Annotated in this window: 117 protein-coding genes, 2 tRNA genes and 1 riboswitch (2 of these 120 only partly in view); of the genes, 53 read left to right on the top strand and 66 right to left on the bottom strand. The window is 59.7% G+C overall.

Annotation, left to right across the window (positions count from 1 at the left end):
* The 8 genes from ACR0E6_RS05890 to ACR0E6_RS05925 all read right to left on the bottom strand — a co-directional run.
* Nucleotides 1-456, bottom strand: the 5' portion of a protein-coding gene (locus ACR0E6_RS05890) for a potassium channel family protein (protein ID WP_480581576.1). Its footprint begins 306 nt before the window's first position; only the first 456 of its 762 coding nucleotides appear in the window; its start codon is at nt 454-456; its stop codon lies beyond the left edge, outside the window.
* Between the two features lie 118 nt (nt 457-574).
* Nucleotides 575-1,090 (bottom strand): CarD family transcriptional regulator, encoded by a 516-nt coding sequence (locus tag ACR0E6_RS05895; protein WP_170451364.1) that lies wholly within the window; start codon nt 1,088-1,090, stop codon nt 575-577.
* A gap of 284 nt (nt 1,091-1,374) precedes the next feature.
* Complete coding sequence (gene fdxA / locus ACR0E6_RS05900; RefSeq protein WP_170451366.1) at nt 1,375-1,713, bottom strand: ferredoxin FdxA; 339 nt, start codon at nt 1,711-1,713, stop codon at nt 1,375-1,377.
* A gap of 66 nt (nt 1,714-1,779) precedes the next feature.
* Nucleotides 1,780-2,148 (bottom strand): RNA-binding S4 domain-containing protein, encoded by a 369-nt coding sequence (locus ACR0E6_RS05905; RefSeq protein WP_480581579.1) that lies wholly within the window; start codon nt 2,146-2,148, stop codon nt 1,780-1,782.
* Between the two features lie 8 nt (nt 2,149-2,156).
* Nucleotides 2,157-2,462 carry a hypothetical protein gene (locus ACR0E6_RS05910; protein WP_170630239.1) on the bottom strand — a complete coding sequence of 102 codons (306 nt, stop codon included), beginning with the start codon at nt 2,460-2,462 and terminating at the stop codon, nt 2,157-2,159.
* A 6-nt stretch (nt 2,463-2,468) separates the two neighbouring features.
* Nucleotides 2,469-2,660 carry a hypothetical protein gene (locus ACR0E6_RS05915; RefSeq protein WP_170451372.1) on the bottom strand — a complete coding sequence of 64 codons (192 nt, stop codon included), beginning with the start codon at nt 2,658-2,660 and terminating at the stop codon, nt 2,469-2,471.
* Between the two features lie 90 nt (nt 2,661-2,750).
* Entirely contained in the window at nt 2,751-5,564 is a 2,814-nt protein-coding gene (locus ACR0E6_RS05920; RefSeq protein WP_480581581.1) for a helicase-related protein, read from the bottom strand.
* Nucleotides 5,565-5,586: 22 nt separating this feature from the next.
* Nucleotides 5,587-6,195 (bottom strand): tetratricopeptide repeat protein, encoded by a 609-nt coding sequence (locus ACR0E6_RS05925; RefSeq protein WP_170517983.1) that lies wholly within the window; start codon nt 6,193-6,195, stop codon nt 5,587-5,589.
* 30 nt (nt 6,196-6,225) lie between these two features.
* On the opposite strand from ACR0E6_RS05925, the gene ACR0E6_RS05930 reads away from it, so the two are divergent.
* The 3 genes from ACR0E6_RS05930 (at nt 6,226) to ACR0E6_RS05940 (ending at nt 9,394) form a co-directional block, all read left to right on the top strand.
* Nucleotides 6,226-6,516 (top strand): SCP2 sterol-binding domain-containing protein, encoded by a 291-nt coding sequence (locus ACR0E6_RS05930; protein ID WP_170451378.1) that lies wholly within the window; start codon nt 6,226-6,228, stop codon nt 6,514-6,516.
* Nucleotides 6,516-7,475 (top strand): alpha/beta hydrolase, encoded by a 960-nt coding sequence (locus tag ACR0E6_RS05935; RefSeq protein WP_170734554.1) that lies wholly within the window; start codon nt 6,516-6,518, stop codon nt 7,473-7,475. The genes ACR0E6_RS05930 and ACR0E6_RS05935 overlap by 1 nt, the downstream gene beginning before the upstream one ends.
* A 98-nt stretch (nt 7,476-7,573) precedes the next feature.
* Nucleotides 7,574-9,394, top strand: a complete 1,821-nt coding sequence (locus tag ACR0E6_RS05940) for a M3 family oligoendopeptidase (RefSeq protein ID WP_480581584.1) — start codon at nt 7,574-7,576, stop codon at nt 9,392-9,394.
* A gap of 68 nt (nt 9,395-9,462) precedes the next feature.
* On the opposite strand, the gene ACR0E6_RS05945 is transcribed toward ACR0E6_RS05940, so the two are convergent.
* On the bottom strand, nt 9,463-10,341 hold the full coding sequence (locus tag ACR0E6_RS05945; RefSeq protein WP_480581586.1) for a LysR substrate-binding domain-containing protein: 879 nt from the start codon (nt 10,339-10,341) through the stop codon (nt 9,463-9,465).
* Between the two features lie 116 nt (nt 10,342-10,457).
* Here ACR0E6_RS05945 and ACR0E6_RS05950 point away from each other — a divergent pair, with 116 nt between their 5' ends.
* Both ACR0E6_RS05950 and ACR0E6_RS05955 read left to right on the top strand, forming a co-directional pair.
* Nucleotides 10,458-11,207 (top strand): SDR family oxidoreductase, encoded by a 750-nt coding sequence (locus ACR0E6_RS05950; RefSeq protein WP_480581588.1) that lies wholly within the window; start codon nt 10,458-10,460, stop codon nt 11,205-11,207.
* 17 nt (nt 11,208-11,224) lie between these two features.
* Nucleotides 11,225-11,614, top strand: coding sequence for an ectoine synthase (locus tag ACR0E6_RS05955; RefSeq protein ID WP_480581590.1), 390 nt, complete (start codon nt 11,225-11,227; stop codon nt 11,612-11,614).
* A gap of 80 nt (nt 11,615-11,694) precedes the next feature.
* On the opposite strand, the gene ACR0E6_RS05960 is transcribed toward ACR0E6_RS05955, so the two are convergent.
* The 4 genes from ACR0E6_RS05960 to ACR0E6_RS05975 form a co-directional block, all read right to left on the bottom strand.
* Nucleotides 11,695-11,964, bottom strand: coding sequence for a DksA/TraR family C4-type zinc finger protein (locus ACR0E6_RS05960; protein WP_170451390.1), 270 nt, complete (start codon nt 11,962-11,964; stop codon nt 11,695-11,697).
* Between the two features lie 69 nt (nt 11,965-12,033).
* On the bottom strand, nt 12,034-13,008 hold the full coding sequence (locus ACR0E6_RS05965) for a Gfo/Idh/MocA family protein (RefSeq protein WP_480581592.1): 975 nt from the start codon (nt 13,006-13,008) through the stop codon (nt 12,034-12,036).
* A gap of 144 nt (nt 13,009-13,152) precedes the next feature.
* Nucleotides 13,153-14,049 carry an RNA polymerase sigma factor RpoH gene (gene rpoH, locus ACR0E6_RS05970; RefSeq protein ID WP_170451393.1) on the bottom strand — a complete coding sequence of 299 codons (897 nt, stop codon included), beginning with the start codon at nt 14,047-14,049 and terminating at the stop codon, nt 13,153-13,155.
* A 146-nt stretch (nt 14,050-14,195) separates the two neighbouring features.
* The gene (locus ACR0E6_RS05975; protein WP_480581594.1) at nt 14,196-15,230 is read right to left on the bottom strand and encodes an RluA family pseudouridine synthase; all 1,035 of its coding nucleotides are present in this window, start codon (nt 15,228-15,230) and stop codon (nt 14,196-14,198) included.
* Here ACR0E6_RS05975 and ACR0E6_RS05980 point away from each other — a divergent pair.
* A complete protein-coding gene (locus ACR0E6_RS05980) occupies nt 15,229-15,534 on the top strand; it encodes a DUF6476 family protein (RefSeq protein ID WP_170451397.1) in 306 nt (101 codons plus the stop codon). The two genes, ACR0E6_RS05975 and ACR0E6_RS05980, sit on opposite strands and share 2 nt — an antisense overlap.
* A 10-nt stretch (nt 15,535-15,544) precedes the next feature.
* Here the strand turns inward: ACR0E6_RS05980 and ACR0E6_RS05985 are convergent, their stop codons facing one another.
* The 4 genes from ACR0E6_RS05985 to ACR0E6_RS06000 form a co-directional block, all read right to left on the bottom strand.
* Nucleotides 15,545-17,452: an ATP-grasp fold amidoligase family protein gene (locus ACR0E6_RS05985; RefSeq protein WP_170621636.1), complete on the bottom strand. Its 1,908-nt coding sequence runs from the start codon at nt 17,450-17,452 to the stop codon at nt 15,545-15,547.
* Between the two features lie 25 nt (nt 17,453-17,477).
* Complete coding sequence (locus ACR0E6_RS05990) at nt 17,478-18,533, bottom strand: glycosyltransferase family 2 protein (RefSeq protein ID WP_480581597.1); 1,056 nt, start codon at nt 18,531-18,533, stop codon at nt 17,478-17,480.
* 31 nt (nt 18,534-18,564) lie between these two features.
* Nucleotides 18,565-19,227, bottom strand: a complete 663-nt coding sequence (locus ACR0E6_RS05995) for a class I SAM-dependent methyltransferase (RefSeq protein WP_480581599.1) — start codon at nt 19,225-19,227, stop codon at nt 18,565-18,567.
* A gap of 95 nt (nt 19,228-19,322) precedes the next feature.
* Complete coding sequence (locus tag ACR0E6_RS06000) at nt 19,323-21,206, bottom strand: glycosyltransferase family 2 protein (protein ID WP_480581601.1); 1,884 nt, start codon at nt 21,204-21,206, stop codon at nt 19,323-19,325.
* A gap of 380 nt (nt 21,207-21,586) precedes the next feature.
* Between ACR0E6_RS06000 and ACR0E6_RS06005 the strand changes: the two genes are divergently transcribed.
* Both ACR0E6_RS06005 and ACR0E6_RS06010 read left to right on the top strand, forming a co-directional pair.
* Nucleotides 21,587-22,693 carry a glycosyltransferase family 4 protein gene (locus ACR0E6_RS06005; RefSeq protein ID WP_480581603.1) on the top strand — a complete coding sequence of 369 codons (1,107 nt, stop codon included), beginning with the start codon at nt 21,587-21,589 and terminating at the stop codon, nt 22,691-22,693.
* Nucleotides 22,680-23,462 (top strand): FkbM family methyltransferase, encoded by a 783-nt coding sequence (locus ACR0E6_RS06010; protein WP_170517945.1) that lies wholly within the window; start codon nt 22,680-22,682, stop codon nt 23,460-23,462. Before ACR0E6_RS06005 ends, ACR0E6_RS06010 begins: the two co-directional genes overlap by 14 nt.
* A gap of 126 nt (nt 23,463-23,588) precedes the next feature.
* On the opposite strand, the gene ACR0E6_RS06015 is transcribed toward ACR0E6_RS06010, so the two are convergent.
* A tRNA-Leu gene (locus ACR0E6_RS06015) sits at nt 23,589-23,675 on the bottom strand.
* Between the two features lie 141 nt (nt 23,676-23,816).
* Between ACR0E6_RS06015 and ACR0E6_RS06020 the strand changes: the two genes are divergently transcribed.
* Together ACR0E6_RS06020 and lipB are read left to right on the top strand one after the other, a co-directional pair.
* Nucleotides 23,817-24,476, top strand: coding sequence for a DsbA family oxidoreductase (locus ACR0E6_RS06020; protein WP_480581605.1), 660 nt, complete (start codon nt 23,817-23,819; stop codon nt 24,474-24,476).
* 39 nt (nt 24,477-24,515) lie between these two features.
* Nucleotides 24,516-25,172 (top strand): lipoyl(octanoyl) transferase LipB, encoded by a 657-nt coding sequence (lipB, locus tag ACR0E6_RS06025; RefSeq protein ID WP_480581607.1) that lies wholly within the window; start codon nt 24,516-24,518, stop codon nt 25,170-25,172.
* Nucleotides 25,173-25,631: 459 nt separating this feature from the next.
* On the opposite strand, the gene ACR0E6_RS06030 is transcribed toward lipB, so the two are convergent.
* Nucleotides 25,632-26,048 (bottom strand): HIT family protein, encoded by a 417-nt coding sequence (locus ACR0E6_RS06030; RefSeq protein ID WP_480581609.1) that lies wholly within the window; start codon nt 26,046-26,048, stop codon nt 25,632-25,634.
* Between the two features lie 294 nt (nt 26,049-26,342).
* Between ACR0E6_RS06030 and ctaD the strand changes: the two genes are divergently transcribed.
* The 3 genes from ctaD (at nt 26,343) to ACR0E6_RS06045 (ending at nt 29,280) form a co-directional block, all read left to right on the top strand.
* Nucleotides 26,343-28,001 (top strand): cytochrome c oxidase subunit I, encoded by a 1,659-nt coding sequence (gene ctaD, locus ACR0E6_RS06035; protein WP_170451412.1) that lies wholly within the window; start codon nt 26,343-26,345, stop codon nt 27,999-28,001.
* Between the two features lie 143 nt (nt 28,002-28,144).
* Nucleotides 28,145-28,744, top strand: a complete 600-nt coding sequence (locus tag ACR0E6_RS06040; RefSeq protein WP_480581611.1) for a DsbA family protein — start codon at nt 28,145-28,147, stop codon at nt 28,742-28,744.
* 44 nt (nt 28,745-28,788) lie between these two features.
* Nucleotides 28,789-29,280, top strand: coding sequence for a DUF2244 domain-containing protein (locus ACR0E6_RS06045; protein WP_480581613.1), 492 nt, complete (start codon nt 28,789-28,791; stop codon nt 29,278-29,280).
* Nucleotides 29,281-29,303: 23 nt separating this feature from the next.
* Here the strand turns inward: ACR0E6_RS06045 and ACR0E6_RS06050 are convergent, their stop codons facing one another.
* The gene (locus ACR0E6_RS06050) at nt 29,304-29,789 is read right to left on the bottom strand and encodes a GatB/YqeY domain-containing protein (RefSeq protein ID WP_170517930.1); all 486 of its coding nucleotides are present in this window, start codon (nt 29,787-29,789) and stop codon (nt 29,304-29,306) included.
* A gap of 183 nt (nt 29,790-29,972) precedes the next feature.
* Between ACR0E6_RS06050 and carA the strand changes: the two genes are divergently transcribed.
* Nucleotides 29,973-31,139: a glutamine-hydrolyzing carbamoyl-phosphate synthase small subunit gene (gene carA, locus ACR0E6_RS06055; RefSeq protein ID WP_170451420.1), complete on the top strand. Its 1,167-nt coding sequence runs from the start codon at nt 29,973-29,975 to the stop codon at nt 31,137-31,139.
* Between the two features lie 81 nt (nt 31,140-31,220).
* Nucleotides 31,221-33,101: a glycosyltransferase gene (locus ACR0E6_RS06060; protein WP_480581615.1), complete on the top strand. Its 1,881-nt coding sequence runs from the start codon at nt 31,221-31,223 to the stop codon at nt 33,099-33,101.
* A gap of 3 nt (nt 33,102-33,104) precedes the next feature.
* Here ACR0E6_RS06060 and ACR0E6_RS06065 read toward each other — a convergent pair whose 3' ends face one another.
* Entirely contained in the window at nt 33,105-33,752 is a 648-nt protein-coding gene (locus ACR0E6_RS06065) for a GntR family transcriptional regulator (RefSeq protein ID WP_170451424.1), read from the bottom strand.
* Nucleotides 33,753-33,852: 100 nt separating this feature from the next.
* Between ACR0E6_RS06065 and ACR0E6_RS06070 the strand changes: the two genes are divergently transcribed.
* The 3 genes from ACR0E6_RS06070 to ACR0E6_RS06080 all read left to right on the top strand — a co-directional run bounded on the left by ACR0E6_RS06070 (nt 33,853) and on the right by ACR0E6_RS06080 (nt 36,103).
* Complete coding sequence (locus ACR0E6_RS06070; protein ID WP_170451426.1) at nt 33,853-34,497, top strand: pyrimidine 5'-nucleotidase; 645 nt, start codon at nt 33,853-33,855, stop codon at nt 34,495-34,497.
* 86 nt (nt 34,498-34,583) lie between these two features.
* Nucleotides 34,584-34,832, top strand: a complete 249-nt coding sequence (locus tag ACR0E6_RS06075) for a hypothetical protein (RefSeq protein ID WP_170451428.1) — start codon at nt 34,584-34,586, stop codon at nt 34,830-34,832.
* A 74-nt stretch (nt 34,833-34,906) separates the two neighbouring features.
* Nucleotides 34,907-36,103, top strand: a complete 1,197-nt coding sequence (locus ACR0E6_RS06080) for a UbiH/UbiF family hydroxylase (RefSeq protein WP_480581617.1) — start codon at nt 34,907-34,909, stop codon at nt 36,101-36,103.
* Between the two features lie 31 nt (nt 36,104-36,134).
* Here ACR0E6_RS06080 and ACR0E6_RS06085 read toward each other — a convergent pair whose 3' ends face one another.
* Nucleotides 36,135-37,262: an aminotransferase class V-fold PLP-dependent enzyme gene (locus tag ACR0E6_RS06085; protein WP_480581619.1), complete on the bottom strand. Its 1,128-nt coding sequence runs from the start codon at nt 37,260-37,262 to the stop codon at nt 36,135-36,137.
* A 232-nt stretch (nt 37,263-37,494) separates the two neighbouring features.
* Between ACR0E6_RS06085 and ACR0E6_RS06090 the strand changes: the two genes are divergently transcribed.
* Nucleotides 37,495-38,196 carry a GntR family transcriptional regulator gene (locus ACR0E6_RS06090; RefSeq protein WP_480581621.1) on the top strand — a complete coding sequence of 234 codons (702 nt, stop codon included), beginning with the start codon at nt 37,495-37,497 and terminating at the stop codon, nt 38,194-38,196.
* 6 nt (nt 38,197-38,202) lie between these two features.
* Here ACR0E6_RS06090 and ACR0E6_RS06095 read toward each other — a convergent pair whose 3' ends face one another.
* Nucleotides 38,203-38,661, bottom strand: a complete 459-nt coding sequence (locus ACR0E6_RS06095) for an Lrp/AsnC family transcriptional regulator (protein ID WP_480581623.1) — start codon at nt 38,659-38,661, stop codon at nt 38,203-38,205.
* On the bottom strand, nt 38,658-39,113 hold the full coding sequence (locus ACR0E6_RS06100) for an Lrp/AsnC family transcriptional regulator (RefSeq protein WP_170451437.1): 456 nt from the start codon (nt 39,111-39,113) through the stop codon (nt 38,658-38,660). The genes ACR0E6_RS06095 and ACR0E6_RS06100 overlap by 4 nt, the downstream gene beginning before the upstream one ends.
* Nucleotides 39,114-39,244: 131 nt before the next feature.
* Here ACR0E6_RS06100 and ilvC point away from each other — a divergent pair, with 131 nt between their 5' ends.
* Nucleotides 39,245-40,267, top strand: a complete 1,023-nt coding sequence (ilvC, locus tag ACR0E6_RS06105; RefSeq protein WP_170451439.1) for a ketol-acid reductoisomerase — start codon at nt 39,245-39,247, stop codon at nt 40,265-40,267.
* Nucleotides 40,268-40,315: 48 nt separating this feature from the next.
* Here the strand turns inward: ilvC and ACR0E6_RS06110 are convergent, their stop codons facing one another.
* Both ACR0E6_RS06110 and ACR0E6_RS06115 read right to left on the bottom strand, forming a co-directional pair.
* The gene (locus tag ACR0E6_RS06110; protein ID WP_480581625.1) at nt 40,316-40,771 is read right to left on the bottom strand and encodes an SRPBCC domain-containing protein; all 456 of its coding nucleotides are present in this window, start codon (nt 40,769-40,771) and stop codon (nt 40,316-40,318) included.
* The gene (locus ACR0E6_RS06115) at nt 40,768-41,079 is read right to left on the bottom strand and encodes an ArsR/SmtB family transcription factor (RefSeq protein ID WP_480581627.1); all 312 of its coding nucleotides are present in this window, start codon (nt 41,077-41,079) and stop codon (nt 40,768-40,770) included. The genes ACR0E6_RS06110 and ACR0E6_RS06115 overlap by 4 nt, the downstream gene beginning before the upstream one ends.
* A 79-nt stretch (nt 41,080-41,158) precedes the next feature.
* Between ACR0E6_RS06115 and ACR0E6_RS06120 the strand changes: the two genes are divergently transcribed.
* The gene (locus ACR0E6_RS06120; protein WP_480581629.1) at nt 41,159-42,061 is read left to right on the top strand and encodes a DMT family transporter; all 903 of its coding nucleotides are present in this window, start codon (nt 41,159-41,161) and stop codon (nt 42,059-42,061) included.
* Here ACR0E6_RS06120 and glmM read toward each other — a convergent pair.
* From glmM to ACR0E6_RS06170, 10 genes are all read right to left on the bottom strand, one after another.
* Nucleotides 42,058-43,401 carry a phosphoglucosamine mutase gene (glmM, locus tag ACR0E6_RS06125; protein WP_480581631.1) on the bottom strand — a complete coding sequence of 448 codons (1,344 nt, stop codon included), beginning with the start codon at nt 43,399-43,401 and terminating at the stop codon, nt 42,058-42,060. The two genes, ACR0E6_RS06120 and glmM, sit on opposite strands and share 4 nt — an antisense overlap.
* 33 nt (nt 43,402-43,434) lie before the next feature.
* On the bottom strand, nt 43,435-44,433 hold the full coding sequence (folP, locus tag ACR0E6_RS06130; RefSeq protein WP_480581633.1) for a dihydropteroate synthase: 999 nt from the start codon (nt 44,431-44,433) through the stop codon (nt 43,435-43,437).
* The gene (locus tag ACR0E6_RS06135) at nt 44,430-45,350 is read right to left on the bottom strand and encodes a dihydroneopterin aldolase (RefSeq protein WP_170517894.1); all 921 of its coding nucleotides are present in this window, start codon (nt 45,348-45,350) and stop codon (nt 44,430-44,432) included. Before ACR0E6_RS06135 ends, folP begins: the two co-directional genes overlap by 4 nt.
* 101 nt (nt 45,351-45,451) lie before the next feature.
* On the bottom strand, nt 45,452-46,825 hold the full coding sequence (locus ACR0E6_RS06140) for a multicopper oxidase family protein (RefSeq protein WP_480581635.1): 1,374 nt from the start codon (nt 46,823-46,825) through the stop codon (nt 45,452-45,454).
* A 73-nt stretch (nt 46,826-46,898) separates the two neighbouring features.
* Entirely contained in the window at nt 46,899-47,540 is a 642-nt protein-coding gene (locus tag ACR0E6_RS06145) for a cell wall hydrolase (protein ID WP_480581637.1), read from the bottom strand.
* A gap of 186 nt (nt 47,541-47,726) precedes the next feature.
* Entirely contained in the window at nt 47,727-50,288 is a 2,562-nt protein-coding gene (locus ACR0E6_RS06150) for a putative PEP-binding protein (protein WP_480581639.1), read from the bottom strand.
* 68 nt (nt 50,289-50,356) lie between these two features.
* A complete protein-coding gene (glyS, locus tag ACR0E6_RS06155; protein ID WP_480581641.1) occupies nt 50,357-52,624 on the bottom strand; it encodes a glycine--tRNA ligase subunit beta in 2,268 nt (755 codons plus the stop codon).
* A gap of 9 nt (nt 52,625-52,633) precedes the next feature.
* Complete coding sequence (gene gltS, locus ACR0E6_RS06160) at nt 52,634-53,848, bottom strand: sodium/glutamate symporter (protein ID WP_480581643.1); 1,215 nt, start codon at nt 53,846-53,848, stop codon at nt 52,634-52,636.
* A gap of 6 nt (nt 53,849-53,854) precedes the next feature.
* Entirely contained in the window at nt 53,855-54,379 is a 525-nt protein-coding gene (locus ACR0E6_RS06165) for a DUF6446 family protein (protein WP_480581645.1), read from the bottom strand.
* Between the two features lie 155 nt (nt 54,380-54,534).
* Nucleotides 54,535-55,464 (bottom strand): glycine--tRNA ligase subunit alpha, encoded by a 930-nt coding sequence (locus tag ACR0E6_RS06170; protein ID WP_170453078.1) that lies wholly within the window; start codon nt 55,462-55,464, stop codon nt 54,535-54,537.
* A 206-nt stretch (nt 55,465-55,670) separates the two neighbouring features.
* On the opposite strand from ACR0E6_RS06170, the gene ACR0E6_RS06175 reads away from it, so the two are divergent.
* On the top strand, nt 55,671-57,413 hold the full coding sequence (locus ACR0E6_RS06175; RefSeq protein WP_480581647.1) for a serine protease: 1,743 nt from the start codon (nt 55,671-55,673) through the stop codon (nt 57,411-57,413).
* Between the two features lie 52 nt (nt 57,414-57,465).
* On the opposite strand, the gene ACR0E6_RS06180 is transcribed toward ACR0E6_RS06175, so the two are convergent.
* From ACR0E6_RS06180 to metZ, 5 genes are all read right to left on the bottom strand, one after another.
* Nucleotides 57,466-59,043, bottom strand: coding sequence for a 5-guanidino-2-oxopentanoate decarboxylase (locus ACR0E6_RS06180; RefSeq protein ID WP_480581649.1), 1,578 nt, complete (start codon nt 59,041-59,043; stop codon nt 57,466-57,468).
* Complete coding sequence (locus tag ACR0E6_RS06185; protein ID WP_170451465.1) at nt 59,043-60,491, bottom strand: TrkH family potassium uptake protein; 1,449 nt, start codon at nt 60,489-60,491, stop codon at nt 59,043-59,045. The genes ACR0E6_RS06180 and ACR0E6_RS06185 overlap by 1 nt, the downstream gene beginning before the upstream one ends.
* A gap of 52 nt (nt 60,492-60,543) precedes the next feature.
* Entirely contained in the window at nt 60,544-61,251 is a 708-nt protein-coding gene (locus tag ACR0E6_RS06190) for a hypothetical protein (RefSeq protein ID WP_480581652.1), read from the bottom strand.
* A 285-nt stretch (nt 61,252-61,536) separates the two neighbouring features.
* Nucleotides 61,537-62,637, bottom strand: coding sequence for a GTP cyclohydrolase FolE2 (gene folE2 / locus ACR0E6_RS06195; protein WP_170630280.1), 1,101 nt, complete (start codon nt 62,635-62,637; stop codon nt 61,537-61,539).
* A gap of 204 nt (nt 62,638-62,841) precedes the next feature.
* On the bottom strand, nt 62,842-64,032 hold the full coding sequence (gene metZ, locus ACR0E6_RS06200) for an O-succinylhomoserine sulfhydrylase (protein WP_480581654.1): 1,191 nt from the start codon (nt 64,030-64,032) through the stop codon (nt 62,842-62,844).
* 65 nt (nt 64,033-64,097) lie between these two features.
* A riboswitch (SAM riboswitch) is annotated at nt 64,098-64,175 on the bottom strand.
* Nucleotides 64,176-64,308: 133 nt separating this feature from the next.
* Here metZ and ACR0E6_RS06205 point away from each other — a divergent pair.
* On the top strand, nt 64,309-65,244 hold the full coding sequence (locus ACR0E6_RS06205) for a DUF726 domain-containing protein (protein WP_480581656.1): 936 nt from the start codon (nt 64,309-64,311) through the stop codon (nt 65,242-65,244).
* A 23-nt stretch (nt 65,245-65,267) separates the two neighbouring features.
* Nucleotides 65,268-65,957 (top strand): glutathione S-transferase N-terminal domain-containing protein, encoded by a 690-nt coding sequence (locus ACR0E6_RS06210; protein ID WP_170451474.1) that lies wholly within the window; start codon nt 65,268-65,270, stop codon nt 65,955-65,957.
* 31 nt (nt 65,958-65,988) lie between these two features.
* Here ACR0E6_RS06210 and ACR0E6_RS06215 read toward each other — a convergent pair whose 3' ends face one another.
* A complete protein-coding gene (locus tag ACR0E6_RS06215) occupies nt 65,989-67,017 on the bottom strand; it encodes a VOC family protein (RefSeq protein ID WP_480581659.1) in 1,029 nt (342 codons plus the stop codon).
* Nucleotides 67,018-67,101: 84 nt separating this feature from the next.
* Nucleotides 67,102-67,467, bottom strand: coding sequence for an OB-fold nucleic acid binding domain-containing protein (locus ACR0E6_RS06220; RefSeq protein ID WP_170451479.1), 366 nt, complete (start codon nt 67,465-67,467; stop codon nt 67,102-67,104).
* Between the two features lie 127 nt (nt 67,468-67,594).
* Here ACR0E6_RS06220 and ACR0E6_RS06225 point away from each other — a divergent pair, with 127 nt between their 5' ends.
* Nucleotides 67,595-67,918 (top strand): 2Fe-2S iron-sulfur cluster-binding protein, encoded by a 324-nt coding sequence (locus ACR0E6_RS06225; protein ID WP_039534845.1) that lies wholly within the window; start codon nt 67,595-67,597, stop codon nt 67,916-67,918.
* A gap of 95 nt (nt 67,919-68,013) precedes the next feature.
* Nucleotides 68,014-68,682 carry an FG-GAP repeat domain-containing protein gene (locus tag ACR0E6_RS06230; protein WP_480581662.1) on the top strand — a complete coding sequence of 223 codons (669 nt, stop codon included), beginning with the start codon at nt 68,014-68,016 and terminating at the stop codon, nt 68,680-68,682.
* A 92-nt stretch (nt 68,683-68,774) separates the two neighbouring features.
* Here the strand turns inward: ACR0E6_RS06230 and purD are convergent, their stop codons facing one another.
* Nucleotides 68,775-70,037, bottom strand: coding sequence for a phosphoribosylamine--glycine ligase (purD, locus tag ACR0E6_RS06235; protein WP_480581664.1), 1,263 nt, complete (start codon nt 70,035-70,037; stop codon nt 68,775-68,777).
* A gap of 76 nt (nt 70,038-70,113) precedes the next feature.
* On the opposite strand from purD, the gene xseA reads away from it, so the two are divergent.
* Nucleotides 70,114-71,598: an exodeoxyribonuclease VII large subunit gene (gene xseA, locus ACR0E6_RS06240; RefSeq protein WP_480581666.1), complete on the top strand. Its 1,485-nt coding sequence runs from the start codon at nt 70,114-70,116 to the stop codon at nt 71,596-71,598.
* A 3-nt stretch (nt 71,599-71,601) separates the two neighbouring features.
* Entirely contained in the window at nt 71,602-72,243 is a 642-nt protein-coding gene (locus ACR0E6_RS06245; RefSeq protein WP_480581668.1) for a glutathione S-transferase family protein, read from the top strand.
* Nucleotides 72,244-72,245: 2 nt separating this feature from the next.
* On the opposite strand, the gene ACR0E6_RS06250 is transcribed toward ACR0E6_RS06245, so the two are convergent.
* Nucleotides 72,246-72,641, bottom strand: coding sequence for a hypothetical protein (locus ACR0E6_RS06250; protein WP_480581670.1), 396 nt, complete (start codon nt 72,639-72,641; stop codon nt 72,246-72,248).
* 130 nt (nt 72,642-72,771) lie between these two features.
* Between ACR0E6_RS06250 and ACR0E6_RS06255 the strand changes: the two genes are divergently transcribed.
* The 5 genes from ACR0E6_RS06255 (at nt 72,772) to ACR0E6_RS06275 (ending at nt 77,022) form a co-directional block, all read left to right on the top strand.
* Nucleotides 72,772-73,407, top strand: coding sequence for a lysoplasmalogenase family protein (locus ACR0E6_RS06255; RefSeq protein WP_480581672.1), 636 nt, complete (start codon nt 72,772-72,774; stop codon nt 73,405-73,407).
* Between the two features lie 58 nt (nt 73,408-73,465).
* A complete protein-coding gene (gene ftsY, locus ACR0E6_RS06260; RefSeq protein WP_480581674.1) occupies nt 73,466-74,605 on the top strand; it encodes a signal recognition particle-docking protein FtsY in 1,140 nt (379 codons plus the stop codon).
* Between the two features lie 87 nt (nt 74,606-74,692).
* Nucleotides 74,693-75,595, top strand: coding sequence for an EamA family transporter (locus ACR0E6_RS06265; protein ID WP_480581675.1), 903 nt, complete (start codon nt 74,693-74,695; stop codon nt 75,593-75,595).
* 16 nt (nt 75,596-75,611) lie between these two features.
* On the top strand, nt 75,612-76,217 hold the full coding sequence (locus ACR0E6_RS06270) for an inner membrane-spanning protein YciB (RefSeq protein ID WP_480581677.1): 606 nt from the start codon (nt 75,612-75,614) through the stop codon (nt 76,215-76,217).
* A 136-nt stretch (nt 76,218-76,353) separates the two neighbouring features.
* A complete protein-coding gene (locus ACR0E6_RS06275) occupies nt 76,354-77,022 on the top strand; it encodes a Crp/Fnr family transcriptional regulator (protein ID WP_170451495.1) in 669 nt (222 codons plus the stop codon).
* A 191-nt stretch (nt 77,023-77,213) separates the two neighbouring features.
* Here ACR0E6_RS06275 and ACR0E6_RS06280 read toward each other — a convergent pair whose 3' ends face one another.
* From ACR0E6_RS06280 to rpiA, 7 genes are all read right to left on the bottom strand, one after another.
* Nucleotides 77,214-78,200: a DMT family transporter gene (locus tag ACR0E6_RS06280; RefSeq protein WP_480581680.1), complete on the bottom strand. Its 987-nt coding sequence runs from the start codon at nt 78,198-78,200 to the stop codon at nt 77,214-77,216.
* 161 nt (nt 78,201-78,361) lie between these two features.
* Nucleotides 78,362-79,858, bottom strand: coding sequence for a Do family serine endopeptidase (locus ACR0E6_RS06285; protein ID WP_480581682.1), 1,497 nt, complete (start codon nt 79,856-79,858; stop codon nt 78,362-78,364).
* A 132-nt stretch (nt 79,859-79,990) separates the two neighbouring features.
* Complete coding sequence (locus tag ACR0E6_RS06290; RefSeq protein ID WP_170330952.1) at nt 79,991-80,185, bottom strand: DUF2065 domain-containing protein; 195 nt, start codon at nt 80,183-80,185, stop codon at nt 79,991-79,993.
* Entirely contained in the window at nt 80,185-81,063 is an 879-nt protein-coding gene (hflC, locus tag ACR0E6_RS06295) for a protease modulator HflC (RefSeq protein WP_170451499.1), read from the bottom strand. Before hflC ends, ACR0E6_RS06290 begins: the two co-directional genes overlap by 1 nt.
* Entirely contained in the window at nt 81,063-82,205 is a 1,143-nt protein-coding gene (gene hflK, locus ACR0E6_RS06300; protein WP_170734513.1) for an FtsH protease activity modulator HflK, read from the bottom strand. Before hflK ends, hflC begins: the two co-directional genes overlap by 1 nt.
* 72 nt (nt 82,206-82,277) lie before the next feature.
* Nucleotides 82,278-83,636, bottom strand: a complete 1,359-nt coding sequence (gor, locus tag ACR0E6_RS06305; RefSeq protein WP_480581686.1) for a glutathione-disulfide reductase — start codon at nt 83,634-83,636, stop codon at nt 82,278-82,280.
* A 126-nt stretch (nt 83,637-83,762) separates the two neighbouring features.
* On the bottom strand, nt 83,763-84,551 hold the full coding sequence (rpiA, locus tag ACR0E6_RS06310; RefSeq protein WP_480581688.1) for a ribose-5-phosphate isomerase RpiA: 789 nt from the start codon (nt 84,549-84,551) through the stop codon (nt 83,763-83,765).
* Between the two features lie 169 nt (nt 84,552-84,720).
* Between rpiA and ACR0E6_RS06315 the strand changes: the two genes are divergently transcribed.
* From ACR0E6_RS06315 to ACR0E6_RS06330, 4 genes are read left to right on the top strand one after another with little or no spacing between them, the layout of a single operon-like run.
* The gene (locus ACR0E6_RS06315; protein ID WP_480581690.1) at nt 84,721-85,422 is read left to right on the top strand and encodes a glutathione S-transferase family protein; all 702 of its coding nucleotides are present in this window, start codon (nt 84,721-84,723) and stop codon (nt 85,420-85,422) included.
* A 1-nt stretch (nt 85,423) separates the two neighbouring features.
* A complete protein-coding gene (locus ACR0E6_RS06320) occupies nt 85,424-86,797 on the top strand; it encodes an L-serine ammonia-lyase (protein ID WP_170451509.1) in 1,374 nt (457 codons plus the stop codon).
* A gap of 21 nt (nt 86,798-86,818) precedes the next feature.
* The gene (locus ACR0E6_RS06325) at nt 86,819-87,235 is read left to right on the top strand and encodes a GFA family protein (RefSeq protein ID WP_170451511.1); all 417 of its coding nucleotides are present in this window, start codon (nt 86,819-86,821) and stop codon (nt 87,233-87,235) included.
* 45 nt (nt 87,236-87,280) lie between these two features.
* On the top strand, nt 87,281-88,195 hold the full coding sequence (locus tag ACR0E6_RS06330; RefSeq protein ID WP_480581693.1) for a DMT family transporter: 915 nt from the start codon (nt 87,281-87,283) through the stop codon (nt 88,193-88,195).
* On the opposite strand, the gene ACR0E6_RS06335 is transcribed toward ACR0E6_RS06330, so the two are convergent.
* Nucleotides 88,140-88,817, bottom strand: a complete 678-nt coding sequence (locus ACR0E6_RS06335) for a thiamine diphosphokinase (RefSeq protein WP_480581695.1) — start codon at nt 88,815-88,817, stop codon at nt 88,140-88,142. The genes ACR0E6_RS06330 and ACR0E6_RS06335 overlap by 56 nt on opposite strands.
* Nucleotides 88,818-88,970: 153 nt before the next feature.
* On the opposite strand from ACR0E6_RS06335, the gene ACR0E6_RS06340 reads away from it, so the two are divergent.
* On the top strand, nt 88,971-90,521 hold the full coding sequence (locus ACR0E6_RS06340) for a hypothetical protein (protein ID WP_480581697.1): 1,551 nt from the start codon (nt 88,971-88,973) through the stop codon (nt 90,519-90,521).
* Nucleotides 90,522-90,610: 89 nt separating this feature from the next.
* Here the strand turns inward: ACR0E6_RS06340 and ACR0E6_RS06345 are convergent, their stop codons facing one another.
* The 5 genes from ACR0E6_RS06345 to nthA all read right to left on the bottom strand — a co-directional run bounded on the left by ACR0E6_RS06345 (nt 90,611) and on the right by nthA (nt 93,981).
* Complete coding sequence (locus ACR0E6_RS06345; protein WP_480581699.1) at nt 90,611-90,847, bottom strand: DUF2842 domain-containing protein; 237 nt, start codon at nt 90,845-90,847, stop codon at nt 90,611-90,613.
* Nucleotides 90,847-92,142, bottom strand: coding sequence for an adenylosuccinate synthase (locus ACR0E6_RS06350; RefSeq protein WP_480581701.1), 1,296 nt, complete (start codon nt 92,140-92,142; stop codon nt 90,847-90,849). The genes ACR0E6_RS06345 and ACR0E6_RS06350 overlap by 1 nt, the downstream gene beginning before the upstream one ends.
* A 215-nt stretch (nt 92,143-92,357) precedes the next feature.
* On the bottom strand, nt 92,358-92,696 hold the full coding sequence (locus ACR0E6_RS06355) for a nitrile hydratase accessory protein (RefSeq protein ID WP_170451523.1): 339 nt from the start codon (nt 92,694-92,696) through the stop codon (nt 92,358-92,360).
* Nucleotides 92,693-93,370 (bottom strand): nitrile hydratase subunit beta, encoded by a 678-nt coding sequence (gene nthB / locus ACR0E6_RS06360; protein WP_480581703.1) that lies wholly within the window; start codon nt 93,368-93,370, stop codon nt 92,693-92,695. The genes ACR0E6_RS06355 and nthB overlap by 4 nt, the downstream gene beginning before the upstream one ends.
* Complete coding sequence (gene nthA, locus ACR0E6_RS06365; protein WP_480581705.1) at nt 93,367-93,981, bottom strand: nitrile hydratase subunit alpha; 615 nt, start codon at nt 93,979-93,981, stop codon at nt 93,367-93,369. Before nthA ends, nthB begins: the two co-directional genes overlap by 4 nt.
* A gap of 151 nt (nt 93,982-94,132) precedes the next feature.
* Between nthA and secG the strand changes: the two genes are divergently transcribed.
* The 10 genes from secG to ACR0E6_RS06415 all read left to right on the top strand — a co-directional run bounded on the left by secG (nt 94,133) and on the right by ACR0E6_RS06415 (nt 102,569).
* A complete protein-coding gene (gene secG / locus ACR0E6_RS06370; protein WP_170453086.1) occupies nt 94,133-94,498 on the top strand; it encodes a preprotein translocase subunit SecG in 366 nt (121 codons plus the stop codon).
* A 160-nt stretch (nt 94,499-94,658) separates the two neighbouring features.
* Nucleotides 94,659-96,302, top strand: a complete 1,644-nt coding sequence (locus tag ACR0E6_RS06375) for a CTP synthase (RefSeq protein WP_170451529.1) — start codon at nt 94,659-94,661, stop codon at nt 96,300-96,302.
* Nucleotides 96,303-96,399: 97 nt separating this feature from the next.
* A complete protein-coding gene (locus ACR0E6_RS06380; protein ID WP_480581707.1) occupies nt 96,400-97,176 on the top strand; it encodes an isocitrate lyase/PEP mutase family protein in 777 nt (258 codons plus the stop codon).
* A gap of 183 nt (nt 97,177-97,359) precedes the next feature.
* Entirely contained in the window at nt 97,360-97,809 is a 450-nt protein-coding gene (locus ACR0E6_RS06385) for a tellurite resistance TerB family protein (protein WP_170451533.1), read from the top strand.
* 20 nt (nt 97,810-97,829) lie between these two features.
* A complete protein-coding gene (locus ACR0E6_RS06390; protein WP_170517782.1) occupies nt 97,830-98,267 on the top strand; it encodes a tellurite resistance TerB family protein in 438 nt (145 codons plus the stop codon).
* Nucleotides 98,264-99,016 carry a phosphate/phosphite/phosphonate ABC transporter substrate-binding protein gene (locus ACR0E6_RS06395; protein WP_480581709.1) on the top strand — a complete coding sequence of 251 codons (753 nt, stop codon included), beginning with the start codon at nt 98,264-98,266 and terminating at the stop codon, nt 99,014-99,016. The genes ACR0E6_RS06390 and ACR0E6_RS06395 overlap by 4 nt, the downstream gene beginning before the upstream one ends.
* Before the next feature lie 125 nt (nt 99,017-99,141).
* Complete coding sequence (locus ACR0E6_RS06400; protein ID WP_170517776.1) at nt 99,142-99,918, top strand: amino acid ABC transporter ATP-binding protein; 777 nt, start codon at nt 99,142-99,144, stop codon at nt 99,916-99,918.
* 33 nt (nt 99,919-99,951) lie between these two features.
* Nucleotides 99,952-100,701 carry a transporter substrate-binding domain-containing protein gene (locus ACR0E6_RS06405; protein ID WP_170451541.1) on the top strand — a complete coding sequence of 250 codons (750 nt, stop codon included), beginning with the start codon at nt 99,952-99,954 and terminating at the stop codon, nt 100,699-100,701.
* Between the two features lie 82 nt (nt 100,702-100,783).
* Nucleotides 100,784-101,671, top strand: a complete 888-nt coding sequence (locus ACR0E6_RS06410; protein WP_170517773.1) for an ABC transporter permease subunit — start codon at nt 100,784-100,786, stop codon at nt 101,669-101,671.
* Between the two features lie 91 nt (nt 101,672-101,762).
* The gene (locus ACR0E6_RS06415) at nt 101,763-102,569 is read left to right on the top strand and encodes an ABC transporter permease subunit (protein WP_170630314.1); all 807 of its coding nucleotides are present in this window, start codon (nt 101,763-101,765) and stop codon (nt 102,567-102,569) included.
* 72 nt (nt 102,570-102,641) lie between these two features.
* On the opposite strand, the gene ACR0E6_RS06420 is transcribed toward ACR0E6_RS06415, so the two are convergent.
* Nucleotides 102,642-102,718 (bottom strand) — tRNA-His (locus ACR0E6_RS06420).
* Nucleotides 102,719-102,765: 47 nt separating this feature from the next.
* Nucleotides 102,766-103,248 (bottom strand): GNAT family N-acetyltransferase, encoded by a 483-nt coding sequence (locus ACR0E6_RS06425; protein WP_170451547.1) that lies wholly within the window; start codon nt 103,246-103,248, stop codon nt 102,766-102,768.
* A 77-nt stretch (nt 103,249-103,325) separates the two neighbouring features.
* On the opposite strand from ACR0E6_RS06425, the gene ACR0E6_RS06430 reads away from it, so the two are divergent.
* Complete coding sequence (locus ACR0E6_RS06430) at nt 103,326-103,514, top strand: DUF6324 family protein (RefSeq protein ID WP_170451549.1); 189 nt, start codon at nt 103,326-103,328, stop codon at nt 103,512-103,514.
* Between the two features lie 6 nt (nt 103,515-103,520).
* On the opposite strand, the gene ACR0E6_RS06435 is transcribed toward ACR0E6_RS06430, so the two are convergent.
* Nucleotides 103,521-103,952 (bottom strand): MmcB family DNA repair protein, encoded by a 432-nt coding sequence (locus tag ACR0E6_RS06435; RefSeq protein WP_170451551.1) that lies wholly within the window; start codon nt 103,950-103,952, stop codon nt 103,521-103,523.
* Between the two features lie 115 nt (nt 103,953-104,067).
* Here ACR0E6_RS06435 and ACR0E6_RS06440 point away from each other — a divergent pair, with 115 nt between their 5' ends.
* Nucleotides 104,068-104,388 carry an ArsR/SmtB family transcription factor gene (locus ACR0E6_RS06440; RefSeq protein WP_170630317.1) on the top strand — a complete coding sequence of 107 codons (321 nt, stop codon included), beginning with the start codon at nt 104,068-104,070 and terminating at the stop codon, nt 104,386-104,388.
* Nucleotides 104,385-104,810: an SRPBCC family protein gene (locus tag ACR0E6_RS06445; protein WP_480581712.1), complete on the top strand. Its 426-nt coding sequence runs from the start codon at nt 104,385-104,387 to the stop codon at nt 104,808-104,810. The genes ACR0E6_RS06440 and ACR0E6_RS06445 overlap by 4 nt, the downstream gene beginning before the upstream one ends.
* 213 nt (nt 104,811-105,023) lie before the next feature.
* Here the strand turns inward: ACR0E6_RS06445 and ACR0E6_RS06450 are convergent, their stop codons facing one another.
* Nucleotides 105,024-105,329 carry a hypothetical protein gene (locus ACR0E6_RS06450; RefSeq protein WP_170621579.1) on the bottom strand — a complete coding sequence of 102 codons (306 nt, stop codon included), beginning with the start codon at nt 105,327-105,329 and terminating at the stop codon, nt 105,024-105,026.
* A gap of 94 nt (nt 105,330-105,423) precedes the next feature.
* Between ACR0E6_RS06450 and ACR0E6_RS06455 the strand changes: the two genes are divergently transcribed.
* Nucleotides 105,424-106,203 (top strand): helix-turn-helix transcriptional regulator, encoded by a 780-nt coding sequence (locus ACR0E6_RS06455; protein ID WP_170621578.1) that lies wholly within the window; start codon nt 105,424-105,426, stop codon nt 106,201-106,203.
* 156 nt (nt 106,204-106,359) lie between these two features.
* Here ACR0E6_RS06455 and nusB read toward each other — a convergent pair whose 3' ends face one another.
* From nusB to ACR0E6_RS06475, 4 genes are all read right to left on the bottom strand, one after another.
* Entirely contained in the window at nt 106,360-106,842 is a 483-nt protein-coding gene (gene nusB, locus ACR0E6_RS06460; protein ID WP_170621577.1) for a transcription antitermination factor NusB, read from the bottom strand.
* Nucleotides 106,839-107,390, bottom strand: a complete 552-nt coding sequence (locus ACR0E6_RS06465; protein WP_170621576.1) for a 6,7-dimethyl-8-ribityllumazine synthase — start codon at nt 107,388-107,390, stop codon at nt 106,839-106,841. Before ACR0E6_RS06465 ends, nusB begins: the two co-directional genes overlap by 4 nt.
* A 2-nt stretch (nt 107,391-107,392) precedes the next feature.
* Nucleotides 107,393-108,514 (bottom strand): 3,4-dihydroxy-2-butanone-4-phosphate synthase, encoded by a 1,122-nt coding sequence (ribB, locus tag ACR0E6_RS06470; RefSeq protein ID WP_480581714.1) that lies wholly within the window; start codon nt 108,512-108,514, stop codon nt 107,393-107,395.
* 108 nt (nt 108,515-108,622) lie between these two features.
* Nucleotides 108,623-109,210 (bottom strand): riboflavin synthase, encoded by a 588-nt coding sequence (locus tag ACR0E6_RS06475; RefSeq protein WP_170451568.1) that lies wholly within the window; start codon nt 109,208-109,210, stop codon nt 108,623-108,625.
* Between the two features lie 163 nt (nt 109,211-109,373).
* Here ACR0E6_RS06475 and ACR0E6_RS06480 point away from each other — a divergent pair, with 163 nt between their 5' ends.
* A protein-coding gene (locus ACR0E6_RS06480; protein ID WP_480581716.1) for a capsule biosynthesis protein crosses the window boundary here: on the top strand, nt 109,374-110,401 show its 5' portion. It continues 271 nt past the right edge of the window; only the first 1,028 of its 1,299 coding nucleotides appear in the window; it begins with the start codon at nt 109,374-109,376; the stop codon falls past the right edge of the window.

Raw genomic sequence — 110,401 nt, forward strand, 5'->3', positions numbered from 1 at the left:
AACAGCGGTCGAGGTTGCAAAGACGAATACCAGCAGGTTGATAGCTGCGATAACAGCGTCTTCATGCGTGCGGAAAAAGTTGCTGTCGCGCCGCAGGTCCCGCAGCAGGTGATAGGAATGGATCAGACGCAGGGCCCTGAGGATACGAAGGAATGCCAGATTGCCTGTCAGAAACGGGTCAAGCACCAGCGATACGATCACAACAATATCGGCCAGCGTGTAAATCTGGCGCAGCAGCTTCCACCGGTCCTTTGAGATCCACATCCGGGCCGAAAAATCCAGCATGATCAGCAAGCCAAGTATGATGCTGATCGCCGTCACCCATGGCCCATGCGGGAAATGGGCCGTGGCGACAAAAAATACGATTGTCGCCACGTCGAACAGGATCAGCCCATATCGGAACCAGACCGAAACCGGGTCTTTGCCAATGTAAAGAAACTTGACCGTCTGCTTCATCCCGAGCCTGTATCTGCTTGCATCTACAGCAAAACTAGCCGGTTTTCAGAAATCCACCAAGCAACGAAAAAGGCCGCCCCGGTGCCAGGGCGGCCTTTCCAATTCAAGCGTCGCAAACTTAAGCAGCGGCAGCGCGCGAGGTCAAAACGTCATCCACCTGCTTGGCAGCCGAAATCTCTCCGGCACCGGAAACGGCGGCGACTTCGCGGGTCAGACGCTCAAGCGCGGCTTCGTACAGCTGACGCTCGGAATAGCTCTGCTCGCGCTGATCGTCGGTGCGGTGCAGGTCGCGGACCACCTCTGCAATCGAGATCAGATCGCCCGAGTTGATCTTTTGTTCATATTCCTGCGCCCGGCGCGACCACATGGCGCGTTTCACCTTGGCCTTGCCCTTCAGCGTCTTCATCGCCTGGCTGATCACGTCAGGCGAGCTGAGCGACCGCAGACCGGATTCGGTGACCTTGTTGGTCGGAACCCGCAGGGTCATCTTGTCTTTCTCAAATGAGATGACAAACAGCTCGAGCGAGAAACCCGCGACGTCCTGCTCCTCGATCGAGATGATCTGGCCCACGCCATGGGCGGGGTAGACAACATAGTCGTTGGGGCGGAACTCAAGCTTTTTCGACTTTGTCATTCAGTTTATTCCTTGGTTACGGACCGGGACGCAGACGACAAAACGCCACAAGCGGGGTCTGGTTCAGCCCCGTCTGGCGGCATATTCGTCACAAAATCAGAACTCCAAAGCGAGCATACTTACGGAGTACATCCCAATCTCAGTCATCATGTAGGATCGGAGTATATCACAAAAATGCGACACCCGAAAGTTTACCTAAGGTAAAATTTCATTATTCGACCTGTTTTCAACAGGCTAACCCGCGTTGGCGCTGAAATCACACCAACGCGGTTCAGGCGAATCGCTTAGCCGCCCTCGCCAGGAGCTTCGGAGAAATACTTCTCCATCTTGCCTTCTTCGCCATCCCGTTCTTCCGCGCCGGGCAGAGGGTCTTTTTTGGTGACGATCACCGGCCATTGTTCCGAGAACTTGCGGTTGAACTCGACCCACTGCTCCATGCCCGGCTCGGTATCGGGCCGGATGGCATCGGCGGGGCATTCGGGTTCGCACACGCCGCAATCGATACATTCATCGGGGTGGATGACCAGCGTATTCTCACCCTCGTAGAAACAGTCCACCGGGCATACTTCGACACAGTCGGTGTATTTGCAGGCGATGCAGTTTTCGGTGACGACATAGGTCATGGTGGGATTCCCATTAGCGGTTTGGGCGTCTAGCTAATTCAGTCTGCGCGCCTCTTCAAGAGAGGATCACCCTTTGGAGGTGCGAGAAAGATCAAGCGCGCGGCGATCTTTCTTGGTTGGACGACCTTTTCCCTCATATCCCGGATTTTCAGGAGGGCTTTCCCGTTTTTCCGTCATATCGAAGTAAAGCGTCTGCGCCTCGGGGGCCGGACCGCGGCGTTCGCCCAGCTTTTCGACGCGTACAACCCGGACGATACGCCCCTGCGGGAAGGTCAGAACATCACCGGGCGCCACCGCTTGCGCCGGTTTCAGCACCCGGTTTCCGTTCAAACGCACGTGGCCGCCGCTGACCTGTTTGGCGGCCAGGCTGCGGGTCTTGAAGAACCGCGCCTGCCACAACCATTTGTCGATCCGGAGCTTGGTATCAGTGGTCATGATGACCTTCAGGGTGTAAGTAAGTTGAATTTCAACAGCAGATCATAGCCGGTCATGATCACATTTATGAACAATGCCACAACGATTGTGGAAATATTGTCCCGCATGACCCCGCCAAATTCTTCGGCTGAAGATTTTTCGCAGGTTGCCAAAATGAAAAACAGACAAAAGATCGCCGATATATTGAAGAAATTCACCGCGACGGCAATGAAGTCATTTTGGGTTTCCGTGACGCCGTTCCCGAATGTCCAAAAGTAGTAGACGGCCACTCCTATCAAGGCGGCCGCCAGGGAAATCGTCAGGGATTTTGGCATTTTGTCTTACTTTTGAGGAATTTCATTTGTCAGGACAACACCTGACACACCGGCAGCCGCACCCAGTAAAACCGCCAGCGCCATCGGGCCGGAAACAGCCAAAACTGCCGCACACGCGCCCAAAGCGGGAACCCCCCCGTTAACGATCATGTCGCGGGAGGAGAACTTCTTTTTAACTTTCTTACTTTGAGCGGGCATATCGCTATTCCACCTCAAATCCATCTGGCCTTTATGATATAGGAACCCTCTGGAAACCTGCAAGAAAAAACGCCAAAGGCTGGATAACGATCAGTTGCCGTCCTTCAGACCCATCAGCGCGGCTGCGAACGGGTTATCGGGATCGATGGCCTTTTCCTTTTTCGGAGGCCGCGACGAGAAGGTCTTGGAGCCTTGCGGCTTGCCGCCCTTCTTGCCCTGCGGCTTTCCGCGCCCGTCCTGAGGCTTGCCGCGCGGTTTGCCCTTGCCCTGCCCTTGCTCGCGGCGCGGGCCACGGGATTGCTGGCGCTGGCGACCCCAGGTGAAGGTGTAGAAGACCTCGACCTCGGGTTCATCTGACGCGGGTGCCTCGGCTGCCGCCTCGGTGCTGTCGGTGGCCTCGGCTGACGCCTCGGCGGGTGTGACGATCTCTTCCGCAACGGCTTCGGCTGCCGGGGTTTCTTCGGCGGCGGGTTGCTCGGTCGTTTCTGCCGCTGGCTGTTCAGCAGGCTGTTCGACCGGCGTCGGTTTGACTTTCTCGCGCTCGCCGCGTTCAGCCTTGTAGCCCAGCCCCTGCATCAGGTCGGCAAACTGCTCCAGCGTCATGCCGGTGATCGACAGCATGTCGGGCTTGGCCTCGAACCCGCCCCGGCTGTCCTCGGCACGCAACATGTCGGCCAGACGTTCCAGCATGTCGATCCGGATCGAGCGTTCGCCCGCGTCGCGGTAGCCGCACATGGTGTCATAGCCCTGCGGCGCATCCTTGGCGACGGGCACGGTGACCAGACCCGGAGGCGGTGCGTCCGGAAACTCCTGCAAGCCCTGTGCCAACGCCCACAGAACCAGACGCAGGCGCGTGGGTGCGGGTTTCAGCAAGAGCGGCATGAAAATGGTGAACTGACCAAAGCGGATGCCATGCTTGCGCAGCGCGCCACGGGCGTCCTGATCCAGATCCTTGACCTCTTGCGCGACCTGCGCGCGGGGCAGCACGCCCAGCGCCTCGACCATGCGGAAGGCAAAGCCCTTGGCCAGACCGCTCAGTTCCTCGTCCCGCGACAGGTTCAGCAGCGGCTCGAACAGCGCGGCAACCTTGCGGTCGATGAAATGCTGCAGGCGGCGCTGCACCTTCTGTTCCACATCGGGGCCTGCGGCCTCATCCACAAAAACCTCGACCACGGGTTTCAGGGGGTCTGCCCCGGCAACCAGTTTGCCGACAGCATATTCGCCCCACATCAGGCCACCCTGATCGGTAAAATCAATCTCGGTATCGGGCGCGTTGTAGAAGCGGTCGGCACGCAGATGGAATTGCGGCGCGAGTGCTTGCAAGGACGCCGATTTCAAAGCTTTCGCCTCGGTCCCTTGCGCGCTTTTGTCCGGCGAGAACCGGAACCCTTCCAGACGACCGACGAATTCGCCTTCGACGGTCACTTCACCCTTGTCATTTACTTCGGCCAAAAGGGCCTCCTTCTGTTTGAGCCGGCGCAGCAATACGGATGTACGCCGGTCCACAAATCGTTGGGTCAGACGGTCATGCAGAGCGTCCGACAGCCTGTCTTCTACAGTGCGCGTCTCATCACGCCAATGCGATTCGTCGCGTACCCAGTTGTTTCGTTGCGCAACATATGTCCAGGTGCGAATATATACCAACCTTTTGGACAATGCATCGATATCGCCGTCGGTTCGGTCAATCCGGCGGATTTGCCGCGCCATGAAGTCGTCGGGGATGCCGCCGCGTTCGTGCAGGTGGCCATAGATGACTTCAAGCAGGCTGGCATGTTCCGCGTGGCTGATGCCGCGGAAATCGGGGATTCGGCAGACATCCCACAGCATGCGGATCGACGGACCATCACTGGCGCGGGCCGCCACTTCGGTCACTTGCGACAGCGACTTGAGCACGTTCAGGTCGTCGGCAGGCCGCGCCTTGATCAGGTGTTCGTCATTCGGGCTGACCTCAAGCGAGTCGATCAGCGCGTCGATGGAACCAAAACGCAAAGCGGCATTCCGCCAGTTCAGCTTTTTCATCGGCGTGAAACGGCTGTCCATGATCGCCTGCGCAACGCCTTCGTCCAGCGGCGGGGCCTCTCCGGTCACGCCAAAGGTGCCGTCGGACATACCGCGCCCTGCCCGGCCTGCGATCTGCGCCAGCTCATTCGGCGCAAGCGGGCGCATCCGGCGGCCGTCGAATTTGGTCAGGGACGAAAACGCCACATGGTTCACGTCCAGATTGAGGCCCATGCCAATGGCGTCTGTGGCGACCAGATAATCAACCTCGCCATTTTGATAGAGTTCTACCTGAGCGTTCCGCGTACGTGGGCTGAGCGCGCCCATGACCACAGCCGCCCCGCCCTTTTGGCGGCGCAAAAGCTCGGCGATGGCATAGACGTTATCGACCGAAAAGCCGACAATGGCGCTGCGCGCGGGCATCCGGCTTATTTTCTTGGACCCGGCATAGACCAGCTGCGACATGCGTTCGCGGCGGACAAACTGCGCCTCGGGGACCAGCGCCGCAATTGGCCCGCGCATGGTGTCCGAGCCCAGAAACAGCGTCTCATTGGTGCCACGCGCGCGCAGCAGGCGGTCGGTGAACACATGGCCACGTTCGGGGTCGGCGCAAAGCTGGATTTCGTCGATGGCCACGAAATCGGCCCCCATGCCCTCGGGCATCGCCTCGACGGTGCAGACCCAATACTGCGCGCGCGGTGGCACGATCCGTTCCTCGCCCGTGACCAGCGCCACAACCGAGGGGCCACGAACGGCGACGATCTTGTCATAGACCTCGCGCGCCAGCAGGCGCAACGGCAGACCGATGACACCGGTGCGGTGCCCCAGCATGCGTTCGATCGCGTAATGGGTTTTGCCTGTGTTTGTCGGGCCAAGTACGGCCACTATTCGGGATGACCCGCTCACCTTTGCCCCCTGCCCCGGTTCGTCAGAGCGCTGAGCCCTCGACCTGAGGCTTCAGTCGATTCACGGCATTGGTTACTTCTTCGTGGTGCGGATGTATAGCCAGCGCGCGCGAATAGGCATCGAATGCCTGTTCGGGCTTTCCAACGATCTCAAAAATCAGACCCAGACCATAGATCGCTTCGTAATTGTTGGGGTTCAGAGTCAGGGCATATTCCAGATCGGCGGCAGCCATACCGAACCGTTCAAGCCCAAAAAACGCCGAGGCGCGCAGATGCCAGCCTTCCGCGAAATCGGGTGCGTGATCCGTCAGAGCGGTCAGATGCTCGATAGCTGCGTCAACGTCGCCCTCATCCAACGCGTCGCGCCCGCGTTCCAGCAGCAGATCCGCCGAGGCCGACCCCGATTGCGACCACAGCGCCTGCAACTGCCGGTCAAGGCCAATGGCCTGCTCGGGCGTTGATTGCGCCAATTGTTGCAGCAACTGCGATTCATCCCGGGAATCGGCCTGCTGAGCGGCAGAAACTCCGGAAAACATGACTAGGACGGCAAGTGCCGCAACGGTACCTTTGAGATTGATCATTGCAATGCCCATAACAATCGTCAGTGTAGCGTTGCGACCGCGGATGTCCATTCACGGCGCACTAACAAAATGAGGAACACCATGAGCGAGATTCTTGAAAAGGCGGCAGCCGCACTGAACGAAAAACTGTCGGGTGGCGCGTTTGACGCCTCGGCCAAGTTTGCGATTGCCGAGCACGGCGCCATCGTTCTGGATGCAGACGGCGCACGCGTCAGCGATGAAGACGCAGATGTGACCCTGACCGCCGATGCTGATACGTTCGAACAAATCCTCAGCGGTGAATTGAACCCGACGGGCGCGTTCATGTCCGGCAAGCTGAGCGTGGATGGTGACATGGGTATTGCCATGAAACTTGCCTCGGTGCTGGCCTGATGGAGTTGTCGCCGGCCCCCTTGTTCGAAGATGTGGCCGGCGGTCCTGCTGGTGGTGCGGCCCATTGGCTGCACACAGCAGATCAAAAGCGTATCCGCGTGGGCCATTGGCGGCCCGAAGGCGATACGCACGGCACGGTCTTCATGTTTCCGGGCCGAACGGAATATATCGAGAAATACGGCAGCACAGCGGGTGAGTTCGCAGAACGCGGTTTTGCCATGCTTGCCGTCGACTGGCGCGGCCAAGGTCTGGCGGATCGCCTGCTGGACAACCCGCGTGTGGGTCATGTGGACCACTTCCCGGACTATCAGCACGATGTGACTGCGGTTTTGGATCTGGCGACACAGCTTGACCTGCCGAAACCCTGGTATGTCATCGGCCACTCGATGGGCGGTGCCATTGGCCTGCGTGCTGTGATCGAGAAGAATTGCTTTGCCGCGTGCGCCTTCACGGGGCCTATGTGGGGCATTTTCTTCACGCCGATCATGAAACCGCTCAGCCGTGTAACCGCGTATTGGGGAACGGCCCTTGGGCTGGGCGAACGGACGCCGCCGACAACCTCGCTGGACAGCTATGTGTTGACGCAACCGTTCGAAGGCAACGTTCTGACCCGTGATCCGGTCATGTACAAGATGATGCAGGATCAGCTAGAGGCGCATCCCGAACTGTCGCTTGGCGCACCGTCAAACCTGTGGCTGCGCGAGTCACTGGACGAATGCGCCTGGTTGATGGATCAGCCTGCCCCGGACACAGCCTGCCTGACTTTTTTGGGCAGTCACGAACAGATCGTGGATCGCAAGGCAATCCGTGCGCGTATGGCCAACTGGCCCAACGGGAAGCTGGTCGAGATACCGGATGGCGAACACGAGGTTCTGATGGAGGCCCCCGACGTGCGCGGACCGGTTCTGGACCAACTCGCGGCGCATTTTCTGGCCAATCAATCCAACGGTACACCCTAGCCCCCACTTGTATTGATCGCCCGTGTGCAAACTGGCCGCTTGTGATCCCCGCGCGCCAGCCCTAGATGTTTGCCAAAGCAGTCTTCAAAAGGTGATCTATGCGCGACCTTCCCTTTCCCGTCCGTGATGCGAATGCCGTCGGCGGTGCCGACAATCTGGGCAACCTGCCGGAATGGGATCTGAGCGATCTCTACACCGCAGAAGACGCGCCCGAGCTGGATCGCGATCTGGGATGGCTGGAAGGCGAATGTGCGTCTTTTGCTGCGGATTATGAGGGCAAGCTGGCCGAACTGGACGCCAACGGCCTGCTGACCTGCGTGCTGCGCAACGAAAAGATCAACTCGATCGCCGGGCGGATCATGTCCTTCGCGGGCTTGCGCTATTACCAGCTGACCACCGATGCCGACCGCGCCAAATTCCTGTCGGACATGCAGGAGAAGATCACGATCTTCACCACTCCGCTGGTCTTCTTCACGCTGGAACTTAACCGCATCGACGACGATGTGCTGAAGGGGCATTTCGACGCCAATGCCGATCTGGCCCGGTACGAGCCGGTCTTCCGGCGCATCCGCGCGATGAAACCCTATCAACTGTCCGACGAGTTGGAAAAGTTTCTGCACGATCTGGGCGTCGTCGGTGACGCATGGGAACGCCTGTTCGACGAAACCATCGCCGGGCTGACCTTTACCGTCGATGGCGAAGAGCTGAATATCGAAGGCACCCTGAACCTGCTGACCGAACAGGACCGCAGCAAACGCGAGGCGGCGGCGCGCGAACTGGCTAGCGTATTTCAGGACAACATCAAAACCTTCGCCCGTGTGCACAACACGCAGGCCAAGGAGAAAGAGATCCTAGACCGCTGGCGCAACATGCCGACAGCTCAAACCGGTCGCCATCTGTCGAACGACGTCGAACCCGAAGTGGTCGAGGCCCTGCGTGAGGCCGTCGTGGCGGCCTACCCCAAACTCAGCCATCGCTACTATGAGTTGAAACGCAAATGGCTGGGTCTGGACGTCATGCAGGTCTGGGACCGCAACGCGCCCCTGCCGATGGAAGACACCCGCATCGTTGGATGGGATGAGGCCGAAAAGACGGTGATGGACGCATACAACGCGTTTGATCCGCGTATGGGAGAGATCGCCTCGCCCTTCTTTTCGAAAGGCTGGATCGATGCAGCGGTGAAACCGGGTAAGGCGCCCGGCGCCTTTGCGCATCCAACCGTGACCGACGTGCATCCTTATGTGATGCTGAACTATCTGGGCAAACCGCGCGACGTGATGACCCTGGCGCATGAGCTGGGCCACGGCGTGCATCAGGTTCTGGCCGCGGATCAGGGTGAGATGCTGTCATCCACGCCGCTGACATTGGCTGAAACGGCGTCGGTGTTTGGCGAAATGCTGACCTTCCGCAAGATGCTGGATCAGGCCGAAACGCCGGAACAGCGCAAGGTGCTGCTGGCCGGCAAGGTCGAGGATATGATCAACACGGTGGTCCGCCAGATCGCCTTCTACGACTTCGAATGCAAACTGCACGCCGCCCGCCGCGCAGGCGAGTTGACCCCGGATGACATCAATGCCCTGTGGATGAGCGTTCAGGCCGAAAGCCTTGGTCCGGCATTCGAATTTATGGAAGGGTATGAGACCTTCTGGGCCTATATCCCCCACTTTGTTCACTCACCCTTCTACGTCTACGCCTATGCCTTTGGCGACGGCCTCGTGAACGCGCTCTATTCCGTTTACGAAAGCGGTGCCGAGGGGTTCGAGGACAAGTATTTCGAGATGCTGCGCGCTGGTGGATCAAAACACCACAAGGAATTGCTGGCCCCGTTTGGGCTGGACGCGAGCGATCCGAAGTTCTGGGACAAGGGCCTGTCGATGATCTCGGGCTTCATTGACGAGTTGGAAGCGATGGAGGGGTAAGGCGGTCCTACAAAGGACTGCCTACAACGCTTTGCGCAACAAACCGGGCTTCGATGGGAGCCCGGTTATCAAAGGGACATGAGCCACTTCTTGAATATTCTCACCGTGACCCTCTCCTGATCGCCGGGGCGGCAGACAAAGTAGAGCCCGCGACCCAGAGGAACACGGCTTTCATCAAGGCGGATCAACCGGCCAAGGTTCAAATCCCTTTCCGCTAAAAGATGTCTGGCCAGCGCCACGCCTTGCCCGTCTATCGCCGCCTCTAACAAAACAGCACTGTCCACGTATTTGATGCTCTGCGCATTGATCCGATCAGGGTTCAACCCGACTTGTGCGGCCCAGCTTTCCCAGCCGACATTGAAGGCATCGTGCAATAAAGGCAGGTCCGCCACATCCTCGGGCCGCATCGGCAGGCGCATTTTCCCAACAAGGGACGGCGCGGCCACGACAATCAGGTCTTCTTGTCTGATTTGCTCGTGATACAGCCCGTCCCAACCCGGCTCCCCAAACCGCAGGGCGACATCGACCTCGGATGTATCGAAATCCGCAAAGGCATCGTTTGTATCCAGCAACAACGCGATCCCCGGATGGTCCTGCTGAAAGGACCCGAGCAGCGGCACAAGCCATTTGAGCGCCAGCGACGTGGACAAAGACACGGTGATCGACTGGCGGCGATGCAGCCGCTTCACCTCGGCCACGCCCAGTTGCAAGGCCGAAAAGGCCCCGCGTGTCGAGTGATACAGGCGTTCCCCGGCCTTGGTCAGTTCAACGCCATTCGGGCGACGGTGAAAGAGCGTCACACCCAGATGCAGTTCCAGCAGTTTGATCTGCCGACTGATCGCCCCGTGCGTGACGTTCAGCGCATCCGCCGCCTTGGACAAGCTCGAATGGGTTGCGGTTTCGTCAAAGGCCTGAAGCGCGCGCAGGTGTCTGAGGTTTTCCGTCATGTGAGGAAACCTAACAGCAATGCCCGATAAACTCGATAGGTCCGCTTAAACCTGCAGGGTTATTCTGCCGTTAACTCAAAAAACCTCACAGAACATTTGCTCGGGAAGGACACGCTATGGCTGACGTCAAAGTTGCACTTATGACAGGGACCGGACAAGGCATTGGTCGGGGGTGCGCCATCGAAATGGCAAAGGCAGGCTACAAGGTCTCGCTGATGTCCCCATCCAATCGGTCTGTGGAACTGGCCAAAGAGCTTGGGGGCATTGGCCGCCGCGGCTCGGTGCTGGATGTCGATGATCTGCAGGCAATGATCGACGATACCATGAGCAAGTATGGCAGGATCGATGCGATCGTCAGCAATATGGGTCATGGCGGAACGGTGCCGGAAGCCATCAAAACCGTTGGCTTCGATCCTGATTTTGACGGGCCACTGTTGGAGCTGAGCGATGAGCTTTGGCACGAAAGTCTGGACATGTATGTGCTGAACGTCGTCAAGATTGCCCGCATCGTCACGCCCATCCTGATCGAACAGGGCGGCGGTGCATTCGTGAACATCTCGTCCATGAACACGATCGAGCCGCGTGCGCCCTACCCCATGAGCATGCTGCGCGGTGCGTTGCACAGTTTCTCAAAGCTTTACGGCGACCGTTATGCACGGCACAACATTCGCATGAACAATCTGCTGCCGGGATTCTGCGAGAACGTGAACCTGTCCGAACGGGCCCGCCGGGAAATCCCCGCGCAGCGTCCCGCGACATTCGAGGAGATTGGACAGGCCTGCGTATTTCTCGCCAGCGGGGGGGCCAGATACATTAATGGTCAGAGTATACTGTCCGACGGCGGGATGAACCGCGCGGTACGATAACAACGAGGCGGCGAAAGATGATTGTAAAGACGCTCAAAGATATCCTTGGCACAGATCGGGACGTTTCCGGCCCGGGGTGGAACAGCCGGCGGCTATTGCTGGCATCTGACGGCATGGGCTTTACGCTAACGGACACGATTATCAAGAAGGGTGCCGAGCTTGAGCTTGAATACACCCATCATCTGGAGGCGTGTTATTGCATCGAAGGCAAGGGCCAGATCAGGGCGTTCAACGACGAAACCTGGCATCCGCTTGAACCATTTACCCTGTATGCCCTGGATCAGAATGACCGGCACATCCTGCGCGCCACAGAAGGTGATCTGCGTCTGGTCTGCGTCTTTACCCCGCCCCTCAGCGGGCGAGAAGTGCACCGCGAAGACGGCAGTTATGGGTTAGATGAATCCTGACAGCAGTGTTTCGGGCAGGTCCGCGATTTATGCAAATTGCAGCATCGGCTGAGATGGGGTCAAAGTAGCCACAACACAGGTCACTTTAACTGGCTATCCTTGGACCCCCGCCGATTGATCCCGCCGCGCGACTTGAAACTGCTGTCCCGCTCCTGCTGGCACTCCAGACACAGCTTCACACCCGGCAGCGCGGCGCGACGTTTCTCGGGGATCGGTTCTTCGCACTCCGCACAATGGGTCAGGCTTTCGCCCTCGGGTCGCTTTTGCGCCTGCATCCGGGCCAGTTCGTCAGAAATCGACGCCTCGATCTGTTCACTTACCGCACCGTCGCGTGCCCAGCCGCCTGCCATGGGTCCTCTCCTGTTCCGAAGGGTGACAGGATAACCGAGCCAGCGGCTATGGCAAGTTATGGGGGCAAATTACAGGGCCACTGCTCCGTCAAACACCTGATCAATCATCAGCTGCGTCCCGCGTGAGAATTCCAGCGGGCACGGGTAATCGACACCCTCGCGCACGGATCGACAAAACGCCTCGATCTGCAGCTTGTAGTGATCGTCGCCCGGAAAGCGCGTGACCTGAACCTCCAGCCCCGGACGGTGCAGTTCAACCCGCGCCTCGCCAAAGACCCGCGCGTTGAACGGGGCGGTCAGGCGGATCACGCCGCCTTCGCCGTGAAACATCATCTCTTGATGCGGGTGCATCCGGATCGAGACATAAGCCGAATAGGTGAAGTCGGGGAATTGCGCGCGAATCTCGGTGAAGGCATCAATCCCGTTTTCCCAACGGATCGCGGATTGAACGGTGACGGGCTCCTGCCCTGTCGCGAACCGCGTCGAGCCGATCACGTAAACGCCGATATCCCGCAGGCCACCTCCGCCGGTTTCCGCCTTGTTGCGGATGTTTCCAGTGTCCGCACGGTTGTCAAAGCTGAACGCGCCGGTCACATGCGCCAGTTTGCCAATGGCCCCGTCTGCGATAAGCTTGCGGGCCAACTGCCACTGTGGGTGGTGGACGATCATATAAGCCTCAGCCGCCAGCAGACCTGTCTTATCACGTTTGGCAATCAAATCGTCGAACTCATCAGCGCGCATGGTCATGGGCTTTTCACACAGCACATGCTTGCCCGCATCCAGCGCCTTCAGGCTCCATTCAACATGCAGGTGGTTTGGCAGAGGGATATAAACCGCATCGATCTGCGGGTCTGCCAGTATCGCCTCGTAACTGTCATAGATGTTCAGATCCGGACAGAACGCCTGAAACGGAGTGGCCTTCGCAGGATCCGAGGTCGCCAGCCCGTAAAGCTGCGCACCGTCCGCTGCGTGGATCGCCGGGGCCAGATACTGACGCGCAAATTTCGAGGCCCCAAGAACGCCCCATCGAACCGGTTTCTGCATTGCCCCCTCCGCCGTTAGCGCAACCAAAGTTGGGTTCTACTTAACGGCAGAAGGCTGCGCTGTCATGCAGGTTTCGCCGGGATCAGCCAAAAGAAAACCGGCCCAACAGGGTTGAGCCGGTCATCCTGTTCACAAGCAGCCCGTTCAGACAGTGCCGAGCATACCCTTCTCGCGCGCCAAATCGCGCATCTTCTTCTGCAGCTTTTCAAAGGCGCGCACCTCGATCTGGCGGATGCGTTCGCGGCTGACATTGTACTGTGTGCTCAGCTCTTCCAGTGTAACGGGCTGATCCATCAACCGGCGTTGAGTCAGAATGTCCTTCTCACGATCATTCAGAACTTCCAAAGCGGCTGCCAGCAACTCGCGCCGCGCGTCCAGTTCATCGCGCGCCTCATAATCACCGGCCTGATCGGCATCTTCATCCTCAAGCCAGTCCTGCCATTGCATGGTGCCTTCGCCTTCGGACCCGACGGTCGCGTTCAGCGAGGCATCGCCGCCCGACATGCGGCGGTTCATGCTGATCACTTCCTCTTCGGTCACGCCCAGATCATTGGCAATCTGCGCGACATTCTCGGGGCGCAGATCGCCCTCTTCCAGCGCACCAATGCGGGCCTTGGCCTTGCGCAGGTTGAAGAACAGCTTTTTCTGCGCCGAGGTCGTGCCCAGCTTTACCAGAGACCACGACCGCAGGATGTATTCCTGGATCGAGGCGCGGATCCACCACATTGCATAGGTGGCAAGGCGGAAGCCCTTTTCTGGGTCGAACCGTTTGACGGCCTGCATCAGGCCCACGTTCGCTTCGGAAATCACTTCGGCCTGCGGCAGGCCATAGCCGCGATAGCCCATGGCGATTTTGGCCGCCAGACGCAGGTGAGACGTCACCATTTTATGCGCGGATTCAGTGTCCTGCTCTTCCACCCAGCGCTTGGCCAGCATGTATTCTTCTTCCGGCTCAAGCAGCGGAAACTTGCGGATTTCCTGCATATAGCGGTTCAGGCCGCCCTCGGGCGTCGGTGCGGGGAGATTTGCGTAATTTGCCATATATGATGTCCCTCCGACAAATGTTTAAGTCTTTAACATAGGAGATAGGTAAGGAACCCACCCCTTTCAAGAGGTACCGTTAACAGTTTGGAATTAAGCTTAGGTAAAGGAAAGATAAGAAAGCCTTACTCACGACAGTTTGCGGATTATGTCAGCGGTGTGCGCAGAGTGTCGATCAAATTCTGCATGTCGGCGGGCAATTCGGCCTCAAACCGCAGGTTTTCGCCCGTTACAGGGTGTTCAAAGCCCAAAACAGCGGCATGAAGCGCCTGTCGGGGGAAGGCGCGCACGGCCTCGGCAGTCGTCGGGCTAAAGGCTTTGGTCGCCAGTTTGCGCTTGCCGCCATAGACCGGATCTCCGACCAGCCCGTGCCCGGCATGGGCCATGTGAACCCTGATCTGATGTGTCCGACCGGTTTCCAGCCAGCATTCGATCAATGCCAGCCCTGCAGGAGCGCCAAACGTCTCGACGACCCGTGCCCGCGTAACGGCGTGCCGCCCGCCATGGAACAGCACAGCCTGTCTTTGCCGATCCGTCTTGTGTCGCGCCAACTGAGTCGTCAAACGCATGATGTTGCCGGGTTCGAAGCTTACCCCCTTCACCCCGCGCAACCGTGGATCATTGGCATCGGGCACCCCATAGCAGATGGCGCGGTAATAACGCTCGACGCTGTGCGCCTCGAACTGAGCGGCCAGCCCGTGATGTGCTGCATCTGATTTAGCGACGACCAGCAACCCGCTGGTTTCTTTATCTATTCTATGAACGATGCCGGGGCGTTTGACGCCACCAACCCCGGAAAGGTCCTTGCCGCAATGATGCAGCAACGCATTGACCAACGTGCCGTTGGGCGAACCCGGCGCCGGGTGCACCACCATGCCCGCCGGTTTGTTGATCACGATCAGGTCTGCGTCCTCATAGACAACCTGCAGCGGAATATCCTCGGGGCCGATATGGCTGTCTTCGGCTTCGGCGACGGTGATGGCCACCGCGGCACCTTCGGTTACTTTGTATTTCGGATCGAGAATCGTGGCCCCGTCAATGGACACCGCGCCCTCTTCAATCAAACGCGCCAAACGGGTGCGCGACAGGTTCTCATCGGCTGGCACATCCCGCGAAAGCGCCTTATCAAGACGAGGCGGCGGATCGGCCGCAATCTGAAACTCTATCTGGCGGGTGCCCATGACTGTTCCTTCCGACCCCCAAGACGAACCGCAAGAGACGCCGCAACTGCGATTGCTGCGGCGCATGGTCATGCTGCTGACCGCGGTGATGATTGGCGGGGTTCTAGTGACATTCGCACTGATTGTCATCCGCTTAACGGACCGCACCCCCACCCTGCCCGATCAGGTCGAATTGCCCGATGGTGCAAGGGCGCAGTCGGTCACGATTGGCAACAACTGGTACGCGGTGGTGACCGATGACAATCGCATTCTGATTTTCGACAAGACAACTGGCCGGTTGCGTCAGGAAATCACGGTCGAATAAACCCGCGATTTTAGGTCGGGAACAAACGTGTCCCCGTCCACGCCTCGCCCAACTGCGCGTCCAACTCGGGCGTGCGCATCTGACGCTTGCCGCCAAAGGGGCAGAGCGTGATTTCACCAAGGTAAATCTTGTCGCCAATCGCATAGAGATCCACCCGCGCAAATTCGACCCGCTGACCAATCGCTTCGGCGATTTGAACCATGTCGTCAAACCGTTCGGGCCTTGGCTCGGTGTCTTCACTGGTTTTGAAATACAACTCTTTGGGAATGAAGTTGAAGTCCCGGTCATGGATCATCTGCACATGCCCACGAGACCGATCCCGGTCGACCTGAACAAGCTGCACCCGCCCGGCGACAACCCAGAATTTCCAGTCGATGATATCCTCGCCTTCGGCGGCAAGGTCTTCTTCGATGAAATATTGCGTGTCTATGGTCGAATACCACCATTCGGCCGCCCAATATCCGTGCGGGACCGGCTTTTTGCTCCAGTTGACAAGCTTTTCGTTGGCCAGATCATGTTCTTCGGCGGTCATGGGCCAGGTCATACGATGATTTTGACCCTGACCATTGTTGCACTTTAGCCAATAGCTACCCGGTTCCAGATCAATATCCGCCGGCAACTCTGGCGTTGGTGAATTCCAGTACCGTTTGACAGGGGTTAGAAGATGTCTGGCGGTGTCCGGCACATATCTTTCAGCAGTCAGCTTATCCGCGGCAGAGACAACCGGCATCTCGGCAAACAGCTTCATGACCAACAGTTTTTCCGTCACGGTCTTCGGGTTGGACAAGTCCGGCAAATAGCGCTGGTTGTTGGCAAAGCGCGATAAGGACATCGACAAGGCATGCATGCGGGACACGTCGCTTTGATAATGATCCCAGCCCCGTCGGTGTCCTGCGCGCGGCTCGCTGTTCACACCGTAGAGACCGCGCTCTCTGATCTTGTCCAGTTCAAGCTGAGCGACCTTAAGATACTGTTCCGAATTGGAAACCTGCGCAACGGACATAACACCTTTGGTGGATGCACTGATCTCTTCCTTGCTGATGCGCAGTTCAGGCAGGTCACCCGGAAACACGATCTTCTTCGGAGCGCCCTTGCCCTTTCTCGGCAAAGGCGCATCCGCCGGGCGGATGCCCAATCCCCGCAATCGCCGATCCAAAAACGAATGACGGTTAATTCCTTTGGCGATCCACCACCGCATCCGACGGCCCCAAAGATGCACAGCAAGGGTTTCGTCCGTTAGATACTTCCGTCGGAACTCGCGCGCGGAAATATCGTTCGCCTGCCCCGTGTGCCGGAACGGAAGGGGATAGAAAACCGAAACAGGGCTCGCGTGTTCAATCTCACCATGGTGCCTCAGGAACCATGTCAGCACGCCTGGCCCATACACACTGTGCGCTTGTTCCGACGCATGAGGCAGCTCACCGGTGCGTTTCTGGCGTTCCAGCTCTTCCCGCTCTTCACCCTCGATCCACGGGCGGATCGGGAACGGATCAAGGCTGTATTCAGTGTAACCCCGCAATGCCGGACTGTCAGATGGCAACCGCATGATCGCGTTGCAGATCGTGGTATTGTTGAAATACCCAAAAATATGATCCGCTTTCGGGATCGGGGCCAGCGAGATTACATCCGTATCGCACCACAGAAAATCGGTTTTCTTCATAAGTTGCAGCCGGAAGATATCCGACTGCGGGACCGGAGTTTTGAACTGGTTGTTCATGATGAATTGCTGCGGCTCGTGAATTTCATTTGCCGACACCAGCTCGATACCTTCGGGTACGTTTTCGACCTCGCCATAGTGGAACAGCACCACTTTGTGTCCGTTCGCCACAAAGGACAGCAGGCACATCTGCTCGAGAAAACTCAGCGGTCCTTCCAGCCAGAGCATTCCAACCGTCGGAAGCTTGTTGTCGACAACCATTAATTCGATTCTCCGGGGTCTTTAATCACATATCCGGTTGATTTTGATCAGACGGGCGCGGCAAAGGTTCGCTTCTGACGCGCTCGCGTACGCCACGATCCTGTTCAACAAAGCTGGCTGCGGGTCGCTCCACAAGCCGTTGATACAGTTCATTATAATCCGGAACCTTCATAAGGTCGGAAATAAGGTCTTTGTGCCAGCGAAACGCCCTGCGATGCAACCGCTGCAGCACCTCGTCCGATTTGAACTGCTTCAGCATCTCTGCCGTTTCATCCTGATAGCACAGAATGGTTTCATCGCGCGATCCACCTCGGTTCCAGCGATCCCAGTATTCGGTTCCAAGGGTCTGAGACGAATGGTTCGCCCGGCCGCGGCTGCGTTTTGCCAGATATGCTTGGGTCGAGCGCACGGCATAGTGGTTGATCTGCGCGACCTCAAAGCCAAACGGCGGCGAGACGTGGTTTCCGAAGGGCGCGGGTTCCCTTGCGTGCCCACCCGCCACAGAGCGGAACACGCTGGACTGGAACTCGGGCCTGGGATGCGGGTTGTGCAGACCGAAGCGGTTGTAAAACTCCCCCTGCCGGAAGATCGACTTTACAAATCGCCGCCCGGCCCCGCCCTGTTCAAAATCCAGTTCGCCGTCAAGAAACTGCGCCGTGACCGGAGAATCCCGCAACACATGACGACCATTGTTCGAGAATATCTTCCACGGGATCGAGATAACATCCACATCCGGGGTCGCCTCGATCAGGTCGTCGACCTTGTGGTTCCCGACATGGATATTCAGAAACTCGTCAGCATCGCAGACATAGATCCACTTCGCCTCTTTCACCACCGGCAATCGACGCGCCTGCCGAAGGGCAGACCGGTGAATCCCTCCGACGCCGACCCGGTTGCGGCGAAACTCGACATGCCCGAGCTCTTGCAGCCGTCGCAGGATACGGTTTGTCCCGTCCGAGCAATCGTTGGTGTAGACAATAATCCTGTCAAAGCCAAGCACCTTGTGATGGGCCACCCATTCAAGAATGTAAGGCCCCTCGTTCTTCATGGCAGTGATGACGATTTTTTCAGGGTTTTGCATCTGATACGCTCGGTCTCAAAACTGGGTCAGATCAGCCTTTGCTATCATCCTGAGGCTTGATCTTCTCGATCGCGATCTGTGCGCCTGCGATGGCCCGGATACGCAGGTGGCGCGGGTACTGGCCCAGGAATTCGTTCACGGCACGGATCACCCCGTCCCCCCACCAGCCACGGCGGTGATAGTCATCAAACGCCATGATGCCGCCGATCTTCATCTTGGGGAACAGCGCGGCCAGATCTGCCGAGACACCCTCGTAGGAATGATCGCCATCGACATAGGCGAACGAGATACTCTCTTCGTCAAACAGTTCCAGGGCGGGAACCGAGAAATCGCGAATGATGCCAACCTTGCCCTCTTCGATCTCGGCCTCGAACGCCTTCACGACCTTTTGGAAGATCGCCTCCATCTTTTCGTCTTCGGTCCGGCCGACAAAGGCGGTGGTATGGGATTCTTCGCCAATGTGCTTCCACGGGTCGATCAGGAACAACTGACTTGGCTCGATCAGTTTCAGAATGGTCGGAGAGAACTCGCCCTGCCAGACGCCAATCTCAACCGCGACGCCACCCTTGGGCAGCCTTGAGAGAAAGGTCCGACGGATGGCCTCTTTCGAATTCTTGCGCTTGGTCGCCTTGTCCGCCTTCGGTTTCAGCGGGCTTCCGGGTGCTGCACCTATGACCTTGGGTTCGTTTGACATCTCGACCTCACTTGGCAGACGGGTTTCAGTCACACACAGAACCCGCTTTGTTCATTGAGCAATGGCTACCACGCCAACAAGACAAGAGCCAGAAGCTAAGTCTCTTCTGCGTTAAGTGGCGGTAACTTGTCGATCCCAAGCCACGGTGGCTGCAGACTGGTCACCCTGTAACGGGTCGCATTCTGCCCCAAAAAGCTGTTGATGGCCGCGTTCATCCCGGCATAGGACCCACCCCCACGGCGCCGATAGGTCGTGAAAGCGATGCTTCCACCGGGTGCGAGGACGCGGTCGATCCGGCGTAACAATTGGTTCGTGATACGTTCAGAGCGCACACCCCTAATGATCGCAACACCAACAGATTCATTTTTGAAGAATTTAAGCATCAGTTGTGGCATCGCACGGTAGATACGCAATCGCCCTGCTAGAATTGGTTCACGAAAAAACTCCAAAAATGCGTAGAACGCGCGGTCCATTGCCTGAAGGTCCGGGTTCTGCGTTGTGTCATCACAAGCGTAGCCGTCCCACGACAACCCCCAAGGTGCCAGGATCGTCAGCCTTGCAACCGACTGTAAGGCAAGAATCTCTTCAACGATTTCAGTTTCAACCTGCCCAATGAGAACCCAATTTTTCTTCCCACTAATTGACTGCAAGAAATCTCGCCGCTGCTCTGCCGTTCTTGCGATTTCGGGCGAAGCAATAGGCAGATGGCAGGAATCCTTGGGATCAAAGGGCACAGAAACCTGTGTTGGTTCGGTGATGATCGCGTGCTGCGCGGCAGCCTCTTCATACTGTAGCGGCGTCTCCAGAGCATCCAGTCGCACAAACCACGGATAATTCTTTGGTTTCGAGTTCTGCGCTTTCGCCATTTGCCCAATGCGGTTCCACTTGGCGACCTGAGCAAATGTAACGTTTGGATCCTTGTACATCGTAGGATCAAAGGAAATATTGGCCTCTTCAATAACCCCCAGATCCAGCGCTTTCACATTCTGCCCGCCTTTGAAGTTCTTGTATTTTTTTATAAAACTGCTTGCAGCTTCGGTTTCCCGAATGACCGAGATCCGATCCTTGTGGAATGCCACCGCTTGCTGGTGCAATTCATCCAGAACAGTGTCCGACCGCAGCCGATCAAAGGTTTCACGAAGACGCGCAACCTTTGACAGGATCGAGGTTTCTTCAACCTCGTTATAGCAGTGCAAATGCCAATACGCCTGCCCGGTCGCCTCCATCTTCGGATGAAAGGCCGTGGTATTCACATCGCCGCGTACGCGCTTCATCAGGTAGCTTTCAATGGACCGCACCGCATAGTGGTTCATGCGGAACAAGTTGCCCCCGAACCCTGCACCGGTGGTGGAAAAGGCCCAGCCCCTGCGCCGCATCGCGGGTGGCAAAGGATCCCCGTCCCCGTCAATCCAGGCAAAGCGCTCTGCCTTGCCACGAACAGGTCCACGAGGACGGTGCGTATTGAGCGCATAATACGATCCGTTGTTTCGGATCAGAGATTTGAACGCACGCAGGTTTTGCGGCAGCACCGCTCCCAACTCGCCTGCTTTGGTGAACTGTTCGGTTATGAAGCGATCTTCAAAATCAACGATCCCGTTGTGACCAAACAACTGCCAAAGCGCCGCGAACCCGTCGGCATGCGGCTGTGCCTGAAACAGATCGTCCAACGTTCCGTCGCCGATGCGGATGTCAAAAAACTCATCCACATCGCACACCATGATCCACTCGGCTTCCTTGTACCAGGGATGCTGCATCGCATTTGAATAGGCCGACGCCTGCGGCCCAAAATCCCACGGACCCGGATTGTCGATATGGGCCAGAAACCCAAGCTCTTCACACCGTTTCAGGATGGCATCCGTCCCGTCTGAACAGTCATTGGAATTGACAATGAAATGCGTGAACCCGATTGAAAGATAGTAGGCTATCCACTCCAGGATGAACGGCCCCTCGTCTTTCATCGTGGATACGACAAGTCTCATCAACTATCACCCGTGACCTTCATTCCGAACCGTAGGAGTTCCTGCAATATCAGGCCTTGCCGGGCGCTTGCAGACAAACTTGAACGCCCAGCTTTGTTACGGTTCCGCACCGGGCTTTGCAAGCGAGCAGACGTGATTGCACGGACACGATGCCTCGACAATAGTCCCTTTTACAAATATGCGCCTTGCCACTTGACCGGCGCGTCATGCACCACGAACAACGTGTTTACACACAGCAAGTGATCAGTCCATTGCCTTGCGCAACCGACACGCGACCTTATAGGCCTTACTGGTTGAGGTCGGCAGGCGGATTGTCGATATAGGCAAATGCGACGATGACTTTGCGCCGCGCTTTAAGGGCCTGAATAGGGATTGAGTTAATGCCGACGATTTTTTCCAACGCGCCGCTGGGGAACAATCCGTATCAGAGCATGGTTTACAGCAGTTTCTCAGGCTACGATGTCCGGGTTGTGCGGCTCAGGGCGTTTTATGCTGGTGAACTGCCTCCTATGCAAAAGGGTGACATATACTGGATACATTGGGAGACAGTTGAGTTCGGCAGCAGGAATGACATCCCGGCTCAAGATCGTTTTGCAAAGATCGAAGCAGGTTTGGCGGCGTTGAGAGAAAAAGGCGTAAAGATCGTTTGGACCGTTCACAACTTCCACCCGCACAATTCTGCGAGGGACATGGACACCATCCACGAAGGGCGCGCCCTGCTGGTTCGGCAAGCAGACAAAATTCACTTGCATACGCCTTATGCAGTTGAGCTGATGACCGAAACTTACGGAATACCCTGGGAAAAAATCCTACTGGTCGCGCATCCAAGCTATCTGGGGGTCTACGAGCCGGCCGAAGACACTTTGGCGCGGCGTGGCGCTCTCGCACCATCCCAGCACCGCAGGTTTGTTCATATCGGAAAAGTGCAGGAAAATCGCGGCGGGCAGTTTATGTGGCAAGCGCTGAAATCGCTCTATATCCGGGATCAAGCGTGGGAGCTGGACATTGCAGGGGCCGTTATCGCGGGCGAGCGCAAGGGACAGCAACCGATCCGGGAAATGCCCAATGTCAGGTTTCACGACAGGTATCTGCCAGACCAAGACCTGCGCGATGTTATTGCAGGTAGCCATGCCTGCGTCGCGCCATTCAGCCGAATTCTGACGTCGGGTTCGGTGAATCTGGCGCTGACCTATGGCCTACCCATTGTCGGGCCGAACGTCAGACCGCTTAGAGACCACCTTCCGGACGCCGTACACGAGTTCCTATACGCAGACGGAAATCCGCGCGGCATGATGTTCCAAATGCGTAAACTGATCGATTTTGATCCCGAAGACCTGCTGAAAATCCGTGCGGTCTGTATGGATCATGCGGTATCAATTCGGCCGGAATTGCAAAGCCGGGCGTTACGGGACGCGCTGAACGAAGATAAGGCTTCCGCTTCTCAGGCCACTTCCAAACCCATGGGGCTGCAGAATGCCAAAGATTGATGCTTTTTCGTTTCGTAAATTGCTGCGATCCGTCGGCCTGAAAGTTGTCGAGTTTGAAAGTGGTGACTTCATCGGCCCCCGACCAGTCATGCGCAGGCTCAACAGCGCAGGCCTGACCGTGATCAGCGGCGGTGTGACTGCGAAGAACCTTGGCAGTTTCGGCTTTGATGTGGACACAATCCTTGATGTCGGCGTGGACGCCGGAACCCCTTTCCTGTACGAGGCTTTCCCCGACAAGAAGTTCATCCTGTTCGATCCGATTGAAGAAACAGCCCAACGGGTTGCACCATGGCGCGAGCGTATCGATTATGACCTCAACATCGTGGCGTTGGACGCAGATGAAGGCCAGGCCGAACTGATCATCCCCACCACGGATCGCAAACGGCGATCTTTGGCGAGTGTCGCGGGTTTCTCTGAGGAATATGAAAATCGCATCGTGAAGATGGAAAAGCGCATCGTGGATAAACGGCGCCTTGATTCCTACACCTCCGACATTCCTGGCCGGTTTGGTCTGAAGATCGACACGGAGGGCAATGAACTCGCCGTTATCCGAGGGGCCGAAGAAACCTTGAAGCGGACCGATTTCGTCATTGCAGAGGTCTCGGTAAAACGGCGTTTCAAGGACGGGTACCGGTTCAGCGATTTTGTGGCAGAGATGGGCAAACACAGTTTTGAATTGATAGAGGCCCTGCGCCCCGTCGACAGGGACGCGCCCGATTGTGACTTGCTGTTCGTTCGGTGGGACTCAAAGTGGTTCGATTTAGAGTAGCCGTTGGTTCACAAAGCAGCTTCGGGAAACCAGTTGACGAGCTGAGGGAACCAACGCAGCCCGGCACCACACCGAAAGCCCAATGCTTCGGATTAACGCCCTAAACTGCATGTTATCTTGAAAATTTGGTGCGGTCGAGAAGACTCGAACTTCCACGGGAGTTACCCCACAGCGACCTCAACGCTGCGCGTCTACCAATTCCGCCACGACCGCACTGCCAGTGACTTGGTAGAGGGGCGTATAGACGCTGATGCTGGCGATGTGAAGAGGCAAAAATGTCTTGGTTTAAATTCGCCCAGGCCAAGCTTATCTATCGCAAGGAAGCCAAAGAATTCGATCTGACAGGAAACTGACATGACCAGCTCTGACCCGCGCCCGATTGTTCAGGTTGATATTGTTTCGGATGTTGTGTGCCCCTGGTGTATCATTGGCTTTCGACAGCTCGATCTGGCCTTGCAACAGCTGGGCGTCCTGGCGCGTCTCAGGTGGCATCCGTTTGAACTGAACCCCAATATGCCGCCCGAGGGCCAGAATCTGCGCGAGCATATTGCCGAGAAATACGGGTCCACGCCCGAGCAAAGCCAGCAAGCCCGCGACAGGTTGACCTCATTGGGTGCGGAACTTGGGTTTTCGTTCAATTTCAATGATGAAAGCCGGATTGTTAACACGTTTTCTGCGCATCAGTTGCTGGATTGGGCCGAGGGTCAGGGGCGCCAGCGTCCGCTGAAGCTGGCGCTGTTCGATGCCTGTTTCACGCAGCAACGGGATGTCTCGGACATTGACGTCCTGATGGATGCGGTGGGGACTGTCGGTCTGGACCCTAAGGCCGCGCGTGTGACGCTGGAATCGGGCGCGCATGGTGCGCCAGTGCGCGAGAAACAGCAATTCTGGACCAGCCGCGGTATCTCGGGCGTGCCGTCGATGGTGTTTGGCGGCAAATACCTGTTGACCGGCGCGCAGGGCACAGACACCTACGCGCAGGTTCTGCAGCGCTGTCTGGCCGAGGCGGCATAGGCCCTTCCCCCTGCCCCACATGCGCGATATGAGGCCAGCATGGAATGGAAAATCACCGATGGTTTGACCCGGTACGAGGACGCCGTTGCCTTTATGGAGGCGCGCGTGGCCGCCATCGCGGCAGGCGAGGCGGATGAATGTGTCTGGCTCTTGGAGCACCCGCCGCTCTACACGGCCGGGACCTCTGCCAGGATCGAGGATCTGACGGATCCGGACCGGTTCCCTGTCTATGAAAGCAAACGTGGCGGGGAATACACTTATCACGGACCCGGACAGCGCGTGGCTTACGTGATGCTGGACCTCAACACGCGCGGCCGCGATGTGCGCCGGTTCGTGAAACAGCTGGAGACCTGGGTGATTTCCGCGCTGGCGGAATTCAACGTTCAGGGCGAGATTCGCGACGGGCGCGTTGGCGTATGGGTCCGGCGCGATGACAAGCCGCTGACCGTGACCGGCAAACCCGCCGAGGACAAGATTGCGGCAATCGGCCTGCGCCTGCGCAAGTGGGTCAGCTTTCATGGCATCTCGGTCAATGTGGAACCGGATCTTGAGCATTTCTCGGGGATCGTTCCCTGTGGCATCACCGAATATGGCGTGACCTCGCTGGTCGATCTTGGCCTGCCGGTGACAATGGATGATATGGATGCCGCACTGCAGAAGACATTTGCCGAAGTGTTCGAAAACGCAGAGGTCTAGCGCCCTAAAAGCACCCGGTTGGCGAATCGAAAAGTGACGTAAAGGGAAACAACAATGCCCTCGCAACTGCTGTTCTGTTTCCCAAGACAGGGGCAATTTCAGCGGAATTAGGCGGAATTATCGTTTTCTTTAACTAAAATTCAGTTCTTCTGGATACATGGGACTCGTTAAAGAGTAACATATAACGACCAGTCTAGAGTGAGTGGTATGTTAACCGGTGCTCCGGGGCTTGCCCCCGAGAAATCCGATAAGTGTTTGGTTACGAGTCTGCCGTTCCGACCCCAAATCGGAACGGCAATTCTCAGGCCCCGCTCTTCCCAGCCATCTGAATTGCTGCATCGCAACGCGAAAATGACTCCGCTTAACTTCTGGGCTTTGCCATTGCCACGCAGAGTGGCGCGGGATCAGGGCAGTTCGTTTGGTCCGGGAACCGCCCGCTAGGTTTTTGAGGCCCTCGGATTACAAAGCCGCTTTGATCTTCTCTGCATGTTCGGCAATCAGATCGAAATCCCCCATTTTACCGGGCGGGCGCACCGACACGCCCTCGTGACGGGGCAGAACGTGGAAATGCAGATGGAACACCTCTTGCCCGCCTGCGGCCTCGTTGAACTGTTGGATCGTGATGCCATCGGCAGCAAAGGCCGTCTTCGCGGCGACGGCCAGTTTCTGAACAGTCGCCATCACGGCGCTTAACTGTTCCGGTGTGGCGTCCAGAACATTGCGGCAGGGCGTTTTCGGGATGACCAGAAAATGCCCGTCCGAACGCGGCATGATATCCATGAAGGCCAGCGTGTCGTCATCCTCATACACACGGGTCGAGGGGATTTCCCCGCGCAGAATCTTGGCGAAGATGTTATCCGGGTCGTAAGCTGACATGGCGGGCCTCTGGTTTGGAGCGTTTCCCACCGTTCTGCGGGTCCGGCGGCAGGTGGTCAAGGTGGAACCGCCACGTGCATGGTACCGGTCTCTTGAACAATTCGAAGACATACCCAGATATGGGGCTGCTTCAGGCCCAAAATCGCGGTGCAGCTCCCTGCCCGCGACAATTATTCTTGATCCAGATCAAACTCGGCCATTGAAGGTGCTGACTTCGCATTCTAAAACCAGCAGGAAACCCGCGCGCCGGAGAGGTCCGACTGCGCGGTGCATTTGCAACAGGAGGCACCTATAATGGCAGACGCAGCCATTCATGGTCACGATCATGAAGACCAGCGCAGTTTCTTCGTGCGTTGGTTCATGTCGACCAACCACAAGGACATCGGGATTCTCTACCTGATCTTCTCGGCGCTGGCCGGGTTTATCTCGGTCGCGATGACGATCTACATGCGGCTTGAGCTGATGCACCCCGGTGTTCAGTACATGTGCATGGAAGGCTTCATGGCCGACCCCTGCACCCCCAACGGTCACTTGTGGAACGTGATGATCACCTATCACGGTGTTCTGATGATGTTCTTCGTGGTCATCCCGGCGCTGTTCGGCGGATTTGGAAACTATTTCATGCCGTTGCAGATCGGTGCGCCGGATATGGCGTTCCCGCGGATGAACAACCTGTCCTTCTGGCTGTACGTCGCTGGCACCTCATTGGGCGTCGCCTCGCTGCTGAGCCCTGGTGGCAATGACCAACTCGGTTCGGGTGTGGGCTGGGTTCTGTACCCGCCGCTGTCCACGACCGAGGGCGGCATGTCCATGGACCTTGCGATCTTCGCCGTGCACGTATCGGGCGCCTCCTCGATCCTCGGCGCGATCAACATGATCACCACCTTCCTGAACATGCGTGCCCCGGGCATGACCCTGTTCAAGGTGCCGCTGTTCAGCTGGTCGATCTTCATCACCTCGTGGCTGATTCTGTTGTCCCTGCCGGTTCTGGCGGGCGCGATCACCATGCTGCTGATGGATCGCAACTTTGGCTTCACCTTCTTTGATCCGGCCGGTGGCGGTGACCCGATCCTGTATCAGCACATCCTGTGGTTCTTTGGCCACCCCGAAGTGTACATCGTGATCCTGCCGGGCTTCGGCATCATCAGCCACGTGATCGCCACCTTCTCGCGCAAGCCGATCTTCGGTTACCTGCCGATGGTCTGGGCAATCATCGCGATCGGTGTTCTGGGCTTCGTCGTTTGGGCGCACCATATGTACACCGTTGGCATGTCGCTGCGTCAGCAGGCTTACTTCATGCTGGCCACGATGGTCATCGCGGTTCCAACCGGCGTTAAGGTCTTCTCGTGGATCGCGACGATGTGGGGCGGTTCCATCGAGTTCAAGACGCCGATGCTCTTCGCCTTCGGCTTCCTGTTCCTGTTCACCGTCGGCGGTGTGACGGGTGTGGTTCTGTCGCAGGCTGGTATCGACCGCGCCTATCACGACACCTACTACGTTGTGGCGCACTTCCACTACGTGATGAGCTTGGGTGCCGTCTTTGCGATCTTCGCGGGCATGTACTTCTACTTCTCGAAGATGACCGGTCGTCAGTATTCCGAGTTCTGGGGCAAGGTTCATTTCTGGATGTTCTTCATCGGCGCCAACCTGACCTTCTTCCCCCAGCACTTCCTGGGCCGTCAGGGCATGCCGCGTCGCTACATCGACTATCCGGAAGCCTTCGCACAGTGGAACTTTGTATCGTCGATCGGCGCGTTCATCTCGTTCGCTTCGTTCCTGCTGTTCTTCGGCATCGTGATCTATGCCCTGCTGCGCGGCGCGAAAGAAACACGTCCGAACCCGTGGAACGAGTACGCAGATACGCTGGAATGGACCCTGCCCACACCGCCGCCTGAACACACGTTCGAGCAGCTGCCAAAGCAGGAAGACTGGGACAAAGGCCACGCGCACTGATCCGGTCAGAGACCTAAGAAAACCCCGCCCGAACAGGCGGGGTTTTTTCTTTGCCCTACGCCAATGCGGTGCACAGATCGCCAGATCACGAAAAATACGCTAGAATGGTTCGGGCAACTGATCCGGCAACCCTGGGGGTTCAGATGCCCGAAATCGACTTTTGGTACTCGATTGGCAGCACCTACAGCTTTCTCACCGTCATGAGGCTGGACGACTGGTGCGCGGAAACCAATGCGACCGTGAATTGGCGTCCGTTCAACGTGCGCACGATCATGTCGGCGCAACAGAACATTCCCTTTGCAGGCAAGCCGGTCAAATCCGCCTATATGTGGCGCGATATCGAACGTCGGGCGGCCAAATACCGCATCCACGCCAACCTGCCGGCCCCCTACCCGATCTCGAACCTTGGGTTGGCCAATCAGGTGGCCCTGCTGGGTATGCAAGAGGATTGGGGCAAGGAGTTTACGCAAAACCTATATCGTATCTGGTTTGAAGAAGGCGTCGAGGGCGGCAGCGAAACCGCATTGTCCGAGGCCTTGCTGCGCTGTCAGCAAGACCCGCGCCTGATCCTGTCCCGCGCCCGCAGCCCGGACTGCATCGCCGCGCTGGACGCGCAAACCGAGCAGGCCACAAGGCTGGGCGTTTTTGGAGCCCCAAGCTTTGTCGTAAGTGATGAGGTTTTCTGGGGCGACGACAGGTTGGATGACGCCTTGTCCTGGTCTCGTGTCGGGCATGTTGTGTGACAATAAACCTTAGACACGACCGCAGACTGCGCTAGGTTTCGGCCATGCCGTATCAATGGAATCAAACCTCGGACACCGAACAGGAACTGCGCCTGTGGCCGCATAATTCATTGCCGCCGCGCGGTGCGATGATTGTGATCCTGTCCGTCTTCCTGTTTGGCCTGATCCCGATACTGGCCATGCTGGGGTCGGTCGTCCTGTGGGGTTTGCTGCCGTTCTTGCTGCTGACCGTATTGGGCCTGTGGCTGGCGATTCAAACCAACTACCGCGCCCGCAGTGTTTGGGAGGTCCTGACGCTGGACGGAAACCAGGCCCGGTTGATCCACCAAACACCGGGCAGGCAAGCGCAGGAATGGTCCTGTAACCGCTACTGGGCACGGCCCGAAATGCACGAAAAGGGCGGGCCTGTGCCGCATTACATCACCCTGATCGGAGACGGGCGCGAGGTCGAGATTGGCGCATTCCTGTCCGAGGATGAGCGCATCACCCTCTATGACGATCTGGTGCAGCGACTGCGCGGACCCGCCGCGCAGTAAGCGTTTCAAGTCTGATTATGAGTTCAGCAGCCGCCGTTCGATGCGGCGCACAGATGGTCTTTGACCATCGGGCCCACCTTGCCGAAATCCATCTGGCCGGTATAGCGGGTCTTCAACTCACCCATCACCTTGCCCATATCGCGGATCGAACCCGCGCCGGTGGCTGTAATCGCGGTCTGAATCGCTTTTGTCACCTCATCGTCGTCCAGCTGTTTGGGCAGGAATTCCTCGATGATCGCAACTTCGCGCATTTCACGCTCGGCCAGGTCCAGGCGTCCGCCCTCTTCGTAGGCGCGCGCGCTTTCCTTGCGCTGCTTGGTCATTTTACCAAGGATTTCAAGAACCTCAGCATCGCCGCAGCCTTTCGCCTCTTCGTTCTCGGAAGCACGGGACGCAATATCCCGGTCTTTGATCGCAGCGTTGATAAGGCGCAAGGTCGACAGACGCTCGGCCGCTTTGTCTTTCATTGCTTGCTTCAGGGCGGTGTTCACCCGTGATCGCATGTCCATTTGGTTTGTCCATCCCCATGACAACGGAACCCCGAACATATCTAAACAAAAAGCGTGACACAACAGGGCACAGACACAGCTAACCCATTGAAAAACAACAATAGCCGAAAATTTGAACACACTTGACCAAAGCGGTTAACCCCCTTAGGTATGCGCCGATTTACCCTGTAGGAGAGTTGCGCCATGGCCCAGAACGCCCCGTCCAAGCCCACCGCATGTCTGGCATTGGCCGACGGAACGCTGTTTTACGGCACAGGCTTCGGCGCAACCGGCCAGACAGTGGCCGAGCTGTGCTTTAACACCGCCATGACCGGGTATCAGGAAATCATGACAGACCCCTCTTATGCCGGGCAGATCGTCACCTTCACCTTCCCCCATATCGGCAATGTGGGCGTGAACCCCGAAGATGACGAAACCGGTGATCCGGTGGCTGCGGGCATGGTGGTCAAATGGGACCCGACCGAGCCGTCGAACTGGCGCTCGGCCGAAGAGTTGAAAACATGGCTGGAACGTCGCGGTCGTATCGCGATTGGCGGCATCGATACCCGCCGCCTGACCCGCGCCATCCGCCAACAGGGCGCGCCGCATGTGGCGCTGGCGCATGACCCCAAGGGTAATTTCGATATCGCCGCGCTGGTTGCCGCCGCGCGCGGTTTCGCCGGGTTGGAAGGCATGGATCTGGCCAAGGACGTCACCTGTGCCCAAAGCTACCGCTGGGACGAAATGCGTTGGGCCTGGCCCGAGGGGTATGCGCCGCAGAAGGCACCCCAACACAAGGTCGTGGCGCTGGATTATGGTGCGAAACGCAACATCCTGCGCTGCCTCGCCTCGGCTGGTTGTGACGTAACCGTACTGCCCGCCACCGCGACCGCTGCCGAAGTTCTGGCGCACGAGCCTGACGGCGTGTTCCTGTCCAATGGTCCCGGCGACCCGGCGGCAACCGGCGAATATGCCGTGCCGATGATCAAAGAGATCCTGAACAGCACCGAACTGCCCGTCTTTGGCATCTGCCTCGGCCACCAGATGCTGGCGCTGGCGCTGGGTGGTCAGACCATCAAGATGAACCACGGCCACCACGGTGCAAACCACCCGGTGAAAGATCTGGAAACCGGCAAGGTCGAGATCACCTCGATGAACCACGGTTTCGCTGTCGATGCCGAGACCCTGCCCGACGGTGTGGTCGAGACCCATCGCTCGCTGTTTGACGGCTCGAACTGCGGTATCCGCATGACGGACCGACCGGTCTATTCGGTGCAGTACCACCCCGAGGCCTCGCCCGGCCCACAGGACAGCTTCTACCTGTTCGAACGCTTCGCAGCCGCCATGGCGGACAGAAAAGCGCAGGCGTAACTGGCGCAAAGCCCGGGGTTAACCCGCTGTTAACCTAGATTGATCAACCCTGACGGCAGGTCACTGCGTCAGGGTTTTTTAATGGTTGAATTGAATCTTCAGGATTTTACCACTGCCGCCCCGATCCCCCCTCAAGGGCAACGCAAACCGTTGGGCACCTGCCTGATCGAACAAGGTGCGATTTCGTGGGAGCAGTTGGACCAGGCGCTGCATCTGCAATCCCAGCAAAAGGCCCCGCTGGGCGAAATTCTGGTTGGCGAAGGCTGGGTCAGCCGCGCGGATGTCCTGACCGCCCTGTCCGTGCAAAGCGGATGGCAAATCGCCGATCTGGACCAGATCCCGCCCGCACCCGGCCTGTGCGATTTCAAGCCGGTTGAATTCTGGCTGGCCCATAACGTCATACCATGGATGCGCGCCGGCCCGCTGCTGTTGGTTGCCACTGCACGCCCTGATCGCTTCCCGACCGTCACTGCCGAGATGCAGGATTGCCCCTACGCCGTCCTTCCCGTTCTGGCCGCACCGGATCAGATTGATCGCGCGATTGCCCGTCAATTCTCGCAGGTTCTGGCCGAGGCCGCCGAGATCCGTGTGGATGAGGCGCAAAGCTGCCGCACCTGGACACCCCGGTCGCGCATTGGCCCTGCGGTTCTGGTTCTGGGGCTGATGGCGTTTTTTGCGGCCCTTCCCCAGCTTGGACTTGCCGCCCTGCTGATTGCAGCCGTCGCAACCCTGATCCTGTTCATGACCTTACGACTCTCAGGCGCGCTGGCCTTTGTGCTGCGGATAATCAAACCACCCAAAACCGATCCCGGTTGCACGCCCGTTTCGCTGCGACAGCCTTGCGTGTCGATCATGGTGCCCTTGTATAAGGAGCGTGAGATCGCAGGCGCCCTAATCAAACGGCTGCAACGGCTGACCTATCCCAAAGCCCTTCTGGACGTGATTTTGGTGCTGGAGGAACACGATGACGTCACCCGCGAAACCGTCGAGAAAGCCGACCTTCCAAGCTGGATTCGCACCGTCGAGGTGCCCGCACTGAACGGGCTGACAACCAAGCCGCGTGCAATGAACTATGCGCTGGATTTCTGCCGGGGCGATATTCTGGGGGTCTGGGATGCCGAAGATGCACCCGAGCCAGATCAGATTGAGCGGGTGGTGCAGCATTTCACTCAGGCCCCGCCGGATGTGGTCTGTCTGCAAGGTATGCTGGATTACTACAACCCGCGCACCAACTGGCGTTCGCGCTGCTTCACCATCGAATACAACTCTTGGTTTCGGGTGATCCTGCAGGGCATCGCGCGCCTTGGGCTGGTGGTGCCATTGGGCGGAACCACCTTTTTCTTCCGCCGTGACAAGCTCATCGAACTGGGCGGATGGGACGCGCATAACGTCACCGAGGATGCCGATCTGGGCGTACGCCTCAGCCGCGCGGGATACCGGACCGAGATGGTCGAGACCACCACCTATGAAGAGGCCAACTTTCGCGCCTGGCCTTGGGTGAAACAACGCTCGCGTTGGCTGAAAGGGTTCATGGTCACCTATCTGGTGCATATGCGGAACCCGGTAGGCCTGTATCGCGAATTGGGAGCGCTCAGGTTCGCGGGCGTGCAGGCGTTCTTTCTGGGCACGCTGGGTCAGTTCCTGCTGGCCCCGATCCTGTGGATGTTCTGGCTGTCCGCGCTGCAACTCCCCAACCCGATGCAAACCCTGCTGACGGCACCGGTGATGACCACGCTGCTTTGGTTGTTTCTGGCGGCTGAGCTGATCAATATGGCCGTCGCAATGCTGGCCGTGTCCGCCCGGGAACGTCGGCATCTTTTACCGTTTGTGCCCACGATGTGCTTCTACTTCCCGCTGGGCGTCCTCGCCGCCTACAAGGCCCTGTGGGAGCTCGCGATCTGCCCGTTCTTCTGGGACAAAACCCAGCATGGGCAGGCCGAAGAGGACCTGCCGCAAGCCTGAAGGTTAAGATTCGCGCCGCACCGCGTCCTGCTTGAGACGGGTCATGAATGCGATCGAGATATGGTCCTTCAGCGCCCGCCCGGCTGCTTCTTCGTCACGTGCAGCGATGGCTTCGACGATCCCCTTATGCTCGCTCTGCGCAATTTCACTGCGCCCCTGCGCCGCCAGCGACGTGGTCGCCATCAGGGCCATGGTGCGATGCACCAGATCCAATTGCTGAACCAGATAACGGTTGTGCGAGGCCAGATGGATCTGCTCATGAAACCGCCGGTTAGCCCGTGACAAGGCCGAGGGATCATCGACCAGTGCATCATCCTCTGCCACCATTTCCTGCAGCACGCGGATCTCTTCCTCGGTCGCGTGTTTGGCGGCCAGACGTGCGGCCAACCCCTCAAGCTCGCGCCGCACGACATACAGTTCGGCCATCTGGTTGTGGTCCAAAGACGCCACAATCAGCGACCGCCCGTCCCGCTCCAGCAGCGACTGCGTCTCCAGCCGCTGCAACGCCTCGCGGATGGGGGTGCGCGAGACACCGAACCGCTCGGCCAGTTCGCTTTCGACCAGACGGTCACCGGGTTTGTAGACGCCCACATCGATGGCTTCGAGAATCAGGCTGTAGGCATCTTTGTTGGACTGTCGGGATTGGGGCATGGGGTGTTGTCTCTCCTCGTTCGGCCATGTCTATCCGCCTCCGGGGGCCGCAATCAAGTGTAGCATTGAAAACCCGGCTTTCGCGCCCTACACCGACATCATGGTCAAACCTGCCTTTAGCCACGTCACCCAATGGGTGTTCGATCTGGACAACACCCTTTATCCGCCGCACATGCGCCTGTTCGACCAGATCGAGGTGCTGATGACCGATTACGTCGTGCAGGCCATCGGCGTGGACCGGGCCGAGGCCGACCGCCTGCGCAGCCACTATTGGCGCGAATACGGTACAACTCTGGCCGGGCTGATGGCCGAACATGATCTAGACCCCGACCCCTATCTGCACGCGGTCCATCAGGTCGACATGAGCCATATGGACCCCGATGCCGAGCTTGCCGCCCATATCCGCGCCCTGCCCGGTCGGCGCATCGTCTACACCAACGGCAGCGCCCCCTATGCGGAACGGGTGCTTGAGGCGCGCGGGCTGACGGGTCTGTTTGATGCCATCTATGGTGTCGAACATGCAGGCTATCGCCCCAAGCCGGAAAAAGCGGCCTTTCAGGCGATCTTTTCGCAAGATGGTATTCAGACCGAAAAGGCCGCCATGTTCGAGGACGATCCCCGCAATCTGGCCGCGCCGCATGAGATGGGAATGCGCACGGTTCACGTCGCGCCGGACCCGCATGAGGCCGATCATATCCACCACCATACGGATGACCTAACGGCATTCCTGGCCCGCCTGCGGTAGGCTGTCACACTGCGACGATCTGCATATTCTGCAGCTGCACAATCATCCATATATGCCCGTCTGCGACGAACAGAACGGAGACCCCAATGAGCGCGACCCTGATGCCGCAGCGCCTGCCGATTTGGCAACGCCTGCTTTATGCAATCCCCTTGTTTGGCTGGATGGCCCGCGACGTGGCCGATGGCGAGCCCGAGGATTTAGGCTATACGGCCGCCGCGATCTTCAGCATGTGGGGCTGTTCTGCCCTGCTGTTCGGCCTGCCCGGTCTCTACATCCCCGCCGTGATGATGGTGCCGGTGATGTTTCTGATCCTGATCCTGATTTCACGCGGATAAGACACGGGACAGGATGTCACTTGGCGCAGGCGCGGGAACCGCACTAGGGTCTGCAGGGAACGGAGACAAGTGCCATGACTGACAGCTGTGAGATCCTGATTTCCGGCGGCGGAATCGCTGGCCTGACCGCCGCCGCCGCCTTTGGGACCGCCGGGTTCAACGTGATCTGCGTTGATCCGACCCCGCCGATCACTGAACGCGACGTTGATGGGTCGGACCTGCGGACCACCGCCTTCCTGCAACCCTCACGCGGGCTGCTGGACCAATGTGGATTGTGGGCCCGGCTTGATGCCCATGCGGCCCCGCTGCAAGTGATGCGCATCGTCGATGCGGGCGGAGACGTCCCCGAACCGCGCGTTGTGCGCGATTTCAACGCCTCGGACATTTCGGAACAGCCCTTTGGCTGGAACCTGCCAAACTGGCTGCTGCGGCGCGAAATGGTGGCGCGGCTGGCCGAACTGCCCAATGTCGATTTCCGCCCCGGCACTGGCACCGTCAGCCTGTTCACCCGCACCGCCGAGGCGCGCGTTGGGTTGAGTGACGGCAGCCGCATCCGGTGCAAACTGGTCATCGCCGCCGATGGGCGAAACTCCACTATGCGCGAGGCTGCCGGGATACCCGCCCACACTACGCGCTATGGTCAGAAAGCGCTGGCTTTTGCGGTAACGCATCCGATTGCCCATGAAAACGTCTCGACCGAGATCCACCGGTCTGGCGGGCCGTTCACATTGGTACCGCTGCCCGACTGGCAGGGTCAGCCCTCATCCGCCATTGTGTGGATGGAACGCGGGCCGCGCGCGGTGGAGTTGCTGAACCTCGACACCGAGGCCTTCGAGGCCGCGATGACGGAGCGGTCCTGCGGGTTGTTCGGGCCGCTGAAACTGGCCTCACGCCGGACGATCTGGCCGATCATCAGCCAATCGGCCGCGCGCCTGTCGGGCGAACGCATCGCCCTGATGGCCGAGGCCGCGCATGTGGTGCCGCCCATTGGCGCGCAGGGTCTGAACATGTCTTTGGGCGATCTGCGATCTCTTCTGGACCTGGCACAAGCCCGGCCTGATGGGTTGGGTGATGCGCAGATGCTGGATGCCTACCACAAGGCCCGCCATGCCGAGATCGAGCTGCGGGTGAAAGGCATCGACCTGTTGAACCGCACCTCGATGCTCGAGGCGCGGCCGCTGCGCGATGCACGCGCCTTGGGGCTGAACGCGCTCTACTCCATGGGACCAGTGCGCAAGACGCTGATGCAGATGGGCCTCGGCGTGCGTTAGGTGGTAGGGCGGGCTTCAGCCCGCCACCCGGTCACAGAACCTGATCCAGCACCCGTTTCAGACGCGCAATTGTGCCGTCCACATCATACAGTTTGTCGAGGCCGAACAGCCCAAGGCGGAACGTGCTGAACCCGGCAGGTTCGTCACATTGCAACGGCACACCAGCGGCGATCTGCATCCCCAAAGCGGCGAATTTCTTGCCATTCTGAACCTCGGGATCAGCCGTATAGCTGACCACAACGCCCGGCGCGCCAAAACCATCCGCGGCCACCGAGACAACGCCCTTTTCCTTCAACATCGCGCGTACGCCATTGCCCAAAGCCCATTGCGCGTCGCGCAATTTCTCGAACCCGTATTCCTGCGTCTCAAGCATCGTGTCGCGAAACGCCGTCAGGGCATCGGTCGGCATGGTCGCGTGATAGGCATGGCCGCCGTTCTCATAGGCCTGCATGATCTGACGCCATTTCTTCAGATCGACCGCAAAACTGTCGGACTCGGTCTCTTGCAACCGCTCTTCGGCTCGCTCGGACAGCATGACAAGGCCCGCGCAGGGCGACGCGCTCCACCCCTTTTGCGGGGCCGAGATCAACACGTCCACGCCGGTCGCCTTCATATCAACCCAGGCGCAGCCTGATGCGATGCAATCCAGAACCATCAACGCACCAACCTCATGCGCGGCAGCTGCCATGGCGGTTACATAATCGTCAGGCAGGATCACGCCCGCCGCAGTCTCGACATGGGGTGCGAAGACCACGTTGGGGCGCTGCTCGTGAATGGCAGCAACCACATCTTCAATCGGAGCGGGCGCAAAGGGGGACGGGCTGGTATTGCCGGTTTCCCGCGCTTTCAGAACGGTAACCGATCCGGTCAGCGCGCCGCTTTCGATGATCTGGCTCCAGCGATAGGAGAACCACCCATTGCGCACCACCAGAACTTTGGCGCCACGCGCGAACTGACGGGCCACGGCCTCCATCCCATAAGTTCCGCCGCCGGGAATGATGGCAACACCGTCGGCACTATAGACCTCGCGCAGCATGCTCGAGACATCGCGCATAACCTTTTGAAACTTGGCCGACATATGGTTCAAAGAGCGGTCGGTAAAGACAACCGAGAACTCTTCAAGACCATCCCGGTCCACGGTTTCCAGCAATGCAGGCATTCAGTTTCCTTTCCAGAAGTCGTTCCCCAAAGCCAGGCCCAAGTGCCCTGTCTGATTCCGGCGAACACTGCCACGAAAGTGACCCTACGTCACGAAAAACAAAACCGAAATATTTTGACCAACTGGTTCGAAAACATCAAAAATGACGCCAATTAGAGTCACCTCCCCTTTACACTTCTACTTGCTTCTGAACAGATGCATACACTTTATGCTTGAAGGGAAATTTCAACCCGTGACTCACCAAAAGCGGATCAGCTTCCAGGTCGTTCGTGACGAAGTGAAACGACGGATCGAAAGCCGTGTGTGGCCGCAAGGCTCGCTTTTACCGACGGAAACGCAGCTGGCCGAAGAATTCAACTGCGCGCGGGCCACCGTGAACCGCGCGCTGCGGGAACTGGCCGATCAGGGCTTTGTCGAGCGCAAGCGCAAAAGTGGAACGCGGGTCAAGAAAGAGCCCAGCAAACACGCCAGGCTGGAACTGTCGCTGGCCCGGCAGATGATTGAAAATCAGAACGCCGCATACCGCTATGCGCTGGTCGAGCGTAATGTTGTGCCCAGCCCCGGTTGGCTGGCCTCGCAACTCAGCGTTTCGCCCGAGGCCCGTGTGCTGCACGTGATCTGCATGCACTATGCCGACAACCGCCCCTTTCAGCTTGAGGAACGGTGGATCAACATCGAAGCCGTTCCCGAGGTGGAAGAGGCCGATCTGAGCGCGCATGGCCCCCATGAATGGCTGCTGAATGCCGCCCCCTTCACCGAGGCCGAGGTCGCCTTTTGCGCGATTTCCGCCGACAGTCGTCTGGCCGAGTTCATGGGCACCACCGCCGGAACCTCGATGATCCAGATGGAGCGGACGACGTGGAAGGATGAAAACCCGATCACCTTCGCCCGCATGACCCACCATCCCGGCTATTGCGTTCGCACGAAATACTAGGCGTGATCAGCCTATCGGACCGGGCAGGCGCTCTTCGCTCAGCAAGACATTGGCCTCGACATCCCCTGCGCCGGGCAACGTCATGATCCGTCGGCGCAGAACCCGTTCGAAATCGGACAGGTCACGCGCCACTACGCGCAGACGGTAGTCATACAGCCCCAGCACATGCTCGACGGTCTGCACTTCGGGAATGGCGCTGACAGCGCGTTCGAAGTCTTCCAGACTGACCTGTCCCTTGCGCGCCAGCTTCACGCCCAGAAAGACGGTGACGCCAAAGCCCAATGCCTCGGCATTCAGGCGCAGACGACGGCCTTTGATGACCCCCGCCTCTTCCAGCCTGCGGATCCGCCGCCATGTGGCGGGTTGCGACAGTCCCAGCTGGCGCCCCAGCGCCCCGGCGCTTTGCGTTGCATCCTGCCTTAAGGCTCGCAGGGTTTTTCGGTCTGTTTCGTCCAGCTCGATCATACCGGCAGCACCTCATCCCGTTTGACCCGTGCGATATGCATCAGCGCTTCGATATCGGCGATATGCGGCAAGGTCAGAATGCGGTCGCGATAGAGTTGCTGGTAATGCGCCATGTCCTTCGCCAGAACCGACAGCCGCACATCCACGCGGCCCAGAAAGGTCTGTATCTCGATCACTTCGGGCACCTCGCGCGCCGCAGCCGTGAATTCGTCAAACGCGCGCGCCTGCGTCTTGTCCAACGTGACCCGCAGCGACACCTCGACCGCATAACCCAGCGCAACCCAGTCGATCACCGCCTCCTGCCCCTCGATGATACCGGCGGCCTGCATCTTTTCTATACGACGCCAGCAAACGCCTTGCGTAATCCGGCACCGCTCGGCCAGTTCGGCGTTAGACAGGCTGGGATCAGCCTGAAAATGACGCAGAATACGTCTGTCGATGTCATCAAGCATAGATTTCTCATCATCCGGCTAAATGAAGAATAGTTCTTCATCTTTTTTATAAATACTCAACTTCAATACGCTCGCCAATCGCAAAACACCCGGGTAAAAGCGCAGCAATCGAAACAGAAAGGACCGGCAAAATGCGCGTCTATTACGATCGCGATTGCGACATCAACCTGATCAAAGACAAAAAAGTGGCCATCCTGGGCTATGGTTCGCAAGGTCACGCCCACGCGCTGAACCTGCGCGACTCGGGCGCCAAGAACCTTGTCGTCGCTCTCCGCGAAGGCTCTGCCTCGGCCAAGAAAGCCGAAGCCGAAGGTTTGCAGGTCATGGGCATCGCCGAAGCGGCGGCCTGGTGTGACGTCATCATGTTCACCATGCCCGACGAACTGCAGGCCGAGACCTACAAGAAATACGTGCATGACAACATCAAGCCCGGCTCCGCCATCGCGTTCGCCCACGGCCTGAACGTCCACTTTGGCCTGATCGAGCCGAAAGAAGGCGTCGACGTCATCATGATGGCCCCCAAAGGCCCCGGCCACACCGTGCGTGGCGAATACGTCAAAGGCGGCGGCGTGCCCTGCCTGGTGGCCGTTGACACCGACGCAACCGGCAAAGCGCTGGAAATCGGCCTGTCCTACTGCTCGGCCATCGGCGGCGGTCGCTCGGGCATCATCGAAACCAACTTCCGCGAAGAGTGCGAAACCGACCTGTTCGGTGAGCAGGCCGTTCTGTGCGGCGGTCTGGTTGAGCTAATCCGCTGCGGCTTTGAAACCCTGGTCGAAGCAGGCTATGCGCCCGAGATGGCCTATTTCGAGTGTCTGCACGAGGTAAAGCTGATCGTCGACCTGATCTACGAAGGCGGCATCGCCAACATGGATTACTCGATCTCGAACACTGCCGAGTACGGCCAGTACGTCACCGGCCCGCGCATCCTGCCCTACGAGCAGACCAAGAAAGCGATGAAAGAGGTTCTGAACGACATCCAGCAGGGCAAGTTTGTCCGCGACTTCATGCTGGAAAATCAGGTCGGCCAGCCGACCCTGAAGGCCTCGCGTCGCGCCAATGACGAGCATCTGATCGAAGAAACCGGCGCCAAGCTGCGCGGCATGATGCCGTGGATTTCGGCTGGCAAACTGGTCGATCAGGAAAAGAACTAAACCTGACCTCTGTCAGCACTGGGGCGGCCTTTAACGGGCCGCCCTTTTCTATGCAGCGCATGCTGTCGCGAAGCACTCGCCCAACACAAAATCCCAGCCCGAATCGTAACCGCCTCGCTTGTCCGCGGCGGCTTCGGCCCAGACCTCCCAGCCGGAATGGGTCAGGGTCACTTGTGTTTGGTTCGCACCGACCCTTTCAAACGCGACATCAACCCGCGTGGGGGTGTCCTTGTTGGTGCCCGGATGCCAGGTGAAGGCCAGGCGGTGCCCCTCTTCATATTCCAACACCGTGCCCCAATCAGCCCTTTCGCCGTCATACATCGCTTCGAACAGTGCTCCACCAACCCAAGGCTCGATCGTGACGGCCAGCGCCGGTTGTCCCTTCGAGGCAGACACTGCGTGACCATCCAGCGGCCACCAGCTTGCGATGCGGTGCACAAAAACCTCAAAGGCACGGTCCGGCGCGGCGTTCACAACCACGGTTTTGACGATTGGATCAGTCATGTATCTCGCCCTTCCCGGTTTATCTCAGCTGCAAAACTGTCCAGCACATCCGACCAATATCGATCCAACCAGGCGCGCATTTCTGCCAAGCCGTCAGGCCGGGCAAAGTAAATCCGGCGCGTCCCTTCCGACCGGCACCCGACCAATCCCGCATCTGTCAGAACCTTCAGATGCTGTGACACGGCCGGGCGGCTGACAGGTAGCGTGTCAGCCAGAGCCCCGACCGCGCAGGGCCGGGCTGCAACTGCTTCGAACACTTTCCGGCGAGTCGGGTCGCCCAGCGCGGTAAATGCATCTTGGTAAGCCATTACTTACAGTAAGTAATAACTAACTCTTTGTCAATCTCGGGCGCGTGACATCGGCAAAATCAAAGGATATGAGGGGTTTATGGTGCTAGAACCCGATTATCGCGATTGGAGCGGCGTCCTGACACTCGGCCTCATATGGGGTGGCACGTTCATGGTCGTGGCCATGGCGCTGGAAGGCTATGGGCCCGTCACAGTGGCAACGGCGCGCACAACGCTGGGTGCGGTCACCCTGCTGGGCCTGATGGCAGCCACTGGTCGCAGGATACCCGGACCGGACCGCGCCCTATGGGGCGCAATCGTCATCATCGGGCTGCTGTCGACCGCAATTCCGTTCATGATGCTCAGTTGGGGCCAGCAATACGTGCCCTCGGCCTTTGCAGGCCTGTCCATGGCGGCGATACCGCTGATGGTGCTGCCGCTGGCGCATTTCTTTTCCGACGAGCCGATGAATGCGCGCCGCATTTTCGGGGTCTCTCTCGGCTTTGCCGGCGCTCTGGTTCTGATCGGTCCCGGCTTGACCCAGATCGGCCAAGGGTTCGAACCGTTGGCGCAACTCGCCTGTATCGGGGCGGCGCTGTGTTACTCGGTGGCTTCGATCTTCACCCGACGTTGCCCGCCCATTGACCCTGTCACGCTGGCCGCGCTGACGCTGGTCGTCGGCGCAGTGTGCCTGGTGCCGCTGATGCTGGTGACCGAAGGCCTACCAAGATGGGAAGGCACACGACCCGGCCTTGCAATCATCATCCTGGGTCTGTTGCCCACCGCCTTTGCCACGCTTCTGCGCGTATCGATCATTCGCAGCGCAGGGTCGGTCTTTCTGACACTGGTCAATTATCAGGTGCCGATCTGGTCGATGGTGTTTGGCGCGTGGATCCTGTCCGAGGCCTTGCCCCTGCGTTTCTTCATCGCACTGGCCATGATTCTGGCCGGGCTGGCCATCAGCCAGTGGTTCAGTCTGCGAAAACTGCTGACCGGACGCTAGCCTGCTGCGGCTTCAACCTCGGACACGATGCTGTCGACAACCTGAGACAACAGCGCGTCATCCTCACACTCGGCCATTACCCGGATCAACGGTTCCGTTCCGGATTTGCGGATCAGCAAGCGGCCCTGCCCGTTCAGTCTCGCCTCGGCATCGGCAATGGCGGCTTTGACCCTTTGCGCTTCAAGCGGCATTTGCCCCTCGCCATAGCGGACATTCTTCAACAACTGCGGCACGGTCTCGAATTGCTGCGCCAGATCCGAAGCTGATCGCCCGGACAGAACCATCTCGGCCAAAAAGTGCAACCCAGCCATCAAACCGTCACCTGTGGTGGCGTAGTCGCTCATGACGATATGGCCTGATTGCTCACCACCCAGATTGAAACCGCCTTCACGCATCCGCTCGACCACATAGCGGTCGCCGACGGCCGTGCGTTCCAGACGCAGGCCTTGCGATTGCAGGTGACGCTCCAATCCGAGATTGGACATGACAGTCGCAACCAGCGCGTCGCCTTTCAACTGACCGGATGCAGCCCAAGCCGAGGCCAGCAAGGCCATCAGCTGATCGCCATCGGCCACGTCACCGTTTTCATCGATAACCACAACGCGGTCGGCATCCCCGTCCAGACAGACCCCCACATGCGCGCCATGCGCCACCACGGTCTCGGCGGCAAGCTGAGGCTTGGTCGATCCGCAATTGAGGTTGATGTTCTTGCCGTTCGGCGCGACACCGACCGGGATCACCTCGGCGCCCAATTCCCACAATACCTCGGGCGCAGTGCGGTGCGCCGCGCCGTTGGCGCAGTCGATCACGACTTTCAAGCCATCCAGCTTCACATCGCGGGGCAGCGAGGATTTGATCCGCTCGCCATAGCGAAACCGGGCATCGTCCACGCGGCGCGCGCGTCCGATATTCTGGGCCTGCGCGGGTTTAACGCCTTCCTCGATCAGCCGTTCGATTTCCAACTCGGCCTGATCGGACAGTTTAAACCCATCGGGCCCAAAGAACTTGATGCCGTTATCTTCCGCCGGGTTATGACTGGCCGAGATCATCACGCCCAGATCGGCGCGCATGGATTGGGTCATCAGCCCAACGGCAGGCGTCGGTACCGGCCCCAGCAGCAGCACGTTCATCCCCGTCGAGGTCAAACCAGCAGTCAGCGCGTTTTCCAGCATATAGCCCGACAAGCGCGTGTCCTTACCGATCACCACACGGTGCACGCCCGAGGCATCGCGACGGAAATACCGCCCCACGGCGGCCCCGATGCGCAAGGCCATTTCCGCTGTCATCGGATGTGTATTGGCTGTGCCCCGCACACCGTCAGTTCCGAACAGCTTGCGCATCTTCTACCCCTCACAAAAATGTTTGCGACCGGATTACCGGACCGCAGCCCATAGACGCAAGGCCTGAGCTGTCTCGGCCACGTCATGCACGCGAATGATCTGCACACCTTGGGACAATCCGTCCAGAGCAAGGGCAATTGATCCCGGAGCGCGCGCAGTTTTTTGCGGCTCTTTCCCGATGGACCCGATGAACCCCTTGCGCGACACGCCCAGAAGGATCGGACAGCCCAACCCGTGAAACAGGCTGAGGTTGCGCAGAAGGTCCAGATTGTGCTGTTCGGTTTTGCCAAAGCCGATACCCGGGTCGACAATGATCAGATCGCGGCTCAGACCCAGTGTTTCCAGCCGCGTGATCTGACCTTCGAGGAAATCGTAAACATCCAGCACAACGTTGTCGTATTCGGGATTGTCCTGCATCGTGGCCGGGTCACCTTGCATATGCATGACACAAACCGGCGCGCCCAATTCAGCGCAAAACGGCGCGAGGTCCGGATCGAAGGTAAAGCCCGAGACATCGTTGACCAAACCTGCCCCGGCGGCGCAGGCGGCCTTGGCCACTGCGGCCTTGCGGGTGTCGATTGAGATCAAGGCTTCCGTTTCCGCCCGAATCGCTTCGATCAGCGGGCGCGTGCGGGCGATCTCTTCCGCTTCTGGGACAAAATCTGCACCGGGGCGGGTCGATTCTCCGCCAATGTCCAGAATGGTCGCGCCTTGCGCCACCATGTCAGCGGCCCCTGCCCGCGCACCCTCGACCGAGCTGTGAACGCCGCCATCCGAAAAGCTGTCAGGTGTCGCGTTCAGGATGCCCATGATATGCGGCTGCGCCATGTCCAGACCGGATATTGCTGCACGCTGGCGGCTGAGGCGTTGCAAAACATCGGCTGGAATTTCAGCCGCCGGGACGACCTTGGGCGCATCCAACCGCGACAGGGCTTCCGCATGTGTGAACCACAACGCCTGACCGGCCAAAGACACTGCACCATCCGGGCGGGCCGGGCCGTGCTGAACCAGCGGTCGGTAATAATGGCTCACAACTGCGCCTGATCGACGGCGACGGCGCGCAGGGGCGTCTTGGGTTCTTTCGGCAGCTCGCCACCGATCACCATCATCTCACTGGCTTCAAACGTCGCGGCAAACCACGCGGCCAGAGCAACCGCGTCCGACGGCGCGGCGGATGGGCCGTCCACCGCATCCAGAACGATCTTGGACGGGGCCCAGACGCAGATCTGGCCGTTTTTCATGGCCCAATCCAGCTCGGTCCGAGTCGAGACGACGACACAGCGATGATCCCGCGCGGCCAGAACCCAGGCGTTTTGTTCGATGGACAGCAGATCGATCCGGCGCTGCGTCATGGCATGGCCGGTCTGCGGCGCAGCCAGATCCGAGGCCCCGACGCACAGGATCAGCGGGCGCTGACGATTTTCCAGCTGATCGATCCAGCCTTTCAGATTGCCCGACGCAATCGCGTCATTGGACAGGAACACAAGGCGCGGATGCGGGCGTTCTTCTTCAACAACGTCATGATGAACGGCGTCCTTGCCGCGTACGATCTCTACCCCCAGCGCGCCGGGACCCCGATCCAGCTTTTCGATCCGCACGAAAACCCGAACGGCCTGAGGTTCCAGCAGGATGCGCTCGGCCACGCGCTCGGCGAGCGTTTCAAGCAGGTTCAGGCGTTCAGCCGCCAGTTCATAGGCGATGGCCTCGGTCACGCGGTCATAGGACAGGATACGGTCCACATCGTCGTCAATATCCGAGGTCAGCGGGCGCACCTCGACCACGATGTTAAAGCAGATGCGCTGCGTCGTGCCGCGCTCGGCCTGAAAGGCCCCAATTTCAACCTCGACAGTGTGGTCACGCAATGAGATGCGATCCAACGGCCCCCGGGGCGAGGTCGCCTCGGACCGCTCGGACGGGTGCGCAAAGGCAAGGCGGATTTCAGAACTCATGGGTCAGGCCTTCTCGGGCTTGCAGAACAGTTCGCCTAATTTAGGCGGTCCGAGGGGCTATAACACTCACACAAGCGCCATTCCAGCCGCTGATTGCGGCGTCAGGTGACGCGAAACCAACTCATCATACCCGCGGCGGCATGTCCCAGCATATGGCAATGCAACAGCCAATCACCGGGATTATCGGCAAATAACGCGATTTGACGGGTTTGTCCCCTCTCGATCAGAACCGTATCGCGCCACGGACCCAGCGCGCCGTCGTCCAAAACATGCCGGAAGTGGTGGCCATGCAGGTGCATCGCATGGGGGAATGCGGTCTCGTTCACGAACTCGATCCTGTGAAGGCTACCCAGAGACGCATCGAGAAAAGGATCCGACGGACGTTCGGCATATCCGTTCAATGCCCAGAACCGCCCCAACTGCGCCAACTCGCGCCCTGACAGGTCGGTCTCACCAATCCGAGCGCTTTCCAACCACCTCATGGCCCCGCCCTGCAGACGCATTCGATGCAGCGGGGCATCGTCAATCCCAGCGATTTCCGGCAGGGGATTAGGCGGTAGCGCGACTATGTCCGTCCGTTGAGCGTTGGCGGACGGACCGCCGATGTCGAAACGCGCCAATCCAAATGCCCCGTCGCGTTCAACACTTACAAGGCTTGCGGTCGGCCCATCAGCCACAACGTCAACGATCAAATCCGCCCTTTGCGCCGGGGCCAGTGGGAAGGACCCGCTCAGGGCAAGCGGCACTTCCAGCGGCATCCCGTCCAGAGCGACAATCCAGCCCGTAAGGCCATCCAAGTCCAGATCGTAGATCCGAGCGTTCGAGGCATTGATCAGCCGGAGCCTGAGCCGTTCGTTTCGACGCACCGGAAAGGCCGGATCGAACGAGCCGTTAACAGTGACAATGTTTCCAAGGCGTCCGGCATGGCTTAGGTCGTGGCCGTTGTTGAAATCGTCGGCAATCTGAGCCGTTTCCGGGTCGAGCCGCCAGTCATCCAGCATCAGGATCAGATCCTGATCGACATCCGGCGGTGCGGCCTCGTCAACGATCAAGGGACCGTATAGCCCGCGGGCAACCTGCTCCATCGACCGGTTATGGGCGTGGTACCAATATGTGCCCGCATCGGGGACGACGAATTCATACTTGAAAGCCCCGTCAGCTTCGACGACGTCTTGCGTCAAACCCGGTACACCGTCCATCGCGTTGTCTATTCGAATTCCGTGCCAATGAACCGAACTCGGCTGCGGAAGTCTGTTCACAAAGCGTTGCTGGACGCGCGTTCCCCGATTGTATCTGAGCGTCTCGCCCGGAACCGAGCCTCCATAGCTCCAGACTTCGGTTTCAGGAAACCCGTCAGGCGCAAGCTGTTGACTTGTAACACGCGCCTCAAGATGTGGGACGTTCGCCCTGACCGCAGCCGGCAAAAGCGAAGCCGCCGCAGCGGTTTGCAAAAATCTTCTTCTGTTGAATGGCATTACGGGCCTCCTGGCCCGCAATATAGACTGCAACTCGCCCCGCGCCATCAAGCTTCCAGCGCGGGTGCGTCAATCAGTTGCTCGCCGTCCGGTAGTTGTGGCGGTAGAAGATGTGCACGCCGATCCGCGCGGTCTGCTTGTAGACGCGTGACCAGGATGGGCGCACTGCCGTCGTGTGATAATGGGTCGCGCCTTCGGTCAGTTCCTTTGAAATCCCGTCCATCGCGGCCCGCGCGACTTTCGATACACGCTCAAAGGCTTTCTTTTCGTGGATCACCTCTTTGCGGCCATCGCAGGTATAGGTGAACTGGCACTGGTATTTCTTCCCGGTGCCCTGACGGATCACACCGCACAGGCTGTCAGGGAAACGGCTGCTTTTGACCCGGTTCAGGATCACTTCAGCCACGGCAAACTGTCCCCGCACGCTTTCGCCGCGGGCTTCGAAGTACAGCGCCTCGGACAGACATTTCCAGTTCTCGTCCCCGGTCGCTTTGGGTTGCTGATCCAGCCAGGCCTTCGAGTAGGAAACTTCGACCGGCGCAGCCGGCTTCCGAGGCTGGAACAGTTTGAAATAGTCACGGAAACTTTGCGCCGGCAATTCGTTGCGGGCGACAAGTTCTTCCTTGGCGGAATCGGTTGCTTCCCTCTCGGCGAAGGACGCACTTGGCAGCACGGTTGCCGCCAATGTGGCAACAGCCATTATGTAACGTAGCATCAGATAACCTCGCACAGGCACTTCTCGCGCCTAACCCTCCCCCGGCGGGCGCGACGAGGCATTTAGCGCAGTCCGGCGCAAACGTCCAGAACTGAAGGAAAAGCAAGTGGAAAATCGCTCGTGGGGAAGATTTTTTCCGCCACAAGTTCACCTGAAACCCACTAATCCTTGGGTTAAATGGCGCTGTCAACCCCCAAGTCTGGACGAAATCGCCAGTTGAGCGGCAGCCAGCCGAGCGACCGGTACTCGGAAGGGGGAACAGGACACATAGTCAAAGCCGAGGTCCCGACAAATCGCGATTGATTCGGGATTTCCGCCATGCTCGCCGCACACCGAAAGCGTCACATCGGGTTTTGCCAGACGCCCCCGTTCGGCCCCGAGTTTCAGCAATTCACCCACGCCATCGGGGTCCAGCACGTGAAACGGATCTTCGGTGAACACACCCTGACGGACATAAGCCGACATGAAACGCCCTGCGTCGTCACGCGACAGTCCATAGGTCATTTGGGTCAAGTCATTGGTGCCGAAGCTCAAAAAGGCGGTGCTGGGGGCGATTTCCTCGGCCCGCAGGCAGGCGCGCGGCGTTTCCACCATGACGCCCAGACGGTATTCAAACTCCTGCCCCTGCTCTGCCGCAACCGCTGCCGCGACCGAGTCGATGCGGGATTTCACCAGTTCGACCTCGCGCTTGGCCGACACCAATGGGATCATCACCTCGGGCACCACGGGGGCGCCGTTTTTGCTGGCCTCCAACGTCGCCTCAAAGATCGCGCGGGCCTGCATGTCATAGATTTCGGGCACGGTCACACCCAGACGCACACCGCGCAGGCCCAGCATCGGGTTATATTCGGTCATCGCAGCAACCCGGCGTTCCACATCCGAGACCGGCAAATCCAGCGCCTCGGCCAGTTCGCGCTGGCCACTGCGGGTGGTCGGCAGGAATTCGTGCAAAGGTGGGTCGAACAGGCGGATGCAGACCGGTTGACCTTCCATGATGCGGAACAGTTGCACGAAATCCTCGCGCTGCATGGGCAACAGACGTTCCAGCACAGCCTCACGCCCGGACGATGTTTGCGCAAAGATCATCTCGCGCATCACGATCAGACGGCCGGGATCAAAGAACATATGCTCGGTCCGGCACAGACCAATGCCCTGCGCCTGAAAGTTCCGGGCGGTTTGTGCATCGGCTGGCGTATCGGCGTTGGCGCGTATCTCGATATCGCGCTCGGCGTCGGCCCAGCCCATAAGCGTTTGAAAACAATCGTCCAAAGCGGCTTCCAGCATCGCGGGTTGCCCGGCCAGAACCTGCCCCGAGCTTCCGTCAATGGTCAGCACGTCCCCGGTTTTGAACACGCGCCCATCCGGGGCGGTCAGCATTTTCTTCTTGGTCTGAAAGCGGATGTCGGACGCGCCGACGATACAGGGCAGGCCCAGACCACGCCCGATCACCGCCGCATGGCTGGTCATGCCGCCCTTCTCGGTCAGCACGGCCACGGCGGCGTGCATCCCGCGCACATCCTCGGGCGAGGTTTCGCGGCGGACCAGAACACAGGCCTCGCCCCGCGCCGCGCTGGCCTGCGCTTCGGCGGCGGTAAACACGATCTTACCGGTCGAGGCTCCGGGGCTTGCGCCAATCGCCGTGGTCAGCACATCACGCTCGGCCTCGGGATGGACCTGACGGTGCAGCAGCTCGTTCAGCGCGTGGGGATCAACCCGCATTACCGCCTCTTGCTGCGGGATGATCCCGTCTTCGGCCAACCGAACGGCAATCCGCATCGCCGCACGCGCGGACCGCTGCACACGCACACCGTCCAGAATGTGCACGTGGCCGTTTTCAATCACGAACTCGACCTGCATTTCCTCGCGCAGCTTCTCGCGCATCAATGCGGCCTGTGCCTTCAGGTCGGCAAAAGCCTTAGGCGCCACCTCTTCCAGCGACTGCCCCCGCGGGTCCTTCTCAAGATACAGCGCCGAGACACCTTCGCCCAGCGCATCGCGCCCCTGACTCTGGCTCAGATACCGCCCCGTGATCTGGGGCATTCCGGTTTTGGAATCAACCAGTTGCAACACGCCCGAGCCGCATTCACCCTGCCCCACGCCGGGGATCATTTCCTGAATGACCAGCCCAAGCCCCGCATCTGCCGGGGCCCCTTTGGCCTGACGCAGCAACCGGGCCGACGTTCCGTCCCATGCCCGCGCCATCGAGCGCAGGACGCCCACCAACTGCTCGCCCCGATCCTGCGGAAAGGCCTCGTCGGTCTCATCTTCATAGGCGCGCAGACTGTCCCGCAATCCGTCCATACCGACGGTATCGATATCGTCAAATACGTCGGCATCCAGACGCGCCACGTGAATGGCATAGCTTTGCACAAATCGCAGCGACAAGGCTGCGGCGGCCTCGGACCCCATCTTTTCCGCTAAATCGCCGTATCGGGCTTCGTTCATACCAATATTCAGGATAGCCCCCGGACCACCCCAATCCGGATCTTCCGAACTGGGCCGCACGCACAGCAGGGCGTCTTCGTCAAACTGGTCCAGAATGGCCGCGATATCCGGCACCTGCCCTTCCGCAATGCGGTGAACTGCATCGAAAGACAACGCCACCGTGCGCGGCACCGGCATCTCAAGCCGGACCAGACGTTGCAGACATTTCGCCCGGCCGCCATGTGTATTGGCAGCGATGGGCGCTTTGGGCGTGATGAGCGTGGTATGCGGGTTATTCTGCACTGCGGCACCTTTTGGTTTCACCGCAGCATAGGCAGCTTTACCCCTTGCGCAAGGGTGATATGGGCGCGCAAGGCCGCGCGCCCGGTGTCTTAGCCTTCGATCTTGGTCAGATCGGCGACGCTGGAACAGATCGTGCGGATCTGGCTCAGCAGGTTCAGACGGTTGCGGCGCAGGATGTCGTTGTCAGTGTTGACCTGCACATCCTCAAAGAACGCATCCACCGGGCCACGCAAAGCGGCCATGGCGGCCATGGCGGTCGGGAAATCCTCGGCCTTCAGCGCCGGATCAATCTGCGCCTGCGCCTGATCCAGCGCGGCAAACAGCGCCTTTTCGCTGTCCGTTTCAGCAAATTTCACATCCGCACCGTAGGAGTATTCGACCCCGTCCTTCTCCTCGGCCTGCGTCAGGATGTTGTTGGCACGTTTGAAGCCCTGCACGAGGTTCTCCCCATCTTCGGTCGCAATCACCGCGTTCAGTGCGCGGGCACGTTTGACCAGCAGGTTGAGGTCGTCATTGCCCTCCATCGCGATACAGGCGTCGATGATGTCGTGACGGATGCCTTCGTCGCGGAGGAAGACTTTGAGGCGGTCGTGGAAGAAGGAGAGGAGGTCCATTGTGATTTCTTGCGACCTTTGAAGCGCATGCTCAAATTCTATTCTCTTTGCTTCAAATGTCTCAGACTTAGCTTCTTGTTCTTGCAGCCATTCAACAACTCCACGTGCCACGTCTAAGTCGGAAAGACTGCCTTCAATACTAGGTGCTTTAATGTGCTCTGACGTCTTAGAAATCTCAGCTGAAAGGGCGCGAAGGTTTTCTATTCCAGCTAGATGTTCAAATACTTGCCTAGTAAGCAGCCTGTTGGATAGCCTTGCTCTTACATCCTTCTCCAATACCAACCGAATTACCCCCAGCGCCGCGCGCCGCAGTGCAAATGGGTCTTTCGACCCGGTTGGCTTCTCATCAATCGCCCAGAACCCAGCCAGCGTATCCAGCTTGTCGGCTAGCGCCACGGTGACTGAGAGCGGCGCGGTCGGTACGTCATCCGAAGGACCCAGCGGCGAGTAATGCTCCTGCGCCACGGCGGCCACTGCGGCGTCTTCGCCTGCGGCTTCGATGTAATACCGCCCCATAAGCCCCTGAAGTTCGGGGAATTCATAGACCATCTCGGAACTTAGATCGGCCTTGGCCAGACGCGCGGCTTTCTCGGCCTGATCGGCATTCGCGCCGGTCACCGGGGCTAGTTCGCGGGCCAGCGCGGTGATGCGGTTGATGCGCTCGGCCTGTGTGCCCAGCTTGTTGTGGAAGGTCACGTTCTCCAACGCGCGGGTCCATTGGGCGATGTCCGATTTGGCAACGCGCAGGTCATTCTCCCAGAAGAATTTCGCATCGGCCAGACGAGCCGAGAGCACCTTCTGGTTCCCGGCCAAAATCGTCGCGCCATTGTCGGCGGTTTCGCGGTTGGCGACGGTGATGAAGCGCTCGATCCGACCCGTTTTGGGGTTCTTCACCGAAAAGAACTTCTGGTGTTCCTTCATCGAGGTCTGCAGCACCTCGGGCGGCAATTCGAGGAATTCCTCATCGATCTGCCCCATCAGCACCACGGGCCATTCGACCAAACCGGCCACCTCGGCCAGCAGGCCCTTGTCCTCGACCACTTCCAGACCGGCGGCAAAGGCCATGTTCTGGGCGTCGTTCCAGATATGCTCGGCGCGCTCGCTGGGCGACAGAACAACGAAAGCGCGTTTCAGTTGGGCGGCGTAATCCTCAAAGGAGTTAACCGAGAACTGGTTCGGCGCCATGAAGCGGTGGCCAGCCGTGGTGTCACCGGCTTTGATTCCCTCGATCTCCAACGGCACGACCTGCGAGCCGGTCTCATCATTTAAGATGCATAGGATCGAATGCAGTGGGCGCACCCAGCGCATTGGACCACTGCCCCAGCGCATCGACTTGGGCCAGGGGAAGTTGCGGATGGTCGCCTCAAGCACTTCGGCCACGATTTCGGCCGCCGGACGCCCGGCTTTTTCGATAGTCGCAAAGTACACCGCGCCTTTGGGCGTATCACGCTCCTCAAGCTGGTCGCGGGTCAGGCCCGCGCCACGCAGGAAGCCCTCGATCGCTTTGTCCGGCGCGCCGACCTTGGGGCCTTTGCGTTCTTCGCGGAGCGTAGGGCTTTCCGCCAGCAGCCCTTCGACCGCCAGCGTCAGGCGGCGGGGCGTGGTCAGGGCGGCGGCCCCGGCATAGGTCAGACCGGCCTCGACCAGACCATCGGTGATCCGCTTTTTCAGGTCCTCACCGGCGCGGGTCTGCATACGCGCGGGGATCTCCTCGGAAAACAGTTCGATCAGCAGGTCGGGCATTTTCGGTCCTTAGAATGAAACGATCGTCTGGATGACGATGGCATTGGCGATATCCACAAAGAATGCGGATACAAGGGGCAGCACGATAAAGGCAATAGGCGACGGGCCATATCGCTTGGTTACGGCGGTCATATTGGCAATCGCGGTGGGGGTTGCGCCGAGGGCGAAGCCCCCGAACCCTGCTGCAAGCACGGCGGCGCGGTAGTTCGAGCCCATGACCGGGAACAGAACCCAGATCACAAAGACGACGGCAAACAGGGTTTGCGCCGTCATGATGACGACGATGGCCAGCCCCAGTTCCGCGATTGTCCAAAGCTGCAGGCTCATCAGCGACATGGCCAGAAACGCGCCCAGCGAGAATTCCGAGATCAGCGCCAGCGAAGGAGTGCGCGACACTTGCGGTGCATTCGGGGCAATCCAGTCGCGTAGGTTGGCGATTACGATTCCCATGATCAGGCACGGAACAAACAGCGGTAGTTTCAGCCCGGCGGCCGTGATCGCCTCGCTCAGCACATATCCGAAGATGATCGCGAGGTTGAGGTGCAGAAGGACGCGCATGATCGTCAGGTGATCGATCTTGGAATTGCGCTCGTCCGCATCATCGGGAAGGCCGATAGTGTGTTCCTCATCCGGGCGCGCCGGTTGCAGGTTCCGGCCCTCAACCAGAACCCGCGCAATCGGCCCGCCGACAAGCGCGGCAAGAACAAGGCCAAGGGTCGCCACCGCGACACCCAGCTCGGTCGCACCGTCCAGGCCAGTCACTTCGGCCACATCCGGGGCCCAGGCAATCGCCGTTCCGTGCCCACCGATCAGGGAGGCTGAGCCAAACAGCACCCCGGCCTGCGCGGGATAGCCGAAAGTCACCGCCCCGGCAGCACCAATCACGTTCTGGAAGACGATAGTTGCAAGCGTCAGGATAAGCAGCAAAAACAGCGGCTTGCCGCCTGCAATCAAATCAGACAGCCGCGCATTCAGGCCGATCCCTGCAAAGAACACAACCAACAGGAAATCACGGGCCGCGAGGCCGAAGCTGAGTTCCAGATCAAACAGAAGATACAGCCCCAGCACGACAAGAGACGCCAACAGACCTCCGGTCACCGGCTCGGGGATGTTGAACTGGCGCAGCGCCGCGACCCGAGCGTTGACCTCGGCCCCGATCAGGTAGACCGCGAAGCCCAGCGTCGCCGTTAGAAAATCCGGGATCTGCAAGGTCTGCGCGTCCATGGCGTTTTAACTTTCAGGCCGGGGCGGGCATTCTTCGCCTACAACGGTGCCGTCATAGGCCTTTTCGCCACAATTGTTCAGCGCGTGCCAGATGTAACCTTTGCCATCCTGTGTGACAGCCACGATCCGATCCACGCCATAGTGGATATTCTTCTGCCCGATGAATGCCTGCGCCCGACCGGATTTCAGCGCATCTGCCAGAGCGACCGCATCGTAACAATCAAACCAGCCCGGCGCGGTCAGGGGGGTCGCCTCGTCCGCCAACTGGTACGTCGATTGCAACTCATCCAGCGTCAGATCGGTGTCGAAACAGGCCCGAAACCGGATCGGAGAACTGTCGGCGTCGATCGCCTGAAAACCCGAATATTCGATCGCAATCGGTGCATCGGCCCCGTCGACCAGCAGCACCACGTCCTCACCCGGCGATGGCGTGACATCGTAATAGAACCCATAGACCTGCAAATAATACATCCCGCCGCCCGCAAGCGCGGCGGACACCAGAAGAAGGATGGCGAGCAATTTGCCAGTCATGTTTTGAAGGTCCCTCGTTCGCAGTCTTTCTCAGGTATTTCAGAGGTAGCGCGTGCTGCAGGACAGTACAGTCCGCCCGTCGCCCGCTGTCCAACTCTCAGTCCAAGGTCACCAAATCCCTGTGACCCTTGAGGTCGTGTTTCCCGTTGGACGCATCAGGCCGCGTGCCCTGCGGCCTCGGTCTGAACAAAGGCATCCGCGCATTGTTTGGCCAGCGCCCGCACGCGCCCGATATAGGCCTGCCGTTCGGTCACCGAGATTACGCCGCGCGCGTCCAGCAGGTTGAAGATGTGCGACGCCTTGATGCACTGATCGTAAGCCGGATGCGCCATGATGATGCGCTTGCCGGTTTTCGGGTCGTCATGTTCCTGCGCCAGAATAGCGGCGCATTCGGCCTCGGCCTCTTCGAAATGGCGCAGCAGCACTTCGGTATTGGCCACGTCAAAGTTCCAGCGGGCGTATTCCTCTTCTGTCTGCTTGAAGATGTCGCCATAGGTCAGCGGGCTGGGGGATTGCGGGTCGTTGAACGGCATGTCCATCACGTGATCGATGCCCAGCACATACATCGCCAGACGTTCCAGCCCATAGGTCAGTTCACCCGAGACCGGGGCGCAGTCATGGCCGCCGACCTGTTGGAAATAGGTGAACTGGCTGACCTCCATCCCGTCGCACCAAACCTCCCATCCCAGCCCCCAGGCGCCCAGGGTGGGGCTTTCCCAGTCATCCTCGACGAACCGGATGTCGTGCAGGTCCATATCGATGCCGATGGCCTGCAGCGAGCCCAGATACAGCTCTTGCAGATCCGGCGGGCTGGGTTTGATCAGCACCTGATACTGGTAGTAATGCTGCAACCGGTTGGGATTCTCACCATACCGCCCGTCGGTCGGGCGGCGCGAGGGTTGCACATAGGCCGCGGCCCAGGCCTTGGATCCCAGCGCGCGCAACGTGGTCGCCGGGTGGAAGGTCCCTGCCCCGACCTCCATGTCATAGGGTTGCAGGATCGCACAGCCCTTGGACGCCCAATAGGTCTGAAGCCGCAGGATAATTTCCTGAAAAGAACGCGGTGCGCTGGACGGTTCGGTCATGACATTCCCTTTGGGCGTCGCTTGCGCCCTGTTCCGGTCGGTTTTGCCCTTCCTATGCAAGGGGCCAAGGGGCGTCAACGGGCCAATGGCCCTATGCTGTATCTGCACGGCCACACACTAAATTCCCAGTATTCCCGCCATGGCATTTGAAGAATGAAATCGCGTATTCTGCGGCAAAGCACCAACACTGCATAAACGGGCAGACAATGACACGAGTTTTAACGGCATTTCTTTTGTTTCTTCTATTCGGCCTGCACGCCGCATCCGCTCAGCAAGACCAGGGCGTTTGGGTACAGGTCGAGGCTCAGCCTTCCTTGCGCGAGGCGCAGGAGCGCGCGCAGGTTTACGCCAGCGCCCTGCCCGATGTGAACGGGTTTCGTCTGAACAGCGGCTGGTACGCCATCGTCATTGGGCCTTACGCCCGCAGCGATGCCGAACAGGTTCTGCGCGTCTACCGCGCCGAAGGGGAAATCCCCCGCGACAGCTTCATCGCATTCTCCAGCGCCTTTGGTCAGCAGTTCTGGCCGGTCGGCGCCAACCTGCTGGACCGTGGAATCGCCACACCACCGGTAGAGCCCGAACCGCAGCCGGAACAAAACCTGTCCGAGGTGACACCGCAAGCGTCCGACGAAACCCGCGCGCAGGCGCTGCAATCCGAACGACTGCTGAGCGCGCAGGAACGGAAGGACCTGCAAACCGCGCTACAGGCCGCAGGGTTCTATAACTCGACCATCGACGGAGCATTCGGGCAAGGCACGCGCCGGTCGATGGGCGACTGGCAGCGCTTTAACGGCTATGAGCCGACCGGCGTTCTGACCACCTTGCAGCGTAAGGCGCTGATTGATGACTATAACGCGCCGCTGATCAGCGTTGGCATGGCGCAATACGTGGACGATAAGGCCGGTATTGCGATGGACATGCCTTTGCAGGCATTGGCGTTTGATCGCTACGAAGCCCCCTTTGCCCATTTCAAGTCTGGTTCGGATATCGGAGCCAAGGCGCTGCTGATTTCTCAGGAAGGCGACAGATCCACGCTGCGCGCGTTGTATGAGGTGATGCAATCGCTGGAAATCGTACCGCTGGATGGCCCGCGCGAGCTGCGCGGCGACCGATTCTCGCTGGAAGGGCGCGGCAATGGCGTTGTTTCGTTCACGCAAGCCAAGCTGGAAGACGGGCGGATCAAAGGATTCACGCTGGTCTGGCCCGAAGGCGATGAGGCGCGCCGCCTGCGCGTTCTGGCGGCCATGGCGTCCAGCTTTGCGACCACCGACGCAGTTCTGGACGCAACCGCCGGGGCCAATTTGGATCAGCGGATCGATCTGGTTTCGGGCCTGCAAGTGCGCAAACCGCGCCTGTCCCGCTCGGGCTTTTTTGCCGATACAAGCGGCGCGGTACTGACCGTGTCCGAGGCGGCGGACAATTGCACCCGGATCACACTGGATGGCGATCAGGAGGTTCAGGTCGCCTGGACCGATACCGATCTGGGTGTTTCCGTCTTGCGCCCCAACCAAAGCCTGGCCCCGATGAGCGTTGCCGCTTTCAGCGCAGGCACCCCGCGCATTCAGTCCGAAGTGGCGGTGTCCGGGTATTCCTATCAGGGCGCACTGGGCGCCCCGACCCTGACCTATGGGCAAATTGCGGATGTTCGTGGTCTGAACGGTGAAGAAGGGGTCAAACGTCTGGCCCTGAACGCCCAACCCGGCGATGCCGGAGGCCCCGTGTTCAACGACAGCGGCAATGTGGTGGGCATGTTGCTGCCGACACCCACCGAAGGACGCACCCTGCCCGCCTCGGTCAGCCTTGCGGCGACTGCGGATCGTTTGACGGACGTTCTGACACAGGCAGGCGTTTCCGGTCAGTCCGGCCCTGAAGAGGCAACGCAAATCTCGCCGAACGAATTGAACCGCCGCGCAACGGGAATGACTGTTCTGGTTCATTGCTGGGACTGATCCCAGCCCTATCCGCAGAAAAAGAAACGCCGCAGAATTCTGCGGCGTTTTCTTATTTCAGGATATCCGGCGTGACGTGGATCAGCGTTGGAACCGGCGCAGCAAACGCGGCCTTCACCGCCTCTTGCAGTGCGACCAGAGTGTCGGGCGCGGCGGACCGTGCCCCAAACGCCTCGGCCAGTTTGCAGAAATCGGGATTGCGCGCCACGACCGCATTTGGTGCGATCTGGCTGCGGACCATGCTGTCCTCGATCTCTTTCAGTTTGCCGTTGTCCCATAGGATGATCGGCAGCGACAGGCCCAGTTCGACCGCAATGCCCAGTTCCTGCATCGTATAGTGAAACCCGTAATCCCCGGCGATCACAGCGGTTGGTTTGCCTCGCCGCGCCACAGCCCCGCCAACCCCCGCTGGCAGGCCATAGCCCAAGGTGCCAAAGCCGGTTGGGTGGTGCCAGTGATGGGGACAGGCCATATCCCAGACCTCTTTCGCGACATAGGCAAACTGGGTCATATCGGAATAGATCATCGTGTCGGCGGGCATCGTGGCGCGCAGAGCGTCAAGGATCGGTACGATGCCCGGACGTTCGGCATCAACCTCGGCCCGCCAACGCGCGCGCGCCTCGGCCACCTCTTCCTGCGTCCAGCCGGTGGCCGGATTCGCGTCTTCGGTGGCGACCCAAAGGGCGCGGGCAAAGCTTGTGCTATCCGCCTGAATCTTGATTGCAGCGCGGTGATGGTCTGACAGCACCTCGGGGTCCAGATCGACGCGGATCAAAGTGGCCGAGTGCCCCAGCTCTTTCCGCCAAAGATCAACCTCACCCAGTTCAGCCCCCACCGCGATCACCAAATCGGCCGAGGCGATCACCTCGGCGCTGCCGGGACGCGGCAACATCGAGCCGAAGTCCAGAGGATAGTTCGCGCCAACCATGCCACGTCCGGCATAGGTGGTGAAACAAGCCGCACCCACCTGCGTCAAAATCTGCCGCCAGTCATTCGACCGGCATCCGCCACCCAGAATGAACAAGGGACGTTTCGCGATGTTCAGCAAGGACACAACCGGTGCCACATCTGGCGGCAAAGCCTTGGTCCGCAGCGCGGGTTGATTCGGAAACGGAGCCGGATCGGCATCCGCCTCAAGCTGTGCGATCGGCACCTGAACGTGCTTGGGGCGGGGCCGCGACAGCTCGAATTCTTCAAATGCGCGTTCGATCAGGCCATAGGCGGCCTGTGCGGTGTTCGCCTGTGCGGACCAATCGGCGACTGTACCCGCCGCCCCTTGCTGATCCTTCATTTGATGCAGTTGCCCCCGCTGCGCGTGTGTCTCGCCCAGACAAGAGGACAGAACCAGCATGGGCACCGAGTCGCTATAGGCCTGCCCCATAGGCGTCATGGTATTGCACAGACCCGGCCCGGTGATCACATAAGCCACGCCCGGCTTGCCCGTCGCGCGCGCATATCCGTCGGCCATGAAGCCTGCCCCCTGCTCGTGCCGGGCCAGAACATGGTTGATCCCGGCCTCTTCGATGCCGCGGTACATTTCCTGATTGTGAACTCCGGGAATACCAAAGATCACGTCAACGCCACGATCCCTGAGCATATGCGAGATCTGCGCGCCAAGAGCTCTTTTCATCAGCTTCTCCAAAATTGAACGGTGAAGATTGCGTAAACGGCCAGCAACTCAAGCCGTCCGACCAGCATGCCGATGGTCAGCAGCCATTTCGCCGAGTCGTTCAGCCCGGCAAAATTACCCGCCGGACCGATCTGATCGCCCAGCCCCGGCCCCACGTTGGCCAGTGCTGTCGCCGCCCCCGAGACCGATGTTATGAAATCCAAACCGGTCAGGGCCAGCGCCCAGGACAGGACGCCCATGGACAACACGAAGAACATGAAGAAACTCATGACCGAAGTCAGGACATCGCGGCTGACAGGGCGTCCGTCGTAAAGCGGCATGAACACCCCATGCGGGGACCGGATGCGCCGGATCTGAGTTTTGATCGATGCAAACAGCAACTGGTACCGGAACACCTTGATCGAACAGGCGGTCGAGCCCGCGCAGCCGCCGATCAGGCCGATCAGGAAAAACAGCATCACCGGGAAACTGCCCCAGGTCATGTAGTTGACGCTGGCATAGCCGGTGCCCGAGATGATCGAGGTGATGTTGAACAGCGACTCGCGGAAGGCGCGCTCCCAGTGGTGCGGAAAGACGGACATCAGGAAGACGGCCATGACAACGACCAGAACGAAGATCGTCGCCAGAAACGCCTTGATCTGACTGTCCTGCCAAAGTGAGTTGGTCTTGCCGTTGGCCAATTGCACATAGCGGACAAACGGCAGCGCGGCGAGGATCATGAACACCGAGGCCGCATATTCCGCCGGACCGGTGAAGGTCGCGAACGAGGAATCGTAGTTCGAAAAGCCACCCGTTGCGATGGTGGTCATGGAATGAACTGTGGCGTCAAAGAAGCTCATCCCGAAGCTGGCGTACACCAGTCCGCACGCCAGTGTCAGAAACACGTAGATCAGGGAAATCTGGCCCGCAATCTCTTGCGCGCGCGGCAGGATTTTTCCCATGGTTTCAAACCCTTCCGAGCGGAAGATCTGCATCCCACCCACGCGCAGCTCGGGCAGGAACACCATGGCGACAACGATGATGCCGATGCCGCCCAACCATTGCAGGATGCCGCGCCACAACAAAAGGCCCTGTGGCAGATCATCCAGCCCGGATATTACGGTCGAGCCTGTGGTCGTCAGGCCGGACATCGCCTCGAAATACGCGTCGACAAAGCGCAGTTCCGTTTCACCGAACAGAAACGGGATCGCGCCAAAGACCGGCAGCGCGACCCAGACGCCGGTTGTCAGCACAAAGGTCTGCCGGATGGTCAGCCCTTCGCCCACACCGTTCGAGCAGCTCATGGCCAGAACCGACCCGGTCAGCATGGTGATGATCGCGCTTTCCAGGAACACATACCATTCGCCGCGCCCTTCGATCAGGTCCGCGAGCATAGGAAACAGCATGGTCGCCCCTAGAATGGCGACCAGCAAGCCAATCACATATCCGACCGGGCGAATGTCCATCATGAGGCGCAGCGTTGGCGCGCCTGCCCGACCGTGTCAAGCCGATGATCCGCGATTACTCGTCGGATTTTGCAACAGGTTGCGGCATCACCGGTGGTTTTGAAGGCGCACGGGTGCGGCGCGCCTGCGGCTTAGGCGCCTCGGACGCGGCAGGTTTTGCCGTCTCGGGCGCTTTTGCCGGAGCCGCCTGAACAGGCTTGGCCGCAGGTTTCGGCGCTTGGGCAGTTTTGACCTTGGGCGCGGTTTTTGCGACCGCTGCTTTGCGTGGGGCGGGTTTGGCAGCCGGAGTCTTGGGCGCAGTTTTGGCCACCACCGTTTTTTCCGGCGTAGGTTTCGCTGCAGCTTGCTGTGCGGGAGCCGGCTTTGCCTCGGTGGTCTTTGCAAGAGGTGCCGCAGGTTTTGGCGCGGGCGCTGCGGCTTTGCCGGGCGCTTTCGCCTCAGCCTCGGGCTTCACAGCCGGCTTGGCCACAGCGCGTGGTTTGGCGGTAAACTTGGCCGCAGGTGCCGATTTGGGCTTGGCCGCCGCAGGTTTCTTGACCGGGGTCGCCGCTGCACGCTTGGTAACCGGCTTGGTCGCAACGGGCTTGGCCTCTGCCGGAGCGGGTTTGGATGCCGTATTGTGCAACGCGTGGACCGGGGCCATGGGCAGTTCCAACGCCGAACGCGCCATGATCTGCATGATCTGGATTTGGCTCACCATGGCGTAACCTGCCACGCGAAACGCCGCTGCCTGAAGTTCCAGCGGTTGGGTAATCGGATTCATTACATGTCTCTCCTGTAAAAGCGATGCAGCCAGGTCTGTGAGAGTGTAAGACCCGCCCCGCTCCGATCGCTCGGGCGGCAGGTTGGGTATTGCAGTCCAAGGCGTGGCACGTCTCGGTGTCCCTCCGGGGCGGCACGCGCACAGAACGCAGGCGTGCCGCAGCTGCATTCAGGACCATCCATACCTCAAATCATTGCGCAATTGCAGCATTTCTGCTGCGTTGCGGCGAAAAAACGCTGGTAGTCGCACTATGAGATGAATTTTCAGCCACTTACCGGCCGCGGTTCATCCCACGTGGAACAGAGTCGCAAACAATCTGGGATCAAGGCTGGCCGATTCGAATGTCGGCCCTTCGGTCAGAACCGATACCGCATCGTGGCTATGAAGGCTTTCCTGGTGGCTGGCAATCACGCGGAAATCGCCGACGTGGTGATCTGCCAGCAGCTCGGCGCAGAACAGACGCGCCGCATCCTCGACGAAAATCGGGTTGGCGGCGTTCAGTTCGGCAAACGCCTGTTCGTCCTCACGCTTGACCATGACCTGTGTTTCGGTCGGAACCGCGCGGCGGCACAACTCGATCAAGTCTTCGAACCACAGGCAATCCGCGTCACGATCCACGACAACCGAAATCCGGGCGACCGAGCGTTGCGAGTGTGGCGTTGCAAGCTGCCCGCGCTGAGACCTTGCATGTTCACTCAGCTCCAGCGAACAGGGGCACGTGGACGAATAGACATAGTCCAGATGCATGATCTTCTGGCGCACGCCGTTCTGTTCCACCAGTTCCAGCGCAATGTCGTAATACTGGTACCCTTCCAGCCCCGACCGCAGGCTTTTCACCTTGATCGGATAGGAAAACCGCATCTGGATACGCGCGTCAAAGCTGTCCAGATCGGTCAGATAATCGCTCAGCGCCGATTCCATCACTTCGAAACTGAACGTCCGCTCGGCATGTTTGTAGAAAGACCGCATGATCCGGGACATGTTGATGCCCTTTTTCTCGGCCTCAAGGCTGACCGTGCCGGTGATCGAGGTTTCCAGCGTCAGGACATCTCCGTCCTTGCGGTGGAACCGGATCGGCAGGCGGAAATTGGAAATCCCCACATGCTGAATCTGTTGCTTTGCGCCACGGATCAGACTGGACGGGCCGTTTTGCAGATCGGGCAGCGATGCACGATAGGCGGCGTCCACGGCAAACCCATCGGGATAATCCCGCGCAAGGGTCGGATAATTCACCGCGCCCGTCCCCGGCAATAGACGCGCAACCGCCGGATCAAGCTGCGAGATTTCCAGCGACGACGCAGTCTCGGCCCATTTCCGCAGCACCTTCAGGGCAGCAGCAGCTTCATCACGATCCGGGGTGTCAATGTCGCGCGGGTGAACATTCATGGACTGAGGTTCCTCGATTGGTCGTCATTGATATATACCACGGCAAGTTATTTGCCAGATAAACCTACTACGCGTGCAATAGCAGTCCGGATCGAAATGAGTGACGCATTTGCGGCATTTTCAGTCAGAAACCGCCCGCGAATGTAGCTGACAACCATTCAGCAGAGTAAATCCGGGGGCTGACAGGCCCCCGGCAGCGCCTTGTTAACCTTGCGAGGCTTTCAGCGCGTTCTGAATATCGGCCAGAAGATCGCCTGCATCCTCAAGCCCAACCGACAGACGGATCAGACCGGGTGTGATGCCCAACTCATCCTTCTGTTCATCGCTCAGACGTTGATGCGTTGTTGTGGCCGGATGGGTCGCGATCGACTTGGCGTCGCCCAGATTGTTCGAAATCACAGGGATCGTCATCGCATTCAGGAACGCAAACGCAGCATCCTTGCCGCCCTTGATGTCCAGCGACAGGACGGTGCCGCCTTTGCCACCCAACTGCCGCTGTACCAGATCGTTCTGTGCGTGCGTCTTCAGGCCGGGATACAGGGTCCGGTCCAAGGCCGGGTGCCCTTCCAGTGCCTCGGCAATTTGCTGCGCGGACGCGGCCTGCGCGTTGACCCGCAGCGCCATGGTTTCCAGACCTTTCAGCATGATCCAGGCGCTGAACGGGCTCAGCGCACCGCCGGTGTGCTTCATATACGGCTCGACCGTGCCGCGAATGAAGTCCTTCGTGCCAAGAATGACACCGCCCAGCGCGCGCCCCTGCCCGTCGATATGTTTGGTGGCCGAATAGATCACGACATCCGCGCCCTGTTCGATCGCGCGCGAGAACACCGGGGTCGAGAACACGTTGTCCACCACAACCAGAGCACCCACCGCATGGGCCAGTTGGGCCACGACCTCGATATCGATCACTTCCAGCGTCGGGTTCGACATGGACTCGAAGAACACGGCCTTGGTTTCGGGCCGGATTGCGGCCTTCCACTGGTCCAGATCGGTGCCGTCCACAAAGCTCACCTCGACGCCAAAACGCGTTAGGATGTTTTCGACGATGTACAAACAGGATCCGAACAACGCCTTGGCCGAAACGATATGATCACCGGCTTTCAGCATCGAGGTCAGCGCGCCATTGACCGCCGCCATACCCGAGGCGGTGGCAAACGCGTCCTCGGCCCCTTCCAGCGCCGCAATGCGCTGCTCAAAGATCGAGACGGTCGGGTTGCCGTAACGCGCATAGATGAACTCGTCCGGGCCACATTCCAGGAACCGGCCCTCGGCCTGTTCGGCGGTGTCATAGACGAAGCCCTGGGTCAGAAAAATCGCCTCGCTGACCTCATTATACTGACTGCGACGGATGCCGCCATGGACGGCTTGGGTGCGTTTGTTCCAGCTCTCGCTCATGTCATTCCTTTCGGCCTTGATCCCCAAGGCGCATCAAAAAAACCCCTGACGCGGTCAAGCGAAAGGGGCCTTTCATCCTGACCTTTTAGCGGTGTTGTTTAGCGTGGCCCGCAATCCGGTAACAAATCGCCACGTGATGCTGTTGCCCTTACGCCGCAGTCGCGAATTCGTCAACCCCGACCGGGGCAACGTCACGGTTCTGTAATCGTTCATTCATCGAAGCGTCATAGCGTCATGACAAAGCAGCACCACAACATCTTGTATGAGGCAGAGCCAATGCCAGTAATCAGGATCAATGCTGTCGACGGAAACGCCCGGTTGCACGGCAGCCCCCGACCCATAACTGCGGTCTTGCGCCAAACGCGTCACACCGGCGGCCCGGTCATCATCATGACCCATGGCTACAAATACCGGCCCGATGACCCGAACGCCTGCCCGCACCTTCACATGCTGTCGCTGCGCCCCAAAGCAATGCCGTGGTACAGCCCCAGCTGGCCGCAACATCTGGGCTTTGGCGCAGGGTTCCGGGATGAAGGGCTGGCCATCGCCTTCGGCTGGGACGCGCGCGGCCCGCTGTGGACAGCGCGGCGACGCGCGGTCGAAGCCGGGCGCGTTCTGGCCAATGTCATTCAACAGATGCACAGGCTGAACCCCGACCGCCCCATCCACTTCATCGGACACTCGATGGGCACAGAACTGGCGCTGGAAGCGCTGCATCACATTCAGCCGGGGGCGCTGAACCGAATTGTCTCGCTGACCGGGGCCGTCTACCAATCGCGCGCCGTTGAAGCCTTGCAGACTGTCGCAGGTCGTCGGGCGGAATTCATCAACATCACCAGTCGCGAAAACGACCTCTTCGACTTCCTCTACGAAACGCTGATCCAACCGCCTGCACCGGGTGATCGCAGCATCGGGGCCGGTCTGAGCGCACCCAATGCCGTCACGCTACAGATCGACTGCCCGGCAACCGTGGATCACTTATCCACTCTGGCCTTCCCCCTCGCGGCACCGCAGCGGCGCATCTGTCACTGGTCCAGCTATACCCGACCCGGCGTTCTGCGCACCTACAACGCTTTGCTGCGCGACCCCAAGCGCCTGAGCCTGACCGCATTGCGGCGCGGTGTGCCCGACCAGCCGAGCCGCCGCTGGTCACGGCTTTTTGCGGTGCCTCGCCCGCAAGCCCTCTTGCCGTTTGCGCAGAAAACCTCATGATTTCCTCTACCTGAGGAGACATCATGATCGATCTGTATTTCTGGCCCACGCCGAATGGCTGGAAAGTGTCCATCGCGCTGGAAGAGATGGGACTGCCCTATACGACTCACCTGATCAACATCGGCAAAGGCGACCAGTTCGACCCCGCGTTTCTGAAGATCGCACCCAACAACCGCATGCCTGCGATTGTCGATCCCGACGGCCCCGGCGGCGCGCCCGTTTCCGTGTTCGAAAGCGGCGCGATCCTGATGTATCTGGCCCGCAAGACCGGGCGTTTTTACGGCGAAACCGAGCGTGACCGGATCGCGGTCGAGGAATGGCTGATGTGGCAGATGGGCGGCGTCGGACCCATGGCGGGGCAAGCCCACCACTTTCTGAAATACGCCCCGCAACTGGACCCGCCACAGGATCTGCCCTACCCCAAAGACCGCTACCGCGCCGAGGTTGGCCGTCTCTACGGCGTTCTCGACCGCCGACTGGCCGAGAATGAGTTTGTCGCAGGCGATTTCTACTCGATTGCGGACATGTCGATCTGGGGCTGGGCGAGCCTGTGGGAAGGGCAGCAACAAGTGCTGGACGACAAACCCCATTTTGCACGCTGGCTTGAAACGGTCAGCGCCCGCCCCGGCGTTCAGGCCGGTCGTGCGCTACACGCGGAATTGCGCGGAGATCATCGGGACAAGCAATCGCAGGGGGTTTTGTTCAAGCGGTGAGCCGTTTTAACCTTCCGTCTTGACCAAAGGATCAAATAACGCCCGCGACCGCAGCCAATATCACCCATAAGCTGAGAACCATCCACGTCCCGGTGATCAACCAGAACACCCCGGGCCGTGTTGCGCGGTCGATTGGCTCAACAAAATCGGCCCGCCCGGTTCTGAGGGCAAGCCAGGTCCAGATCAGAAACAGGACACCCCAGAAAACCTGCAGATCCAAGAACACGGCAAGCCAAACGCATGTCACCGCGATCAGCGATTTCCACGCCAACCCGTAGGTCTTGCGCGTCCCGTCAGAGGTCTGGCTATCGTCGGCTGCAGCCGAGGCACCAAACGCGGGCTGGATCATGAAATGGGCACCTTGCCGGTCCGAGACCAATATACGCTCGTCCGGCAAGTCATTGTGATGGCACCCGCCCCGCGCCTCGATGTGCTGAACGGTGTCGGCCGCCGATCTCACACCGAAACAGGGCATCCAATAGCGGAACTTTCCCCGGATGGCCTCGGGCACCTCTTCGACCTGCGCGACCACCGTACCGTCGGGGTAGCGAATATCGTATCGGGGCCATGGGGTTGCTACGCTTTTCTCAAAGCGCCAGTTGAAGAGATCCGCGTAAAACGGTTCGATCAGGGCGATGTCCGGGACATGATGAAATCGGGCCACAACTGCGCCGGGCCCCGACGTCGCAGAGGTGATATCCGGCCCCTCATACATTGTGAAACCCGCGCCTGATGGATCCCGGACCAGAGCAATGCGCGCCTCATCGCTGAACGGCTGGGGTTCCACTTCGATGATGACCCCTTCGTGCCGGCGTGCCTGTTCGACCTTCGCATCCAGATCATCGACATGGATATAGGACATCCAGAAAGACGGCATGTTCATCTGCGCCAACCGCTCGGGCATCGGGAAGATGGCCGCGACCTGCTGCCCGCTGATGCTGGCAAAGTCGTAGGCGCCATCGCCGCCGAAAGACCAGTTGAAGACGTCGCTGTAATCGGCTCTGGCCGCCTGCATGTCGTAGGTGGACAGGTCGGTCCATAGAAAATGCCCGTGTGCCATAGCGCCCTCTTCCCGTTTCGGTACCTACCCGAGCTATGACCGGAAATTCGGGCTGTCCAGAGGTCGCACTATACGCAGATTGCTTTATTGCCCCTCGCCCCGCACCAGCACATCCAGCATGTCTGAAATATCCTCGATCTCTTCCGCGATCACATGGGTCACCGAATGCGCCCGCTGCATCCGCCCCGTAACCCGCAGCAACCGACCCGATATCACCGCGCGGCGGAACTGCTCGTAAATCTTGCGCCAGACCACCACGTTCACGATACCCGTCTCGTCTTCGAGCGTGACGAAGATCACCCCCTTGGCGGTCCCCGGCCTCTGCCGCAGGATCACCAACCCGGCCACGGCCACGCGCGCGCCCTCGGGCGGTGCGGTCAACTGATCTGACGGCAAACAGGACGGCGGGCGCGGCCAGTCCCGCTTTGAAACCACGGGGCGAACAAGCATAAGAACAAAAATAGAACATATACACGGAAAGTCCAGACACGGCGTCACGAGTCGCAAATGGTACTGGAAAGACCTAAATGCCTTCACTAAGGAAGAATTCGAACATCGCAAAAGGAAGACGCACGCAATGGCAAAGATCACCTATGTCGAGCATGGCGGTACCGAACATACAGTCGAGGTCGCCAACGGACTGACCGTCATGGAAGGGGCGCGTGACAACAATATCCCCGGCATCGAGGCCGATTGCGGCGGCGCATGTGCCTGTTCTACCTGCCATGTCTATATCCACCCCGACTGGGTCGAAAAAATCCCCGCCAAGGATGACATGGAAGAGGATATGCTGGACTTCGCCTATGAACCCGACCCGGCCCGCTCGCGCCTGACCTGCCAGATCAAGGTCACCGATGCGCTGGACGGTCTGGTCGTGCAGATGCCGGAAAAGCAGATCTGATGCATGCCAAAGCGCCGCGCCTGCCCGTCCGCCTGTGGCAAGGATGGGCTCGCGGCGCGCTGACAGCCTTATGCATGTGGCTGGCGGGGGCACCCATGGCAACCGCCGACACCATAGCCTCTGCCCGATTCACAGAACCCACCACTCGTTATCCGCATGGCGTTCTGGGCGACACTATCGAATATGGCGCGCTGGAACTCACCATCCAGACCGCTGACGCAAGCGCCAGCCCTTCAATATTGACGATACGTTTACCGCAAGACCGCGTTTTCGAAGACCTCGCGCCGCGGCTGGTGGATGTCACCAAAGACGGCTCACCCGAAGCCATTGTCGTCGAAAGCCAGGCCAACACCGGGGCACAGCTCGCGGTCTATGACGCACGCGGGGAAAAGATTGCCGCGACACCGCATATCGGTACACGCTTCCGCTGGCTCGCCCTCATCGCAGCGGCTGATCTGGACGGCGACGGCCATATCGAGATTGCCTATATCGACCGCCCTCACCTTGCCAAAACCCTGCGCATCTGGCGCTACCAAGACGATGCCCTGACCGAAATCGCCTCGCTCCCCGGTCTGACCAACCACAAGATCGGTGAGGATTTCATCTCAGGCGGCCTGCGCACCTGCGCCAACGGTCCGGAACTCATCGTTGCCAGCGCCGATTGGACCCGGATCATCAGTATCACGTACCAAAACGATTGGACCCAAACCGATATCGGCCCATTCGCCGGCCCCAAAAGCCTCGCCCAAGCCCTAGAATGCTGATCCGTTCTTCATCTGGCCAAAAATATCTCGGGGAGCGCGAGGGGCTGGCCCCTCGCCCAGAAAATTGAGACGGGCGCAGCCCGGCAATCAGATCAAAGCGCCCGCCACCCGATATCGCGGCGGAAAAACCCCTCGGGCCAGTCAACCCCATCCACCATCGCATAGGCCCGATCCCGCGCCTCTTGCAGTGTCTCACCGCGCGCCGTGACGTTCAGCACCCGTCCGCCAGAGGCCTGCACCTGCCCCTCAACCGCCTTGGTGCCCGCATGGAATACCATATTGCTGCTGTCTTCAGGCAGACCATCCAAGCCTTTGATAACCGACCCTTTCTCATACGCCCCGGGATAGCCTTGCGCGGCCATGACCACGGTCATCGCATGATCATCCGCCCAGTTGACGCGGGTCTCATCCAACCGCCCCTCGGCTGCTGCATGCATCAGGTCCATCACCTGCGCGCCCAGACGCATCATCAGAACCTGACACTCGGGATCGCCGAAGCGGACATTGTATTCCACAAGACGCGGCTGCCCGTCCTTGATCATCAGACCGGCATAAAGCACCCCCTGAAACGGAGCGCCCCGGCGTTTCATCTCGGCCATGGTGGGACGAATGATCTCGTCCATCGCGCGGGCCTCGACCTCGGCGCTGAGAACCGGTGCAGGAGAGTACGCCCCCATTCCGCCAGTGTTCAGCCCGGTGTCCCCTTCGCCAACCCGCTTGTGGTCCTGCGCGGTCCCGACAGACAGAATGTTTTCACCGTCACACAGCACGAACAATGACGCTTCTTCACCATCCATGAACTCTTCGATGACCACTTCGGCCCCTGCACCACCGAACGCACCGCCGAACATGTCGTCGATAGCCTCCAGAGCCGCCTGCTCGTCCATCGCCACGATCACGCCCTTGCCCGCCGCCAGACCGTCAGCCTTGACGACAATCGGTGCGCCCTGCTCGCGGATATAGGCTCTCGCCGGTTCCGCCTCGGTAAAACGCGCATAGGCTGCCGTCGGCGCGCCGGAGGCATCGCAAATCTCTTTGGTGAAGCTTTTTGAAGCTTCCAGCCGCGCCGCCTCGGCCGAAGGGCCAAAGACCAGAACGCCTGCCTCACGCAGCCGATCCGCCACGCCTGCGGCCAAGGGCGCTTCGGGGCCGACGATCACGAAATCAATCGCGTTCGCCTCGGCAAAGTTGACCACCGCGCCGCCATTTTCGATATCCAAAGACGCGCATTCGGCGATCTGAGCGATCCCGGCATTGCCCGGCGCAACAATCAGGCGGTCGCATTTGGGGTTCTGCATCACCGCCCAGGCCAGGCTGTGTTCGCGCCCGCCGCTGCCGAGAATAAGGATGTTCATGGGGTCGTCTCCGATCTGCTTGGCCTCGCCTGCGCGGCGTTCTAAGCTGGCCGGGCATTTGACACAAGGCGCTGAAATGTCCGACCTGCTAGACGACCCCATTCCTGGCCAAAACACCCCTGAATATTCGGTTTCCGAGATTTCCGGCGAGGTAAAACGCACGCTCGAAGGATCGTTTGGGCGAATCCGTGTGCGGGGTGAGGTCGGACGTGTGTTCAAGGCGCGCTCGGGTCACCTGTACTATGACATCAAAGACGACCGGAACGTGCTGGCCTGCACCACGTGGAAAGGTCAGATTTCGGGCCTGTCGGTGGTTCCGGAAGAAGGGTTGGAGGTCGTTGTCACCGGTCGCCTGACCGCCTTTGGCGCGCAGTCCAAATACAACATGAATGTCGATGAGGTCGCGGTTGCCGGCCAAGGCGCGCTGATGGCGTTGCTGGAAAAGCGCAAGAAGCAGCTGGAAGCCGAAGGGCTGTTTGCCCCTGAACGCAAAAAGCCGCTGCCCTATCTGCCGCAAATCATCGGCGTTGTGACTTCACCCTCCGGTGCGGTGATCCGGGATATTCTGCATCGGCTGCGCGACCGGTTTCCCCGCAAGGTTCTGATCTGGCCCGTCGCCGTACAGGGTGCAAACTGCGCGCCCGAGGTCACGTGCGCCATCCAAGGTTTCAACGCGCTCACACCCGGGGGCGCGCTGCCCCGACCCGATCTGATCATCGTCGCACGCGGTGGCGGCTCCATCGAGGATCTCTGGGGGTTCAACGAAGAAAACGTGGCCCGCGCGGCGGCAGCCTCGGACATTCCGCTGATCTCGGCTGTGGGTCACGAAACAGACACAACGCTGATCGATTTCGTCTCGGACCGCCGCGCGCCCACGCCAACAGCCGCTGCCGAACTGGCCGTGCCCGTACGGATGGAATTGCTGGCTTGGACCAACGAGCAAGGCGCCCGCCTGTCCCGCGCCGCCAGCGATGCGGTCCAGCGCCGCGCCCAGCGCCTGCGCGATGTTGCCCGCGCTTTGCCGCGCCCGGACAGCTTGTTGAATACCCCCAGACAACGGCTTGATCTTATTGCAGAACGCCTGACCCCGGCCTTGAACCGGGGCGTGCAGAACCGCCGCCTGCAACTGGTCGAAATGTCCGCCCACCTGCGCCCTTCGACCTTGCGCGGTGTCGTCTCATCACGGCAGGAAAGCCTGCGCAACCTGTCCTCTCGCCTGTCCCTGCGCCCCATTCAGCGCGAGATCGACCAACAGCGGCAGGCCACCGCCCGGCTGGCCGAGCGTCTGAACGCAGCCCAAAACACCCGGCTGGATCGCCTGCGGCAGCAACTGGAAGCCACGGATCGGTTGCGAGAAACGCTCAGCTACAAGGCCACTCTGGCGCGCGGCTATGCGGTGGTCCGCGCCGAAGGCGATGTGGTCACGACAAAAACACAGGCCGCCAAGCATCCGGTTCTGGAAATCGAATTTGCAGATGGTCGCCTGACGACCGGAGGGGCCGGTAAAACCCCTGCCAAAAAGGCCAAAGCGGACACCCCGGATCAGGGATCGCTGTTCTAAGCCATGCTGACGATCTGGGGCCGCAAAACGTCATCCAATGTGCAGGCTCTGATGTGGTGCGTCGGCGAACTGGGCCTGGATTATGAACGACACGATGTCGGCCATCGTTTCGGCGGTCTGGACACGCCGGACTTCGCGAACCTGAACCCAAACCGCACCATCCCCGTGATACGGGACGGCCCCAACCCACCCCTTTGGGAGACCGGAGCAATCCTGCGCTATCTCGCCGACCGCTACGGGCCCGACATCTTTTGGCCCAAAGACCCGGTCCAGCGGGCCGAGGTCGACAAATGGACCGAATGGGCCAAGATCAACATTGCGATGGCCTTCACCGTTCCCGTGTTCTGGCAGGTTGTGCGAACGGCCAAGTCAAAGCAGGATGAAAAGTCCATCAACTCCGCCGTAAAAACCCTTGAAAGAAAAATTGAAATTGCGGACACGCAGCTTGCAGGAAGGGCCTTCATTGCCGGAGCTGACCTGACTTTGGCCGACATTCAGTTGGGTCACATCCTGTACCGATATTATGATATCGACATCCCAAGGGCATCTTTGCCACATCTACAACGTTACTTTGACAGGCTGAGCCAGCGACCTGCGTATCAGGAACACGTCATGATCAGCTACGACGACCTTCGCGTAAGCTAGGATCAGACCCCGACCTCGGGACCAAGGCACACCATGTCCTGGCCCAGATCCTCGATCTCATACAGCTCGGTTGCCTGAGGATCGCCGTCTGGCCGCGCGATCAGGCCACCGCCGGACCGTTTGAACACCCAGCATTGCGGATCCAGCCTGTCTTCATAGACAAAACAGATCTGTTCCTCGCGCTGATACCAGATGCCTTTCTTGCACTGCCCGTCCAGAAACGACCAGATGACACGGCGATCGGGCAGATACTGTTCAACCCCGTAAACCTTCCCTTGGAAACCATAAAACAGGGTTTTTCCGCGCGTATACTCATCGAACTCCGCCCCGGAAAGCGCTGTTTGCGCGCCAACGGCTTGGGCCGAGAGAGCCAGTAGAATCGCAAGATGCCTCAACATGCGACCATAGTGTCAGATACCGCCAGCCAAGGCTAATCGCATTGCCCGGTTTCGCCTGCCTCAACGTCACCTGTTGCCCGGGCTGCAAATTAGGAAGGACAGTAGGCCAAAACAACCGAGAGGATACGACATGACCGTCCTGTTTTGGATCGCAGCGGCATGCGCACTGGCCTATCTCCCCTTGGCACCGCGCCCGGCAGGTGCTGCGCGAACGGTGCTCAAAACCGCCTCGGTCGCAGTGCTGGCCCTGATCGCAGCACTTGAAGGCGGCGCGATGCTGCTGATCGTCGCGCTGGCGCTCTGCGCGGTCGGGGACGCCTTGCTCTCACGCGAGTCCGAGGCAACCTTCATGGCAGGCATCGGCGCGTTTGCGGCAGGCCATATCGCCTATATTGCCCTGTTCCTGTCTCATCCTGCCAGCGCCGCAGACCTCATCCTTGATCGACCGGGGGTTTTCTGGTCACTGATCCTTCTGGGTGTCGTCGTCATGACAATCCTCCCGCCCCGCGCCGGCGATCTGAAGGTCCCTGTGCTGATCTATATCCCCATCATTCTCGGAATGGGAATATCGGTCCTATCCCTGCCGCCCACTGGCATGCTGGTCTGGGCCCTTCCAGCCGCGCTGGCATTCATCGCCTCGGATCTGGTTCTGGCGACCGAAAAGTTCCTTCTGCCCCCAAACCACCCGGCCCTGAAACTCACACCCTATGCGATCTGGCCGCTCTATTGGGTGGCGCAAGCCGGGCTTCTGATTGCCTTTACCTGACCCTTTGCAACTCGGGTAAATCCGCATTAGGTGGGGGGAACACCTGCGGAGATCGAAAATGGCGTTTTTTTCAAAGCTGAAGGACAAGCTGTTCAAATCCTCTTCACGCCTGGAACAGGGGCTGGACGCCATTGTCGAAGAAGGCGGCGAGGAAACCGCCGCTGATCCGGTGATCCCACAGCCCGAGCCCAAACCGCAGCCGGTGCCGGAGATTCCTACGCCCGTACCGACCACCGAGCCTGTCGAGATGCCCGAGCCTGCCCCCGCAGACCCAACCCCGGCGCCTACGCCGCCCGAAGTCCCTGAAAACAAGGGGCTTCTGGGTCGTCTGTTCAGTCGCTCTGAAAGCAAAACCGAAATCCGCCGCACGCTGGATGACGATATGCTGGAACAGCTCGAAGAACTGCTGATCGCCTCTGACATGGGCATCGACACCGCCTTGCGCGTCACTGCCAATATGGCCGAGGGGCGCTTTGGCCGCAAACTCTCGGCCCGCGAAATCAAGCAGTTGCTGGCGCAGGAAGTCGCCCGCGTGATGGAACCCGTTGCCCGCCCGCTGCCCATCTACCCCAAACGCCCACAGGTGGTTCTGGTCGTCGGCGTCAACGGTTCGGGCAAAACCACGACCATCGGCAAGCTTGCCAGCCAGTTCAAATCCGCAGGCAAAAAAGTCGTCATCGCCGCAGGAGACACGTTCCGCGCCGCCGCCGTCGAACAACTGCAAGTCTGGGGCGAGCGCGCAGGCGTCCCGGTTCTGACCGCCCCCGAAGGGTCCGACCCCGCCAGCCTCGCCTTCGACGCGCTGACCAAAGCACAAGAAGACGGTGCAGACCTGCTGATGATCGACACGGCGGGCCGCCTGCAAAACCGCGCTGACCTGATGGAGGAACTGGCCAAAATCGTGCGCGTCATCCGCAAGGTCGACGATACTGCCCCGCACAATACCCTGCTCGTGCTCGACGCCACCACCGGTCAAAACGCGCTCAGCCAGGTGGAAACCTTCCGAAATCTGGCCGACGTCTCGGGTCTGGTGATGACCAAACTCGACGGCACCGCCAAGGGCGGCGTGCTGGTCGCGCTGGCAGACAAATTCGGCCTGCCCATCCACGCCATCGGCGTCGGAGAACAAATCGACGATCTAGCGCCCTTCGACCCCGAAGAATTCGCCGCCGCCCTCACCGGCCTCGACCAAAGCTGATCCGATTCTTCATCTGGCTAAAAATATCTTCGGGGGTCTGGGGGCAGACAGCCCCCAGCCTCTCCACCCAGCACAAAGATCTGATACTTGAGCGACTGGCTAATCTCACTCGAAGGCACCGAAGCGGGCCACCAGCTTGCCCTTGGGCTGGCGCTGATGGCTGCCTTCCTGCACGCCGCGTTCGGCGCACTTCAAAAAGGCCGCCACGACCCGTGGCTGTCGCGTGGCGCTATCGACGCCTGCTATTGCCTGATGGCCGCCCCCTTCGCCTTCTTCGTCGTGCCATGGCCTGAACCCTATATGTGGCCCATCTTTGGGGTCGTCTGGCTGATCCACATCGCCTACAAAACGCTTCAGGCCATGGCCTATACCAAAGGCTCCTATACGGTCGTCTACCCTGTCGTCCGGGGCACCGGCCCGCTGTTCACCGTGATCGGAGCCTATCTGCTGTTCGGGGAAACCTTCACAGGCACCCAATGGCTGGGCGTGGCAGTCCTTCTGGCCGGGATCTTCGGCCTCGCGATCTACAACCTGCGCTTTCTTGAGACCAACCGGGAAACGCTTGGCATCGCGCTGGCGTTGGCCGTGGCTACCGGGTTGTTTGTGGCGCTTTATACTACCTATGACGCCTATGGCATCCGCGCCACTGCGGACCCGTTCACTTTCCTCGCGTGGTTCTTCATGATCGACGGGGCCGCGATGCCGATCTACGCCTTCCTCAGATGGCGCGCCATGGTCAATCGCCCGGCTATCGGGCCCCTGATGTTGCGCGGGCTTGCGGGCGGCATCATCGCGCCCTTGTCTTTTGGGTCCATTATGCTGGCCACGCGGCTGGACAAGGTGGGCGAGGCCGCCGTCTTGCGCGAAACCTCCGCCGTATTCGCCGCCTTGATCGGATGGCTGGTTCTGAAAGAAACCGTCGGCCCCAGACGCATTGCCCTGATGGCATTGATTGCATTGGGCGCCGTAATAGTTGAAATGGGCGGGTAAGCAGCAGGAAGACATGATGACAGGCAAAAAAGACATCAACCCGTTTCTGAAACAGGTGCTGGAGCTTGGGCCCCCGCTGACCTTCTTCTTCATCTACCTGCGCCTGCGCGATGACAGCTTCCTGATCGGCGGCACCGAGTATTCGGGGTTCATAATCGCCACCATCATCTTCGTGCCGCTGATGCTGGCCGCGATGGGCATCCTTTGGTTCCTGACCGGCAAACTCAGCCGTTTGCAGATTTTCACCGCCTTCATGGTCATCTTCTTCGGCGGCCTCACCGCCTGGTTCAATGATGAGCGGTTTTTCAAAATGAAAACCACGCTGGTCTATGGCGTTTTCTCGACGATTCTGGGCATCGGACTGCTGCAGGGGAAATCCTATCTGGCCTATGTGCTGGACGAGATGCTGCCGATGAAGCACGAAGGCTGGATGATCCTGACGCGTCGTCTCTGCGCCTGTTTTGCCGTGCTGGCTGTCGCCAATGAAATCGTGTGGCGAACCTTGTCCACCGACCTGTGGGTCAAGATCGAAACTTTCGGCTTTCCGATTGCCCTGATGGCGTTCCTGATGCTGCAGTTCAGCCTGTTGCAAAACTACATGGACGACCCCGACCGCCAATAAACGGTTTGCGCCGTGGAACATGCCGTCGGGTTCAACCGTAAAGAGAGCAAATCCATACAAAAAACCTTGGCTTAGCGGGCAAGCTGTGAAAGGTTAAGGCACCACTCACCATTCACAGCCGGAGTTCACCGCCCGCATGACGGCCTTTCCCAATAGTGGCTTTTTGTCCGAAGCCTCAGACGAGCTACGAGATATGCTCTCGGCGCTTGCTTCCGAAATATCCCTGGACCAAGACGAAACCTTGTTTGAACAAGGGGATGAAGGCGATGCGCTTTACGCGATCATCGAAGGGACGCTTGAGGTTTCGTTTCTCGCCATGAGCGGCCGCAAGCTGTCGCTGACCCTGATGCGCCCGGGCGAAGTCTTTGGTGAGATTGCCCTGTTCGACAGCGGCCCGCGCACCGCAACGGTTGCCGCGGCCGAGCCCACACGCGTTCTGCGCGTTAGGCGGCGCGATGTCATGAACCAACTCCGCCAACACCCCGATCTGGCCGTTGATATGGTGCGTCTGGCCGGTCTGCGCATGCGCTGGATGGGATCGCAATTGAACGAGCAGGTCTTTCTGCCGATGCCGATCCGACTGGCCCGCAAGCTGCTGCACCTGTCCAACCTGCAGGACAACCCCAACGAACGCATCACCTTGTCGCAAAGCGAACTGGCCGAGTTTGTCGGCGCAACGCGCGAAGCCGTGTCCAAGACCATTTCGACCTGGAAACGCGACAACGTGGTCGAGGCCTCCCGTGGCGGTTTGCAGATTCAGGATTTCGAAGCCCTGCGCGAGCTGGCCGAATCGGATTTGATCTGACGACAGATGCGCCCGTGTGAACTGGTTCACAGAACAGAACCCAAGTTCAAGCTAGCGTGAACTTGTTACCGTAGGAGGTCAGAGAATCATCCCCGATATCTGTCCACTGACCTCTCCCTGTACCTGAGCCATATGCTGTCCCGGCATATGGCTCATTTACTTTGAAGGGGGTGGCACGGCGGGTTTACGTGTCAGTACCGGCGGTTCACGCGCTTGCCGCGCAGCACCTTTCGGTTCTTCTGCTTTTCCCGAAGAAACACGAACAGGCCGGATCCCAGAATCAACACGATCCCCCACAGGACGGGCAGATCGGGCCATTCGCCCCAGATCGCCCAGCCCCAAAAGATCGCCAAAGGCAGCCCCACATATTCGAACGGCGCTACAGTGGCCGCGTCGGCCATGCGATACGCCTGCCCCAAACAATAGCCGATGATGGCAGAATTCAGACCGAGGCCCGCAAAAAGCCAGACGTCTCGCCCCTCGGGCCAGACCCAGGCCCGCAGCAGAAACACAAGGCTTTCGTTCTCCAGCCCCTCTGCAAAACGCCCATCCCCGGCCACGGCCCAGAACAGGATGCTGATGGCTATGAACGCGGACTGGACATAAACGGCCATTGCAGACGCCTTGGATTTCGCGCCCAGAAATCGCGTCATCACGTTGTTCAGCGCATAGGTGAACGCCGCCGCCACGGGCAGTGCGTAAACCCACAGGCTGACTGAGCGCTCGGCCCCGCTTTCCCACGGGCGCGTCATGATGATCACACCGGCAAACCCCACCAAAACCGCGCCGATGCGCAACGGCCCGACCTTTTCGCCCAGCAACGGAATGCTCAGCAACGTGATCATTAGTGGCGCCACGAAGAAAACAGCCGTGGCCTCGGCCAATGGCATGACGGCCAGGGCGCTGAAAAAGGTGAGGTTGGCAACCACGATGAACATGGCCCGTAGCAGGTGCAGACCGGGTTGATCCGTTTTCAGAATGCGCCAGCCGCCTTCCAACTGAACCAGAGCCAGACTGAAGCCGATCCCGATAAAGGACCGGGCGAAAACCATCTGATGCAGAGGGTAACCGCCCGACAGGAACTTGATCATCATATCGTTGAACGAAATCGCCAACATGCCGAACAGGATGAAGGCGATGCCGACGGTAGGGTTTTGTAATTTCTGATGTTCTGCCACGGGATACCCTTTCATCCGGCCAGTAACACGGGCCTTGGGTCAGGTCACTTCCGTTTGCGACATAATGGATGGTCGCAATTCCCCGCCGTTCCAAAAGAAAAAGAGGCCCCGGATCGGAGCCCCTTTTCATGTCCTTACGACGCGTTCCTGCGCCCGGTCCATTATTCCTCCAGACTCAGCGCCACAAAGCGTGGGTCACCGCCGCGACGGACCAGCAGCAGCAAGGATTTGCGCCCTGCAGTCCGGGCTTCTTCCATGCGCGCTTCAAGGTCCTCGACCGTCACAACCTTCTGCTGACCGGCTTCTGTGATCAGATCACCAGCGCGCAGGCCCTTGGCATAGGCCTCGGATGCTTCGTCCACATCCGACACCACCAGCCCTTCGGCATCCGCGTCCAGCCCCAGATCCTCGCGCAGCGTGTCGCTGAGCGGCGAGATTGTGAGGCCCAGAATGTCGGTGTTTTCGTCGGCTGGCGCGTCCGGGGTGTCCTCTTCACCGTTCTCGGCCCGCTCGGCATCTTCACGGCGACCCAGAGTGACCAGAATGGTCTGCGTGGCACCATCGCGGCTGACCACAACGCGGACAGATTTGCCCACGGTGGTTTCGCCGACCTGACGCACCAGACCACGGGTATCCTCGACCTCGACCCCGTCAAAGCTGAGGATCACGTCGCCCGCTTTCAGCCCCGCATCCTTGGCCGGACCATCCGGCACATCGCTGATCAGCGCGCCACCGGGTTTTTCAAGGCCCATCGCCTCGGCCATGTCCTCGGTCACGTCCTGAATGCGCACGCCCAGCCAGCCACGGCGGGTTTCCCCGAACTCGCGCAGCTGGTCGACCACTTTCACAACCACGTTCGAGGCCATCGAGAAGCCGATCCCGATCGAGCCGCCATTGGGCGACAGGATCGCGGTGTTCACGCCGATCACCTCGCCATTCATGTTGAACAAAGGACCGCCCGAGTTGCCCCGGTTGATCGCCGCGTCGGTCTGGATGTAGTCGTCATATGACCCGCTCAGCGCCCGGTTCCGGGCCGAGACGATCCCGGCAGAAACCGAGAATCCCTGCCCCAGCGGGTTGCCCATCGCGATCACCCAATCGCCGACGCGCGCAATGTCGCTGTCACCGAACTGCACATATTGCAGCGGCCCCGTGGCCTCGACCTTGAGCAGCGCGATATCGGTTTTCTCATCCGTTCCGATCACCTTGGCGGGAAGTTCTTTCTTGGGCTGACCGTCGCCCGGGAAGAACTCGACCAGAATCTCGTCCGCTTCGGCAATGACGTGATTGTTGGTCACGATGTAACCGTCCTCGGAGATCACAAACCCCGACCCCAGCGCATTGCTGCGACGGGGGCGATTGTCATCGTCGTCATCGCCGTTTCGGTCCTGAAACTCGCGAAAGAAGTCCTCGAACGGGGATCCTTCGGGCACGATGCCCTGCGGTCCGGTCTGACCTTCGATCAGCGTGGATGTTGTGATGTTCACAACCGCCGGGCTGATCTGTTCCGCCAGCGGCGCAAGGCTTTCCCCGCGCGCATAGGCGGCAACGGTTTGCGCCGCGATCAGGATCATCCCTGCAAATGCCAGCCACATCAGCCGCATGAAACCAACACCATCGTCTCGCCGGACGGAAATACTGCGTGCTTGTGCCTGCACTTGGGAACTCCTTGTCGTCAAATCCTTGTTGTCCGCCCGCAGGCAGACCTTTCTTGGCAACCAATGTAGTCGGTTTGTTCCCACTCGCAACTCAGGATCGCGGGGAAATCACCACCAAGTGAAACAGATGGGTTAAAACCCGACCTGATACGCGCCCCAAAGCAGGACCAGACCGCTGACAACACATAAAAGCCCTGCAAGTCGTCGCGCCTGTTCCGGCAATGATCGCAGGGCCTCGAGCATACGTTCAATAAGCGAAGGGGCCAGCGCATAGGCCAGCCCCTCGACAATCAGCACCAGCCCGAAGGCCAGAAGGATCATACCCATTACTGGGTCGCCTGCCCGGTGGGCGATTTCAGGTAGTTGAAGAACTCGGAATCCGGGCTCAGCACCATCGAGCTGTTGCTACCGCCCAGCGCGCGTTCATAGGCCGACAGCGAGCGATAGAATTCGAAGAACTCCGGATCTTTGCCAAAGGCTTCGGCGAAGATCGCGTTGCGTTCGGCGTCGGCCTCACCGCGAATGATCTCGGCCTCACGGTTGGCGTCGGACACCAGTTCCACCACGGTCCGGTCGGCCTGCGCGCGAACCCGCTGCGCGGCTTCGTTACCGCGTGCACGTTCGTCGGTTGCTTCACGCTCGCGTTCTGCCTTCATCCGGTCGAAGGTGGCTTCGAGGTTGGCCTGCGGCAGGTCGGTCGCTTTCAGGCGCACGTCGATCACGTTGACACCCAGCGCCCGCGCTTCGGCAATCGCGCTGTTGCGGATACGCAGCATCAGCGCCGCACGGTCGGAACTCAGGATGTCGCGCGAGGACACCGAACCCAGAACTTCCCGCGTTTCGGCGCGCAGGATGCGGTCCAGACGATCTTCGGCAACAGGTACACCCCCAACACCAACGGCCTGACGGAACTGCTCCAGATCCGAAATCCGGTAACGCGCGAATGCGTCAACCACCAGACGACGATCATCCAGCGGGGTGACTTCCAGAGGCTGAACGTCAATCGACAGAATCCGGTCGTCGTACCGAACGACTTCCTGGATCAGCGGGATTTTGAACGCCAGACCGGGCTCTTCTTTCACGGCGACAACACGACCGAATTGCAGGACCAACGCACGTTCACGCTCGTCCACGATGAAGATCGAGGACAACCCGGCAACGGCCAAAATTGCAACGATGATCAGGATAATGGGTGACTTACGCATCAGTTGCTCTCCGCGGCTGGGGTGCGACGCAGTTCGTTCAGCGGCAGATATGGCACAACGCCCTGCCCCTGACCGGTCGAGTTCTCGTCGAGGATGATCTTGTCGACATCACCCAGAACCTGCTCCATCCGTTCCAGATACAGGCGCTTGCGGGTCACATCAGGCGCTTTGGTGTATTCTTCGAGAACCGCGCTGAAACGGCTCGCCTCACCCTGTGCGCTGTTGATCTGCTGGGCGCGATAGGCTTCGGCCTCTTCCAAAACCTGCGCGGCTTCACCACGGGCTTCCGCCAGAACACGGTTGGCATAGGCGTCAGCAACGTTTTGCAGACGGTCACGTTCCTGCGCGGCCGCCTGAACGTCGCGGAAAGCGGCGATCACGTCCTGCGGCGGGTCGGCCTTGTCAAAGTTCACGCGTACGATGTTGATACCAGAATCGTAACTATCCATTGTGGATTGGATCAATTCCTGAAGGCGATCCGCGATAATGCCACGATCCCGGTTCAGGATCGGTGCCAGCTCGCTTTGTGCAATGATTTCGCGCATCGCCGATTCCGACACGGCACGGATCGTCTGACGCGGATCACGCAGGTTGAACAGGAATTTGTCCGGTTCGGTGATGTTCCATACGACCTGATAGTCAATATCGACCACATTTTCGTCACCGGTCAGCATGAGACCATCATCGCTGCCGCGCGCGCCGCCCATGTCTTCCGTCTGTTCACGGGTAACCGGAAGTACCTCGGCCGTCACGAATGGCCACGGCGCAAAGTTCAGACCCGGATTACCCACAGCAGAGAATTCGCCCAGAAACAGCTCAACAGACTGTTCTTCCGGCTTAACCGTGTAGAAACTTGCAGCCGCCCAAAGGCCAATCGCCACCAAGCCACCGATTATTACAGTGCCTTTGGTAAAGATCGGGCCACCGCCGCCGCCTGAACCATTGCCACCACGGCCACCGCCGCCGCGACCGCCCATAAGGACGCGCAGCTGCTCCTGGCCTTTTTTCATCAGCTCATCGATCTCGGGGATCTGCGGGCCGTCGCCTTCGGGGGGCTTGCGCCCGTCCCCGTTATTTCCCCGATTTCCTCCGCCGCCCGAGGAGCCTCCGCCCCCCCAGGGGCCACCGCTGTTGCCCGCCATATGTATCAATTCCTTCGTTTAGGCCCGTGTGATCACGGGGTCTCTTGTAACTTGTGTGCGCGCGCTTGCAAATCAAGCAGTGCGCACAGGTTGCCGCATTGTCACCAGTTCTTCGGCCATCACGGGATGAACCGCGACTGTACGGTCGAAATCTTCCTTGGTTGCGCCCATCTTTACGGCAATGCCTGCCAGCTGGATCATCTCACCCGCGCCCGGCGCAACGATATGACATCCCAGCACCTTTCGCGTCGCCTGACTGACGAGCAGCTTCATCAGAACCCGCTGCGTTCCTCCGGCAAACGCCTTTTGCATCGGTTTGAACGAGGTCGCATAGACCTCAATCGGCTCCTGCGCTGCCGCATCTTCTTCGCTGAGGCCCACGGTGCCGAATTCCGGCTGGGTGAAGATCGCGGTCGGGATCAACTCGTGATCCACAGGCGTTGGGTTGCCTTTGAACACGGTTTCGACAAAGGCCATGCCTTCGCGGATCGCAACCGGGGTCAGGTTCACACGGTCGGTCACGTCACCGATGGCGTAGATCGAAGGTACACCCGTCTGGCTGTATTCATCCACGATGATCTCGCCCTTGCGGCCGCGCTCGATCCCGACCTCTTCAAGACCCAGATTGTCGGCATTGGGCGCACGGCCCGTGGCATACATGACCACGACGAACTGATCCTCGGTGCCATCCGTGGCTTTGACGCGGATCTTCTCGCCTTCTTTGGCCATCTCAAGCACGTTGGTGCCCAGACGCACATCGATGCCGTTCTGGCGCATCTCTTCACAGATCAGCCCGCGTGCCTCTTCATCGAAGCCGCGCAGGATTTGTGCCCCGCGATAGAACTGAGTGGTCTTTACACCCATCCCGTTCATAATCCCCGCAAACTCGCTGGCGATATAGCCGCCCCCGACGATCAGGATGCTTTCGGGCAGCTTCTCCAGGTGGAAAATCTCGTTCGAAGTAATCGCCAGATCCGAGCCCGGAAAGTCCGGTACAACCGGGCGACCGCCAGTGGCAATCAGGATGTGCTTGGCGGTCTTGCGAGTGCCATCAGCCAGTTCGACGGTATGCGGATCAACGACACGGGCGCGCTGATCAAAGCTTTCAACGCCGTTGTTCTTCAGGATATTGCGGTAGATGCCTTCCAGACGATCCAGTTCGGCCACCAGCTTGTCGTGGAACGTGTTCCAGTTCAGCGCGCCGGGCTGAATGTCCCAGCCATAGGCTTGCGCATCGCCGACCATGCCCGAAAACTCGCTGGCAAACACCATCAGTTTCTTCGGCACACAGCCCCGGATCACACAGGTGCCGCCATAGCGATCCTCTTCCGCCAGTGCCACTTTGGCTCCGTTTTCGCCAGCGGCGACGCGCGCCGCGCGAACCCCGCCCGAGCCGCCTCCGATGACGAACAGATCATAGTCAAAGCTCATGCTGGGTTCCTTCGTTCAGCTTTCAAAAAGTCTCTGGGTATCTGGGCGCAAAAACCAGACTGCCAACCCCTTGATGCACATATTTCGGTTTTTTCACGGATGCTTGCATCAAAGGTCGCGCCGGGATCAATCCGCAAGGTCCGAAAACAGGTTTTCGCGCGCACCGCCGATCAACTGGTCCATCTCAATCGTGCCTGCGTTGATATCGCGCAGCTCGACCCGGCCATCGCCGTGGCCGACCACAACCTTGTCGCAGATGTCGATGAACAGGCCATTTTCGACCACGCCCGGCACCTGGTTCAGAACCAGTGCCATCTGGCGCGCGTTGCCGATCCGTTGCAGATGTAGGTCCAGAATGTGGTTGCCTTCATCGGTGACAAAGGGCGCCTCGCCATTCATGCGCAGGGCGGAAGTCGTGCCAAGCACATCCATCGTATCCAGCGCCTCTTCGATCAGGGTACGCGTGGTTTGCCAGCCGAACGGGATCACCTCGACCGGCAGAGGGAACGCACCCAGCGTTTCGACCTCTTTGCCTGCATCGGCGATGACCACCATCTGATCGCTGGCCGTAGCGACGATCTTCTCCTGCAGATGCGCGCCACCGCCGCCCTTGATCAGGTTCAGACCACCGTCAAACTCATCCGCGCCGTCAATCGTCAGGTCCAGCCACCCGGCCTGATCCAGCGAGACGACCTCGATCCCCACCTCTCGGGCCAATTGCGCGGTACGGGTCGAGGTCGGGACGCCCTTGAACCGCAACCCTTCTTGCTGCGCGCGCTCACCCAAACGTCGCACCAGCCAGGCGGCGGTCGAGCCGGTTCCCAATCCGACACGCATCCCGTCTTCGACCATCTCTGCCGCGCGTCGGGCCGCGACGTATTTTGCGGTATCGATTGGCGACAATTCTCCGGTCATTGGCAGCATTCCCTGATTGGTCTGCCAGACTTATACGGAATGCACATCGCGACTTCGAGACCCAATTCACCCGGCATCCCTGCGAAAGATGTCGCAAGACTACGCGTTTCCGATAGGAAACGTCGCAATCATGTCTTTTTGGATTTGCGGTGCGGTATAAATAGACCTCATGACGACGTCCTACCGCCTGCACTATGCCCCCGACAACGCCTCGCTGGTGATCCGGCTGGTGTTGGAAGAGATGGGCCAACCCTATGACACCGTTTTGGTCGACCGGCGGCAGAACGAACAGGACAGCGTGGCCTATCGTGCGCTGAACCCAAACGGGCTGATCCCGGTTCTGGAAACGCCCAACGGACCAATATTTGAAACAGCGGCCATTCTGTTGTGGTTGGCTGACACACATGGGCAACTTGCCCCTGCACCGGACAGCCCGGATCGGGCGGCGTTCCTGAAATGGCTGTTCTTTGCGTCAAACACGCTGCATGCCGATCTGCGCATTCTGTTCTATGCCGAGAAATACATCGATGCCGCGCAGGCCGAGCCTTTGCGCCAAGGTATCCGTCCAAGGCTGCGCACCCATCTGAAACATCTGGATACCGAGGCCGCAAAGGCCCCTGACTGGCTGAACGCTGACAAACCATCGATCCTGACCTACTACCTCGCCTGCATGATGCGCTGGATGGCGCTGTACCCGGCAAGCGCGGATCGCAGCTGGTATCAGTTGGCGGACACGCCGTATCTGCAGGCTATCCTGATGCAGCTTGAATCCCGCCCCGCGACCCGTGCGGCCGTTGCAGCCGAAGGTCTTGGGGTCACCCCGTTCACCTCTCCGATCCACGCCAACCCTCCAGAAGGCTCAGCTATCTGACATGTTCCTTTCCGTTTTTGATATGTTCAAAGTCGGCATCGGCCCGTCCTCATCACACACAATGGGCCCGATGGTCGCTGCGGCGCGTTTCCTTGACATGATGCGCGCCTCACCGTTTGAGTTCGCCGGGCTGCGCGGATCGCTGCACGGGTCTTTGGCGTTTACGGGTGTGGGACATGCCACCGACCGGGCGACAATTCTTGGTCTGGCCGGGTTCGTGCCCGACACCTATGACAACGACAAGGCCGAGGCTGCCATGGCCGCGATTGCCGAGACGCATACGGTCACGCCTGAGGGGCTGCCGACCCTGAAGTTCGACCCCAAGGCAGATCTGGTCTTTGACTACGACCACAACCTGCCCGGCCACGCCAATGGCATGATCCTGATGGCCACCGATGCGCAGGGCGATGTGATCCTGCGGCAGGTGTTCTATTCCATCGGCGGCGGCTTTGTTCTGACCGAAGAGGAACTGGCCGAAGGCAAAGCGACAGATGAAGGCGCACCCGTTCCGTTCCCCTTCAAGTCAGCGGTCGAGATGCTGGAGATGGCCGCCTCCAGCGGTAAGTCCATCGCCCAGATGAAGCGCGAGAACGAAATCGCGCGCGGATGCGCGGACAGTTTCGCCAAAGGAAGCGCGCGTCTGTGGCAAGTGATGAACGATTGCATCGAACGTGGCCTGCACACCGATGGCATTCTGCCCGGCGGTCTAAGCGTGCGTCGCCGCGCCAAGGGCATCTATGACGCGCTGATGGCTGAACGCGGCATGAACCTGACTGCGCCGCACACGATCAACGACTGGATGAGCGTTTACGCCATGGCCGTGAACGAGGAAAACGCAGCCGGAGGCCAGGTTGTCACCGCCCCCACCAACGGTGCGGCGGGCGTTCTGCCTGCGGTGCTGCGCTATTACCTGGACCACGTGCCCGGTGCATCGGAAAGCCATATCGAGGATTTCCTGCTGACCGCCGCCGCTATTGGGGGTCTGGTGAAATTCAACGCCTCGATTTCGGGGGCCGAAGCGGGATGTCAGGCCGAGGTCGGCAGCGCCTCGGCCATGGCCGCCGCCGGTTTGTGCGCCGTGATGGGCGGCACGCCCGAGCAGGTGGAAAACGCCGCCGAGATCGCCTTGGAACATCATCTGGGCATGACCTGCGATCCGGTCGCGGGTCTGGTGCAGGTGCCCTGTATCGAGCGCAACGGCCTGGGCGCGATCAAGGCCGTCTCGGCCGCGTCGCTGGCATTGCGCGGGGACGGCAAGCATTTCGTACCCTTGGATTCCGTCATAGAAACCATGCGCCAGACCGGGCATGATATGCATGAGAAGTACAAAGAGACATCGCTTGGCGGCTTGGCTGTGAACATCCCAAACTGCTGAGGTCAGACAGGAGGCGGCATCATGCGTGGACATTGCCTATGCGGCAGGATCGCGTTTGAGGTTGATCCTCCGATCCTGTCCTGCGTCTCGTGTCATTGCGACAGCTGCCGCCGCCAATGCGCCGCACCCATGACCACCTATTTCGCGGTCCGCGACACCCAATGGCGCTGGACCAAAGAGGAACCGAAGAGTTTCAATTCCTCTCCCGGTGTCGTGCGCACATTCTGCCCGCATTGCGGAACGCCGATCTCTTTCCGCTCGGCCAAGATGTCGGATGTGCTGCACTTGTATGTTGCGACGCTGGAAACCCCCGAAGCGCTGCAACCGACCCTGCATGTGTCGCATGAAGAGAAACTGGACTGGCTGCATCTGGATGATGGTCTGCCGACCTGCACCGGCCCGGATTACACCAAGGTCCAACCCCTTCCGGACGCCTGAGAACAGAGCTTTCCCCCGCGCCGCGAAACCGCTAGCGTCGCGACCATGACCCAGGATCGTCCCGTATTCGGCATCGTTCTGATGCTCGGCTTTTGCGTGCTTGCGCCGCTTGGCGACTCGATGGCCAAGCTATTGGGGGAAACAACGCCTCTGGGCCTGCTGGTGCTGGTGCGCTTTGCCATACAGGCGGCGATTCTGATCCCGCTGATTGCAGTCACGGGACGGCCATGGCGCATGCGGGGGCGCGTTCTGCGGCTGACCCTGATCCGCACGGTTCTGCACATCATCGGCATAACCGCCATGTTCAGTGCGTTGCAGTTTCTGCCGCTGGCGGATGCAATTGCCATCGCCTTTGTCATGCCCTTCATCATGCTGCTGCTTGGGAGATACGTCTTGCAGGAAGAGGTCGGCCCGCGCCGCCTGATCGCCTGTATCGTCGGTTTCATCGGGACCTTGCTGGTGATCCAGCCCAGCTTTGCCGAGGTCGGATTGCCCGCCCTGCTGCCCCTGATCGTGGCCGTGGTTTTTGCCTTGTTCATGCTGGTGACGCGTCAGATCGCCAAGGAAACCGATCCGGTCTCCCTGCAGGCCGTGTCCGGGGTGTTTGCCACGGTCCTGCTGCTGCCGGTGGTCCTTTGGGGCACCAATGCGGGGATTTGGGAATTGTCCTTGATCATCCCCGCTGGCAACACCCACTGGCTGTTGCTGGCCATCGGCGTGCTGGGAACGGTCGCGCATCTGCTGATGACCTGGTCGCTGCGCTATGCGCCGTCGGCCACGCTGGCCCCGATGCAATATCTGGAAATCCCGGTTGCGACCCTGATCGGCTGGCTGATCTTTCACGACCTACCCGATGGGATCGCGGCCATTGGCATTCTGATCACAATCGGTGCCGGGCTCTACGTCATTCTGCGTGAGAGGGCCACCGCCGGGTCTGGTCCGACAGAAACGCCTGCATAACCTGATCCAGCGCCGCGCGCGGCACCATCAGCAACATGCCCGGCCCGTCCATATGCAATTCGACACTCGACACTGCGCGGTTCGAAGTTCCGACACGACCATCCGGTTCGAACACCAACCCTTCGATCGGCCATTCCAACCCTAGGCTGCGACCCGTGACGCGCCGCATCGGAAACAAGGACACGATATCGCCGGATGTCAGGTGCAGGGTGATCCGGGGCGGTGCGTGGAACACCACCTCATGTTCACCCAGCAGGATGCAGGGACGATCCAAGCGCGCGACCAGAGTGTTCAGAACCGCCAATTGATGATCCAGCCGCCCGCCCAGAAATCCGGCGCCCAGCACCAGCGGGGCCTCTATGTGCCTCAGCGCCTTGTCGAAATCCGTACTGTTCTGCTCTGAGATTTGAAACAACCGATCCGAGGGAACCTGCGCTCGCACTTCCTGAGGCATCGAATCGAAATCGCCGATCACGGCCTCGGGAATTATGTCCGAATCGACCAAAATGGCCGCTCCGCCATCCGCCGCGACAACCGATCTGACGCGATTCAGCACCAAATCCAGGTCATCAAACCCGACAAATCCCCCTCCAAACAGGCCAATTGGACCGTTTGAACGCACAATCGGCTCATTTTTTCTAAGATTGATCATTTTTCCCGGATTTGGACACATTGAGACCACAAAATGATAGGTTCATGCAGAAAGTTCTGAGCCGATGTGTGTGCCCGATTCCGGGTAGGTTGGCTCTCGTAGTTTGTAGAGGACGTGCGTCTGATGGTACAGAATAACAAGGTATTGACCGTTTCTTATGGGACTTTCTCCTGCACTTTGGAAGGGTTTGACGACTCGTTCGAAACGATGAAGTCCATTGCCGAGTATTTTCGCGACCTCGCAGCAGATGACCGGTATTTCGGTTCGGAACCCCCCCAGCCCGATGCCGAGATGCTGACCCGTATTGCGCAGCGCGACGCCTCGCAGCACGTGGAAGCCCGGCAAAGCGAAAGCGGCCTGTTGCTGCGCGCCACCGAAGCCACCCCCGCACCGTTGGCCGCGCCTGCCCCTGCCCCCGTACCATCTGAGGTGAACGTGGCCCGAACTCCGGCCCCGATGCCGGTACACCAGCCCGCGCCGCAGACGTCGTTTGAACAAGCTGATGCCGTGCCTGCCCCTGCTGCCGACAGCATCGCCGCCAAGCTGCAGCGCATCCGCGCCGTGGTCTCGCATTCGGACGCCACCCCTGTGGCCTATTCCGAGGAGGATGACTCGGCCCTGCTCAGCGCCGCCCCGGCTCCGGTTGACGCCGTGACCGCCGCGTTCGAGGCCGGTGCGCTCAGCGCCGAAGACCTCGAGCCGCAGAAGCCAACGTTCGAACCGCAGCCCGTAGCCATGAAAGAACCGGCGCCTGCTCCGGCCGCGTTCTTCGAAGATGAGGCGGAGGAAGATCAGCCCGCCGACGTCTTGTTCTCGGATTTCGAAGATACCGCCGAAGACGATGCGGGTGATGATGGCATTCTGAACATCCTGAGCGATCACGAAGCGAAGGCGGAAGCCGAAGAAGAACCTCAGCAAGACGTCGCGCCCGGTGTTCTGACGCTGGACGACGAGGTCAACCTGCTGAACAAAATCTCGAGCGTCGAGGAAGATATGTCCGACCGCGCGGACCAGAAACAGCCGGATGAGCGCGCATCGGATCAGGACGTTCTGCGCCTGATGGCCAAAGCTGATGAACAGATGGGCGATCCGGCCACCAGCGACGCGCGTGAGACCTATTCGCACCTGCGCACCGCCGTAGCGGCCACCGAAGCCGAAGGTGAAATCGACAAGGCCTCGCCAGATCAGCAATACCGCGGCGATCTTGCCTCGGTTGTCAGCCCGCGCCGCCCGGAAATTCAGGTCACCAGCATGCGTCCGGAATCCGATGACGCCGCGCCGCTGAAACTGGTTGCTGAACAGCGTGTAGACGACGAAGCCGTCGAAACCGGCCCGGTCATGCCCCGCCGCGTGACCACGCAGCAGGACGACATCGCAGCGGATGAAGGCGGCTTTGCGCAATTCGCGCAGGATCAGGGCGCGCAGTCCCTGCCCGATCTTCTGGAAGCGGCGGCGGCCTATCTGTCCTTCATCGAAGGTCAGGAACAGTTCTCGCGTCCGCAGCTTATGAACAAGGTCCGCTCGTTGAAGCAGAACGAATTCAACCGCGAAGAAAGCCTGCGCTCCTTTGGTCAGTTGCTGCGCGACGGCAAGATCCAAAAAGCAGGTGGTGGCCGCTTCGCAGCCTCGAACCTGATCGGTTTCCGCCCGGATGATGAACGCGCGGCGGGCTGATCGCTCAATCAGAAAGACGAAGGGCCGAGAGATAACTCTCGGCCCTTTTCTTTTGCCAGCAGTTTAGGCGACGATGTCTCTGGATCGAGTCAAGACTCGTCCGGGTCCTCTTTGCCGACCCCCCGGAAGACGAACTTGAAAGGCAAGGCCCAGACAATGCCAAGGGCAATGTAAACCAACAACTCAACCAGGATCGACGGGCGATCCAGCCAGTTCACAACGGTCACCACCGCAACAATGTAAAGCGGCAGGCCGACCAGCAAAATCACCAGCGACCAGCGGCGGCGGGCCTTGTAACTCAGGCCCGGCTTTTTTTCCGCGCCCATCAGTCTGCGAACGGGTCGGTCACCAGAATGGTGTCGTCCCGCTCCGGGCTGGTGGACAAAAGCGCCACGGGGCATTCGATCAGTTCTTCGACCCGGCGCACATATTTGATCGCGTTGGCGGGCAGGTCGGCCCAGCTGCGCGCGCCTTCGGTGGATTCGCTCCAACCCGGCATCTCTTCATAGATCGGGGTGCAGCGCGCCTGTTGGTCGGCAGCCGTCGGCAGATAGTCCAGACGCTCACCGTCCAGTTCATAACCGGTGCAGATTTTCAGCGTCTCGAACCCGTCCAGAACATCCAGCTTGGTCAGCGATATGCCGTTGACGCCGCTGGTCGCGCAGGTTTGGCGTACAAGGCAGGCATCGAACCAGCCACACCGGCGTTTGCGGCCTGTTACCGTGCCAAATTCGTGGCCACGGGTCCCCAGGCGCATCCCGTCATCATCGTCCAACTCGGTCGGGAAAGGCCCCTCTCCCACACGAGTGGTATAGGCTTTGACGATGCCCAGCACAAAATCAACAGACCCCGGGCCGATACCCACACCCGTCGCCGCCTGACCGGCAATCACGTTGGAAGAGGTCACAAACGGGTAGGTTCCGAAATCAATATCCAGCAACGCGCCCTGCGCGCCTTCGAACAGGATCCGCTTGCCCGCCTTGCGCTTTTCGTTCAGCACCTTCCAGACCGGGGCGGCGAACGGCAGGATTTGCTGAGCGATCTCCTTCAACTGCGCTACCAGCGCGTCGCGATCGACCGGATCAATGCCCAGGCCCTTGCGCAACGGATCATGGTGCTGCAACGCGCGGTCTACACGCGCCTCAAGCGTCGCGTCATCGGCCAGATCGGCAACACGGACAGAGCGTCGCCCGACCTTGTCCTCATAGGCCGGACCAATTCCGCGACCGGTGGTGCCAATCTTCGTGCCCTTGCTGGCCGCCTCTTCCCGCGCACGATCCAGCTCGCCATGGATCGGCAGGATAAGCGGCGTATTCTCAGCAATCATCAGAGTCTCGGGCGTGATCTCGACGCCCTGCTTACGGATTGACGCGATCTCAGTGACCAGATGCCACGGGTCCAGAACGACGCCGTTCCCGATCACGCTCAGCTTTCCGCCACGCACCACGCCCGAGGGCAACGCGTTCAGCTTGTAAACCTCGCCATCAATAACCAGAGTATGCCCGGCGTTATGTCCGCCCTGAAAACGCGCGATGACGTCCGCCCGCTCGCTGAGCCAGTCGACGATCTTGCCTTTTCCTTCGTCACCCCACTGGGCGCCGACAACAACCACGTTGGCCATATCCGGTCCTTTTCGTGCTGAGTAATCAAACTCGGCTCGTATAACGGGGCACAGAGGACAGGGAAACCGCTATTTCGCCGCAGATGGAAATCGCGCTGGCGCGCGATGCCTCCGGCGGGGATATTTATAGCCAGATGAAGATCGGATCCCCTGCTTCATCTGGCCAAAAATATCTCGGGGGAGTCGCCCGGAACGGGCGGCGGGGGCAGCGCCCCCTACCCGCCTGGTCGCAAGTGGACCGGCTGGCCATGGGGTGTGGTCAGATACGCCTGCTCCCACGCGCGGTGAAGCATCTGCACGTCTTCCGACACCGCCGCGCCCTGTTCGACCAACAACCCTTCAAGCGTTTCCAGCCAGGCGTGGAAATAGTCGTCTCCGCCGTCCAGTTCACGGTCCAGACCGTTGCGCTTCAACGTGTCCGAAAACCGGGCCGCCCAATCGGGCCAGCCGAAACGTCCGGCTTCATTCAGGGCAACCGTTACGGCAAAGACCTGCGCGTGCCATGGCTCGGCAAACACCGGTTCCGGCGCGGAATGTGTGGTGCAGTCACTCATGCGGGCTCCAGATAGCTTTGCCAGAGGTCCAGCACGACCTCATCATCCGGGTGTTCGGGGGCGGCCCAAAGCTCGGACGCCGGGAAGACAACGGCATATAGCGGTTCCGGTGCTTCCCCCAAACGATGCGCGTTGGAATCCGGCAGGACATGGATGCCATGTAATCGTAGGATACGACCTCGCGCGCCGGCAGCATAAACCGGCAAGCGCGTGTGACCACCATCGACAAGGCGATTGGCGGCTGGTCGCGCTGTCAACACCTGCTGACCGATCGTAAAACGCGCGGCAACGTTTAAAGGCCGATCTGCTGGTCCGCCCTTTGCAAGTGCAGCGGCGACAGCCTCGGCCTTCAGCGTCTTGTCCGTCAACGGATGCGGCGCATCATCTCCGGCCCCTCGCAGATCATCCAGGCTCAGTACGCCTTGTTCAACCAACAGATCGGCAAGGCCCGAGAGCCATTTCTCATAATAGGAAAACCGGGTGTAATCCTTGGGCGACAACCGCTCTCGCGCGTGGCGAGATATGTCGATGTTCCACTGCCCCAGAAAACCGGCAGCCAGCGTCACGGCCAAAGCCCGCCCGTGCCAGTCTTCGGCAAAGACCGGCGCGTCCTCAGCCTCGGGCCGGATTTCGCCATCGCCAAAGCGTCCGCCCATGTCATGGACACGTGTCATGAGGGCACCTTGGGCACGCCCGTCCCGATCATGCTGTCGCGTGTCACCAAAGCAGCCAGCTCATCCTCGCCCAAACCTTCCGTGCCTTCGGGACGCATCGGCAAGACAAGGTACCGAATCTCGGCGGTCGAATCCCAGACACGCACTGCGGTGCTTTCGGGTAAGGTAACGCCGAACTCGGCCAGTACTTTGCGTGGCTCCCGCACGGCACGGGCGCGATAGGCATCGGATTTGTACCATCCGGGCGGGATACCCAGCAGCGGCCACGGGTAGCAACTGCACAGGGTGCAGACGACCATGTTGTGCTGCCGGGGCGTGTTTTCGACGGCGACCATGTGTTCACCCTGACGGCCGTAGTACCCCAGCTCGGCAACGACCGGCGTGGCATCTTCCAACAGTGCCGCTTTGAAATCAGGGTCGCTCCAAGCCTTTGCCACGACGCGCGCGCCGTTTTGCGGGCCGATCTTGTTCTGGTAGGTGTCGATGATCTCATCTAATGCTGCCGGATCGATCAGCCCCTTGCGGATCAGAATCGTCTCCAGCGCCTTGACGCGCAGCGCGGGTTCGGGTGGCAAAAGGGCGTGCGGGTGGTCAGGATCGTCATGAGGCATAGCCCGAAGCCTGCGTCAGGATTTATCGCTCTGTCCAGTCCCTTTGCTGTGATATGATACATCACGCGGGGTGATGTGAACTCGTGTCTTGCCCCCAAGTTGAAACTTGCATAAGTACCACGCGATACACGTCACGCTGCACGGGACCACCATGGAAAACGTTGTTCTCATCATCCACCTTCTTTTGGCTTTGGGCCTGATTGCCGTTGTGCTGATGCAGCGGTCCGAAGGCGGTGGCCTTGGCATGGGTGGCGGCGGCGGCGGTGCCATGACCGGCCGCGCAGCGGCGACGGCATTGGGCAAAGTGACCTGGATTCTGGCGGCCTGCTTCATCGTGACCTCGATCACGCTGACCATTCTGGCGGCGCAGAAATCCTCGGGCAGTTCGGTGATCGACCGTCTGGGCGTTCCGGCCCCTGCGGCAACCGAAGAAAGCACACCTGCGGTTCCGTCGGCAGATGATCTGCTGCCTCCGGCAGAAGGCGACAACGCGCCGCTGATCCCGCAGGCCGACTGATCCACTAGACCTAGAAACCTGAAAGAGAACTGCAACAGCATCTTGCGGTTCTCTTGCGCTATGCGCGCGAATCCTTTATACGTGAAGTCCCGTGATGCAGCGGTTTTTCGGAACCGTCGGGCAGCTGATTTTGACGTCTCACGGGAGCAGCCGAAAAACTATGGCGCGATTTATTTTCATCACTGGTGGTGTGGTTTCGTCCTTGGGTAAAGGACTGGCCTCGGCGGCCTTGGGCGCGCTGTTGCAGGCACGGGGATATTCGGTGCGCCTGCGCAAGCTGGACCCCTATCTGAACGTCGATCCCGGCACCATGTCGCCGTTTGAACATGGCGAGGTTTTCGTCACCGATGACGGGGCCGAGACCGATTTGGACCTTGGTCATTATGAACGGTTCACCGGTGTGGCCGCGCGCAAGACCGACTCGGTCAGTTCGGGGCGGATTTATTCCAACGTGTTGGAAAAGGAACGCCGCGGTGACTACCTCGGCAAAACCATTCAGGTGATCCCCCACGTCACCAATGAGATCAAGGATTTCATCGCCATCGGCGAGGATGAAGTTGATTTCATGCTGTGTGAGATCGGCGGCACCGTCGGCGATATCGAAGGCCTGCCCTTTTTCGAAGCCATCCGTCAGTTCAGCCAGGACAAGCCGCGCGGTCAGTGCCTGTTCATGCACCTGACGCTGCTGCCCTACATCAAGGCGTCGGGTGAGTTGAAAACCAAGCCAACCCAGCACTCGGTCAAGGAACTGCGGTCCATCGGTCTGGCCCCGGATATTCTGGTTTGCCGCTCGGAAGGCCCGATTCCGACCAAGGAACGCGAAAAGCTGGCGCTGTTCTGTAACGTCCGCCCCGACAGCGTGATCGCGGCGCAGGATCTTTCGACCATCTACGACGCCCCGCTGGCCTATCACCGTGAAGGTCTGGATCAGGCGGTTCTGGATGCGTTCCAGATCAGCCCCGCGCCCAAGCCCGATCTGGCCAAATGGGAAGACGTCAGCGACCGCATCCACAACGCCGAGGGCGAGGTCAAGGTGGCCATCGTCGGCAAATACACCCAGCTGGAAGACGCCTATAAGTCGATTGCCGAGGCGCTAACCCATGGCGGCATGGCCAACCGGGTCAAGGTCAAGGTCGAATGGGTGGATGCCGAGATTTTCGACACCGAAGACGCCGCCCCGCATCTGGAAGGCTTCCACGCGATCCTCGTGCCCGGCGGGTTTGGCGAGCGTGGGACGGAAGGCAAGATCAAGGCGGCGCAATATGCACGTGAGCACAAGGTGCCCTATCTGGGCATCTGTCTCGGGATGCAGATGGCCGTGATCGAAGCGGCGCGCAACGCCGCTGGCATCGCTGAGGCCGGGTCCGAGGAATTCGACCACGAGGCTGGGAAACGGCGCTTTGAACCGGTGGTTTACCACCTGAAAGAATGGGTGCAGGGCAACCACAAGGTCGAGCGCAAGGTCGGCGATGACAAAGGCGGCACCATGCGTCTGGGGGCCTATAACGCGGTTCTCGCCGACGGCTCCAAAGTGGCCGAGGTTTACGGCGGCACCCAGATCGAGGAACGTCACCGCCACCGTTATGAGGTGGACATCAAGTATCGCGACAAGCTGGAAAAGGCGGGGCTGAACTTCTCAGGCATGTCCCCCGATGGACGCTTGCCGGAAATCGTCGAATGGTCGGACCACCCGTGGTTCATCGGCGTGCAGTATCACCCCGAGCTGAAATCCAAACCGTTCGATCCGCACCCTTTGTTCCGCGATTTCGTGCGTGCGGCCAAGGATACGTCGCGTCTGGTCTGATCCGGTCGCTGCAAAGTGATGTACCGACACAATTAAGCGCTTAGCGAATGTCCGGCATGGGGTTAACTGTTGAACAAGCTTCGACAGGAGATACCCCATGACCACCCAAGCCCAACACGCCGAAACCTTCACCCGCCTGCACAAGAAAGGTGATCCGGTCATCCTGTTCAACATCTGGGACGCAGGCAGCGCCGCCGCCGTGCGCGACGCAGGTGCTCAGGCGATTGCGACCGGCAGTGCTCCGGTCGCGATGGCGCAAGGGTTCAAGGATGGTGAGAATATCCCGTTGCAGGCTGCATTGGACAACGCAAAACGCATTGTGGCCGCGGTCGATCTGCCTGTTTCACTGGATTTCGAGGGGGCCTATGCCGCTGATCCTGACGGGATTGCGGATAACGTATCGCGGGCCCTGAACTGCGGTGTGGTGGGCTTCAACTTCGAGGATCAGATCGTCGGCGGTGATGGCCTTTACCCCATTGCCGAACAGGCCACACGGATCGAAGCGATGCGCAGGGCGTGTGATGCGGCTGGAGTTCCGGCCTATATCAACGCCCGGACCGATATCTTCCTGAAAGCGCCCGCCGACACGCATAACGCAGCCATGCTGGACGACGCGGTTGCCCGTGCGGCGGCGTTCCAGTCTGCCGGGGCCAGCGGGTTCTTTGCCCCCGGCCTGAAGGACGAAGCGATGATTGAGCAGCTCTGCGCAGCAACCGAGCTGCCGGTCAACATCATCGCCCTGCCCGGTACCCCGGACACACCGCGATTGGCAACGTTGGGCGTGGCGCGTGTCAGCTATGGCCCAGTGCCCTATCGCCAGATGGTGGCATGGCTGACGGAACAGGCACGTGGCGCCATCGACTACGCCAAGTAGGCGTCTGGTGACCAAGATTTAGGGACCGGACAATCTCAATATCCCGCCCTGTCACAAAAATGCGGATACCAATTCGCCAAGGCTGGGCGGGATTCGGTCGCTCACGGCGATCTTGTGATTATTCATGCCTATGACGGGTAGTCCCAGCTTGGCGCGCCACAAAATATGGACTAACCTGACCTCATGTTGAAAAAGTTCTTTCAGGCGTTCAGACCGCCTCAGACCCAGCAACTGCCTGACCCTGATGCCGAACTGGCGTTGGGGGCGTTGATGGTGCGGGTGGCGCAGGCGGATCGCGATTACAAGCTGGAAGAAATCAGCCTGATCGACCGAATTTTGGCGCGTCTTTATCAGCATAACGCAATCGAAGCCGCCAAGGTGCGCGCAACCTGCGAGAAACTGCATGCAGCCGCCCCCGAGACCGACACCTTCGGCAAGCTGATCCGCGAGACCACGGGCCTTGAGGAACGCATGGCCGCGCTGGACGCCCTGTGGGAGGTGGTGCTGGCCGACGGCGACTCGGACGAGGGTGAGATCAAGATCGTCGAAGAGGCCCGCGCCGCCATGGGGCTGAGCTTTAACGACAGCAAGGCCGCGCGCGAACGTGTGCAAAGCCGCTTGGAAGCCAGCTAAGCCGCGTCTATATCTGTGTCATGTTTAGCGATTTTCTGTCCCGGCTGACCCAGCCCGATCCCGACCCGTTGGTCGAAAACGATGCCCGGCTGGCCCTGACGGCCCTGTTGGTGCGCATCGCGCGGTCCGACAATGACTATGCCGACACTGAAATGGCGCGGATCGACAAGGTCTCGGCCGAGCGCTATGGCCTGTCACCGTTCGAGGCCGCAGCCCTGCGCGCCCAGGCCGAAGACCTTGAGGCCGAGGCCCCCGACACCGTCCGCTTTACCCGCGCCATCAAAGAGGCCGTCGCCTACGAGGATCGTCTGGCCGTCGTTCAGGCCATGTGGTCAGTCGCGCTGGCCGATGGTCAGCGCACCGGCGAAGAGGATTCGTTGCTGCGTCTGGTTGTCAGCCTGTTGGGCGTCAGCGACGTGGATTCGGCGCGCGCCCGTCAGAAGGCTGCAAAAGCGTGACAGCGATGTTGGGCATGTATGACATGCCCGCCCTGCGCGACGCCAATGATCGATTCTGGTCTTTGATCCATGCGAATCTGGGCTATGGCCCGCAGCATCTGGACCGAACCCGAGATGTCTGGGACGTCTGGCAGGATTCCGCTCTGATTTTTGCCCAGACCTGCGGGATGCCCTACCGCACCCGGCTGCATGGTCAGGTGCAGTTGGTTGGCACCCCGGATTACGACCTGCCCGGATGCCCCGCTGGCCACTATTGCTCGGTCCTTGTCGCCCGTGCGGATGATCCGCTCGATCTGGGCGATCTGACCAACGGAGTTTTTGCGTATAACGAGGCGCTGTCTCAATCCGGCTGGGCTGCCCCGATCACGCATCTGACCGCGCTGGGTCTGGCTCCGACCCAGCTTTTGGAAACAGGCGGCCACGCACTGTCCGCGCAGGCCGTGGCGGAGGGTAGCGCGGATCTTGCCTCGTTGGATGCGCTGACATGGGAGTTGCTGAAAGAGCATACAGATCTGGGCAGCCGTTTATGCGAAATCGCCCGCACGACCCCGACCCCTGCCCTGCCGTTCATAACCTCGCTCGGGCAAGACGCGGACCAGATCGCCAAGGCTGTTCGGTCCGCCATTGTGGACCTTTCGGATGATGACAGGCGGCGGCTTCACATCCGCAGGTTGATCGATATTCCGGCGGATCATTACCTTGCGGTTCCAACTCCGCCCACGCCCGAAGCATTTGCGCGCAGAAGCTGACCGATTTGGTCATACCCTCTGGCCATTTTGGTTGATTAACCGCACGAATCTGTGATTTGCGCATTGCATTGCGCCCGTTTTTCCGCTCTATTACCGCACCAATACCAACAACAACTGGACCTTCCGTGTCAGACGCATCTGCCGTAATCGAGATCAGGAACCTTCACAAAAGCTTCGGTAATCTCGAGGTGCTCAAGGGCGTGGACATCACCGCAAAACGCGGCGACGTCGTGTCCCTGATTGGCTCATCCGGCTCTGGCAAATCCACCCTTCTGCGTTGCTGCAACCTGTTGGAAGACAGTCAACAGGGCGAGATCATGTTCAAAGGCGAACCGGTGAAGTGGAGCGGGTCAGGAAACGGACGTCGCCCTGCCGATCCCAAGCAGGTCCTGCGCATTCGCACCAACCTGTCGATGGTGTTTCAACAGTTCAACCTGTGGGCGCACATGACCATTTTGCAAAATGTCATGGAAGCTCCGGTAACCGTTTTGGGCCGTGACAGGGCCGAAGTGGAAGACAGCGCGCGCAAATACCTTGAAAAGGTTGGCATCGGTGACAAATGCGACGTCTACCCCGCGCAACTGTCCGGCGGCCAACAGCAACGCGCGGCCATCGCGCGCGGCTTGTGCATGGAGCCCGAGGCGCTGCTGTTTGACGAGCCGACTTCGGCGCTGGACCCCGAGTTGGAACAGGAAGTCATCAAGGTCATCAAGGATCTGGCCGCCGAAGGCCGGACGATGATCATCGTGACCCATGACATGAAGATGGCGGCAGATATCTCCAGCCATGTCGTGTTCCTGCATCAAGGCCGTATCGAAGAAGAAGGCACGGCCGAAGACATCTTTACCTCTCCCGAATCCGAACGGCTTCGGGGCTTTCTCTCCGCCACTCAGGCGGCATAGTTTCAAAAACAGAACCAAACTGGGGAGTAACCAATGAAAAACCTGATTCTGTCCACCGCAGCGCTGGCCCTGACCGCCGGTATCGCCATGGCCGACACGGTCCGCATGGGGACCGAGGGCGCCTACCCTCCGTATAACTTCATCAACGACGCCGGCGAGATCGACGGGTTCGAGCGTGAAGTGGGCGACGAGCTGTGCAAACGCGCCAATCTGGACTGCGAATGGGTCAAGAACGACTGGGATTCGATCATTCCGAACCTGGTCTCGGGCAACTACGACACCATCATCGCGGGCATGTCGATCACCGACGAACGCGATGAAGTTATTGATTTCACTCAGAACTACTTCCCGCCTGCAGCCTCGGCCTATGTCGGTGCGTCTGATGGCGTTGACGTGAGCAGCGGCATCGTTGCGGCACAAACTGCAACCATTCAGGCCGGTCACGTCGCCGAATCCGGCGCGACTCTGGTCGAGTTCGCGACCCCGGAAGAAACCATCGCAGCCGTGCGCAACGGTGAGGCTGATGCGGTCTTTGCCGACAAGGACTTCCTGGTCCCGATCGTCGAGGAATCCGGTGGTGAGCTGGTCTTTGTCGGTGATGACGTCCCGCTGGGCGGCGGCATCGGCTTGGGCATTCGCGAATCCGATGGCGAGCTGCGCGGCAAGTTCGACGAGGCGATCACCTCGATGAAGGCCGATGGCTCACTGAACGAGCTGATCGTCAAGTGGTTCGGCGAAGGCGTGCCGACCTATAACTCTGACGGTTCGGTCGTCACCAACTGATCCGCACACATGGGTTCGGCGCCCCTAGTAGCGCCGAACCTGTCCCGGCCCTGCGCCGGGGTTGACGTTCGAAAGACGCCGTATGTTTTCCTATTGTGCTGATCCCGACACGCTGGGCACCTTCCGCTGGTTCTCGTGCTACCTGACCAACGGTGTGCACTGGTCGTTCTACCTGTCGTTTCTGAAGGTCCTTGGGTTGCTGGCCGTGACCGCCCCGGTCGCGCTGAGTTTCGGGTTTGCAGGCGCAATGGCGGCCCGGTCGCATTTCGCTCCGCTCAGCTGGTTGGGTAAAGGATACATAGCCGTCGTACGCGGCGTGCCCGACATCGCGTTCTTTCTGTTCTTTGTGATTGCTCTGGATCAGGCATTCGAATGGACTCGCCACCAAGTTATGTGCCCCGAATGGACCGACCCGGTGCGTCAGGGCAATGACTTCATCGTCTGTCAGGCCGCAAAACTGCCCTTGGGCAGCGCACCGGAATGGGTGCACGAAACCTATGGGTTCGTGCTGGCCGTCATCACCTTTTCTATCGTGTTCGGTGCGTTTGCAGCCAACGTGCTGTTCGGCGGGATGCGGGCGGTTCCGCATGCCCAGCTTGAGACCGCCGAAGCCTATGGCATGACCCGCCGCCAGACCTTCTGGCGTATCCTCGTGCCGCAAATGTGGGTCTACGCCCTGCCCGGCCTGTCGAACCTGTGGATGGTGCTGATCAAGGCCACCCCACTGCTGTTCCTGTTGGGCATCGAGGACATCGTCTATTGGGCCCGAGAGTTGGGTGGCACCAAGACCTCGCGCTTCACCGATTACCCGCATGGCGACTGGCGCATGTGGTACTTCCTGTTCCTGCTGATCTTCTATCTCGGCATGACCCGCATCTCGGAAATCGTGCTTGAAAAGCTGATGCGCCGCCTGTCCCACGGTCAGGCCACCGCGGGCGGAGAGTTGCTGCGCAAGGAGACGACGGCATGACAATCGCGCTTCAAAACCTCAACCGGGTGCCGCACGCGATTGCAATGCAATGGCTTTCGCGCACGCGGTCTCCTTTGCAAGGAGCCCGGGCATGAGTTGCATCCAGACAATTCAGGACTACGCCCTCCGCTCTGTCGGCATTGGCGAGCGCCTGCTGCCGAAATCAGACTTTACCCTGTGCGAGCAGTTCACGCTGATTGGTTCGGGCATGATCTGGAATATCTATTTCGGCATTATGGCCCTTGCGACCGGGTTCTTTCTGGCCACCGCGTTGGCCGTCGGCAAGGCTTCCCCGAACAAATGGCTGCGCAAGCCTGCGGAATGGTTCATCTTCCTGTTCCGCGGCTCGCCTTTGTTCATCCAGTTCTTCTTCGCCTATTTCTTCTTCCTTTCGCTGAAGAAACCCTACCCGATGTTCGACGCCTTCACCTCGGCCTGGCTGGGCGCGCTGATCGTTCTGTTCCTCAACACCGCGGCCTATACAGGTGAGATCTTCTATGGCGCCCTGCGCTCGATCCCCAAGGGCGATATCGAAGCGGCAGACGCCTATGGTATGACCGGCTGGGCTCGCTTCCGCCGGATCGTCTGGCCCACCATGCTGCGTCTTGCGTGGCCCGCCTACACGAATGAGGCGATCTTTCTGTTCCACGCCACAACGCTGGTCTTCTTCTCGGCCTTCCCCGCCTGGCAACAACGCGGAGATGCGCTGTATTACGCCAGCTATTTCGCGGACAAGACGTTCAACCCGTTTGTGCCTTACCCGATTCTGGCATTCTACTTCATCCTGCTGACGCTGGTGATCATCTGGGGCTTTGGACTGGTCAACAAACGCCTGAACCGGCATTTGCCCGCCGCGAAACAGAGCAAGATGAAATTCAAACTGAACCTGGCGCGCTGAATTCAGGCGCGTCTTAGGCACACAGCACTGAACCCGCCAAAAGCGCGATTTTTACGTCTCATTTTGGGGAAGTGGTACCGCCTCCCTGGCTTGAACAGGGGACCTCTGGATCCACAATCCAGCGCTCTAACCAACTGAGCTAAGGCGGCACTCGTGAGGGGCGATTTACCGAACGCGCCCGGGGAATGCAAGAGGATTAAAGCTGAATTTTCCAGCTTTGTTCGACAAGATCGACCCCGAAAGACCGCACCGGTTTGCTGTCCACCAACTGCCAACCGGTGGCCTTGTACAGCGCGCAGGCGGCCTTGTGGCTTTCATGGGTCCATAGCTGCATCTGTCTGTATTCGGCAGCCCGAGCAAAACCCATACAGGTTGCCAAAAGCCGCTTGCCCAGCCCCAAACCGCGCGCCTCGGGCACCAAGAGGAACAGACGGAGTTTTGCCGTCTGGTCATCCAGCCTGACGCAAAAGATACTGCCCAACCGCTCTCCGTCCCGCTCGGCGATCCAGCCGCGCTCGCAGGTCGGATCATGATCCGCGATGAAGTCGTCGAGAATACGCGCCACCAGCGGGGCGAATGTCTCATCAAAGCCTTCGTCCCGCGCATAAAGCGTGCCGTGCCGTTCAACCAGCCACGGAGCATCTTCGGCCCGGAATTGTCTGAGATCCACATTTGCCATGCCATATCTGAGCGCATTGGCGGCTTGATTCTCAACCCCGCGCGCGCTAGCACGAGTGCTCAGTCCCGGAGGCGCGTATGGGTATCAACACCGAACGAGACATTCAGGCCAACCTTCAGATCGGGCCTACCGATCAGGGGATGGTGCGTTTGTTCATCGAGGCCGATGGCATCGAAATTCCAATGGATTTCGACCCCGAAGAGGCTGAAGAAATCGCCGACGAACTGCGCGCAGCAGCACAGGCGGCGCGCGCCGTCAAAGACTGACCAGCTTCAAATTCGCGGATCACGCAGCGCCAGCAGACGGCGGGCCGCGTCGGTTGCAAATTTCTGGATCATCTTCTTGCGCCGCGCCGGGGCCAGCTTGTCTTCGGGTGCCATTCTGATGATCTCTGCATCATAAGCGTCGGCGATGATCAGGCCGGTTTCCTCGGGCAACAGCTCGGTCGGGAACTCGGTATCCACGGCCCAAAAGAATCGGTCGCACCACTCCAAATAGCCCTGCCATTTCGAATCCGACTGATAATCGGCGCGACTGGATTTACACTCGATCACCCAAAGCTCACCCTTCGGGCCCAGCCCCATCACATCGACGCGCAGGCCACGCGCCGGAACGAATTCCTCAACGGAAACAAAACCATGCGCGGTCAGGTGACGCGCCACGCCACGCGCAAGTTTCTGTCCGGGTTGCAGATCCAGTGTCATGTGAGAAATGTGAACAATTCGTGAACAAATGTAAAGCCTCCGCACGGGACTTGACATGATACCGTATGGTACTGCATTAATATGATACCAAATGGTATCTTTACCGAGGTGACAAATGCAGACCCTAACCCAAAACGCGTTTCGTGCGCTGGCCGACCCTACCCGGCGTGACATCGTCAAACTGCTGGCGTCCGAGGATATGACAATCGGCCAACTGACGGACCGCTTCGACATGACCCGCGCCGCCGTCAAGAAACACCTGACGGTCCTGTCTGATGGCGGGTTGATCACGGTTGAGGCGCGCGGTCGTGAACGCATCAATCGCATAGAACCCCGCGGTATGGCCCCGGTTCTGGACTGGCTCAGCTACTTTGACCAGTTCTGGGATGACCGCCTCAACTCTCTCAAGGAAGCTATTGAAAGGAAAGACAAATGACCAAATCTGTATTACAAAAAACGATTTTTCTGCGGGCCGAACCGGAAACCGTATGGGCCTATTTGACCGAGCCCGATAGGCTGGCGGAATGGTTCCACAAACCCCAGCGCCCATTGGCCAAGGGTCAAAAGCTTGAGATGTACGGAACCACCAGCGGCGACCTTTTGATCTGGGGCGACGTCCGCGAGGCGCGCGCGCCGGAATATCTGGAATACACCTTCACCGTGAAACCCATGGGCGACGCCGTCAGCGTGGTCAAATGGACGCTTACTCCGGTTGCGGGCGGAACGCGTCTGAGCCTGTTGCACGAAGGCCTGCCGCAGAATGCCGACGCCTTCGGCCTTATTGTGGCGCTGGACAACGGCTGGGACGAGCATTTCGGCAAGATGCGCACGGCATTGCACGAAACTGTTGATGCGTGACCCCTTGTGCGAACCCGTCAGACGCCCTAACTAAGCGCTTGGCGGGTTCTGCCCTTCTTGTGACAGGTAGCATTCTGGTGGCCTTAAGCAATTCCGAGGGGGCTGGCTCTGTTCAGGTCCTGGCCTGATTACCCGGCGCCCACCTGTACATACAGGTCCTCGGGAATCACACCGCACGGTTGGCTGGCGGTCCCGCCACTTTTCCCCTGAAATTCAGCGCTCTGCGCGGGCTTCCTGCTTGGCCATAGCGGGCTTGAAGCTGTGCACGACGGGCGATCCGCGACGCGGACCACCGGGCTTTTCGGCCATGCTCATGATCTTGTAGGCGAACTGCACCCCGGCAAAGACGATCCCGTTCATGAACCAGATCATCGCAAGCGCGATCAACCCGACCTCGGACCCGAAAATCAGCCCCCGCAGGTTCGCGACATTCAGCGCCAGCAGCACGCCGACAAACACAGCCGAGATCACAAATCCCCATGCAACTTGCGTAATGTAAAGGCGGATCAGTTTGGGCATCACAAAGCTCCTTGTCTGATGCCACGAGGATAGCGCATGGTCGGACAGAGTAAACCGCGCCCCGCCGGGGTGCGACACTGTATGCGGAGTTTCAATGAATGCCCTCAGCCTGTTCGCGCTTGACCTACTCGAAGCGCTGTCTTTGCGTCACGACGATCAGGAACGGTGGGAGTTCACGTTAGACCGGCTGGCCGAGATCGGATTCAACGCGCTGAACATGGTGTGCTTCACGCCCGAGACCGGCGCGATCCATTGGGTGCGCAGTTCGATGTCCAAGGGCTGGCTGAACCGCTACGACACGCAAGGCTATGCCGAAGCGGACCCCATGCTGGCGCAGGTTCAGAACGGCAAGGAAAGCCTTTACGTGCAGGCCGCAAGCCTGAAACCGTCGGATGGCCATTCTGACAAGGCACTGGGTCTGAACCATGATCTGGAGAAGGCCGGATATATCCACCTGTATTCTCTGGTGGTGCCCTGCCCCGACAACGAGGCCAAGCTGGTCGTGCTGGCCTCGGACCAACAGGACGTCCAGTTGATGATGACCGAACAGCAGCGGGACATGCGCGTCTTGGCCACCGTGCTGGCCACCAATCTGGGGTCGGACATTCCCAGCAATCATGGCCGTGTCTACGACATCGCCAGCATCGCACCGACCGCGCCGGACATGACACTGCGGGAATTGCAGGTTCTGAACCTACTCGCGCTTGGCCACCGCAACGACAGGATCGCTGAACAATTGGGCCTGTCCGAGATCACGATACGCACCCATCTGAAAAACGCGCGTGACAAACTGCAGGCCCCAACCCGCGAATCCGCCTTGGTCCGCGCAATGCAGTTGGGCCTGATCGATCCGCAGCGCTATCGGAATCGATAGGTGGCGCGTCAGAGGATTTCCGTTAAAGTGCTGGTGTCTTTGGATAAAACTGTGAGTGGTGGACACCGGAGGCTTGTTTTAACAAGTGTATTGCAAACGTTCAGGCGCAGCTCGGTTTCGAGTCTGCGCCTTATTCTTGTCGTCCGGTGATGTGGCTCAGAACGCCTCGGGCTGTGCCTCACGCGCCATGTGGTCCAGCACGGCGTTGACGAATTTCGGCTCTTTGCCTTCAGGGAAGAAGGCGCGCGCGACATCAACGAATTCGGTAATAACCACCTTGGGCGGCGTGTCGCTTTGGGTCAGCTCGGCCCCGGCGGCGCGGAACAGCGCCCGCAGGGTGGGATCGATGCGCGAGATCGGCCATTTGGCGACCAGCGCACGGTCGGTCATCTGGTCAATCGGAGCCTGATAGTTCACCGCATTGTCCACCAGCGAGCGGAAGACGCTGATATCGCCATCCAGCATCTCGTCCCCTTCATAGACAGCGCCAAACCGGTGATCCAAAAACTCATTCACGACTGCTTCGGTCGTCTGGCCCGACTGTTCCATCTGGAACAGCGCCTGCACGGCATAAAGCCGGGCGGCGGATTTCATCAGGCGTTTCTGGTTGGCCGGTTTCGGCGCGTCTGTCTTGGTCATGCTGTCGAGGGTCCGTTGCTGTCGCCCGCCACAAGGATGGACTCGGACGGCGGCTTGAATCCGACGCCCTTTTTGGAAGAGCCCCACTTACGGCTGAGCGCGATCAGATGCAAGGCCGCAGCAGCCGCGCCGCCGCCTTTATTCATCTTTTCGGGGTTGGCGCGAACTTCGGCCTGATCGTCATTTTCCACAGTCAGGATGCCGTTGCCGATGCACAGGCCCTGCAGGCCCAGCAACTGAATGGCGCGGCTGGAGTCGTTGCAGACAGTCTCATAGTGCGTGGTCTCACCGCGAATGACGCAGCCCAGTGCGACATAGCCGTCGAAATTGCACTGGCGGTCCGCCATAGCGATGGCGGTGGGGATCTCCAGCGCGCCGGGCACCTCGACAACCTCACAGGCGCCGCCAGCTGCTTCGATCTCGGCCTTCGCACCGGCGATCAGGTTGTCTGCAATCGCGCGATAGAAAGGGGCCGCCACGATCAACAGCTTCACCGGCTTGTCGAATTTGGGTGTCGGCAAAACGCCATGTTCGTCTTGAGCAGCCATGATCAGTCTTCCTTCAGGATCGAACGGGTACCGACGATGGACAGGCCAAACGCGTCGAGCCCCAGATATACGGTTTCAGGCGAGTCCGTCAGCAGCACCAGTTCCTGAATGCCCATCTTGGACAGGATTTGCGCGCCCAGACCGGTTTGCTTGATCGTGCGCGGGCCTTCATCTTCGGCCGCATACAGCGAGTTACGCGGCTGCCGGAACAGGCAGACCACGCCGCGCCCCTCTTCTGCGATCTTCTCCATCGCGCGCGGCAACTCGCGCGAGGATTTGGGGCCGAGGCCCAGAATATCCGGCGCTTCGTGCAGGGCGTGGGTGCGGGTCAGAACCGGCTCTGGTGTAGTCACATCGCCTTTGACCATCACCACATGCTCGATGCCGTGCGTCTGATCGGTGAAAATCCGCATCTCCCATTCGCCGCCATATTCCGAGTTGACGGTTTCACGCGAGGTTTCGTCTACCAGATTGTCATTGCGCGACCGGTAGGTGATTAGATCGCTGATCGTACCGATCTTCATGTCATGCTCTTGCGCGAATTCCACCAGATCGGGCAGACGCGCCATGGTGCCGTCAGCCTTCATGATCTCACAGATGACACCCGACGGATTCAGCCCCGCCAGACGCGAGATATCTACGGCGGCCTCGGTATGGCCTGCACGCACCAGTACCCCACCCCGCTTGGCACGCAGTGGGAAGATATGGCCGGGGGTTGCGATATGGGCCATCGTGTTCTGCTCGTTGATCGCAGTTGCCACCGTCAGCGCGCGGTCGGCGGCGGAAATCCCGGTGGATACACCCTCGCGCGCTTCAATCGACACGGTGAAGGCCGTCTCGTGACGCGACGAGTTGTTCACGGCCATCATCGGCAGGCCCAGAGCATCCACGCGTTCGGCGGTCATCGGCAGACAGATCAGCCCGCGCCCATGGGTGGCCATGAAGTTGATCGCCTCGGCATCGGCAAATTCAGCCGGGATCACCAGATCGCCTTCGTTCTCGCGATCCTCGTGATCGACCAGGATATACATCCGGCCCTTGCGCGCCTCGTCGATGATCTCTTCGATCGGGCTGATCGCGTCACGCAGTTGGGCCTCGACCGGACCGGGGGTTTCAAAGCTCATGGGGCAGCCTTTCACAAGAGCATTTCTGCAAGGCGGGATAGACCACACTGCGCCCAAAGGCCAGAGCGCAAACGGCGCTGGCCTGTCAGGACGCGACGTATTTCGCGGTCAGGACATCTCGGCCAGGCGGGCGACGTACCGGGCCAGCGTGTCGATTTCGAGGTTAACGTGATCCCCGACAGCAACATCACCCCAGGTCGTGACCTCTTTGGTATGCGGGATAAAGTTGATACCAAAATCACGACCGTCCACGTCATTGACGGTCAGCGAGGTTCCGTTCAGCGCAACCGACCCTTTCGGCGCAATGAACCGCGCCAGATCCGCAGGCGCGCGCAACGTGACCCTTGTGCTGTCGCCCTCATCCTCAACCGCAACAACCTCGGCAACGCCATCGACATGGCCCGAGACGATATGACCGCCCAGCTCGTCACCCACCTTCAAGGCGCGTTCCAAGTTCACCCGCGATCCGGTGGTCCAGCTGTTCAGGTTGGTTTTAGACACCGTCTCGGCGCTGATTTGAACGTCATACCAATCGTCGCCCAGCGCGATCACGGTCAGGCACACGCCATCGCTGGCAATCGACGCCCCGATATCGATGCCGGACGTGTCATAGGCAGTCTGGATGCGGGCGCGCAGGTCGCCTTGCTGCTCCAACTCGGTGACAGTGCCGACATCGGTGACGATCCCTGTAAACATCCTGTTAACCCTCGTTCCCTAACCTGAGCGTGTTTTCACAAGCTGAGGTACGCCCATCCCCTTGCGCGGGCAAGGACCCGACACGGTAAAAAAGGCCGGATTGAACAAAAAACTGGCGAGATACGGCATAGATTCGCCCAGAAGTTTGGATATTGTCACCAAGATGAACCACTCAACCACCGCCCGAAATAACCGCGTCTTCCTGTTTCTTCAGGGGCCCCATGGGCCGTTTTTCAGCGCCCTTGGGCGGATGTTGCAGGCATCGGGCGCGCAGGTCTGGCGCGTGGGGTTCAACGCAGGTGATCGGGCGTTCTGGTTCGACAAATCCAGCTATATCCCGTTTCGCGACACGCCGGACCGCTGGTCCGAAACCCTGATTGACCTGATCGTCGGAAAAGGCGTGACCGACATTGTGTTGTATGGCGACACCCGCCCGGTGCATGCGCGCGCCGTTGAAATCGCGCGGTCGCGCGGCATCACCGTGCATGTGTTCGAGGAAGGGTATCTGAGGCCCTGGTGGGTCACGTATGAGCGTGGCGGCTCGAACGGAAACTCGCGCCTCATGTCGCTGAATGTCGAGGATATGCAACACGCGCTGGAGCATTCGGACACGCAGTCCCCGCCGCCGCCGTCCCATTGGGGGGATATGCGCCAGCACATCTTCTACGGCGCGCTTTACCATTGGTTCGTCTTGTTCCTGAACCGCCGCTACCGGAACTTCCGTCCACACCGGGAATTGCCGGTGTCAAAAGAATTTCGCCTGTATTTCAAACGGCTGGCACTGATGCCGTTCCATCGCATTCAAAGGGGTTGGTCCACTGGGCACGTGCGCAAAAGCCCCCACCCCTACCACCTTGTTCTTTTGCAACTGGGTCACGACAGCTCGGTTCAGGCGCATTCCGATTACTCAGGGATGAGCGCGTTTCTCGAACAGATGATCACGGGTTTTGCCAAGGGCGCGCCGGGACATCATCGGCTGGTGATCAAGGAACACCCGTTGGAAAACCACCGCGAACCGCTGCGTCGCCACGTGCGTCAGATGGCACGCGCGCTTGGGATCGAGGACCGCGTTCACTATGTGCCGGGCGGCAAGCTGGCCAAACTGCTGGATGAGGCGAACTCGGCCGTCACGATCAACTCAACGGCCGGTCAACAGGTGCTGTGGCGGGGCATTCCGCTGCGGATCTTTGG

It is taken from the genome of Ruegeria sp. AP12 (assembly GCF_056540025.1).

Bases quoted from the DNA above. Each gene is read 5' to 3' on its own strand.
- ACR0E6_RS06100 (WP_170451437.1), bottom strand. From the start codon at position 39,113: ATGCTTGATGACATCGACAGACGTATTCTGCGTCATTTTCAGGCTGAT.
- ACR0E6_RS06430 (WP_170451549.1), top strand. From the start codon at position 103,326: ATGGGTATCAACACCGAACGAGACATTCAGGCCAACCTTCAGATCGGG.
- ACR0E6_RS06190 (WP_480581652.1), bottom strand. From the start codon at position 61,251: ATGAATCCGATTACCCAACCGCTGGAACTTCAGGCAGCGGCGTTTCGC.
- ACR0E6_RS06385 (WP_170451533.1), top strand. From the start codon at position 97,360: ATGTTGAAAAAGTTCTTTCAGGCGTTCAGACCGCCTCAGACCCAGCAA.
- ACR0E6_RS06170 (WP_170453078.1), bottom strand. From the start codon at position 55,464: ATGACCGAACCGTCCAGCGCACCGCGTTCTTTTCAGGAAATTATCCTG.
- ACR0E6_RS06425 (WP_170451547.1), bottom strand. From the start codon at position 103,248: ATGGCAAATGTGGATCTCAGACAATTCCGGGCCGAAGATGCTCCGTGG.
- ftsY (WP_480581674.1), top strand. From the start codon at position 73,466: ATGGCGTTTTTTTCAAAGCTGAAGGACAAGCTGTTCAAATCCTCTTCA.
- ACR0E6_RS06440 (WP_170630317.1), top strand. From the start codon at position 104,068: ATGCAGACCCTAACCCAAAACGCGTTTCGTGCGCTGGCCGACCCTACC.
- gor (WP_480581686.1), bottom strand. From the start codon at position 83,636: ATGAGCTTTGACTATGATCTGTTCGTCATCGGAGGCGGCTCGGGCGGG.
- xseA (WP_480581666.1), top strand. From the start codon at position 70,114: ATGTCCGACCTGCTAGACGACCCCATTCCTGGCCAAAACACCCCTGAA.
- ACR0E6_RS05975 (WP_480581594.1), bottom strand. From the start codon at position 15,230: ATGGGCACCCGCCAGATAGAGTTTCAGATTGCGGCCGATCCGCCGCCT.
- ACR0E6_RS06325 (WP_170451511.1), top strand. From the start codon at position 86,819: ATGCGTGGACATTGCCTATGCGGCAGGATCGCGTTTGAGGTTGATCCT.
- ACR0E6_RS06220 (WP_170451479.1), bottom strand. From the start codon at position 67,467: ATGCTTGTTCGCCCCGTGGTTTCAAAGCGGGACTGGCCGCGCCCGCCG.
- ACR0E6_RS06185 (WP_170451465.1), bottom strand. From the start codon at position 60,491: ATGATGGACATTCGCCCGGTCGGATATGTGATTGGCTTGCTGGTCGCC.
- ctaD (WP_170451412.1), top strand. From the start codon at position 26,343: ATGGCAGACGCAGCCATTCATGGTCACGATCATGAAGACCAGCGCAGT.
- ACR0E6_RS05935 (WP_170734554.1), top strand. From the start codon at position 6,516: ATGGAGTTGTCGCCGGCCCCCTTGTTCGAAGATGTGGCCGGCGGTCCT.
- ACR0E6_RS06380 (WP_480581707.1), top strand. From the start codon at position 96,400: ATGACCACCCAAGCCCAACACGCCGAAACCTTCACCCGCCTGCACAAG.
- fdxA (WP_170451366.1), bottom strand. From the start codon at position 1,713: ATGACCTATGTCGTCACCGAAAACTGCATCGCCTGCAAATACACCGAC.
- metZ (WP_480581654.1), bottom strand. From the start codon at position 64,032: ATGAGCGAGAGCTGGAACAAACGCACCCAAGCCGTCCATGGCGGCATC.
- ACR0E6_RS06475 (WP_170451568.1), bottom strand. From the start codon at position 109,210: ATGTTTACAGGGATCGTCACCGATGTCGGCACTGTCACCGAGTTGGAG.
- ACR0E6_RS06375 (WP_170451529.1), top strand. From the start codon at position 94,659: ATGGCGCGATTTATTTTCATCACTGGTGGTGTGGTTTCGTCCTTGGGT.
- ACR0E6_RS05930 (WP_170451378.1), top strand. From the start codon at position 6,226: ATGAGCGAGATTCTTGAAAAGGCGGCAGCCGCACTGAACGAAAAACTG.
- secG (WP_170453086.1), top strand. From the start codon at position 94,133: ATGGAAAACGTTGTTCTCATCATCCACCTTCTTTTGGCTTTGGGCCTG.
- ACR0E6_RS06315 (WP_480581690.1), top strand. From the start codon at position 84,721: ATGACGACGTCCTACCGCCTGCACTATGCCCCCGACAACGCCTCGCTG.
- nusB (WP_170621577.1), bottom strand. From the start codon at position 106,842: ATGACCAAGACAGACGCGCCGAAACCGGCCAACCAGAAACGCCTGATG.
- ACR0E6_RS06435 (WP_170451551.1), bottom strand. From the start codon at position 103,952: ATGACACTGGATCTGCAACCCGGACAGAAACTTGCGCGTGGCGTGGCG.
- ACR0E6_RS06445 (WP_480581712.1), top strand. From the start codon at position 104,385: ATGACCAAATCTGTATTACAAAAAACGATTTTTCTGCGGGCCGAACCG.
- ACR0E6_RS06110 (WP_480581625.1), bottom strand. From the start codon at position 40,771: ATGACTGATCCAATCGTCAAAACCGTGGTTGTGAACGCCGCGCCGGAC.
- ACR0E6_RS05915 (WP_170451372.1), bottom strand. From the start codon at position 2,660: ATGCCCGCTCAAAGTAAGAAAGTTAAAAAGAAGTTCTCCTCCCGCGAC.
- ACR0E6_RS06140 (WP_480581635.1), bottom strand. From the start codon at position 46,825: ATGCCATTCAACAGAAGAAGATTTTTGCAAACCGCTGCGGCGGCTTCG.
- ACR0E6_RS06065 (WP_170451424.1), bottom strand. From the start codon at position 33,752: ATGCCCCAATCCCGACAGTCCAACAAAGATGCCTACAGCCTGATTCTC.
- ACR0E6_RS06050 (WP_170517930.1), bottom strand. From the start codon at position 29,789: ATGGACATGCGATCACGGGTGAACACCGCCCTGAAGCAAGCAATGAAA.
- ACR0E6_RS06175 (WP_480581647.1), top strand. From the start codon at position 55,671: ATGACACGAGTTTTAACGGCATTTCTTTTGTTTCTTCTATTCGGCCTG.
- ACR0E6_RS06290 (WP_170330952.1), bottom strand. From the start codon at position 80,185: ATGGGTATGATCCTTCTGGCCTTCGGGCTGGTGCTGATTGTCGAGGGG.
- hflK (WP_170734513.1), bottom strand. From the start codon at position 82,205: ATGGCGGGCAACAGCGGTGGCCCCTGGGGGGGCGGAGGCTCCTCGGGC.
- ACR0E6_RS06045 (WP_480581613.1), top strand. From the start codon at position 28,789: ATGCCGTATCAATGGAATCAAACCTCGGACACCGAACAGGAACTGCGC.
- ACR0E6_RS05945 (WP_480581586.1), bottom strand. From the start codon at position 10,341: ATGACGGAAAACCTCAGACACCTGCGCGCGCTTCAGGCCTTTGACGAA.
- lipB (WP_480581607.1), top strand. From the start codon at position 24,516: ATGGAATGGAAAATCACCGATGGTTTGACCCGGTACGAGGACGCCGTT.
- ACR0E6_RS06210 (WP_170451474.1), top strand. From the start codon at position 65,268: ATGATCGATCTGTATTTCTGGCCCACGCCGAATGGCTGGAAAGTGTCC.
- nthB (WP_480581703.1), bottom strand. From the start codon at position 93,370: ATGACACGTGTCCATGACATGGGCGGACGCTTTGGCGATGGCGAAATC.
- ACR0E6_RS05925 (WP_170517983.1), bottom strand. From the start codon at position 6,195: ATGGACATCCGCGGTCGCAACGCTACACTGACGATTGTTATGGGCATT.
- ACR0E6_RS06250 (WP_480581670.1), bottom strand. From the start codon at position 72,641: ATGTTGAGGCATCTTGCGATTCTACTGGCTCTCTCGGCCCAAGCCGTT.
- ACR0E6_RS06075 (WP_170451428.1), top strand. From the start codon at position 34,584: ATGAGCGCGACCCTGATGCCGCAGCGCCTGCCGATTTGGCAACGCCTG.
- ACR0E6_RS06165 (WP_480581645.1), bottom strand. From the start codon at position 54,379: ATGACTGGCAAATTGCTCGCCATCCTTCTTCTGGTGTCCGCCGCGCTT.
- ACR0E6_RS06145 (WP_480581637.1), bottom strand. From the start codon at position 47,540: ATGCTACGTTACATAATGGCTGTTGCCACATTGGCGGCAACCGTGCTG.
- ACR0E6_RS05965 (WP_480581592.1), bottom strand. From the start codon at position 13,008: ATGCAGAAACCGGTTCGATGGGGCGTTCTTGGGGCCTCGAAATTTGCG.
- ACR0E6_RS06230 (WP_480581662.1), top strand. From the start codon at position 68,014: ATGGCAACCGCCGACACCATAGCCTCTGCCCGATTCACAGAACCCACC.
- ACR0E6_RS06410 (WP_170517773.1), top strand. From the start codon at position 100,784: ATGTTTTCCTATTGTGCTGATCCCGACACGCTGGGCACCTTCCGCTGG.
- ACR0E6_RS05955 (WP_480581590.1), top strand. From the start codon at position 11,225: ATGATTGTAAAGACGCTCAAAGATATCCTTGGCACAGATCGGGACGTT.
- ACR0E6_RS06350 (WP_480581701.1), bottom strand. From the start codon at position 92,142: ATGGCCAACGTGGTTGTTGTCGGCGCCCAGTGGGGTGACGAAGGAAAA.
- ACR0E6_RS06180 (WP_480581649.1), bottom strand. From the start codon at position 59,043: ATGAAAAGAGCTCTTGGCGCGCAGATCTCGCATATGCTCAGGGATCGT.
- hflC (WP_170451499.1), bottom strand. From the start codon at position 81,063: ATGCGTAAGTCACCCATTATCCTGATCATCGTTGCAATTTTGGCCGTT.
- ACR0E6_RS06465 (WP_170621576.1), bottom strand. From the start codon at position 107,390: ATGGCTGCTCAAGACGAACATGGCGTTTTGCCGACACCCAAATTCGAC.
- ACR0E6_RS05895 (WP_170451364.1), bottom strand. From the start codon at position 1,090: ATGACAAAGTCGAAAAAGCTTGAGTTCCGCCCCAACGACTATGTTGTC.
- ACR0E6_RS05960 (WP_170451390.1), bottom strand. From the start codon at position 11,964: ATGGCAGGCGGCTGGGCACGCGACGGTGCGGTAAGTGAACAGATCGAG.
- ACR0E6_RS06255 (WP_480581672.1), top strand. From the start codon at position 72,772: ATGACCGTCCTGTTTTGGATCGCAGCGGCATGCGCACTGGCCTATCTC.
- ACR0E6_RS06275 (WP_170451495.1), top strand. From the start codon at position 76,354: ATGACGGCCTTTCCCAATAGTGGCTTTTTGTCCGAAGCCTCAGACGAG.
- ACR0E6_RS06030 (WP_480581609.1), bottom strand. From the start codon at position 26,048: ATGTCAGCTTACGACCCGGATAACATCTTCGCCAAGATTCTGCGCGGG.
- ACR0E6_RS06225 (WP_039534845.1), top strand. From the start codon at position 67,595: ATGGCAAAGATCACCTATGTCGAGCATGGCGGTACCGAACATACAGTC.
- ACR0E6_RS06405 (WP_170451541.1), top strand. From the start codon at position 99,952: ATGAAAAACCTGATTCTGTCCACCGCAGCGCTGGCCCTGACCGCCGGT.
- ACR0E6_RS06010 (WP_170517945.1), top strand. From the start codon at position 22,680: ATGCCAAAGATTGATGCTTTTTCGTTTCGTAAATTGCTGCGATCCGTC.
- nthA (WP_480581705.1), bottom strand. From the start codon at position 93,981: ATGCCTCATGACGATCCTGACCACCCGCACGCCCTTTTGCCACCCGAA.
- ACR0E6_RS06070 (WP_170451426.1), top strand. From the start codon at position 33,853: ATGGTCAAACCTGCCTTTAGCCACGTCACCCAATGGGTGTTCGATCTG.
- purD (WP_480581664.1), bottom strand. From the start codon at position 70,037: ATGAACATCCTTATTCTCGGCAGCGGCGGGCGCGAACACAGCCTGGCC.
- ACR0E6_RS06215 (WP_480581659.1), bottom strand. From the start codon at position 67,017: ATGGCACACGGGCATTTTCTATGGACCGACCTGTCCACCTACGACATG.
- ACR0E6_RS06085 (WP_480581619.1), bottom strand. From the start codon at position 37,262: ATGCCTGCATTGCTGGAAACCGTGGACCGGGATGGTCTTGAAGAGTTC.
- ACR0E6_RS06060 (WP_480581615.1), top strand. From the start codon at position 31,221: ATGGTTGAATTGAATCTTCAGGATTTTACCACTGCCGCCCCGATCCCC.
- ACR0E6_RS06415 (WP_170630314.1), top strand. From the start codon at position 101,763: ATGAGTTGCATCCAGACAATTCAGGACTACGCCCTCCGCTCTGTCGGC.
- ACR0E6_RS05980 (WP_170451397.1), top strand. From the start codon at position 15,229: ATGACTGTTCCTTCCGACCCCCAAGACGAACCGCAAGAGACGCCGCAA.
- rpiA (WP_480581688.1), bottom strand. From the start codon at position 84,551: ATGACCGGAGAATTGTCGCCAATCGATACCGCAAAATACGTCGCGGCC.
- folE2 (WP_170630280.1), bottom strand. From the start codon at position 62,637: ATGAATGTTCACCCGCGCGACATTGACACCCCGGATCGTGATGAAGCT.
- ACR0E6_RS05905 (WP_480581579.1), bottom strand. From the start codon at position 2,148: ATGACCACTGATACCAAGCTCCGGATCGACAAATGGTTGTGGCAGGCG.
- ACR0E6_RS06115 (WP_480581627.1), bottom strand. From the start codon at position 41,079: ATGGCTTACCAAGATGCATTTACCGCGCTGGGCGACCCGACTCGCCGG.
- ACR0E6_RS06120 (WP_480581629.1), top strand. From the start codon at position 41,159: ATGGTGCTAGAACCCGATTATCGCGATTGGAGCGGCGTCCTGACACTC.
- ACR0E6_RS06345 (WP_480581699.1), bottom strand. From the start codon at position 90,847: ATGGGCGCGGAAAAAAAGCCGGGCCTGAGTTACAAGGCCCGCCGCCGC.
- ACR0E6_RS05990 (WP_480581597.1), bottom strand. From the start codon at position 18,533: ATGCAAAACCCTGAAAAAATCGTCATCACTGCCATGAAGAACGAGGGG.
- ACR0E6_RS06270 (WP_480581677.1), top strand. From the start codon at position 75,612: ATGACAGGCAAAAAAGACATCAACCCGTTTCTGAAACAGGTGCTGGAG.
- ACR0E6_RS06040 (WP_480581611.1), top strand. From the start codon at position 28,145: ATGCCCGAAATCGACTTTTGGTACTCGATTGGCAGCACCTACAGCTTT.
- ACR0E6_RS06355 (WP_170451523.1), bottom strand. From the start codon at position 92,696: ATGAGTGACTGCACCACACATTCCGCGCCGGAACCGGTGTTTGCCGAG.
- carA (WP_170451420.1), top strand. From the start codon at position 29,973: ATGGCCCAGAACGCCCCGTCCAAGCCCACCGCATGTCTGGCATTGGCC.
- glyS (WP_480581641.1), bottom strand. From the start codon at position 52,624: ATGCCCGACCTGCTGATCGAACTGTTTTCCGAGGAGATCCCCGCGCGT.
- ACR0E6_RS05940 (WP_480581584.1), top strand. From the start codon at position 7,574: ATGCGCGACCTTCCCTTTCCCGTCCGTGATGCGAATGCCGTCGGCGGT.
- ACR0E6_RS06390 (WP_170517782.1), top strand. From the start codon at position 97,830: ATGTTTAGCGATTTTCTGTCCCGGCTGACCCAGCCCGATCCCGACCCG.
- ACR0E6_RS06095 (WP_480581623.1), bottom strand. From the start codon at position 38,661: ATGATCGAGCTGGACGAAACAGACCGAAAAACCCTGCGAGCCTTAAGG.
- ACR0E6_RS06020 (WP_480581605.1), top strand. From the start codon at position 23,817: ATGACCAGCTCTGACCCGCGCCCGATTGTTCAGGTTGATATTGTTTCG.
- ACR0E6_RS06245 (WP_480581668.1), top strand. From the start codon at position 71,602: ATGCTGACGATCTGGGGCCGCAAAACGTCATCCAATGTGCAGGCTCTG.
- ACR0E6_RS06205 (WP_480581656.1), top strand. From the start codon at position 64,309: ATGCCAGTAATCAGGATCAATGCTGTCGACGGAAACGCCCGGTTGCAC.
- ilvC (WP_170451439.1), top strand. From the start codon at position 39,245: ATGCGCGTCTATTACGATCGCGATTGCGACATCAACCTGATCAAAGAC.
- rpoH (WP_170451393.1), bottom strand. From the start codon at position 14,049: ATGGCAAATTACGCAAATCTCCCCGCACCGACGCCCGAGGGCGGCCTG.
- ACR0E6_RS05995 (WP_480581599.1), bottom strand. From the start codon at position 19,227: ATGTCAAACGAACCCAAGGTCATAGGTGCAGCACCCGGAAGCCCGCTG.
- gltS (WP_480581643.1), bottom strand. From the start codon at position 53,848: ATGGACGCGCAGACCTTGCAGATCCCGGATTTTCTAACGGCGACGCTG.
- ACR0E6_RS05910 (WP_170630239.1), bottom strand. From the start codon at position 2,462: ATGCCAAAATCCCTGACGATTTCCCTGGCGGCCGCCTTGATAGGAGTG.
- ACR0E6_RS06455 (WP_170621578.1), top strand. From the start codon at position 105,424: ATGAATGCCCTCAGCCTGTTCGCGCTTGACCTACTCGAAGCGCTGTCT.
- ACR0E6_RS06330 (WP_480581693.1), top strand. From the start codon at position 87,281: ATGACCCAGGATCGTCCCGTATTCGGCATCGTTCTGATGCTCGGCTTT.
- ACR0E6_RS06135 (WP_170517894.1), bottom strand. From the start codon at position 45,350: ATGAGTTCTGAAATCCGCCTTGCCTTTGCGCACCCGTCCGAGCGGTCC.
- ACR0E6_RS06450 (WP_170621579.1), bottom strand. From the start codon at position 105,329: ATGCCCAAACTGATCCGCCTTTACATTACGCAAGTTGCATGGGGATTT.
- ACR0E6_RS05950 (WP_480581588.1), top strand. From the start codon at position 10,458: ATGGCTGACGTCAAAGTTGCACTTATGACAGGGACCGGACAAGGCATT.
- ACR0E6_RS06320 (WP_170451509.1), top strand. From the start codon at position 85,424: ATGTTCCTTTCCGTTTTTGATATGTTCAAAGTCGGCATCGGCCCGTCC.
- ACR0E6_RS06080 (WP_480581617.1), top strand. From the start codon at position 34,907: ATGACTGACAGCTGTGAGATCCTGATTTCCGGCGGCGGAATCGCTGGC.
- ACR0E6_RS06340 (WP_480581697.1), top strand. From the start codon at position 88,971: ATGGTACAGAATAACAAGGTATTGACCGTTTCTTATGGGACTTTCTCC.
- glmM (WP_480581631.1), bottom strand. From the start codon at position 43,401: ATGCGCAAGCTGTTCGGAACTGACGGTGTGCGGGGCACAGCCAATACA.
- ACR0E6_RS06005 (WP_480581603.1), top strand. From the start codon at position 21,587: ATGCCGACGATTTTTTCCAACGCGCCGCTGGGGAACAATCCGTATCAG.
- ribB (WP_480581714.1), bottom strand. From the start codon at position 108,514: ATGAGCTTTGAAACCCCCGGTCCGGTCGAGGCCCAACTGCGTGACGCG.
- ACR0E6_RS06000 (WP_480581601.1), bottom strand. From the start codon at position 21,206: ATGAGACTTGTCGTATCCACGATGAAAGACGAGGGGCCGTTCATCCTG.
- ACR0E6_RS05985 (WP_170621636.1), bottom strand. From the start codon at position 17,452: ATGGTTGTCGACAACAAGCTTCCGACGGTTGGAATGCTCTGGCTGGAA.